Origin of the sequence: Laceyella sacchari (assembly GCF_004343255.1) — a bacterium.
Taxonomy (GTDB): domain Bacteria; phylum Bacillota; class Bacilli; order Thermoactinomycetales; family Thermoactinomycetaceae; genus Laceyella; species Laceyella sacchari.
Map to the genome: position 1 here is coordinate 1,350,984 of NZ_SMDD01000001.1, position 115,343 is coordinate 1,466,326.

102 protein-coding genes and 1 riboswitch (1 of these 103 only partly in view) are annotated in these 115,343 nt (G+C 49.0%); of the genes, 19 read left to right on the forward strand and 83 right to left on the reverse strand.

Annotation, left to right across the window (positions count from 1 at the left end; all coding sequences use genetic code 11):
* Window positions 1-1,330, reverse strand: the 5' portion of a protein-coding gene (locus EDC32_RS06510) for a hypothetical protein (RefSeq protein ID WP_132220646.1). The gene continues 713 nt to the left of window position 1, outside the view; 1,330 of the gene's 2,043 nt are visible here — the first part of the coding sequence; its start codon is at window positions 1,328-1,330; its stop codon lies beyond the left edge, outside the window.
* A 208-nt stretch (window positions 1,331-1,538) separates the two neighbouring features.
* Here EDC32_RS06510 and EDC32_RS06515 point away from each other — a divergent pair, with 208 nt between their 5' ends.
* Window positions 1,539-1,949: a GNAT family N-acetyltransferase gene (locus tag EDC32_RS06515; protein WP_158283256.1), complete on the forward strand. Its 411-nt coding sequence runs from the start codon at window positions 1,539-1,541 to the stop codon at window positions 1,947-1,949.
* A 35-nt stretch (window positions 1,950-1,984) separates the two neighbouring features.
* Here the strand turns inward: EDC32_RS06515 and EDC32_RS06520 are convergent, their stop codons facing one another.
* Window positions 1,985-2,431 carry a hypothetical protein gene (locus EDC32_RS06520; RefSeq protein ID WP_132220650.1) on the reverse strand — a complete coding sequence of 149 codons (447 nt, stop codon included), beginning with the start codon at window positions 2,429-2,431 and terminating at the stop codon, window positions 1,985-1,987.
* A gap of 228 nt (window positions 2,432-2,659) precedes the next feature.
* Between EDC32_RS06520 and EDC32_RS06525 the strand changes: the two genes are divergently transcribed.
* Window positions 2,660-3,265 (forward strand): tetratricopeptide repeat protein, encoded by a 606-nt coding sequence (locus EDC32_RS06525; protein ID WP_054096406.1) that lies wholly within the window; start codon window positions 2,660-2,662, stop codon window positions 3,263-3,265.
* Window positions 3,266-3,354: 89 nt separating this feature from the next.
* On the opposite strand, the gene pdxR is transcribed toward EDC32_RS06525, so the two are convergent.
* A complete protein-coding gene (gene pdxR, locus EDC32_RS06530; RefSeq protein ID WP_132220652.1) occupies window positions 3,355-4,737 on the reverse strand; it encodes a MocR-like pyridoxine biosynthesis transcription factor PdxR in 1,383 nt (460 codons plus the stop codon).
* A 133-nt stretch (window positions 4,738-4,870) separates the two neighbouring features.
* On the opposite strand from pdxR, the gene EDC32_RS06535 reads away from it, so the two are divergent.
* Together EDC32_RS06535 and EDC32_RS06540 are read left to right on the forward strand one after the other, a co-directional pair.
* Window positions 4,871-5,494, forward strand: coding sequence for an FMN-binding negative transcriptional regulator (locus tag EDC32_RS06535; RefSeq protein ID WP_132220654.1), 624 nt, complete (start codon window positions 4,871-4,873; stop codon window positions 5,492-5,494).
* Window positions 5,495-5,579: 85 nt separating this feature from the next.
* The gene (locus EDC32_RS06540; RefSeq protein ID WP_132220656.1) at window positions 5,580-6,209 is read left to right on the forward strand and encodes a LysE family translocator; all 630 of its coding nucleotides are present in this window, start codon (window positions 5,580-5,582) and stop codon (window positions 6,207-6,209) included.
* Window positions 6,210-6,953: 744 nt separating this feature from the next.
* Here the strand turns inward: EDC32_RS06540 and EDC32_RS06545 are convergent.
* Entirely contained in the window at window positions 6,954-8,393 is a 1,440-nt protein-coding gene (locus EDC32_RS06545; RefSeq protein ID WP_132220658.1) for an AAA family ATPase, read from the reverse strand.
* 428 nt (window positions 8,394-8,821) lie between these two features.
* Window positions 8,822-10,576: a cell wall-binding repeat-containing protein gene (locus EDC32_RS06550; RefSeq protein WP_132220660.1), complete on the reverse strand. Its 1,755-nt coding sequence runs from the start codon at window positions 10,574-10,576 to the stop codon at window positions 8,822-8,824.
* A gap of 152 nt (window positions 10,577-10,728) precedes the next feature.
* Between EDC32_RS06550 and dinB the strand changes: the two genes are divergently transcribed.
* Entirely contained in the window at window positions 10,729-11,775 is a 1,047-nt protein-coding gene (dinB, locus tag EDC32_RS06555; RefSeq protein WP_132220662.1) for a DNA polymerase IV, read from the forward strand.
* Window positions 11,776-11,848: 73 nt separating this feature from the next.
* Here dinB and EDC32_RS06560 read toward each other — a convergent pair whose 3' ends face one another.
* Both EDC32_RS06560 and EDC32_RS06565 read right to left on the reverse strand, forming a co-directional pair.
* Window positions 11,849-12,184, reverse strand: coding sequence for a hypothetical protein (locus EDC32_RS06560; protein WP_132220664.1), 336 nt, complete (start codon window positions 12,182-12,184; stop codon window positions 11,849-11,851).
* Between the two features lie 346 nt (window positions 12,185-12,530).
* A complete protein-coding gene (locus tag EDC32_RS06565; protein WP_132220666.1) occupies window positions 12,531-12,980 on the reverse strand; it encodes a hypothetical protein in 450 nt (149 codons plus the stop codon).
* A 126-nt stretch (window positions 12,981-13,106) separates the two neighbouring features.
* Between EDC32_RS06565 and EDC32_RS06570 the strand changes: the two genes are divergently transcribed.
* A complete protein-coding gene (locus EDC32_RS06570) occupies window positions 13,107-13,430 on the forward strand; it encodes a nucleoside triphosphate pyrophosphohydrolase (protein WP_132220668.1) in 324 nt (107 codons plus the stop codon).
* Here the strand turns inward: EDC32_RS06570 and EDC32_RS06575 are convergent.
* Complete coding sequence (locus EDC32_RS06575; RefSeq protein ID WP_132220670.1) at window positions 13,411-14,085, reverse strand: HD domain-containing protein; 675 nt, start codon at window positions 14,083-14,085, stop codon at window positions 13,411-13,413. The two genes, EDC32_RS06570 and EDC32_RS06575, sit on opposite strands and share 20 nt — an antisense overlap.
* Before the next feature lie 131 nt (window positions 14,086-14,216).
* Window positions 14,217-14,519, reverse strand: coding sequence for a hypothetical protein (locus EDC32_RS06580; protein ID WP_132220672.1), 303 nt, complete (start codon window positions 14,517-14,519; stop codon window positions 14,217-14,219).
* A 226-nt stretch (window positions 14,520-14,745) separates the two neighbouring features.
* Here EDC32_RS06580 and EDC32_RS06585 point away from each other — a divergent pair, with 226 nt between their 5' ends.
* The gene (locus tag EDC32_RS06585; protein ID WP_132220674.1) at window positions 14,746-15,333 is read left to right on the forward strand and encodes a TetR/AcrR family transcriptional regulator; all 588 of its coding nucleotides are present in this window, start codon (window positions 14,746-14,748) and stop codon (window positions 15,331-15,333) included.
* A gap of 10 nt (window positions 15,334-15,343) precedes the next feature.
* Window positions 15,344-15,715 carry a DUF5367 family protein gene (locus EDC32_RS06590; protein WP_246026861.1) on the forward strand — a complete coding sequence of 124 codons (372 nt, stop codon included), beginning with the start codon at window positions 15,344-15,346 and terminating at the stop codon, window positions 15,713-15,715.
* Window positions 15,716-15,802: 87 nt separating this feature from the next.
* On the opposite strand, the gene EDC32_RS06595 is transcribed toward EDC32_RS06590, so the two are convergent.
* The 3 genes from EDC32_RS06595 to EDC32_RS06605 form a co-directional block, all read right to left on the reverse strand.
* Window positions 15,803-16,459, reverse strand: a complete 657-nt coding sequence (locus EDC32_RS06595; protein ID WP_132220678.1) for a response regulator — start codon at window positions 16,457-16,459, stop codon at window positions 15,803-15,805.
* A complete protein-coding gene (locus EDC32_RS06600; RefSeq protein ID WP_132220680.1) occupies window positions 16,431-17,522 on the reverse strand; it encodes a PAS domain-containing sensor histidine kinase in 1,092 nt (363 codons plus the stop codon). Before EDC32_RS06600 ends, EDC32_RS06595 begins: the two co-directional genes overlap by 29 nt.
* A gap of 185 nt (window positions 17,523-17,707) precedes the next feature.
* The gene (locus EDC32_RS06605) at window positions 17,708-18,643 is read right to left on the reverse strand and encodes a zinc-binding dehydrogenase (RefSeq protein ID WP_132220682.1); all 936 of its coding nucleotides are present in this window, start codon (window positions 18,641-18,643) and stop codon (window positions 17,708-17,710) included.
* A gap of 410 nt (window positions 18,644-19,053) precedes the next feature.
* On the opposite strand from EDC32_RS06605, the gene EDC32_RS06610 reads away from it, so the two are divergent.
* From EDC32_RS06610 to EDC32_RS06615, 3 genes are all read left to right on the forward strand, one after another.
* Window positions 19,054-19,665 (forward strand): superoxide dismutase, encoded by a 612-nt coding sequence (locus EDC32_RS06610; protein ID WP_132220684.1) that lies wholly within the window; start codon window positions 19,054-19,056, stop codon window positions 19,663-19,665.
* Between the two features lie 409 nt (window positions 19,666-20,074).
* Window positions 20,075-20,203, forward strand: coding sequence for a hypothetical protein (locus EDC32_RS16715; protein ID WP_281275212.1), 129 nt, complete (start codon window positions 20,075-20,077; stop codon window positions 20,201-20,203).
* Between the two features lie 150 nt (window positions 20,204-20,353).
* Window positions 20,354-20,896, forward strand: coding sequence for a GNAT family N-acetyltransferase (locus tag EDC32_RS06615; protein WP_132220686.1), 543 nt, complete (start codon window positions 20,354-20,356; stop codon window positions 20,894-20,896).
* Window positions 20,897-20,968: 72 nt separating this feature from the next.
* On the opposite strand, the gene EDC32_RS06620 is transcribed toward EDC32_RS06615, so the two are convergent.
* Together EDC32_RS06620 and ku are read right to left on the reverse strand one after the other, a co-directional pair.
* Window positions 20,969-21,754: an arylamine N-acetyltransferase family protein gene (locus EDC32_RS06620; protein ID WP_132220688.1), complete on the reverse strand. Its 786-nt coding sequence runs from the start codon at window positions 21,752-21,754 to the stop codon at window positions 20,969-20,971.
* Window positions 21,755-21,986: 232 nt separating this feature from the next.
* A complete protein-coding gene (ku, locus tag EDC32_RS06625) occupies window positions 21,987-22,868 on the reverse strand; it encodes a non-homologous end joining protein Ku (protein ID WP_132220690.1) in 882 nt (293 codons plus the stop codon).
* Window positions 22,869-23,001: 133 nt separating this feature from the next.
* Between ku and EDC32_RS06630 the strand changes: the two genes are divergently transcribed.
* Window positions 23,002-23,559, forward strand: coding sequence for a hypothetical protein (locus tag EDC32_RS06630; RefSeq protein WP_132220692.1), 558 nt, complete (start codon window positions 23,002-23,004; stop codon window positions 23,557-23,559).
* A gap of 63 nt (window positions 23,560-23,622) precedes the next feature.
* Here EDC32_RS06630 and EDC32_RS06635 read toward each other — a convergent pair whose 3' ends face one another.
* The 3 genes from EDC32_RS06635 to asnS form a co-directional block, all read right to left on the reverse strand.
* Window positions 23,623-24,900, reverse strand: coding sequence for an ammonium transporter (locus EDC32_RS06635; RefSeq protein WP_132220694.1), 1,278 nt, complete (start codon window positions 24,898-24,900; stop codon window positions 23,623-23,625).
* 168 nt (window positions 24,901-25,068) lie between these two features.
* Complete coding sequence (locus EDC32_RS06640) at window positions 25,069-25,797, reverse strand: DnaD domain protein (protein WP_158283257.1); 729 nt, start codon at window positions 25,795-25,797, stop codon at window positions 25,069-25,071.
* Between the two features lie 170 nt (window positions 25,798-25,967).
* Complete coding sequence (gene asnS, locus EDC32_RS06645) at window positions 25,968-27,260, reverse strand: asparagine--tRNA ligase (RefSeq protein ID WP_132220698.1); 1,293 nt, start codon at window positions 27,258-27,260, stop codon at window positions 25,968-25,970.
* 211 nt (window positions 27,261-27,471) lie between these two features.
* On the opposite strand from asnS, the gene EDC32_RS06650 reads away from it, so the two are divergent.
* The 3 genes from EDC32_RS06650 to EDC32_RS06660 all read left to right on the forward strand — a co-directional run bounded on the left by EDC32_RS06650 (window position 27,472) and on the right by EDC32_RS06660 (window position 30,365).
* Complete coding sequence (locus EDC32_RS06650; protein ID WP_259435510.1) at window positions 27,472-28,593, forward strand: CapA family protein; 1,122 nt, start codon at window positions 27,472-27,474, stop codon at window positions 28,591-28,593.
* Between the two features lie 266 nt (window positions 28,594-28,859).
* Complete coding sequence (locus tag EDC32_RS06655; protein ID WP_132220702.1) at window positions 28,860-29,486, forward strand: GNAT family N-acetyltransferase; 627 nt, start codon at window positions 28,860-28,862, stop codon at window positions 29,484-29,486.
* A gap of 3 nt (window positions 29,487-29,489) precedes the next feature.
* Window positions 29,490-30,365, forward strand: a complete 876-nt coding sequence (locus EDC32_RS06660; RefSeq protein ID WP_132220704.1) for a carbon-nitrogen hydrolase family protein — start codon at window positions 29,490-29,492, stop codon at window positions 30,363-30,365.
* A 42-nt stretch (window positions 30,366-30,407) separates the two neighbouring features.
* Here the strand turns inward: EDC32_RS06660 and EDC32_RS06665 are convergent, their stop codons facing one another.
* From EDC32_RS06665 to uxuA, 25 genes are all read right to left on the reverse strand, one after another.
* Complete coding sequence (locus EDC32_RS06665; protein ID WP_132220706.1) at window positions 30,408-30,605, reverse strand: uracil phosphoribosyltransferase; 198 nt, start codon at window positions 30,603-30,605, stop codon at window positions 30,408-30,410.
* Between the two features lie 285 nt (window positions 30,606-30,890).
* Entirely contained in the window at window positions 30,891-31,859 is a 969-nt protein-coding gene (locus tag EDC32_RS06670; protein ID WP_132220708.1) for a 1-phosphofructokinase family hexose kinase, read from the reverse strand.
* 90 nt (window positions 31,860-31,949) lie between these two features.
* Complete coding sequence (locus EDC32_RS06675) at window positions 31,950-32,705, reverse strand: sugar isomerase domain-containing protein (RefSeq protein WP_132220710.1); 756 nt, start codon at window positions 32,703-32,705, stop codon at window positions 31,950-31,952.
* Complete coding sequence (locus EDC32_RS06680; RefSeq protein WP_132220712.1) at window positions 32,698-33,891, reverse strand: N-acetylglucosamine-6-phosphate deacetylase; 1,194 nt, start codon at window positions 33,889-33,891, stop codon at window positions 32,698-32,700. The genes EDC32_RS06675 and EDC32_RS06680 overlap by 8 nt, the downstream gene beginning before the upstream one ends.
* Window positions 33,878-34,669: a glucosamine-6-phosphate deaminase gene (locus EDC32_RS06685; RefSeq protein WP_132220714.1), complete on the reverse strand. Its 792-nt coding sequence runs from the start codon at window positions 34,667-34,669 to the stop codon at window positions 33,878-33,880. The genes EDC32_RS06680 and EDC32_RS06685 overlap by 14 nt, the downstream gene beginning before the upstream one ends.
* A gap of 34 nt (window positions 34,670-34,703) precedes the next feature.
* The gene (locus EDC32_RS06690) at window positions 34,704-35,576 is read right to left on the reverse strand and encodes a class II fructose-bisphosphate aldolase (RefSeq protein WP_132220716.1); all 873 of its coding nucleotides are present in this window, start codon (window positions 35,574-35,576) and stop codon (window positions 34,704-34,706) included.
* A 94-nt stretch (window positions 35,577-35,670) separates the two neighbouring features.
* Window positions 35,671-36,720 (reverse strand): SIS domain-containing protein, encoded by a 1,050-nt coding sequence (locus EDC32_RS06695; protein WP_132220718.1) that lies wholly within the window; start codon window positions 36,718-36,720, stop codon window positions 35,671-35,673.
* Between the two features lie 37 nt (window positions 36,721-36,757).
* Entirely contained in the window at window positions 36,758-37,726 is a 969-nt protein-coding gene (locus EDC32_RS06700; protein ID WP_132220720.1) for an ROK family protein, read from the reverse strand.
* Between the two features lie 51 nt (window positions 37,727-37,777).
* Entirely contained in the window at window positions 37,778-39,019 is a 1,242-nt protein-coding gene (locus EDC32_RS06705; protein WP_132220722.1) for a neutral/alkaline non-lysosomal ceramidase N-terminal domain-containing protein, read from the reverse strand.
* Window positions 39,016-40,047 (reverse strand): Gfo/Idh/MocA family protein, encoded by a 1,032-nt coding sequence (locus EDC32_RS06710; RefSeq protein ID WP_132220724.1) that lies wholly within the window; start codon window positions 40,045-40,047, stop codon window positions 39,016-39,018. Before EDC32_RS06710 ends, EDC32_RS06705 begins: the two co-directional genes overlap by 4 nt.
* Window positions 40,044-40,904 (reverse strand): sugar phosphate isomerase/epimerase family protein, encoded by an 861-nt coding sequence (locus tag EDC32_RS06715; protein WP_132220726.1) that lies wholly within the window; start codon window positions 40,902-40,904, stop codon window positions 40,044-40,046. The genes EDC32_RS06710 and EDC32_RS06715 overlap by 4 nt, the downstream gene beginning before the upstream one ends.
* Before the next feature lie 22 nt (window positions 40,905-40,926).
* Complete coding sequence (locus EDC32_RS06720) at window positions 40,927-42,165, reverse strand: DegT/DnrJ/EryC1/StrS family aminotransferase (RefSeq protein WP_132220728.1); 1,239 nt, start codon at window positions 42,163-42,165, stop codon at window positions 40,927-40,929.
* Window positions 42,158-43,915 carry a polysaccharide deacetylase family protein gene (locus tag EDC32_RS06725; protein ID WP_132220730.1) on the reverse strand — a complete coding sequence of 586 codons (1,758 nt, stop codon included), beginning with the start codon at window positions 43,913-43,915 and terminating at the stop codon, window positions 42,158-42,160. The genes EDC32_RS06720 and EDC32_RS06725 overlap by 8 nt, the downstream gene beginning before the upstream one ends.
* A gap of 50 nt (window positions 43,916-43,965) precedes the next feature.
* Window positions 43,966-45,108 (reverse strand): GNAT family N-acetyltransferase, encoded by a 1,143-nt coding sequence (locus EDC32_RS06730; RefSeq protein WP_158283259.1) that lies wholly within the window; start codon window positions 45,106-45,108, stop codon window positions 43,966-43,968.
* Between the two features lie 17 nt (window positions 45,109-45,125).
* A complete protein-coding gene (locus tag EDC32_RS06735; protein ID WP_132220734.1) occupies window positions 45,126-46,841 on the reverse strand; it encodes a DUF4091 domain-containing protein in 1,716 nt (571 codons plus the stop codon).
* Between the two features lie 35 nt (window positions 46,842-46,876).
* Window positions 46,877-47,779, reverse strand: a complete 903-nt coding sequence (locus tag EDC32_RS06740) for a Gfo/Idh/MocA family protein (protein ID WP_246026862.1) — start codon at window positions 47,777-47,779, stop codon at window positions 46,877-46,879.
* 17 nt (window positions 47,780-47,796) lie between these two features.
* Window positions 47,797-48,957, reverse strand: a complete 1,161-nt coding sequence (locus tag EDC32_RS06745; protein ID WP_132220736.1) for a Gfo/Idh/MocA family protein — start codon at window positions 48,955-48,957, stop codon at window positions 47,797-47,799.
* Window positions 48,958-48,969: 12 nt separating this feature from the next.
* Window positions 48,970-49,815: a carbohydrate ABC transporter permease gene (locus EDC32_RS06750; protein ID WP_132220738.1), complete on the reverse strand. Its 846-nt coding sequence runs from the start codon at window positions 49,813-49,815 to the stop codon at window positions 48,970-48,972.
* Window positions 49,812-50,729: a carbohydrate ABC transporter permease gene (locus EDC32_RS06755; RefSeq protein ID WP_158283260.1), complete on the reverse strand. Its 918-nt coding sequence runs from the start codon at window positions 50,727-50,729 to the stop codon at window positions 49,812-49,814. The genes EDC32_RS06750 and EDC32_RS06755 overlap by 4 nt, the downstream gene beginning before the upstream one ends.
* A gap of 71 nt (window positions 50,730-50,800) precedes the next feature.
* Entirely contained in the window at window positions 50,801-52,084 is a 1,284-nt protein-coding gene (locus EDC32_RS06760) for an ABC transporter substrate-binding protein (RefSeq protein ID WP_132220742.1), read from the reverse strand.
* A 22-nt stretch (window positions 52,085-52,106) separates the two neighbouring features.
* Entirely contained in the window at window positions 52,107-53,783 is a 1,677-nt protein-coding gene (locus EDC32_RS06765) for a hypothetical protein (RefSeq protein ID WP_132220744.1), read from the reverse strand.
* Between the two features lie 473 nt (window positions 53,784-54,256).
* Complete coding sequence (locus tag EDC32_RS06770; protein ID WP_132220746.1) at window positions 54,257-54,916, reverse strand: bifunctional 2-keto-4-hydroxyglutarate aldolase/2-keto-3-deoxy-6-phosphogluconate aldolase; 660 nt, start codon at window positions 54,914-54,916, stop codon at window positions 54,257-54,259.
* Window positions 54,917-54,929: 13 nt separating this feature from the next.
* On the reverse strand, window positions 54,930-55,907 hold the full coding sequence (locus EDC32_RS06775; RefSeq protein ID WP_132220748.1) for a sugar kinase: 978 nt from the start codon (window positions 55,905-55,907) through the stop codon (window positions 54,930-54,932).
* 36 nt (window positions 55,908-55,943) lie between these two features.
* Entirely contained in the window at window positions 55,944-56,789 is an 846-nt protein-coding gene (locus tag EDC32_RS06780; protein WP_132220750.1) for an SDR family oxidoreductase, read from the reverse strand.
* Window positions 56,786-57,862 carry a mannonate dehydratase gene (uxuA, locus tag EDC32_RS06785; RefSeq protein ID WP_132220752.1) on the reverse strand — a complete coding sequence of 359 codons (1,077 nt, stop codon included), beginning with the start codon at window positions 57,860-57,862 and terminating at the stop codon, window positions 56,786-56,788. Before uxuA ends, EDC32_RS06780 begins: the two co-directional genes overlap by 4 nt.
* A gap of 595 nt (window positions 57,863-58,457) precedes the next feature.
* Here uxuA and EDC32_RS06790 point away from each other — a divergent pair.
* Together EDC32_RS06790 and EDC32_RS06795 are read left to right on the forward strand one after the other, a co-directional pair.
* Entirely contained in the window at window positions 58,458-59,744 is a 1,287-nt protein-coding gene (locus EDC32_RS06790) for a cation:proton antiporter (protein ID WP_132220754.1), read from the forward strand.
* 143 nt (window positions 59,745-59,887) lie between these two features.
* Window positions 59,888-61,435: an NAD(P)-binding domain-containing protein gene (locus EDC32_RS06795; RefSeq protein WP_132220756.1), complete on the forward strand. Its 1,548-nt coding sequence runs from the start codon at window positions 59,888-59,890 to the stop codon at window positions 61,433-61,435.
* Between the two features lie 149 nt (window positions 61,436-61,584).
* On the opposite strand, the gene EDC32_RS06800 is transcribed toward EDC32_RS06795, so the two are convergent.
* Genes EDC32_RS06800 through EDC32_RS06810 form a run of 3 tightly spaced genes read right to left on the reverse strand, consistent with a single transcriptional unit; the run spans window position 61,585 to window position 71,083 of the window.
* Window positions 61,585-63,024 (reverse strand): pyridoxal phosphate-dependent decarboxylase family protein, encoded by a 1,440-nt coding sequence (locus tag EDC32_RS06800; RefSeq protein WP_132220758.1) that lies wholly within the window; start codon window positions 63,022-63,024, stop codon window positions 61,585-61,587.
* 52 nt (window positions 63,025-63,076) lie between these two features.
* Window positions 63,077-70,075 (reverse strand): non-ribosomal peptide synthetase, encoded by a 6,999-nt coding sequence (locus EDC32_RS06805; protein WP_132220760.1) that lies wholly within the window; start codon window positions 70,073-70,075, stop codon window positions 63,077-63,079.
* A gap of 30 nt (window positions 70,076-70,105) precedes the next feature.
* Window positions 70,106-71,083: a SagB/ThcOx family dehydrogenase gene (locus EDC32_RS06810; protein ID WP_132220762.1), complete on the reverse strand. Its 978-nt coding sequence runs from the start codon at window positions 71,081-71,083 to the stop codon at window positions 70,106-70,108.
* A gap of 1,018 nt (window positions 71,084-72,101) precedes the next feature.
* Between EDC32_RS06810 and EDC32_RS06815 the strand changes: the two genes are divergently transcribed.
* Entirely contained in the window at window positions 72,102-72,467 is a 366-nt protein-coding gene (locus EDC32_RS06815; protein ID WP_132220764.1) for a hypothetical protein, read from the forward strand.
* A gap of 334 nt (window positions 72,468-72,801) precedes the next feature.
* Here the strand turns inward: EDC32_RS06815 and glnA are convergent, their stop codons facing one another.
* From glnA to recA, 29 genes are all read right to left on the reverse strand, one after another.
* Entirely contained in the window at window positions 72,802-74,139 is a 1,338-nt protein-coding gene (gene glnA, locus EDC32_RS06820; protein WP_132220766.1) for a type I glutamate--ammonia ligase, read from the reverse strand.
* Window positions 74,140-74,194: 55 nt separating this feature from the next.
* On the reverse strand, window positions 74,195-74,590 hold the full coding sequence (locus EDC32_RS06825) for a MerR family transcriptional regulator (protein ID WP_029072010.1): 396 nt from the start codon (window positions 74,588-74,590) through the stop codon (window positions 74,195-74,197).
* A gap of 676 nt (window positions 74,591-75,266) precedes the next feature.
* The gene (locus tag EDC32_RS06830; protein WP_022737632.1) at window positions 75,267-75,752 is read right to left on the reverse strand and encodes a DUF456 domain-containing protein; all 486 of its coding nucleotides are present in this window, start codon (window positions 75,750-75,752) and stop codon (window positions 75,267-75,269) included.
* Window positions 75,752-77,035, reverse strand: coding sequence for a methionine gamma-lyase family protein (locus EDC32_RS06835; RefSeq protein WP_132220768.1), 1,284 nt, complete (start codon window positions 77,033-77,035; stop codon window positions 75,752-75,754). The genes EDC32_RS06830 and EDC32_RS06835 overlap by 1 nt, the downstream gene beginning before the upstream one ends.
* Before the next feature lie 28 nt (window positions 77,036-77,063).
* Window positions 77,064-78,326, reverse strand: coding sequence for a GTPase HflX (gene hflX, locus EDC32_RS06840; protein WP_375163199.1), 1,263 nt, complete (start codon window positions 78,324-78,326; stop codon window positions 77,064-77,066).
* A 17-nt stretch (window positions 78,327-78,343) separates the two neighbouring features.
* Window positions 78,344-79,342 (reverse strand): AAA family ATPase, encoded by a 999-nt coding sequence (locus EDC32_RS06845; RefSeq protein ID WP_132220772.1) that lies wholly within the window; start codon window positions 79,340-79,342, stop codon window positions 78,344-78,346.
* Between the two features lie 118 nt (window positions 79,343-79,460).
* The gene (gene hfq, locus EDC32_RS06850; protein ID WP_022737628.1) at window positions 79,461-79,703 is read right to left on the reverse strand and encodes an RNA chaperone Hfq; all 243 of its coding nucleotides are present in this window, start codon (window positions 79,701-79,703) and stop codon (window positions 79,461-79,463) included.
* A gap of 45 nt (window positions 79,704-79,748) precedes the next feature.
* A complete protein-coding gene (gene miaA / locus EDC32_RS06855; protein WP_132220774.1) occupies window positions 79,749-80,678 on the reverse strand; it encodes a tRNA (adenosine(37)-N6)-dimethylallyltransferase MiaA in 930 nt (309 codons plus the stop codon).
* Window positions 80,675-81,457, reverse strand: coding sequence for a class I SAM-dependent methyltransferase (locus EDC32_RS06860; RefSeq protein ID WP_132220776.1), 783 nt, complete (start codon window positions 81,455-81,457; stop codon window positions 80,675-80,677). The genes miaA and EDC32_RS06860 overlap by 4 nt, the downstream gene beginning before the upstream one ends.
* A 4-nt stretch (window positions 81,458-81,461) precedes the next feature.
* Window positions 81,462-83,465 (reverse strand): DNA mismatch repair endonuclease MutL, encoded by a 2,004-nt coding sequence (gene mutL, locus EDC32_RS06865; RefSeq protein WP_132220778.1) that lies wholly within the window; start codon window positions 83,463-83,465, stop codon window positions 81,462-81,464.
* A gap of 28 nt (window positions 83,466-83,493) precedes the next feature.
* On the reverse strand, window positions 83,494-86,163 hold the full coding sequence (gene mutS, locus EDC32_RS06870; RefSeq protein ID WP_132220780.1) for a DNA mismatch repair protein MutS: 2,670 nt from the start codon (window positions 86,161-86,163) through the stop codon (window positions 83,494-83,496).
* Between the two features lie 69 nt (window positions 86,164-86,232).
* Window positions 86,233-87,633, reverse strand: a complete 1,401-nt coding sequence (locus EDC32_RS06875; RefSeq protein ID WP_132220782.1) for a putative amidoligase domain-containing protein — start codon at window positions 87,631-87,633, stop codon at window positions 86,233-86,235.
* A gap of 159 nt (window positions 87,634-87,792) precedes the next feature.
* The gene (cotE, locus tag EDC32_RS06880) at window positions 87,793-88,371 is read right to left on the reverse strand and encodes an outer spore coat protein CotE (RefSeq protein ID WP_132220784.1); all 579 of its coding nucleotides are present in this window, start codon (window positions 88,369-88,371) and stop codon (window positions 87,793-87,795) included.
* 104 nt (window positions 88,372-88,475) lie between these two features.
* Entirely contained in the window at window positions 88,476-88,880 is a 405-nt protein-coding gene (locus EDC32_RS06885; protein ID WP_029072008.1) for a YlbF/YmcA family competence regulator, read from the reverse strand.
* A 1-nt stretch (window position 88,881) separates the two neighbouring features.
* The gene (gene miaB / locus EDC32_RS06890; RefSeq protein ID WP_132220786.1) at window positions 88,882-90,360 is read right to left on the reverse strand and encodes a tRNA (N6-isopentenyl adenosine(37)-C2)-methylthiotransferase MiaB; all 1,479 of its coding nucleotides are present in this window, start codon (window positions 90,358-90,360) and stop codon (window positions 88,882-88,884) included.
* A gap of 773 nt (window positions 90,361-91,133) precedes the next feature.
* Window positions 91,134-91,709 (reverse strand): xanthine phosphoribosyltransferase, encoded by a 576-nt coding sequence (locus tag EDC32_RS06895; protein ID WP_132220788.1) that lies wholly within the window; start codon window positions 91,707-91,709, stop codon window positions 91,134-91,136.
* Between the two features lie 93 nt (window positions 91,710-91,802).
* Window positions 91,803-91,903: riboswitch (purine riboswitch) on the reverse strand.
* A 54-nt stretch (window positions 91,904-91,957) separates the two neighbouring features.
* A complete protein-coding gene (locus tag EDC32_RS06900; protein ID WP_132220790.1) occupies window positions 91,958-92,692 on the reverse strand; it encodes an MBL fold metallo-hydrolase in 735 nt (244 codons plus the stop codon).
* Between the two features lie 66 nt (window positions 92,693-92,758).
* Window positions 92,759-93,625: a 2-oxoacid:ferredoxin oxidoreductase subunit beta gene (locus EDC32_RS06905; protein WP_102992611.1), complete on the reverse strand. Its 867-nt coding sequence runs from the start codon at window positions 93,623-93,625 to the stop codon at window positions 92,759-92,761.
* Window positions 93,612-95,372, reverse strand: a complete 1,761-nt coding sequence (locus EDC32_RS06910) for a 2-oxoacid:acceptor oxidoreductase subunit alpha (protein ID WP_132220792.1) — start codon at window positions 95,370-95,372, stop codon at window positions 93,612-93,614. Before EDC32_RS06910 ends, EDC32_RS06905 begins: the two co-directional genes overlap by 14 nt.
* 245 nt (window positions 95,373-95,617) lie before the next feature.
* Window positions 95,618-96,565: a dipeptidase gene (locus EDC32_RS06915; protein WP_132220794.1), complete on the reverse strand. Its 948-nt coding sequence runs from the start codon at window positions 96,563-96,565 to the stop codon at window positions 95,618-95,620.
* 75 nt (window positions 96,566-96,640) lie between these two features.
* Window positions 96,641-96,901, reverse strand: coding sequence for a stage V sporulation protein S (locus tag EDC32_RS06920; RefSeq protein ID WP_022737614.1), 261 nt, complete (start codon window positions 96,899-96,901; stop codon window positions 96,641-96,643).
* A gap of 121 nt (window positions 96,902-97,022) precedes the next feature.
* Entirely contained in the window at window positions 97,023-97,820 is a 798-nt protein-coding gene (locus EDC32_RS06925) for a TIGR00282 family metallophosphoesterase (protein WP_022737613.1), read from the reverse strand.
* A gap of 55 nt (window positions 97,821-97,875) precedes the next feature.
* Entirely contained in the window at window positions 97,876-99,420 is a 1,545-nt protein-coding gene (gene rny / locus EDC32_RS06930; protein ID WP_022737612.1) for a ribonuclease Y, read from the reverse strand.
* A gap of 212 nt (window positions 99,421-99,632) precedes the next feature.
* Window positions 99,633-100,307: an ATPase gene (locus tag EDC32_RS06935; RefSeq protein ID WP_022737611.1), complete on the reverse strand. Its 675-nt coding sequence runs from the start codon at window positions 100,305-100,307 to the stop codon at window positions 99,633-99,635.
* Window position 100,308: 1 nt separating this feature from the next.
* Window positions 100,309-100,554, reverse strand: a complete 246-nt coding sequence (locus tag EDC32_RS06940) for a hypothetical protein (protein ID WP_022737610.1) — start codon at window positions 100,552-100,554, stop codon at window positions 100,309-100,311.
* Between the two features lie 4 nt (window positions 100,555-100,558).
* Window positions 100,559-102,007 carry an AAA family ATPase gene (locus tag EDC32_RS06945; protein ID WP_132220796.1) on the reverse strand — a complete coding sequence of 483 codons (1,449 nt, stop codon included), beginning with the start codon at window positions 102,005-102,007 and terminating at the stop codon, window positions 100,559-100,561.
* On the reverse strand, window positions 102,004-102,984 hold the full coding sequence (locus tag EDC32_RS06950; RefSeq protein ID WP_132220798.1) for a metallophosphoesterase family protein: 981 nt from the start codon (window positions 102,982-102,984) through the stop codon (window positions 102,004-102,006). Before EDC32_RS06950 ends, EDC32_RS06945 begins: the two co-directional genes overlap by 4 nt.
* A complete protein-coding gene (locus tag EDC32_RS06955; RefSeq protein ID WP_132220800.1) occupies window positions 102,984-103,637 on the reverse strand; it encodes a RecX family transcriptional regulator in 654 nt (217 codons plus the stop codon). The genes EDC32_RS06950 and EDC32_RS06955 overlap by 1 nt, the downstream gene beginning before the upstream one ends.
* Window positions 103,638-103,655: 18 nt before the next feature.
* Entirely contained in the window at window positions 103,656-104,741 is a 1,086-nt protein-coding gene (recA, locus tag EDC32_RS06960) for a recombinase RecA (protein ID WP_132220802.1), read from the reverse strand.
* Window positions 104,742-104,926: 185 nt separating this feature from the next.
* Here recA and EDC32_RS06965 point away from each other — a divergent pair, with 185 nt between their 5' ends.
* Window positions 104,927-105,214: a metal-sulfur cluster assembly factor gene (locus EDC32_RS06965; protein ID WP_375163200.1), complete on the forward strand. Its 288-nt coding sequence runs from the start codon at window positions 104,927-104,929 to the stop codon at window positions 105,212-105,214.
* 43 nt (window positions 105,215-105,257) lie between these two features.
* Here the strand turns inward: EDC32_RS06965 and EDC32_RS06970 are convergent, their stop codons facing one another.
* The 9 genes from EDC32_RS06970 to EDC32_RS07010 form a co-directional block, all read right to left on the reverse strand.
* Complete coding sequence (locus tag EDC32_RS06970) at window positions 105,258-106,841, reverse strand: DEAD/DEAH box helicase (protein WP_132220804.1); 1,584 nt, start codon at window positions 106,839-106,841, stop codon at window positions 105,258-105,260.
* Window positions 106,838-108,091 (reverse strand): competence/damage-inducible protein A, encoded by a 1,254-nt coding sequence (locus EDC32_RS06975; RefSeq protein WP_132220806.1) that lies wholly within the window; start codon window positions 108,089-108,091, stop codon window positions 106,838-106,840. The genes EDC32_RS06970 and EDC32_RS06975 overlap by 4 nt, the downstream gene beginning before the upstream one ends.
* A gap of 44 nt (window positions 108,092-108,135) precedes the next feature.
* Window positions 108,136-108,720 (reverse strand): CDP-diacylglycerol--glycerol-3-phosphate 3-phosphatidyltransferase, encoded by a 585-nt coding sequence (gene pgsA / locus EDC32_RS06980; protein ID WP_022737602.1) that lies wholly within the window; start codon window positions 108,718-108,720, stop codon window positions 108,136-108,138.
* A 243-nt stretch (window positions 108,721-108,963) separates the two neighbouring features.
* Complete coding sequence (locus EDC32_RS06985) at window positions 108,964-109,842, reverse strand: RodZ domain-containing protein (protein WP_132220808.1); 879 nt, start codon at window positions 109,840-109,842, stop codon at window positions 108,964-108,966.
* Between the two features lie 116 nt (window positions 109,843-109,958).
* Window positions 109,959-111,392, reverse strand: coding sequence for a helix-turn-helix domain-containing protein (locus EDC32_RS06990; RefSeq protein WP_158283261.1), 1,434 nt, complete (start codon window positions 111,390-111,392; stop codon window positions 109,959-109,961).
* Window positions 111,393-111,762: 370 nt separating this feature from the next.
* Window positions 111,763-112,857: a helix-turn-helix domain-containing protein gene (locus EDC32_RS06995; RefSeq protein WP_158283262.1), complete on the reverse strand. Its 1,095-nt coding sequence runs from the start codon at window positions 112,855-112,857 to the stop codon at window positions 111,763-111,765.
* A gap of 26 nt (window positions 112,858-112,883) precedes the next feature.
* Window positions 112,884-114,101: a helix-turn-helix domain-containing protein gene (locus EDC32_RS07000; RefSeq protein ID WP_132220814.1), complete on the reverse strand. Its 1,218-nt coding sequence runs from the start codon at window positions 114,099-114,101 to the stop codon at window positions 112,884-112,886.
* A gap of 21 nt (window positions 114,102-114,122) precedes the next feature.
* Window positions 114,123-114,887: a DUF3388 domain-containing protein gene (locus tag EDC32_RS07005; RefSeq protein WP_102992628.1), complete on the reverse strand. Its 765-nt coding sequence runs from the start codon at window positions 114,885-114,887 to the stop codon at window positions 114,123-114,125.
* Window positions 114,888-115,061: 174 nt separating this feature from the next.
* Entirely contained in the window at window positions 115,062-115,313 is a 252-nt protein-coding gene (locus EDC32_RS07010) for a DUF3243 domain-containing protein (RefSeq protein ID WP_022737596.1), read from the reverse strand.
* Window positions 115,314-115,343: the final 30 nt, after the last annotated feature.

Genomic DNA, 115,343 nt, shown 5'->3' on the forward strand with positions numbered 1-115,343 from the left:
ATACGCCGCGCCCCTCCATATCGGTCACCCCTTCCACCACCGCGTCAAATGTACTGTCCAGGTCCACCGCGTGCCTGGTGCGGCAAGCATACCCATTGCGCACCACCACTCCCAGATTGCCACCGAAAAACTGGACGCCATATCCCTGCCCTGAGCCGAGGCGTTGCGGAGGCAGGATCATAAAATTTTCCACAGTTACATCCATGCTGCGCCGCACTTGAATCGCTGATTCTACTCCCTGTTCAGCGTACAAACCATTGACATGAAAGTGACGCACTTGTTGGGCCAATATACCGAAACCTTTGGACGCACCTTGCTGTAAACGATAACGAAAATTGACTACCCGACAATGCATAAGCGGGGTGATCTTCACCACATTAACCCGCGCCACCCGTTTGGGCAGCCTGATAAAATCACACACCGTCAGTTTGGTAAACACTTCTTTAAACGAAATCTTTTCCACCGATAAAGAGCAGGATTGGACAGCTTGCTCCGAGGGCAACCGGAGGAAAATCCGGGCACATGTAGCTCCGCGGGGGGCAACCCAATTGCAACCCTGATGGACATGCCAACCCTTGTATAAAAAAGAGATCACATCTGAGCGGGCAATCATTTCTCCCTGCTTCCCTACCCATTCCACATAACAACTTCCGCTGGCTCCATGATCGGAGAGGTTGTGCTTAGCGGACACTTCTAATCGGTAGCATCGCCCGGCTTCAACCGGGATCGGCTCAGAACAAATCAGCGTGGTACCACGAGGGCCGGAAGGGGATTCCTCCCAGCTCTTCCAGCCCCGTACCCCAGCGCCCTCCACCGTATCACCCAGCAACTCCCGCTCCAGGCACTCAATCTCAGCGACTTCATGCACTTCACAGTTGATCTCTTGTTGTCCATCAGACGGGCGAGCGCTGTCATCGCTCAGCCAAATCACATCCCCCGCCTTTATGTCACGAGCGGCGGACGGCGGAAGATAAAGCGCACAATCCCCCCGTTTCACCTCTCTTAGCAAGGGATAGCCGTCAGCGCTTTTCTCCCCCGCAAACTGAAATAAAAACGCCGTCTCCCGATCACTCGCCTCTACCCAGGCTCCCTCGGCAAACCATAGGGAAATAGACTTGGTCACCGTGATTTCTTTCACCGCGTATCGACCGGCGGGAACAAATAACATCCCGCCTGGGGCCATCGCCCGAATCGCTCGGTTAAACCGACCCGTGTCATCCGTTTCACCGGGAAAAGGTGGAAAATCGCCCAACTGATAAATGACATGACCTTGCATCTGGCGGTTCCGCTCCTCACACTCAATCGTTTTCGCATGATTCCTGCTACGCATGTATGGCACACATACCACATATTATGAGTCTCATCGCTTCAACTATGCTGGGCTCAAATAAGCAACCTTCGTTTGTTCCCTCTCTTTTTATGTTATGATAGTGGCGTTTTCACCCCTATTTCGAAAGGAGATCCGTTCATCTTGCATATCCGTCCAGTTAATCACACTGATGCTGACATGCTGTTTACCTTCTTTGAGTAATTGGACCGTGAAACAAACTTTTTGCTTGAACCGGGTGAACGAATCCTGTCCCGTCAACAGCAAGAAATCCGGCTTCAACAAATATTGGAGGGCGATTCGGAGGGCATGTGAGTGGCAGCGCATTTCAGGTCACTTGGGATTGTGCCGTGGCTACATGCGCCGCAACCGGCATGCTGCCACCATCGCTATAGGCCTCTTGCAATCTTGTTGCGAACAGGGGTGGGGCACAAAATTGCTTAAACTTGGGGAATCATGGGTGCGAGAGCAACAGATCCACCGACTTGGTCTCACCGTGATAACCCACAATGAACGGGCATTGCACCTTTATCAAAAGCAAGGATTTATGATCGAAAGTCTGCAAAATGATTCGTTGCTGGTAAATGGGACGTATGTTGACATGACGTCAAAGAGCCGGTGAACAACCACCCGGCTCTCTCTTCGACAACTTATTCATCATCTTAACACGCCTATTTTGGCCATTTTCTGGCTATATAAGAAAAGAACATACATCATGAGCAGGATGATAATGTCAAACAGTGCTGACCATGGCCCGAACACATGCCAACGATCCCTCAATGCAAACGTCAAAACATCTAAGCAAATTAAAGAAACAAAGCAAATCAGCGCCCCCGGAACCGCCCAACGAGAGCGAACTAAAAGGAGGATGGATGCAATCAGACCACTGCTGATGCTAACGGCCCAAAAAACATTAAACAAAATGGGATAATCAGTAAAATACGCAACAACGGCCTCTCCGTGCTTGTTCATTTGGTAATAAGCCGGATCATGTCCTAGCATCATAAAGTAATCATAAACTCCGCAAGCATTGAGAAAGACAAAGAATACTCCTACGAGCCAAAGATGCCATGGTGTCCCAACCTTGGCTTTTTTCTTCTCCATCTCACACCTCCTTCTTTGAGTAGGGGTTTCATCCAATTTTATTAGAAAGTGCGATAATAACTGATTCATATAGCATCTCCAATGAAATCATCAAATTACTTGATTCCATTCTAATACAATATCGTACCTTTTTTTCAAGTGATCCATTGCCCCTCTTTTAACCCTTCTCGCTACTGGGTAAATAAAAGAAGATTGTACTGATGACATGCCGAATGGGGAGGTTTAGCAATGCATAACGAAGTAAACGCGACAAATCTGACCGACGAAGAAATGGAGCGAGTCGTAGAAGCATATCTACGAAAACACCTGCCAAATCATGTAGAAAAACTGATGTGTGAAATCGGTGTCGCTTTGCTCAACGAAGCGGCGACTGTTGGTAGCCTAAGGATGGATTCACGCACATATTCTCAGGAAGTAGCCGGTGAACGCTGGTTAAGGCAAGCTGCGGAGTCAGGAAATCCACAAGCGATGTATGAATGGGGCTGGCGAATGGTCTGCGGAGAAGCATGTATTGCTCAAGATATAGATACTGGCAAAAAACTCTTGCGGCAAGCGGCAGAAGCTGGAGAAACAAAGGCAATGTGGGAAATGGGTTCCCTCTTGTTAGATGGGGAATACCTCCCACGAGATGAACAAGAAGGTCGCCTTTGGTATGAACGAGCCATTGCACAAGGCGACACAGATGCCCTGTATGACTGGATCATCCGCCTGTTAAATGGGGAAGGAATTGCCCCCGATGTGAAACAAGCCGAGCACCTTCTTCGCCATTTGTCGGCGACCGGTATGCACTCGGCAAAGGATATGTTGAAGAAAATCCTTCCTCCAACTGAATGACCTTTCCCGCTTTTTTGCTGACACATGACTTGCAGATCCCGCAAACAGACCCGGTTGCGGGATCAAAGTTGTGAACAACATGGCTTGATTTACAACCAGGCTCTTTTTAAAAGCTCTATACCATACTGGATTTCATCAAAAGAAAGACTGCTGAAGCCGAGTTTAATCATTGGTTTATCTGGATAGTTGTGAACAACATAGCGTGAGGTGGGATACACTTTCACACCATGGGAGAAAGCACGCTCGATTAACCATTCTTCTGAATGGTTCAAGTGTACTTTGACTAATACGTATAAACCTGACTGCTCGCCAATAATGGACAGATGAGGCCCAAACGCATCTCTTAATGCAGATACTAACAGTTGCATTTTTCGCTTATAAACTAAACGCATGCGCTTCTGATGGCGATGCCATTCCCCATCTTCCATAAATTTAGCCATGGTGAGCTGGCTGAGAAGCGAAGTCGTACTTTCGAAGAGGCCAAATCGTTCTTTATAACGATCTGACAGAGGTTGCGGCAACACCATATAACTTAATCGGATTCCTGGAAGAAATGATTTCGAGAAGTTCCCTAAATAGATAACTCTTGTTGCATCGATGGAGGCAAGCGCAGGAAATGGTTTTTGTGTATAGCGAAATTCACTGTCATAATCATCTTCGATAATATACCCTCGCACCTGATTTGCCCAATGAATCAGCTTGTGTCGTTGCTGAATAGACATGCTTACTCCCAAAGGGCTTTGATGCGAAGGGGTTACATAGATTAATCGTGATTTCATATGTTCCAATTTTGAAAGGTCGGCACCTGTTTCATAAACTGGCAACGTTTCAAAATGGAAACGATGGAATTGAAACGCTTTTCTGGCACCGTCAAAACCAGGGTCTTCAACGATTATCCGTTCGAACTCATCCTTCAATATGTGTCCAAGGTATACAAGCATTTGTTGTGTACTACTGCCGATGATGATGGCATTTGGATCTGCCTTCACTCCCCGTGACTGGAGAATATATGCCGCGATTTGCTTACGCAAGCATAATTCGCCAAAGGGGTCCCCATACCGATAGACGTCCTTTGCTGTTAATACCTGATTAGCGATCCTTCTCCATGCCTTTAAAGGAAAATGCTGTTGATCGATCGCATCTGCGCGAAAATCAATACGAACAGATGGCGCTATCTCTGTTTTCTGGTGAGCATTTAAAGCGTCGGAGACTTCTTCATGCAAAAGAGGTTCCAACGCATTGACAAAATATCCTTTTCGACTCTCTCCACGAATATAACCTTCCGCAATGAGTTGCTCATATGCCATTAATGTTGTATTGCGGCTCACATCTAAGGAATCTGCCAGTTGACGAATAGAAGGCAATTGCTCATTTGCCTTTATGTCACCTTGTTCTATAAGCAATTTAATCTCATCGTAGATTTGTTTGTATTTGGGCAAATGATCTTTGAATGGAAAAATAATATTTCTCATCCTTATCCCTTCTGACATGTATATTTTCCCGTTATTGTACCTTTTGATATGTCAGCTTGTGTAGTAATCTTTTTTTACCAACTCATATTGACCATATGGTTACTATTCATTACTGGGAAAGGGATGATTTCTCTTGTACATTCCTAAGAAATATCGTATCGATCATGATGAGGCAATTCAAATCATGAAGTCTTACCCGTTTGCCATCTTGATTACTGCCGATGGCCATCGTCCCCTAGCTACACATATTCCTGTAGAAATTCGTGAAGTGGAAGAAAAAGTATTTGCGACGGGGCACATTGCATCCGGCAACATGCAGAAAAAAACGTTGGAAAATAATAAGGATGTGTTACTTATTTTCCAAGGGCCTCACGCCTATATTTCTTCAAGTTGGTATGCGTCTGAAGATGTACCTACATGGAACTATGTAACAGTCCATGCTTATGGAACATCGCGGATCATCACGGATAACGAGCTGGCATCGGCTTTGGAACATATGCTCAAACGCTATGAGGCTCATCGAGAAAATGGCCGACTCTGGGATACGTTTGAGCCAGTATTTCTTAAGAGTCAAATGAAAGGGATCGTCGGTTTTGAAATTGAAATCACCTCCATTCAAGGAGCAGCCAAATTGAGCCAGAATCGCAACCACACCGATTATCAAGCGATTGTTGCAGAGCTAGAAAAATCGAATGAACCCGTGGAAAGAGAACTCGCTCAGTGGATGCGCAAACAACGCAGAAACTTGTTTGTTTGAATAATTTGTATATTCGTTCCATTATTCTGATTTGTTTTCAGTGTCCAGGAGGAATCCCGTTAAAAAACAATGAGGAGATGAGTATATGCCATTTTCAACTATATGGTTATTTATCATAGCTACCACGACTTTATTAATCATACCCGGACCAGCAGTGCTTTATATTATGGCCAGAAGTATAGATCAAGGAAAGAAAGCGGACCTGGTATCCGTTCTGGGTGTCTCTCTGGGCGGTGCAGTTCACGTTTTAGCTGGAGCGATTGGCGTTTCCGCGATTCTCATGACTTCCGCAACCGCGTTTAATATCGTGAAATACCTAGGCGCTGCTTATCTTATCTATTTGGGATGCAAAACGTTATTTTCTACAACAGATCTGACGACTTCGGAAAAGCAAAGCGGGACTCGCAAATCAGCTTGCAAGATTTTTTGTGAATCCGCACTTATCGAAATAATGAACCCTAAGACAGCCCTCTTCTTTTTAGCCTTCTTTCCACAATTCATATCGCCTTCTGCCGGATCCGTCACCGTACAATTTGTTCTGTTAGGAACGATCTTTGTTATCCTGGCATTGATCAGTGATGGCCTGTATGCCATTCTTGCCGCTAGTATAATGAAACGAATTCAAGTGAGTTCAAGATTGCAGAATCGGATCACTGGCTATTTATATCTTGCTCTAGGGATATTCTCCTCTTTTGCAAGCCCCAGCAAAACGTAAGCATGTAAATCTAATCAAATGAGAAAAAGCCCGATTTCTCTTTGAAATCGGGCTTTTTTCGTTTATTCATGTTAGACATGGCGGGGTCATGGGTTTTAATACCTATGGTTACAACTAAAACCTTGTTCAAATGAAGTCCTCGAACAGCCAACGGAAGTTTCAATACCACTATGGCTGTAACTAAAACACTGGAGTTCGCGAGAATAGAGAAAACGAAAAACGAGTTTCAATACCACTATGGCTACAACTAAAACTGTTCATTGGTTTTTTGACATGTGGTAAAATGTCAGGTTTCAATACCACTATGGCTACAACTAAAACAAGTGCGCTAAATACAAGGATTTCAACCGTTCATTGTTTCAATACCACTATGGCTACAACTAAAACCCGTATGTGAACTTCAGTCATTTCAAGCATGTTCATTATATCAAAAACCAAAATAATCTGTGAACCGCTCATAATGCAAAAACCCCAGGAGGTTCACAGACTTTTTAGTGCACTAAAGGATATGGTAGACCTCCGATATAGTGTCATCCCTCACTTCTTTTAAGCAAATCAGCGTCATCTCCCAACCTCATCTTGTTTCGTTGATCAATCACCATCTAGATACAGATGAGTCAGAAAACTCCTAATCAAAAGACAGAATTTATATAAAATGACACATGAATAGTTAAAAAAGCAGAGACTTCTAAATAAGAAGTCTCTTCATTATAACGTCATTAAGTTCTTGAAGAGAGCGCAAGTTTATTTACCCAATATTTTCAAACAAGCCTCTAACATGGGCTTGTTTTTATAAACTACTATAGCAATCTCCTGCCTTGCTCTCGTCAGTATTTGGTACAGCATTTTGTCTAACCGATAAGGAGGTGCTCCTGGTTCACTTCTAGCCCAGAGAAATCCCAGATCATCATAATAAAAATGTTGATTAATAACAGCCGCAACTTTATCAAATTCTTGTCCTATAACAAGATGCGCGTTTCGAGTTCCTACTTGATACTGATCGTATGTTAACTTATAAAAGCTGGAAGTAGTATAGTTGATCACTTCCCAACCGTCCTCATTTAACTGTTCGAGATAGTGACGTAAGGAGTTTGAACAATCAAAGTATTGAAGATGGATGTTTTTGTATTCTATATTAGGGTTACTTTTATTCTTGTTAAATAAGTTAGTAATGAAGGATGCAATCTCCTTATTCGTCCTTATCTTCTCAGAAAGTTTATACTTTTTATGAGTTAATTGTTCGATTTTCCCGACAGTATTGCGTTTGGATTCGGAAAAAGAAATTACCTGCTCAGGGTCGTAAGAAAAAATACATTTCATTTTATTATCAGTAACATACTTGATGATTGTTTCTAACTGTTCGGTGTAAATCCTCTGGGTTTCATCAACAATAATCAAATCGTACGTTATTGGTTGTTCTAAAACATGATAAATGTCCTTGATTGGTGAGATGTTCCAAGAATGTTTGTCACGCAAAATCTCGTGCCCTTCAGCAAGATATCCACAGTGAAATAAACAGACGTTCCATCCTAGGTCTATATAATACTTAGCAATATCGTAAGTTAGTAATGTTTTGCCTGTCCCTGGTTTCCCTTCGATTGCAATAAAAGGAACCGAATTTTCGGCAAACATTTTGATAATATCCGTCCTCACCTCTGACTGATTACCATTAAGGAAGTAACTTCCAGCTATGAACTTCTCTGTTGAATTTAAAGGTGAAACTAAGTAAACGCTTGGTTTAAAAAGTGCATTAATGTTATCAATCTTTTTGTGTTGTTGATCGTTGATGGCAGCTACCAGTTCTTCAAGGGTTGTTTTTTTGAGATGTTCATTTTCGTCCAATGTAAATACGTTATGAGTCTGAACGACATAAGCGTAAATAACGACTGGTGTGTCTAATGTTTTTAGATAGTAATTATTCTGTGTCAACTGTTTTGCTATCCGTTCCTCACTACTACTGTGTTTAATCTCTATATTTAAGGTGTAGTTATCACCAAACCGCAACAGATCAAACTCTTTCGATATTTGAGGAATTGAGTAGCTTACAAAGAAATTACTTAACTGGTTAGAAAATACACCCTTGCCTAGCATTTCGTTGACAAACACACAAATATCAGCACTCTCCTGCTTCTTGACTTGGATACCAAAATAATCAAGGTACCTTTTAAATTGTTCTTGATTCAACGTTTTAAAGGCATCTACATAGGAATTTAAATTAATAGACCTCAAACTTAATCAACCCTCACTAATGCTTACATCATATATATCATGCATTCTAAATAACATTATATATAATTATCAATTTTCTATGAACTATCCCTCCGTTAGTATATACAAGGGCGTGTCAGGTAAACCCATTGGCTGTTAGAAGTAACAAATAACCTTTTCCCAATTAGCCAATGTGAAGCAATAAAAATATAATCTACACCTTAAGGCAACTATCAACCTACCTAGCCAAACAGAAAGATAATACTTCTTCCTTTGGCTATGATCTATTTGGGCTAAAGCCTGCTGAAATGTTCAGCAGGCTTTTATTTCAAAGGATGTCTAGTGGCCAGTAGCGGAAAAACCGTTACCCTCGCTTCTATCTGACAATGAAAGTGTCAGACACCTTAAGGCGATAACATCTCTTTGATTTTCTTCTCAATCTCCAATGGTACGGATGCTTGTCCCCCACCCACATAGCCTCTGAGCAAGGAGTAGCGATTTTCGTTTAGGTATTGCTCCACTACTGGCGGCAATGCGGTCGTCGTGGTCAGCAAGATCGGAGAAGCACCGCCGTAGTAGACAAACGCGGCCAGCGGAGTGATAGATAATGCGTCAGAGAAGACATCTCCCCGGGCGACCAGAAAGTGGTGTGGCTCCAATTTGAAGTATTTCGCCACATTGACAGCCACTTCGTAACGATCCTTGCCGCCGATTCGTGTCACTTTTCCGAATGCAGCCAACTGGGAAGCGACGTTATCGGACACAGAGCCGGGGCCCCCAACGATCACGAACTTGGTGTAGTTGGGATGATTCTTTAAAAAAGTGACCACCGAGGCCGGTAAACTCTGTGCTGTGGTCAACAATAAGGGCATGTTATGACGTCCCGACACTGCTGAGACCGACAAAGCATCGGCAAAGTCCTGACCACTGGCAATGAGGGCAGTATCTCCGGAGGAGTTAAATTTGCCGGCGATCTCAGTCGCCACTTCATAGCGGTCCTTGCCGTCAATCCGGCTCACTCCAATGGAGAGATCACGCAATTGTTTTTCAACATTGGTAGATACGGATGAGGTTCCCCCAACAATGACCGCTTGCTTCGGTTGGAGTTGACGAATGCGGTCTATCGTTTGTTGTGTTAATCCGGCAGAGGGGGTCAAAAAGAAGGAATATACTTTATTGGCCGCGTATGCCCCCGCTCCCAGCGCATCAGCAAATTGGGTGCCACTGGAGATAACGATGGTGCGCCCGGTGGGATCAAATCCGTCGTGGACATTTTTTTCTAATGCTTTCACCATGGCTATATTGCTGTTGACAGCCACTTCGTAACGATCTTTGCCGCCGATTCGCTGAAACTCAGGAAACAAGGGATAATAATCGATGCTCAACATATTGCCGTTTGCATTATAGGCATAAAAGTAGACGCCACCATAAGACGCTTCTTCCTTACCAAGCCTGAATGAAAACTTGCCGGAAATGGTTATTTCCCCATCCTCCATATAGTGAACATATGCCTTGGTGGCATTCGTTTCGCCTGTGAAAGTGATGGAAGTGCTGCCGAGAGGTAACCTCTCTCGCTGTTCAGCAGGACTGGTGATGTTCAGCAACGGCAAGGTGGTATCCGGCCGTCCGGCGAATGTCAACCCACTGATGACAAAATGATATGGTTTATTGACATAATCATCACGGGGATCCTGATCATTCAAAAAATCTTCTTTAATAAACAACGCATATTTCCCGGCAGGGAGCGTGTCCCCGTCTTTATAGAAATTTGTTGGGCAATCTTCTTGTCCCTCTTCGCATTCTGACGAAATATAGTAATTCAAGCGCTCGAAACCGGTCTTAATGTCAAGGTTGATTGTTCCTTCGGTGACGGTCTGGAAGCGGTAGATATGAAGGATGCCTTCATTCACTTCTCCCTTGTATTCGACTGGGTCCGTATAAGGTTCAGCGGTAGAAGGATCTGCAAGAGATTCTGCGCGCTGAATCATCATTCGGTCCAAGCTTTGTTTGAATTTTTGTTGTTGCGTCATCTCGGTCTCTGTGCGTGGCAGAGGGTTGGTCTGGGCAAAAGAGGGCGGAACAACCAGCAAACTTCCGACGGTTAAAGCTAAACCGGTGAGAAGGAAGATTTTTTTGGTTTGCCTCTTCATTCTCTCCATGTCATCTCCTTTTAAAAAGTTGATTTCATATAATTAATTCGTGAAATCAAGATATTTTTTGTCATGGTAGAGCTGGTACCAAAGTTGCATTTCTACTTTTGTCTGTACATAATAGGATAAGAATATATGTTTGCATGGAAGGTGATTCACTGGTGAAGAAAATTTTGCACATGGATCTCGATGCGTTTTTCGCCAGTGTAGAACAGCTTGACCGCCCTGAATTGAGAGGAAAGCCAGTGATCGTCGGTGGTCTGGAGAAACGTGGAGTGGTGTCCACTTGCAGTTACGAAGCCCGGGCGTACGGGGTACGCTCGGCCATGCCGATGGCAATGGCCCGTAAGAAATGTCCGCAAGGCATCTTTTTGCCAGTACGGTACGAGCGGTACCGTGAAAAGTCGGCGGAGGTACGCCGAATCTATACCGCATATAGTGACCGCTATGAGACTGTGGGATTGGATGAAGCTTACTTAGATGTCTCCCATTATGACAATGCTGTTCCCATCGCCCGGGAAATCAAGCGGCGGATTCAGGAAGAGACCGGGCTAACCTGTAGTGTGGGTTTATCATATAATAAATCCTTGGCAAAAATCGCCAGTGATTTAAAAAAACCGGATGCGTTTGTAATCATCAGACCGGAACAAGCGTTAGAAATTCTAAAGAATTTGCCAGTCGGTACCCTTCACGGCATCGGCAAAAAATCTCAGGAGCGGCTGGCGAAAAAAGAGATCTTCACCATTTCCGACTTTTGGCAACTCTCCCTGGAGGAAGTGGTTCGGATGTTTGGCAAGTTCGGCCATGCCTTGTATTATCGGGCACGAGGGCAGGATGACCGAGAAATTGTTATGGATCGGGCACCCAAGTCGCACAGTCGTGAAACCACATTGCCTGAGAATTTGTTTGAGCGGGAGGATATCGCGGAAGTAGCCAGAGAGCTGTTAGCGGAAGTGCAACAAGAGATTATTGATGAAAAGGTGACCCCACAGACCTTGACCCTTAAAATCAAATATGCTGATTTCACGTTGCGCTCCAAACAGCGGACAACTGAGCCTGGCACCGATTGGGAGAAAGTATTGGAAGAATTGCTTAACGCCTTTGATTATACAGCGGGTGTTCGGTTGGTTGGGGTGGGTTTTTCCAACTTCTTAGAATCGATGGTTGGAGGCTATGAACAATTGACACTCCCCCTGGAGGAAGAGTAAACGGGTGTATGGCATCGAAAGCCGGCAAAGGCGGCCTTATCTGTAGAAGGCCGCCTTTGCCGGCTTTTTATTGTTACCGGTCGGACACATAAATGCAATAGGTGATCCATTTCCCACCGTCATTCGCTTCAATCACTGCTTCGCCCTCTTTCAATCCAGTAACTCTCAACCGTGGGTAAGAATATTGAAACCAAGTTTCAATCACGCCATCACTTTCACCAAAGTGAACAATAAATTGATCGCCATACAAATAAAGATAGGAGCCAATATCCAAAAACTTCCTTTTATCACAACTTTGAATGACAGCGTCACTCTCTTTCACGGCAGCGTGCGCGACGTTGCCACTGACGAGCAAGGGTGCCGCCAGCAGAGTGAATGCGGTTAACCATGCAACAACAGTCTTTTTCATACGTGTTCCCTCCAGATGTTTAATTTTTTGTTATTGCAGTAATATTATAACATCTAATTATTATAATTTGTTGTATTATAAATTTCCAAAATGAAGCGATGGTTTCAAAGTGGTTGGTACACCGCAAATGAACACGATTGAATAGATGAAAAATGATAATAAAGTAGCAATTAAACGGTGATAAGAGGATGAAATGTACGAGATGTTTAAATAGCTTTGGCCATTTATTGGCTCATGCTGCCAATCTGCCTATATATCCTGTTCTATCCGGCGGTACATACATAGTAGCCGTCTGTAATACATCGACAGACGGCTCTCTTAAGATAATACTTTTTACTTTTGAACATCAATCAACCCTTGGTTCTCCATAAAGCGCCTTTTTTTTCATTAGTGAATCATAGATAAATTCACCAGTATGTCGATCTATACTAGCAATAATCAACGATAATGGAGAGGTATTCGGAATACTTCCTGAAAAGCGGATGATAGGCAGGTAATCAAAGACATACTGAGGATCACCGCGTACGATCTCCCATTTTCCTTGTAGATGTACCCTGAATACTTCTCCAACATAGCGTAACAAAGCATCTAAAATCATTTTTTCCCGATCATCCAGTATGGCATCCATTGACGGATAATGATCCAATATCCAACCCTCTAAGCGTAGTAACGATTCCGGCGAATAATCCAGATCAAGATGGTGGAGTGACTTTTCTATCTTCTCCAACTCATCTGGAAGTAGCATTAGCCATTCTTCAAACCAATCCTCGTTGTAATCATTTATTTTTGCTACCAACCGAACACCTCCATCACATCACTAGCATACAGGGGCATCGCTCTCCAAAAGTCTCTCTTTAACTATTTTCAATACCAATCGTGCTAAACTCTCTAATAAATAAACAAGTTAAAAAGGAGAATGATAATGCCTACATATAACAAATTAGTCCGTGATTTAATCCCACAAGTGAACGAACAAGCAGGGAAAAAGTGCAACACAAGAATCCTGGATAATCAGGAATACATCGTTGAATTACACAAAAAATTGGGTGAAGAGGTAAGCGAATACCTGCATAGTCAATCCAACCAAGAAGCGTTGGAAGAGTTGGCCGACATTTTGGAGTTGATACATGCGTTGACAACATATCATGGTTACACTCTTCACGATTTGGAAAGCCTGCGTCAGAAGAAATTCGAGCAACGTGGCGGATTTAAGGAAAAAATCTTTCTTATCGATGTTGAAGATTAGACTGCTGGTTATTCCATCCAGCAGCTTTATTTTTCACCAGCAATTGCTCCGCCCGCTCGATCGTCTGTCTAAAGCCCTCCAGATTTCCAATCATAAACCGTCTAACCTCATGCTCCGCCCCATATCGCGTGACAATGTCGTCAATCCGCTCTTTCACAGAAATCTTTTTCCCCACTGGCGATGTATGCAAATCACAATAAGTAATCAAGTCGATAAACAACTGATCGGTTTCATCCAACCATTGCGCGTTGTAAGCATAAATCGAAACCAGATCCGGTCTTGTCTTTTTCACGCTTTCATATGCTCCCGAGTGAAATAAGACCGCCGCAATCACTGATTTAGGAAAGCCGCATTGTTGTACAAAAAACGCTCCATCAAGGGGATGATAGTCATATTGATTTAGCTTGTCGCTGTACCCAATATCATGCAAAAAAGCCGTTTGCAAAAGCAGCTCCTTTGTTTCTTCTTCCATCTCTATTTGTGCCAATACTTCCTTCATCCGCTCCACAACACCAAGAATATGCCTATAGCGATGACGATCTGGCGGAATATATTTACTTAACTCCTTCTCATCCATCACAACTCGCCCCACCCCTTGGAATTGCTCCAACAAAAGGACATCTGACAATTGCTGAAGATTGCGATCATTGCGCATGAGATCCCCTCTTCCTTAAAATAATAAGTACCGTGCTTAAGGTGTGTCTGGCAAATCGAGTGGTGGCGAAGAAGCGGCGGCAACCTTTGACACACCCTGACCTCATCCGTATCAACCAGCTACTGTATGGATCATGGCTGATTGATAAAATAACGCTTCCAATCACACCGGAAATCATAAATAAGCAACTTAACAATATACTTTATACCACCTTTTATTTTTTTGGTTATAACATCAATAAAGATTGATGTCATTACTCCAAACCCAAAAATACCAATAAAAGAAACATAACCTGCAATGGTTAGAAAAAACAAAAATTCACCTGTCGTAGATTCAATGATTACATACAAATAGACGAATAAAAGCAAAATCCATGTAAACAAAGCACTTAATAACTTTCGATATATTTTACTGTTGGTTAATGAAAACTGCATTCAAATCCCTTCTTTTCAAAAAAAACAACTATGCGGCTTTTATTTAATTTTTAATAATTAATGCAATTATAACGTATCACAAAAGATGGTTCTGTACTATACCGTCTATCCAGCCAACTTCAATGAACGGGATCGACACCCCACAGCAAATAATCGCACTTGCGCGAAAATAAAATGCATCATATAATTAGTTAGTCAGATAACTAACTAAGGGGGGGACATTCTCGTGGCCAAACCCAATGGCATATCAAAGCAGGAACTCATCTCCTCAGCCATGCGTTGCATTGCCGAAAACGGCATCGGCAAATTGTCGCTCAAGGCAGTAGCCGAAGGCGCCGGCGTTACGCAAGGGACCGTGTATTACCATTTCAAGAGCAAGGAGCAATTGTTGTTTCAAATTGTCAAAGAAATATGTGAATCTTCATGGAACGAGCTCGTCAACACGGAACATTTTGATCTTAAACAAGCAGTAGCACAAGCACTTCATACGGCCCGAAGCAGATGCGATTATGAATCATTCTATCATCAAGTGCTCTTATCGCTCGTCGTCACCAGTTTTCATCACCCAACCATGCGTGAACAACTGGGGGCGTTATTTCAGAAGGAGAACGATTATCTGGCACAATTACTTGAGCGGCTGGGAGCCGAATTTCTCCCCCCAGAGATGTCACCGCAAACCGCAGGTATTTTATTCAATGCGCTGATTGACGGATTGGCTCTGCAAGCGTTGTTAAATCGAAATTTTCCTGCTGATCTTGTTTACAGTGAGTTGGAGTCTTTGTTAACGAAGAGAATCAAAAAGAATGAAAAATGAGGTGAGTTTGATGGTGTATTTTCCATTATTCGGCACTTCGCTATGGCTCATCGCCACGTTGATCTTCCGGGCGTTCGGTACCAATCTGCTTGATGTGGAACATCCGCTTGTCCTTGTCGCTCTGTTCGTTGCCGTGCCCATCATGGCGATTCCGCTCTTGCCGGCGCTCAAGCGCATCCCTGTGAACATGCGGCTGCACAGTACAGTGTTAATCGCTCTTCCCGGGATGTTGCTTGACATTTTCAGCTTAATCTTTCACGAGAGCGTATTTCCCGCGCTTCACCCTCAGCAAGTCACCTTGCTAGCCGCATGGTTACTGTGGGCATATGGAATCATCATCAGTTGTGGTTTCATCAAAAAACAAGTCACCCCAAAAAGTTGACTTAAGCGTTGATAAAATGCCCCTTTAAACCTAATGCAAAGAGCCGGACTGTTGATGTACCGGCTCTTTTCTATCTCCGATGGTCTGTCAAACAAAATCAAGCAACCCTTTTTTCAGAGCATAGCGAACCAATTCTGGCCGCGTTTTCAAATGTAGTTTTTCCATGATGTTAGCTTTGTGCGATTCGATCGTTTTAACAGATAAGACCAGTTTCTCAGCGATTTCTTTGTTCGTGTATCCCTGGGCGATCAAACTCAACACTTCTTGCTCCCTCTGCGTCAAAATATGATAATCATCCAGCTGTTCCCCTATTTGCACACGGTTAAGAAATTCTTGTATCAACATCTTGGTGGCTGAAGGGTATAAGTAGGCCTCCCCTTGGGAAACCGTTTGTATGGCCCGGATCAACTCCATATCTTCGGCATTTTTCAATATGTATCCAGAAGCGCCCGCGTGCAATACCCGAAACAAGTATTCTTCGTCATCGTGCATGGTGAGAATCAGTACATTGATCTCCGGAGCCGCTTCTTTCAGTTTTTTGGTGGCCGTCAATCCGTTCTCTCCGGGAGGCATGCTTAAATCCATCAAAACGATGTCCGGCTGAAGTTCTAAAGACAGATCCACTGCTTCTTTGCCATCGATCGCTGCCCCAACCACTTCCATGTCGGGCTGAGAATTGATAAGCAATGTCAGCCCTGAACGGACAATGGCATGATCATCCGCGATGAGTACCCTCGTCGGCATGAACAGACTCCCCCTCTCTGTCTATTGGTATACGAACATACACCATTGTTCCTTCATTGGGAGCTGATTCGATCCGCAATGCTCCCCCCAACAGCGCGGCCCGCTCTTTCATCCCGTACAAACCTAATCCGGTCCCCTCTCCCTCCACTTGGGACGGATCAAAGCCTTTGCCAAAATCCTCGATAAACAGGCGAACTTCTGCCGCAGTGTCGATGAGACTGAGTTTGATTTTGTCGGTAGCCGCGTATTTGGCTGCATTAATCATCGCCTCTTGCACAATCCGATACAATGCCGTCTCAACGGTAGACGAATAGCGACGTTTGGGACCTTTCACCACAAGTTCCACCTTGATGTCAAAAGTGGCTTCAAATTTTTTGGCGTATGAACGGATCGCTGGCAAAAATCCCAAGTCGTCAAGTGCCGACGGCCGCAAATCAGTAGCCAGGTTTTTCACTTCATCCAACGTCTGCTCAACCATCGCTTGCACATCAAGCAAATGCCTCTTTTTCTCGTCATCAAGTGGGAGATGATTGATCACTTTTAAGCCGATCAAAATGCTGTAAAGCGCTTGTCCGACACCATCATGCAGTTCGCGGGACACTCTTTTACGTTCCTCTTCCTGCGCTTGAATGATTTTATTGGTAACAAGCCGATGATGCCGCTCCCGCTCTGTGCGTTGCAATTGCGACATATCTCTGATGACGATGACCATAGAGCCCAGCGGATCTTCGGGCAAGGTCGCCGCGCTCGCCGTCACCGGATATTGTCTGCCATCCTTGGCCCTGATCTGCATTTCAAAGGAAGACAGCGACTGATGGTTGAAAAAACAGCCTGTACAACTGGCCTCCTCCACACACGTCGCAATCCCTTTGCAAATCGAACAAAAAAGGATGTTGTTCAATTCTGATCGACTATATCCGGTCAATGTCAAAGCGGCCCGATTGGCTTCCCGGATGACACCGCCGGGCTGAACGACAAAGATCGCATCCGCCGCGTGTTGAAAAATGGCCTCATAATAAGAAGGAACATCCAAATCGCTCTCGCCGCTCAAATAAGACATCATGTATCGCCCCCTCCATCAAACAGTTCAAATGGCACCCCTGCCACCCCGGGGTGCTTACCATGATTCATTGAAATCTAACCAACATATTTTCCACTCTTAGTCTACCTTGGAGCAGGCAGACTACGCCATGGGGGAATTCCCTGATGAGTGCTCCACCTGGTGCCCCTTTGTACAAACAACCGAGGCTATCCAATGCTCAACCTTCTCAAGCATGCCTTTACTTTGCCACCAGCCACAAAATCGAGCGCTTCCTTGACATCCTTTCTCGTAGCCACAATCGAGCCTTTGATTCTGATTCCAAACAACACCTTGTCAAATTGCGGTACTTTCAACTCCTCATGGGGACTCCAAACCAGGGCAACGGTTCCGCCCCGCCGGACAGCCAGATAAGATTGCCGAAACGGATTTTTCCTGATATCCAAACAGAGGGACGCATGCACACCTCCGATGTTTCGCATAATCACGGCAACGGGATCCGCCTCTTCAGCATTCAAAATCATGTCGGCTCCCGACTTTTTCGCCAACTCTCTGTTTTCTCGCCGTTCATCCACTGCTACTACCCTCAAGCCCATCGCTTTGGCGTACTGCACGGCAAGATGTCCCTGGCCTGCCATTCCAAACACGGCTACCCATTCACCTTGTTTGACACCGCTTTCTTTTAACGCTTTGTAAATCAAGACGCCCTTGCAAAAAATAGGAGCTGCCTCTTGAAAATGCAGATTTCCAGGAATTTTGACCACATGCGAAGCCGGGAAAACACCATAATCGACACCGTCGCCAAACACTGCCTCACTGTCTTCCAGCTGATGTTCGCACATCTTCTCCTTTCCGGACCGGCAATACCCGCATTCGCCGCAAGCAGAATGAAAGCAGGGAAGGCCAACACGATCACCCACGGCCAGCGATGAAACCCCTTTGCCAATGCCGCATACGATCCCCATGTATTGTGGCGAAGGGCGATTGGAAGACGCTGTGACACAGGCGGTTGAGTGGCATCCTATGTGACAACCCCCGCAGCAATCATGCATTCGTATCAATACCTCACCAGTTCCAATCAAGGGCGCAGACATCTCTTTCAGTTCAAGCTGGTTAAAAAACCGATTCACAACAGCCACTTTCATTTTACTCCTCCTACATCACCGATGTTGGTTAAAATCCCCACCGCAAAGTGATCCGTTGAGTTGGCTTTCTTTATTTATGGGTAATGGTCGATTATGGTCATAACCGAACGGTTGGTTGTGTTAATCTGTATCCGGTATTCAGGCAAAGGACGACCCAATGGGCTCTCCGCATTCCGATCGATTGGCATGCCGCATCTGCCAACTCTTCACGTCTATCTTAAAACATCAGGTCATAATTGTATTTCAGGGAATTCACTGATCCAGCATAAAAATCTACCGGACATTTCGGTAGCAATTCCCGGTCGCTATTTTTATACTTTTTAATTTAATATATTGATTAAATGAGCGAGTTATTGCATAATTAAGTTAGAAAGGAATGAAATCAACCATTTACATAGGAGGGCTCTGATATGGCGAAGTTCGAACTGTCCGCATTGCCTTACACCTTTGATGCTTTGGAGCCGCATATTGACGCGCAAACCATGGAAATCCACCATAACCGCCATCATGCCACATATGTGAACAACTTGAACGCCGCTCTGGAAGGGGTAGAAGTGAACGCTACTTCCGTGGAAGCCTTGATCTCCGACCTGAATGCACTGCCGGAGAACGTGCGCACCGCTGTTCGTAACAATGGTGGTGGCCACGCTAACCACAGCCTGTTCTGGGAAATCTTAAGTCCCAACGGCGGCGGTGAGCCGATTGGTGAAGTGGCCCAAGCAATCGCGGACACCTTTGTCAGCTTCGACAACTTCAAGAAACAATTTACCGATGCAGCGGCCAAACGCTTCGGTAGCGGTTGGGCTTGGTTGGTGGTGAAAGATGGCAAGTTGGCTGTGACCAGCACCCCTAACCAAGACAGCCCGCTGATGGAAGGGGCTGCACCAATCTTGGGCTTGGACGTATGGGAGCACGCTTACTACCTCAAATACCAAAACAAGCGCCCTGCTTACATCGAGGCTTTCTGGAATGTGGTCAACTGGAATGAAGTAAACCGGCGCTATCTTGCCGTGCGCGCGTAACTTTCATCCTATAACGCCAGCGCAGAAATGAACGGCTGAGCCATGTGCGTTCAGTCGTTTATTTCATTTAAAAACATACTGATTAAAAGAGGCAGACTGACGCTCCCGCTTCTGGAAATGGAATAAGCCCTCCTGGTTATGTGAAGGGCCTAATGCTTTATGTGTCATGGCATCCATAGACTGTGTGCGCTTTTCGACATACTCCTTATGTAACCTTAAGCTTGTGGCGGTTCGCCATACAGATGTTTCATCCCGCTTTCACCTCCGTTTTTTATTTTCTATAAATTCATTTATTTAACCTTCTTTGGTTGCTATTTACACCGAATAATATTAAAAATATTAATTATGTTGCTTGCGCAAATAGTAAATGCTACAATACGGATAAACCAGCGAAAGGGAGAGTACCCACATGAAAAAGAAATCACTGGTATTTTTGTCCAAAGATGTTGGGTACTCGACAGCTGTTTTTTACAATCTTTCTAATCACGGGATCAGTCTGTCTAAAAACAAAGCTTACCAACGACTCGTCATCCTTTGATCAGAAAGGTTATAAAATGAAGGATGGATCACACACCACGGGTCGTTAGCCCCGTGGTTTCGTATATCGCAATACCAACGCCACAGGGCCAACCTGTGGCGTTTTTTATCCAGACGAGTATTTGGGGCATGAATGAGGAGGTTATAGTAAATGGAATTAAAAGGGAAAGAAATCTTCATCCGAATGCTAGAAGTTGGTGACGCTCCGGCGTTGGCGCGTCTTGAAACGGAAAACCGCGATTTTTTTCAAGCGTACACCCCCTCGCGTGACGAAGCGTTTTACACGGTTGAAAGGCAACAGGAACTGCTCAAACAAATGGAGAAAAGAAAAGCTGCTGATCAAGAATACTGGTTTGGGATCTTCCTAGCCAAAAACGGGGAATTGATCGGCAAAATCACTCTTTCGGAAGTGATGCGACGCCACTTGCAAAGTTGCTGGATCGGGTATTATCTGGATAAACGTCACAACGGCAAAGGCTATATGACCGAAGCCGTCCGCCTAGTCGTCTCCTATGCCTTCAGCGAACTGAAATTGCATCGGATTGAAGCCGGAGTGATGCCCCATAACCTCGGTTCAATCCAAGTTTTGAAAAAAGCAGGATTCCACACCGAAGGCATCAATAAAAAAAATGTGCGAATCAACGGAAAATGGGAAGATCATGTGCATCTCGCCATCATTAACGAAGAAGATTGAGGAAGAACAACAAAAAATGACTTGAGTCCACATAGCGCCTCAAGTCATTTTCCCTTCCTTCCCACTGGCGACCTAGCTGCTGATACCAAAGTGCCGTTTGGCCAATTCATTGAAGGTTTCTTGGTCAATCTCTTCTTTCGTCGCCTGTCCGTCAACCCACCGCGTGAAAGATCCTTCTGTTAACGTTAACCTTCCCCTTTCCGTCAAACGGGTGATTAACGGCTTTTTGTTAAAGGGAGATTTTTCGTGTTCGGCGATGATGGATTGGATCTCTTCCAATTCTGCTGCCTTTTGTACCGGATGTTTGGAATCAAACGCATATCCGATCCGCCAGTCCTTGTCGGTATGCTTTATTTTTATTTTCAAAACATGATCACCGTATTCGGTATCCATTTGTTCCACTCGAAACTCTCCATTCGGCGATGTGACGGCCTCGCCGCTCATCGGTACAGGGCGCAAGGGCAGATTTCCCCCGAATCCGGTGTCCACTAGATAGGTTTTTCCTTCATGTGTCAACAAAATGACGGCATGTGTTCTCCCCACTTCCTCAAAGTCTTGCATTTCGACGTTGTACACCGCCCCCTTGACCATGATGGCATGAAACCCATGCTCCAACAAGAAATAGTATAAAAGCGTGTTTAATTCATAACACAGGCCGCCTTCATTTCTCACCAATACTTTGTCGATCAAATTCTCCTTGGTGATAGCCTTCCTTTCCTTGCGGATGACACTTAAATTTTCGAACGGGATGGCCGTCGCTGTCTTTTCTAGAATTCGTCCCAAGGCTTCAAATGTGACTTTTTCATCGACGGGAAACCCAATTCGCTTGCAAAACAAGGCATGCATTGTCAACGTCATAAATAACCACTCCTAATATTGCGTATTTTTCTACATTCTATAAATACCCCTACTGCCGCTTTTTCAATCCTTGTAAATTGTGAAATAAAAAGCCAAATTCCAAATCATCAGTCATCATAAACCCTCTTTGCATTATAACAGCTATTCTCCGTACTCATTCGTGCTACCATGTTTTTTCATGCGCGTTAACCCCTTTTCATATAGACCAAAGGGGTTAACGCATCGCTCGTAATTACATCTTCCGTCTCCTGCGCGGTGTCGGGTTAGCCGCCGGACCGGTTTCGGTTCCAGTCGCCCTTCGCGTCTCCGTCCCCATCCCTGTATCTGTCATTGTCGGTGCCACTTTGGACGCATTCAAGCTACGTTGCAACGCTTCCATCAAATCGACCACATTGTCTGTTCGCGGCGCAGCATCTGGCTCTTCAATTTCCTTGTTTTGAATTTTAGCTTGAATCAACTCTTTTAGTGCTTCTTCGTAGTTGCTCTTATAATCGTCACCAAATTGCTTGCTGATTTCCTCTATTAATTTGATTGCCATCTCCAACTCCGCTTCACTCACCTCTGTTGCCGCAATCCCCTCGATGCCGGGCACGCCTTCAACTGCTCTCACTTCAGCCGGATAATGAATGATGTTCAGCAAGAGGCAATCTTTGTGGACCCGAATAACCGCCAGATGTTCGCTGGTGCGAAACGCAACTTTGGCGACTGCCACCTTCCCTGTCCGGTTCATCGCTTCATGCAACAACTTGTACGGCTTTCCTCCATATCCTCCAGGCCCCAGATAGTATGACTTCTCATAGTAAACGGGATCAATGCTATCTTTGTCTGTGAAATGAAGAATCTCAATCGTGCGCAAGGTAGGCAAAGGCAATTCGTTGATGTCGTCATCAGTGATGATGACATAGTTTCCCGGAGCGTATTCATAACCGCGAATCACCTCTTTGGCTCCCACTTCACGGTCACATACCGGGCACCATTTTTTGTATTGAATCGGGTGCTTACACTTTTCATGCAAACTGCGAAAGCTGGTCTTGTGGTCTTCCGTTGCCTTGTACAGGCTGACGGGGATATTGACCAACCCAAAACTGATGCTCCCTTTCCACATGGATCGCATGGACATCCACCCTTTCGCTCTTTTCACTTATGTTCTCCAACCTATTCCTGAATCACTCAGCACCCCGACGCATAAAGGTCTATTTGCCAGGCCACCCTATATCCAAATTGAGATGCGGACGGTGTGGAAGGTGTTGGAAAGATTAGCGGAAATCAAAGCCAAAGCCAAAGGGACGATTTTTGAGGAGTTCGTATCTTCGCAGGTGGAGAATTACAAGCAACAGAAACAAAAAGAACTAAAAAAAGCGAACATCAACAACAAATGGATTGACCACGCCGACGAGCTGTTTAACTTATTCGCCCAAATCAGCGAAGAGGTGAAACCACAAATCGAACCGTTTGTCGCGCATGCCGAGTTTGTGGACAATAGGGAAAGCGACGGCGCCGTCATGCTCACCGCGACCAATTTCCAAAACGAAACATTCTCTTTGCGATGTGCTGACCTGCATACAATGGAAGATTACGCGAAGCTGGAAGACGATGCATTTGTAGAAATATTGGACGAAGCGCAAGAAGAGGGAGGGGTTCAGTTCTTTTTTGACCCGGATGAATTAGTTGAGACGGTTCCACATTCCCGTATTTTCAAGGAGGATGATCCCTTAGCCACCCTCAAGCAGGTCATCCAACCCCATCTGGTGGAACTGCTCAAACGAACATTTGATATCGCCGCTCTCTTGGACAAAGAAAGCTGAAAAAACCCGCTTACCCGCCATTTACATAACCAAACAAAAAAACATGGGGTTTACCCATGTTTATTACATGACGCGTCGAATCTCTTCCTCATGTCTCATGAACATCACATGTTCAGGATAGCTGTAACTGCCATGTTCACTGATATCCAACCCCTTCAATTCATCTTCCTTCGACACGCGGAGCCCCATGGTTTTATCCAATATCCAAAGTGCAATAAAAGTAACCAAGGCAACATACAAAGCCGCCACGACCACACCGACCATTTGCACGCCCAATTGGCTGAATCCACCGCCATAGAACAATCCCGCTTTGCCGATTCCCACTTTCTCCACCAAGCGCGGTGCAGCGAACAATCCCGTGGACAGACTGCCCCAGATTCCGGCAATGCCATGGACAGAGAAAGCAAACACAGGGTCATCAATGCCTTTTTTGTCGAAATAGACAGCAGTGTATGTGGTCAGGGAACCAGCCACCAATCCGATCACCACTGCCGCCCATGCCTCCACGAACGCACACGCCGCAGTAATCGCAACCAAAGCTGCCAGCACTCCGTTTAAGATGGCTGGAATTTCCGCTTTTCCCGTCAACAGGAGCGAGGTACAATAGGCCGCCAAAACCCCTGCTGCCGCCGCCAACACCGTGGTCAGCGCCACATACCCATAAAATCCGTCTTGCGCGCTAAGTGTGCTTCCTGGATTAAAACCGAACCAACCCAACCAAATGATCAGCACGCCCAATATGGAATAAACTTGGTTATGTCCTGGAATCACATTGGATGAACCGTCACGGTTGTATTTGCCTAATCGCGGTTTCAACATCAGCGTAGCGACCAGCGCCGCGACACCTCCTTGCAAATGAACGACCGTTGATCCGGCGAAATCTTGTTTACCCAAGCTGTGCAACCAGCCTTCCGCGCCCCAAATCCAGTGCCCGACCACCGGGTAGATGGCTACGGTATAAATAAAAGCAAAAATCAGATACACACTTAATTTGGCTCGTTCAGCAAAGCCCCCCCAAGCGATGGCCAAGGAAACCGCCACAAAGGAAAGCTGGAACAAAAACGAAAGTTCATTGGGTATGGCGCCTTTCTCCTCCGGCAGATCAAGAAACCACCCTGTTTGGCCAATCCATGACCCCTCACCAAAAGTCAGACCGTAACCCACAGCCCAGAAAGCCAATGCGGCTACTGAAAACCCGAGCAATTGTTTGCCAGCAATGTGACCCGCATTTTTCATCCGGGTGGCCCCGGCTTCCAACAAAACAAACCCCGCTTGCATAAATAAGACGAGAATGGCTGACAACATCACCCAAACACCATCTACTGCCAACATGGCTGACATCTTCGCACGCCCCTTTATGTCACGTTAATTAACATCTTAAGGGCATATTAACATGTAAAGCATCTCCTAACCACAATCATGTTAGATAATATGACATATAAATCGAGCAGAAAATAAAAAACCAGCCTTGCCGATCCTTTTCGGCATGCCGGTCAGTTTCTGCATCATTTATTGTTCTTGGTTCACCCAGTTATAAAATGAAAAGCCATTGGGCCGCGTAGCTCTCTCTTGTACGTTGGTTTGGTACAGCATCCCTTTTTGTCTGAATTTACGGGAATATTCCACAGCATCTTCTGCTGTGCGGACTTGGTTGCGTTGCCACTCAAACAAAATCCGGTCGATATAGCGGAAATTCAATTTGCCGCAAAACACGGCTTCACGCAACGCGGCTTCAATCAGTTCTTCCCGGTGTCCATCTTCACTCAGCCACCGCGCCAACATTTGGCACTCCATGGGAGACAAGGCTCTGCCAAATTCTTGTTCAAACAAACGGAAAATAAATTGATAGGATTCCTCGTTGGTTGAAGTGTCTTCCTCTTCCTTGGCGATATAGGAAGAGACCAGTTGCTGATACAGCGGCGTCAATGAAAACCGCTCGCTGCGCAACCCGTATTCATTTACTTCATCATCAATATGCAAAAAGCCGCCCCGCACTAACTGCTCAATCAAACCGACGATCTGTTCTTTTGTCATGTTCATGCGTTCGGACAATTCGCTTGCCGTCGGAAACGCCTTATGTTCTTTTTGCTGATAGAGCATGATATGGATCATCAGCATCACTTGCGGCTCTGTCAAACCTACCCGTTTATATTCCGTCAACAACAGCACAGGCAGCGAAAGCGAACCTTGTTCAAGGAGATGAACGAGAGCGGTCTGCACTGATCCTTTTCGATCCATGTTCATCCACCTCACTTATCCACTTTACTATATCACGCACGGATAATCAGATATAGACTTGAAAAACAAAAACACGTTGAAAGATTTCCAGCCCGCAATGCGAAAAGCCATTTTTCCCCACAACGAACGGCGGTGAAAAAATGGCTTTCACAAACGATGCGCGTCTCCTATTACGGATACAGTCGGTTCAACATGCGTGGGAATGGAATGGTCTCACGCACATGATCTAAGCCACAGATCCAGGCAACGGTCCGTTCCAAGCCCAATCCGAAGCCAGAGTGCGGTACACTGCCGTATTTGCGTAAATCCAGGTACCATTGGTATGCCTCAAGCGGCAAGTTATGCGCGGCATAACGCTCTTCCATCAAGGCAGGATCGTCAATCCGCTGGCTTCCGCCGATGATTTCTCCATATCCTTCCGGAGCGATCAAATCGGCACACAATACCACTTCCGGACGGTTGGGATCTGGTTTCATGTAGAAAGCTTTGACCTCGGTCGGATAATGCGTGATGAAAACAGGCTTGTCGAAGCTTTCGGCAATTTTCGTTTCATGAGGTGCGCCAAAGTCTTCACCCCACTTGAAATCGGTAAACCCTTCCCGATGCAATAACTCAACCGCTTCATCATAGGTAATCCGCGGGAAAGGTGCCTGCACTTTTTCCAATTTGCTGATATCCCGATCCAGTGTTTTCAATTCACGCTCACAATTTTTCAGCACTTGCTGCACCACATAGCTGAGCATCTGTTCTTGGATTTCCAAGCTTTGCTCATGTTCGACGAAAGCCATTTCCGGTTCGATCATCCAGAACTCAATCAAATGGCGGCGCGTTTTCGACTTTTCGGCACGGAACGTGGGACCGAAAGAATATACATTGCGCAAAGCCATAGCCGCCGCTTCCATGTAGAGCTGGCCGCTTTGCGTGAGAAAAGCGTCTTCATCAAAATATTTGGTGTGGAAAAGGTTGGTCGTTCCTTCGCAAGAAGAAGGCGTCAACACGGGCGGGTCAACCAAGGTAAATCCTTTTTGATCAAGGAATTCTTGAATGGCCCGGATGATTTCCGCGCGGATGGTAAGGATCGCACGTTGGCGCGGTGTACGCAACCACAAGTGGCGATGGTCCATCAAGAAGTCGACACCATGCTCTTTTTTAGTAATCGGATATTCCTCTGCCACTTGAATGATTTCCACATGTTTCACATCAAGCTCAAATCCGCTTGGCGCCCGGTCATCCTGCCGAACGGTCCCGGTCACGTACAGGGAGCTTTCTTGCGTCAATTTGCTCGCGTCTTCCCATACTTCCGGAGCGACTTGGCTCTTCACCAACACGCCCTGAATAAACCCGGTGCCATCACGCAATTGCAGGAATTGGATCTTTCCGCTTGAGCGCTTATTATATAGCCAACCGCCCAATTTGACCTCCTGGCCAACATGCGCGGCTACGTCTTTAATCGTAGTTAGCACGTATGTAAACCCCCATCTCTTAAGTTAAACCGATTCAATTATACAACTCTGCATTTTGAACAGTCAATGAACCGCCATCATCCCACTCATGCATAAACATGCCATAAGTTTATAACATATAAATTAAAGTTAAATAAATTACTAACAACGAAGTAGGTGACTCTCTCTGAAAAAGACAGTAACATTTGCAGCCCTTTTCTTTCTCCTCATTTTGGCCATTCTGTTTTCCTCCTTCTGGATTCCGCGTGCGCACCCCCCTTCCTCAAAGAACCCGCCCAGAGCCAACCCGGTACCCTCTCAACCCAAGGTTGTTACAATAGCGGCATTTGGCGATGTAATGATGCATATGCCGCAAATAAAAGCGGGCAAAACCGCGGCAGGGGGATACGACTTCCGACCCTTTTTCAAGGATATCAAGCCTTACCTCTCCGTCGCCGACCTGACCATCGGCAATCTGGAAATGACTTTGGCCGGCAAACGATTGCCTTTCAGCGGCTTCCCCCGATTCAACGCGCCTGATGAAATCTTGACAGCCCTCACTGACGCCGGCGTAGACCTTTTGAGTACAACCAACAATCATGCGATGGACACCGGCGAAAAAGGGGTGATACGAACTTACCAACAAGTGCGGAAGGCAGGCATGCAGCCGATCGGCACAGCCCCGTCGGCAAAGGACAGAAAGCCGGTGTTGGTGCGCAAAAACGGCTTAACCCTGGCTTTTCTCGCTTACACCGAATCGACCAATGGCCTGCCCGTCCCCAAAGAAAAACCTTATCTGGTCAACCGGCTAAACCTTACGCAGGTTGCCAAAGATATTACTGACGCGAAAAAGCAGGGGGCACACACGGTCATCGTGTCTCTTCACTTCGGGGTGGAATACCAACGCCAACCAAACCCCAAGCAGATCAGTATCGCCCGACAGATCTTGAACAGCGGGGCGGACGTAATATTGGGCAACCATCCCCATGTGGTGCAACATGCCGAAAAAGTAAACATCAATGGCCAGGACAAGCTGATCATTTATTCGATGGGTAACTTCATCTCCAACCAGCAAAAACGGTACACTGACGAGGGGATCATTTGGTATTTTGATGTGGTGCAACACCCGGACACCAAGCAGATCACATTGGACAACATCGCGTATTTGCCGACTTTGACCCACCGCTATATTGGTCAAAAAGGCTTACAATATACTGTGCTTCCACTCACGGAACGATTGCCGGAGCGACTGCCGCCATATCCTGGCATCACCAAAGCGAAATGGCAAAGCGTATGGCAACACACCACTTCCTTAATCAACGCGAAAGGAACCTTTCCCGTATATTGCCCATGACCCCCATTATATGGGCAAAGCCCTAACGCGCTTCACTTCATTCGCGTTCCCAGTCGTTTTTAAATTAATCTAACAGCTTAAGCACTTTCTTCATATGAAAGTGCTTTTTTTCATCCCGCCATCCCTGTGCTTCCGGCATTTGTAGTTCATACACCACATTAGCCAGGCAACCTTTTCCAAACGTTCGGTTTTATTGTCGCCCAGTTCACAAAAAAATTAAGATATAATAAATTGATGTATCCAATCTAAAAGAAAGGTGGCTCCCCATGAACATCCAGGTCCGTCCTTACACGCTCGCCGATTTTCCGCAACTGCTGGAGATCCAAAAAGAGTCCTTCCCGCCTCCATTCCCTGAGGATCTCCTGTGGAACCGCGATCAGATCTCGGCCCATGTCCACACATTTCCCGAAGGGGCCCTTCTGGCTGAAGTGGATGGGGTAGCGGCCGGTTCGGCGACCGCTTTGATTGTCCACTACACAGGCAAGCCCCACACGTGGGCAGAGGTATCTGACAACGGGTATATCAAAGGAACCCATGTCCAAGACGGGGACAGTCTATACGGCATCGATGTTTGCGTGCGGCCACAATTCCGCGGTCAAGGCATAGCGCAAGCACTATATCAAGCGCGCAAAGAGCTGGTGGTGCGCTTAGGCTTGACGCGGCTGATCGCCGGATGCCGAATCCCAGGCTATCACCGCTATCAGCAGGCGCTGTCGGTTGATGCATACGTGAGGAAAGTGAAACAAAACGAAATAAGAGATAGCGTACTTAGCTTTATGCTCAGTCAGGGACTTGAACCTTTGCAAATTTTGGAACATTACCTGGATGATGAGGAGTCTTGCCATTTTGCCGTCTTGGTGGAATGGAAAAATCCATACAAAAAAGAGGGATGAACAATGAAACCACTGCGCATCGGCATTGTGCAATACGAGCTGGCACCCTTAAAGTCGGAAGTGGACTTTTGGAATGGCATCCGGCGCGATGCGAACCAAGCGAAAGCTGACGGGGTACAATTGCTGATTTATCCAGAATACTTAACCGCCCACCTCTTGGCCTTGAGCGAGCCGCTCGCCCACGATGAAGCGGCTCCTTACCTTGATCAGTTCACCGATCAATACATCCACTTTTTCAGCGATTTAAGTCACGACACTGGCATTATCATCCTGGCGGGGACGCACATCCACCGCGTTGGCAACGGCTATGTAAATGAAGCCTATCTCTTTTTCCCGGACGGTAGAATCGAGACCCAGCAGAAGCTCCATTTGACACCTGAGGAACGCAATTGCTGGCATCTGACCCCAGGCAACCGCCTTAATATCATTGAGACAGCTTTCGGACGAGTGGCTATTCTCGTCTGTTATGACATCGAATTCCCGGAACTTTCCCGCATCGTGGCTGAACAGGAAGTGGCGCTCATCCTCAATCCCATTTATACCGATCAAGCATCCGGTTACTATCGCGTCCGCCACTGCGCCCAAGCGCGGGCGATCGAGAACCAACGCTTTGTCGCCTTGAGCGGAATGGTTGGAAGCTTGCCGTACATTCCGCAGATCGATGCAGGTTACGCCAAAAGCGGCTGTTTCTCACCTTGCGACTTTCCATTCCCGGCTAATGGCGTACTGTGTATCACAGATCGCATGCAAAAAGATCTGGTCATTGTCGATCTCGATCTTACCCAACTGAAGCGCAACTGGGAAGAAGGGCAAGTCTCTCCTTATCGGGATCGGAAGCCTGAGTTATACCAACAGTTGGCCGGCCAACTATCTCAATAAACATAATCAACGAAAGGCACGATCATTATCAGGGATCGTGCCTTATGCTATATGCAAATAAAAAGCCTCCCCCAGATTATTGGAGAAGTGCTTTTTCTCACGCTTTCTTATTCTCTCCTCCTTTGTTGGCGTTTTTCTAGCTACGGGATTGATCGCCCACATCTCACGGCTTAAGGCAGGATCAAGTTTGCCTTCCCTAATTTGTTTTAGTCGGTGTTTTTTCGCTTTGCTTCTGGCCATCGTTCGTTTCTCTCCCTTTTTGTTTCCTATGGTGTATCAACTGGTGATCCCATTCCAATAGCCATGTTATAACTGTTTTGGAACCGGGTTAATCATGCATTCGCCCCACTCAGGTGACTGATCACAAAAACATCATCAAGGCAAGCCCAACAAAAGCCATCGAGATCGTCAGCGAGCAACCCTAAGCCCTCTTCTGAAATTTAGCGCCTCCAAAACCATTTTCTCATTCGTTTCACGCTTCCCCAACTTTATGATCTCGATAAATGAACAAGTCAAATCACCCTATCATTCTCCTTCTTCTTCGATCTCATCCAAGACACGATCAGCCAGTGTGGTGACAACATTTCTATCAACCATGCCGGCCACCGGGTGCGCCGCGTTCGCCGCTCCAGCCGCCACCGCTGTGGCCAGCGCACGTTTTGCAATAGAACCGTTGGCCAGACTCCACACAAGTCCCCCCAAAAATGCATCGCCTGAGCCGACGGGATTCACCACATCGACTCGCGGTGCAGGCACATGGTAATAGATCGATCGGTGATAAGCGACAGCCCCCTGGTCACCCAGCGTAATAATGGGAAAGTCGATTCCTTTTAAGACTAAGTCAGCCAATGGTTTGCGCCAGTGTTGGAGGATTGGCGCCGTCGGTTGCTCCCCGGCATCCGCTTTCGTCAAAGCCGCGAACTCATACTGGTTCGGTGTTATGATGCTGGGCTGACAAGCGATGGCGTCCGCCAAGGCCGTACCACTGGTATCAACAACCACACGCGCGCCCCGCTGACGGACAAAGCGAAGCAAGCTACGCCATTCCTCCATCGTAAGACCTGGCGGCAAGCTCCCGGAAAACACGACGATCATACCTGGAGTGATCAGAGATTGGAGACGCCTTTTTAACCGCTCCATTAGGCCAGCTGTCACATGTAAGCCCGGCTCCAAAATCTCTGTCGCCTTCAGGTAGCTTTCATCAATGATGGATAAGCAGATGCGCGACTCTCCCTCCGGGACTTCGCAAAATACAGCGTCTATTCCCTCTCCCCGCAATTTTCTGATGATGGTTTGCCCATTGTCCCCGCCCACAAACCCGGTCGCCGTCACTGTCCCTCCCAAACGGTGAATGGTCCGGGCTACATTAATGCCTTTTCCTCCCGCCTGGGTATACTTTTGCCGCACTCGGTGTACTTCCCCAGCTTGAAAATTATCCACTACATACGTGATGTCCAAAGCGGCATTTAATGTCACTGTCAAAATCCGGCTCATATCCCCCTCCTCATCTGCCTTACAAATCGAGCGCGAGGCATTGACGGAAAAATATGACAACCAATTCAGAGATAGCACCCATTTATATCGTCACAACTTTTTAATGCGCCCCTTGAACCGTTCGATAAACCGCGCATTGGCCTCATCTCCGCCTGGTGCATTGCCGCTCATCCAAATCGGTGGTGTGATCCCTTTTTGCACCATCTGTCGTACCGCCTCCGCCATCACACAATTTAATAAGTAAGCGTTAGCAAAGGTAGACATGGCGGCGACCGGTTGATCCAGATTTGGAATGTTGATGACCGCATCTCCCACTTCTACCTTGCAGTCTAAAACCACATCAACCAATTCAAACAGATTTTTTTTGCTCGGATGGCGTGCTGGATGGTTCTCCGGTGTGGCAGTGGCATGTTTCACAGAGGTGACGCCGATGGTGGTCACTCCCCGCCGTTTCGCTTCCAGCGCCGCGTCGATCGTCGCCGCGTTGATTCCATACGCGTTGACGATGATAAGTAAATCACCCGCTTGCAGATTGTAATCGTCGATGACAATCGTCCCGTATCCCGGAGTGCGTTCGATGGCCATCGAGCGCAAGGCGCCTCCGCTCAAAAGGGTTCCTTCATCAAGGATGGCACTAACATGCATCAGCCCCCCGGCCCGGAAAAAGACTTCCTGCGCCCCCAGATTGGAATGACCCCCTGGGCCATACACATAAACGATCTTATCTTGGCTGACATGGTCGGCAATCAGGCGCGCCGCTCGATTGACCGCGTCCGCTTCCTCACGCAGTGATTCCAAGTGAGCGACGATCTTCCGCAAATACTGTTCCATGATGGTCTCAGCCATCGGCACCGCCCCCTTGCATATGGGTGTCTGCTTCATACAGAATCGCCCCTTGTTTGATCGTGCGGAGTATCCGCACCTCCTCATCCTCCGGTTCAAACACGACCAAATCAGCCGGCGCACCGACAGCCAATCCCCGCCGCGCCGACAATCCCAAGTAAGCGGCAGGTCTTATCGATGCCATGTCCCATGCATCTTGCAATCCGCACAGTTGTTTCTTAAATAAGTTCCATACGCCCTGCCGCAAGGTCTGGACAGAACCGGCCAACAGCTGCGGCCTACCTTTCAGATGGAGTTTGCCCTGCGGTGTCAACACCACACGGCCGCCGATATGTGTCTCATACTCCCCCGGCTCACGCCCGCCCAGCTGCACCACATCACTGACCAGCATGGCTTTGTCCCGCTTCACGCGCATAATCACTTTGATGACCGAATCAGGCAAGTGAAACCCGTCACCAATCATACACGCCCACAAGTCCGGCTCGGCTAGCTGATCCCAAATGTAATTGGGATGCCTGGGGAGCATCGGATGTGCACCGTTGCCGAGATGAGTAGACAGGGTTGCTCCAGCCCGCACCGCTAATGCAAGTTGCTCAGTATTGGCCGCAGTGTGACCGATGGCCACTTTCACCCCGTGTCGGACACAGGTTTCTATAAATTCGTGTGCGCCTGGCCACTCCGGCGATAAGGTCACTAAGCGGATTCGTCCGTCCGCCGCCTTTTGCCATCGCTCAAACAGTTCCCAATTCGGAGCTTTAACAAAGGCGGGATCATGAGCTCCTCGCGGGCCGTCCTGCGGTGAGATAAACGGGCCTTCCAAATGGATTCCCGGTATCACACGGTCAAGTGCAGGAGACTGCCGGATCGCTTCAGCAACGGCCCGTACCGCTTCTTCAATTCCTTCGTCATGGTTGGTGATAACGGTTGGCAAATAAGCAGTCACCCCTTCCCGCCACAACATGTGAGTCAGGGCGATGACCAAATCGGGGGAAAAAGGCGGTGTATTCAAGTCCTTCCCACCGAATCCGTTCACCTGCAAGTCCACCAGTCCGGGAGCTAGCCACGGCAAACCCGATCGATTCTGAATACGGCGGATATGGCTGATAATTCCCCTCTCGATTTCCACCGCAATCGAACATCCCGTCCGATAATCCACTCCCTCGATGTGTCGGATCTCAGTCCTCTGCATATTCGCTCACCCCGTATGCAACCGTGTCCAGAAACAATACCCCATCTTGGTGCCTGCGCAGGATCGACGCAGGGCAGTCCTCAGACACGGGACCTGTAAGAGCTCTGCGCACCGCCTCGCGCTTTGTCGGACCTGGTACGACGCCAATCAGGTGATCAGCGGACATCAGTGCTGGCACAGTCAGAGTCAGCGCAGTCTTGGGAACGGATGCAAGATCAGGGAAACACCCGTCGTTTACCTGTTGTTGCCTGCATTTTTCGTCCAAGCAAACTGCTTTGATAACAGCGGGGTCATTAAAATCAGCCACGCCAGGATCATTAAATGCGATATGTCCATTCTCGCCAATCCCCAGGCACACAATGTCGATCGGCGCTTCGCTCAACAACTGGGCGTACCTGGTACACTCCCGCTCTGGATCACCGTCTGGCCGGATCAGTTGCACTTGCCCCGGGTGGACGTGGCGAAACAAATGTTCTTGCAGATAATAGGAAAATCGCTGAGGTGAGTCCTCTGGTAACCCGATATATTCATCCATATGAAACGCCTCAACACATGACCAATCCACTCCTTCTGCGTGACAAAGATGCATGAGTAGTTCATTTTGCGACGGTGCAGCCGCAAACACCATACGAACCTTTCCCTTACGTGCTTGCACTTCCTTCATCTTGTTCACAACCTCGGCCGCGGCCGCCGCACCCATGGCATCTCGGCTCTTATAGACGCGAATCCGCAAATGGTCCACAGTGGTTTGCACGACCGGTTGCCATCTGGCATCCATGCCCCTCCCCCTTTCCCGCAATTGGACGCGGTGCTTACGTCGACGAATCGCTGGCTTCCCCTTTGCTTTGTTGCGCCAGCAGGATTTTTCTCTTGGCCGCTTGTTTGACCGCTTCCCGCGCTGTAAGGAAATAGCGGCGGGGGTCGGCCTCATTCGGATGTGCAAGCAAGTAGTCTCGCAATGCTTCGGCAAACGGCAATTTCAGCTCAGTAGAAATATTCACCTTGCTGACACCACATTGCACCGACCGCCGCACCCCATCATCCGGCACACCTGACGCTCCATGCATGACCAGCGGGATGGCGACGCGCCGAGAGATCGCTTGCAACCTGGCGAAATCCAGTTGAGGCTCGCCTTTGTAAACGCCATGCGCCGTGCCGAACGCCGGAGCCAAAAAATCAATTCCGGTTCGGGCAACAAACTCTTCCGCCAAAGCGGGGTCCGTATAAGTGGCTTCCGCTTCACCGACAGAACCTACCTCCTCGGCTCCGCCAATGGTACCCAACTCCGCTTCCACGGGCACGCCAACGGCATGGGCGATCTCCACAACCCGTTTGACCAGCGCCACATTCTCTTGAAATGGAAGATGAGAGCCATCAATCATCAATGACGTATATCCAGCACGCAAGCATCGGACTACCGTCTCCACGCTGTCTCCGTGATCCAAGTGCAACGCAATCGGTACCTTGGCAGACTGTGCGGCCACCTTTGCCATCGACACCATATAATCCAGCCCAACATAGTGAATCGTCCGTGGGGTTGTCTGGAAAATGACAGGGGCCTCCAGTTCTTCCGCCGCTTCGGTCACAGCCTTCATAACCTCCAAATTATGGATGGCAAATCCCACAACAGCGTAATGATGGCGATATGCATCTTCCAGCATGGCTTTTGAAGTTACCAATGGCATGGCGACATCCCCTCCTCATCCATTCCGCCCATTGCCTCAACTGACTGGAAAAGCAGTTGTCTTGCACCCCTGCCAAGCGAATAGATAACAAGACCTACTCATCCAGCACAACCACTTGCTCCAGATTACGCGGTGAGTCGGGATTTAAGCCCATCTTCAACGTACGGTAATAAGCAAACAGTTGCAAAAATGGCAAATACAACAGACTCCGGCTGAGATCGCCCAAACCGCTGTCCAATGCAATTTTCACGTTGCAATGGAAATCATCCAATCCATCGCCCAACACCACCGCGTCAGCTCCAAACTTCCGCATATCATCCACCAACGCTCGCTCATATGAGCGAATCGCCCCATTACTCAACAGAAGAACCCGACATTGCCCGTCCAGTACCGAAATCGGGCCGTGGCGAAATTCAAGCGGGTTAAACGCTTCAGCGTACAGTTGCGTCATCTCCTTTAACTTCAACATCCCTTCATAGGCCAAACCCAGATATGCACCAAGACCCAGATAAATAAAATGACCATACGCTTCATCCGCCGCCACTGATTCTGCGGTTGGTTCGACACGGGCGATAACCGACGCACCGATGTCGGGCAAGCATGACAATTCCGTCAAAAAACCTTCGTCCGCAGACAGGATACCCGCAAGCAACTGTGAAACAAGCAACAGATTTGTAAATGAGCCAGTCATGACCACACTTTTCTCCTGGGAGTGAGGCAAGCTGATCACTTCATCTGCTATGCGGGCTAACTCACTATCTGGTCGGGTGGTAATCCCGAGGCAATGTGCCAGTTTGTTTTGCTGGGCAAAGGCAACTGCTCGAACAACCTCCGTGGTGTTTCCCGAACGGGAGGAACCAATCAACACCGTCCGTTTGTTCTTACTAAAAACGGCACCGGGATTGAGGAAAACTTCCGAAGCAGGTACCGCCTTAGCGGAAATTCCCGTTTTTTCCTGAAATGTCGATGCCGCGGTCATCGCAATGTAATAAGACGTTCCGCATCCAGTGAACAATACTTCATCCGGATGGAGGTTGTTAAAGAGTTGTTTCAACTCCGCCGCTTTGGAAAGCACTAATTTGATCGTCTCCCGCCAAGTCTCTGGCTGTTGTTTGATTTCCCGGTAGGTGTGTGTTTGCACCATCCGTCTCCTCCTCTTTTCTCAATTAAGTGATGAGCCGTCACGCCTCCTCCACTTTTTGCTTGGCGTAAAGCGCGCTGCCGATCACCCCCGCATCATCCGGCCAATAGGCCGTGCGTATCGCAAGGCGCGACCAATATCCTTGATAAACGGATCGTTGCAATTCTTCCCGCATCGGCGCAAGCAACCGCTCTCCCGCTTCGGCCACTCCCCCGCCGATCACGACTACGTCCGGACTGAACAGTGTCACGGCGTATGCTAAAGCCCGGCCCAACACCCTGCCGGTGTGATCCAGCACTTCCTGCGCCACCCGGTCACCGGCGTCATACGCTTTGGAGACGTCGGCCGCCGTTAATCCCGACAGATTGGCAGTGGGAAACCAAGTACCTAAAACACTCTGTTCCCCCTGGGCAACAGCTCCGCGCACCTGCCTGACAATGCCCGTGGCCGAAGCGACCGTCTCCAAACACCCCTGCATGCCACAAGCACAAGCAGCCTGTTCCCCCTCCATCCTCATGTGTCCGAGCTCGCCAGCCATAAAACCGCCGCCATAATAGACTTGACCCCGGACGATCACTGCCGCACCTACCCCCGTGCCAAGCGTGATTCCCAGCACATGGTCATATCCCTTGCCGGCACCCGTGATCGCTTCGCCAAACACATACATCCGCACATCATTGTCAGCAAAAACCGGAAGATTCAGTTTTTCGCTCAACTGTTTTGCCACTTCCACACGGTGCCAACCGAGGTTTCCAGCAAATAGGGTAATCCCCTGTTCCGGATCAACGAGTCCGGGACTCCCCACTCCCACGGCCAACACTTGACTGGTATCCGTATTTCGAGATGAAATCAGTGTCCTCACCGTCTGGGCGATCACCTCCAGCACATGATCACTGCCAAGATGGGCTTCGGTTGGCCGCTTGATTTTTTCAAGCAGACGACCTTCACCATCCAACAGCCCACATACGATGTTGGTGCCACCCACATCAATTCCCACCAGATATTTCATGATGATTCGCCCCCGTTTCACGACAATCGCCGCACCATCTGCAAGAAGTGATCACTGCTCGATCAGCCGGTTGATCGCTTCATGGATGGCCGTTTCGATGGTGGCTTTGAACGGAGCAGGCAGACAGAAATAAACGATCGACTCCCGCGCCTCATAACCGCCTTCGACCACCTGGCGTTGCGTGGGCACATATCCGATCATGCCGTTGCTATAAGGCACGGGCAACACAGCCCCCGCAAATCGTTGTTTGATGAACAATCCATATTCGACCACCATCTCCGCATTCATCATCAGCAACGACAGCCCCTCGCACAGCTTCAACCAAGCCATCTCCAACGGGATGGGAGGCAAATGATGCCAAGGTTCATCCCTCGCTAACTCATTCCGGACCAGCAATGATTGGAAAGGCAACGGGACATGCGTCATTCTCCCGATCAAACGACATGGAGCCAATGTTTCCATTGGTTGGTTTAAGACCCGGGTCACTTCCTCCGCGAGCAACTTGCCCAGCTGGTAAACATCCCGCTCACCGCCTCTATAAAACCGCCCCTCTTTGACCAATGCAGGCCGAACATCACCACAACATCCCTGTAAAAATGCGGCCACTGCCCCCGAATCCAAACGGCTTTCAAGCAGTGCCATAGCCGCGCCGGGATACTCGGACGAAACGAGCGGCTCATCCGTGGTCGTGGGGTGGCAAGTATAATGGACGAGCAACGCTTTGGTTTGGTTCGCTTTCGTGCGGAAACGCACCACATGCACTTCCGGATCGACGGGTCCGTCGGGATGGGGCGCCATCTCAATCTTTCCGGCAACCCATTTGCGACGGTGGATACTGAAGCGGCAGGCGCCCTTTCCCCGCTCCACTACCACCGGCTCCACATTGGCAGTAGCCAATGCAATCCCCTGAAGCAGTCTCTCTTCCAACCATGTTAGATACCCTGGATCGGCTTCTCCCAATGCGGGAGAAAAACGGTGGGTTGTCTGTGGTCCCGAATGGGTGTGTGTCGCATGCAGGATGAAAAACGGCGCCTCGATCCCCCATCTCTTCGCCAAGCGGCGGCGCAAACTCTCAACCAATTCTGGCCCCCACCAGATCAGATCAGCCGACACAAGCAACGCCGACTGTGTTTGCCCGACGTCGTTCCGCTGTTCAAAAAACAACATTCGGGCGTGCAATGGCAAAGATACACCACGACATTTCCCTACCCGCCCTTCAAATCCCGCCAATGGCACCGGCCAAGTCGGGGTGATGTCAACCTTGGCCGTTCCCAATGCCAATGCCGGTGTCATGTGTCATCCCCCAAGTGTATTTCCTTACCCGATGCATTGGACTGGTAAATTGCCTCAATCAACCGTACAGCATCTCTTCCTTCACGGGCAGCAACAGCAGGGGACCTTCCTTCAGCCAATGCGTTCACAAAGTCGGTTAGTTGCAATTGATGATATTCAGATGGGATGGCACGTGGATCAGTGACACCCGCTCCGTCGCCACGTCCCCCGTCAAGTTGCGGCCGTGGCATGTCGGGAACGCTCCAATGTGTGATCGCCATCCCTTCCAATTTGATGGTGCCGCTTTCCCCATAAAAAGAGAGAGTGGGTGCAAAGCCCGGCCGAATACTGGTGGAAGAGAGAAGTGTGCCAAATGCTCCATTGGCAAACGTGAGTACAGCCAAGCCCATATCCTCTGCCTCCATACGGTGCGTCTGGGTGGCTGTTTTGCCGAAAACCGACCGAACCGGGCCAGCCAACCATAACATCAAATCGATGGAATGAATGCCCTGGTTCATCAGCGCCCCGCCGTCTTCGGCCAACGTCCCCCGCCACTTTGCACTGTCATAATACGCTTGTGGGCGATAAAATGGACAGGCCACTTCCACCATCAGCAATTTACCGATCCCCCCGCTGTCCAAGACGCGTTTGACCAATTGGTGTTGCGGTTCAAAGCGACGTTGTGACACCACCGTCAAATAAAGACCGTTTGCTTCTGCCGCTTGGATCAGGCGATCCGCCTCCACCGCGCTCATCGCAAGCGGTTTTTCTACCACCACATGTTTTCCCGCCTGTAGCGCCTCCAAGCCGATGGCGCCGTGGCTACCACTGCTGGTCGTCACGCAAACGATGTCCACTTCCTTATTGCGCAACAATGTACGGTAATCCGTTGTCCATTTGCATCCTTCACGCTCACCGACAGCACGTGCTTTCCGCTCATCCCGGCTGGCGACTGCTACCAGCCGGGTCCCTTTTATCTTGCGGATCGCTTGCAGGTGGAACTCGGCGATCGCCCCGCAACCAATCAAGGCAAACCCCCAGGTTTTCACAACCACTCCGCCTCCTTCAGGAGCTTTTGCAACCCTCTTAACGACTGTTGCGTGCCATCTTTTGCGGTTCCGCCCGGCGGAATGTAGTGCGTCTCAATGGTGTAGTATCCTTTGTACCCATCGGCTTCTAGCGCTTGCAACTGTTCTAGCATGCGCACTCGGCCAAGGCCAATCGGCACACATTGCGGTTTACCGTGGTCGTCGACCAACGCGTCTTTCAAATGCACATGGCCAAGCCAATCCTTCACCCATCTGTACCCTTCCGGAAAAGCAGGGCGACCCCCGTACTCTTCATTGCCGGGATCCCACAGCACCCGGAGGGCAGGAGAATCGACTTCTTCTACAAGACTGGCTACTTCTTCGGCATATCCACCATTGCAAGACGGTTCATTTTCCAGCAAAAGCAACATCCGTTCTTGTTCCGCTATTGCGGCTGCCTGTCGCAAATGACCGACAATCTCCGCTTGATACCGCCGTGGTTCCCGTTCCCGCCAGAACGAAAACAGGCGGATATTTCTCGTTTGCAACATGTTGGCTATCTGGATCGTGCGGTGCAACATAGCGAAGTGTGTAGCTATATCCTCTTCAGGTTGGCCGAACCTGTCCCCAGAAGCCACCGGGCGTGACGGATCAAGGGCGCATTTGAACAACGGGGAAGCGATTGTCGACACAAACAAGCCACGCTTCACCACCGCTTCGTACACCCACGCGATCTCGTGATCGGTCAAATGTACAACATTTTTTCCGTTCACCATACGGATTTCCACATGCGACAACCCCTGGTCTGCGGCCCAATCCAACGCTTCAGTCAAGTCACTCGACACTTCGTCGGTCACCACACCCAACCGTTTGAGCATGCACGCCACCCCCTTTCTCTCATCATGTTTTTTGGAAATGCGCAGTCACTTTGCGGATACCTTGGATAATGTCCTCAATATCCTGCTCATTGAAAAACTCGCTCACCCCAATGCGCACCGCTGTCTGCAAGATTTGTTCCGCTGTCGGACACAAGCCTCGCGGATAAGTAACATCCGACAAGTCAAATGGGAAATGGCTGTTCAAATACGCTTGCCGCTTTTGAAAGAGCGGTTGCAAATATACGACTTCCGGAATATATCCCGGTTGGTTGGGAATGCCCTCAGCCGCCAGCGCTTCGGAAAATTCCGCACGACTGCATGTGAGCGCATCCAAATCAAGGCGAAACATGTAAAACCAATAAGAGCATGTTCCTCCTTCATACACCTGATGCGGCTGAATACCTGGGAGTCCGCTGATGCCTTCCGTGATGCGATCCCCGTAACGTCTCCTTGTTTCACAAATCTGCCGCAGTTTTTTCAATTGGGCTACGCCGACCGCACCTTGTAGTTCGGTCATCCGATAGTTGGGAGCCAAATAAGAAAGTTCCCGTCGCACTTGCCCCTGCAACCGCTGATAATTCTTATCGGCAAAAGCATGAACCAGGCGATACTCCTCTTCGTCCCCCGAATTGACTGTTACGATTCCGCCATCCCCGGTGGAGATGTGCTTAAAGTCATTGGTACTGAAACAACCATAGTCGCCAATCGTACCGACCAATCGACCTTTGTATCGGCACAGGTAGCCTTGGGCACAATCTTCAATCACCTTCAGATCATGCCTGCGGGCGATGGACATGATCGCATCCATGTCGCAGGGATTCCCCGCCAGATGCACGACCAGGATAGCCTTGGTTCGCGGGGTGATGCGGGACTCGACCGACGCAGGATCCATGTTGTAAGTATGGGGATGCAAGTCGGCAAAAACGGGAATTGCATTTTGATAAAGGATGCCGATCAAGGTGCCTTGGTCGGTGATCGGGCTGGTGATCACTTCATCACCCACCGTCACCCCGGCCGCCCCCAAAGCGACATGAATGGCGGCCGTGCCGGAAGAAACGGCTACACTGTAATCCACACCATATAGATCATTGAAATCCCGCAAAAATTGTTTCACTTTTTTTCCATGATGGTAAAAAAGCGTATTTTGCTCCAGCGCTTCCAACAATTCTCTTGCCTCTTCCTCGCCAAAGCGTTTCCCCGTGCCAAACGGCGTCGTTTTCACTTTCGGTCCACCATGAATCGCCAACCGACGTTCATCCATGCCGCATCCCTCCCGCCCATTTTCCTTGCTTACCCCCGCGATCCTCCTCGGCTTTGTTCACTGACACTACCTTTTTGATACAGGAAACCCCAAACGGACGTGCCATCGTTTCTGCTGACAGGTGGCGCTGGCCCCGTGGAATCGGCACCCACACGACCAAATCAGCCACGTCTTTGCCACTGGTCAGCTGTACCGTTCCATCCTCGTTCATTCCTACGACGCGCACAGTGCGACGAGTCCGCTCCCATTCACTGATCTGTTTGCCGGTCCAGAAGACGAATCCCCGACGTTTGGCTTCATGCACGACATTTCGCAACGCCTTACGCACCGAGGGTTGATTGTGGATGTGAACCTGGTGAAACAGAAAATGGGCCACCCCTCGCACCTGGCGAACCCGTTCAAGAAACGGGACAGTCACACTCATGTCAGCTAACCGGGGATGATTCAAGTCCTGAGTCAAAAAACCGACTTCCAACACATCATATAGACGGTTTTTCTCATCCGCCCATGAGATCGGAAAGTAAGGGTGGCATGTGCCAAACAAAAAGCCGACATTTCCTTTTTTGCTCGGCCCCCTCGTTTGGTCTGACGCTATGCCGTGGGTTTCACACCACCGAAACAATTCGCCCCAGCCTTCAAATCGAGTATAGTGATTTTTGTTGGAATGGATTTCTGTCAAGCCAGTTGCCTTTTTTAGCCACTGCAATTGGCGCTGGAATTCCGCTTCCCCCCACTTTCCCCGGTCATGCTCCACTGCATTGTAATGGAAAGCCAACTCATGTCCCTCGGCCAATACCCGTGGATAAATGTGAGAGTCATATCCCGGTTCCATCATGCACCAAGTAGCTTTGACACCGTGTTCCCGCAACACCGCCAGCGTCGTTTCGGCCGATTCATTCACATTCAAATCGCTGTCGAGAGAAATCATAGCCACTTGCTCTATGCCTGCGGGCCAATAGCCAACAAAAGGCAACGTCAATCCCCTGTCGACCACCCTGTTTAGCAGATGGCCAATCAACACTTCTCGCCACCAATCAGCATAAGGATGTGCAAAATAGGGGGTAGCGGTCTCCGTTGTCAAGCGATCCAATTCCCAATCCATCGCCATGCCATCGTCTGCTTTCAATATGCCATCATCAATGGAACCAGTGCCATCCAGCGCCGGAATCCCATCTTCTATCACCGGCTCGGCACCTTGCTGCAAACCGACGACGGTTTCCGCTATATCAACCGCCCAGCGATCAATGATCCCTTTTCCCACATCGAATTGAAGCAAAGCAGAACCAAGGCTGGCTCCCTGCGGATGCTCCGAGTGAATCTGGCCAATCGCGCTATAAGGAGGCCCGTCTTCCGACATCGCGATCCAGGGAGTAGCCCGCAAGTACCTGAGCGGATGCGATACGCCAACGTGCATAGGCAACCACGCATACCCTTTGCCAACGGAGCCCCTGTCGGCAAATCCGAGCCGACCCGCCAAAGAGGACAGCCCCCCATAGGCAATCACGATCCCCCCTTGCTCCGCAAAGCGCCAAATCGGCGTTACCGCCTTCTCCTCTTTTCGGTCTAACGCCACCAACAACACATCAAATGCCCGCTCTGTCAACTGCTCGACATCATCAATCCATTCAAACGGAATGCCGGCATGGGACAATATTTCGCCAAGATAGACTTGAAACACATTTAATCCATTGTCCCATCTTCTAAGAGCTGCTTTCCGATCCAACAACACACCCACTCGGGCCATCTTCATCGCCAAATCCACCTTCTCATTCCATTTGGAAAAGTCGCTCAAATCCGCCATCAGACATAATTTAATCCACCGGCATAGGGAAACGGAATCGGAAACAATTCTTTCAAAACAGAGAACGAACCCTGAAGGTGATTCGTGTGAGGGGCCGGATCAAACAGCAACGACACAAACGCCTGTGCATCCAAGATGACCATCTCCCCATCAAGACGCAGTTCCGCGCGGCCATTTGGCAAAGCCCGCACTTCCAAACCGGTGCCCAGGCGCTGGTGTTTCTCCTGCAGATATGGGCGCAGTTGCTGCATCAGCCTTTCCGGATGGACGATGCGCACGGTTCCCAGATTTTGCTCAGCACATTGTTCCGCAGGCGCCAAGGCTTGTGCCAACTCCGTCTCATGCCATAAAACCGGAGCGTCCAAGCGCTCAAGCCGATAACGCTTAACAGCATGCGCCAACGCAAGCGCGACCAAGTGCGGTTCCCCTGCCCATTCGATGGCCAGGGCAGGCGTTGCCGCTCCCTCGTCCGCAGGCACAGCCACTACCGCAAAGGCTTTAACCTGCCCTTCGACTTCAGCAATCAACACGCGGTGACGCAAGTTCATGCAACTGGCATTCGCTTCTGCCTGCATCAGGGCGGCTATATCCCAAACACTCTGTTCAAATCTGACTTCTCTCTTCCGCGCCAATTCCGTCACCTTAAACCAATCCGTCGGCTCTAACTCCCTCAGATGCACCTCCGCATCCGCCGAGACGTTCCGGCCAATCTCCGATGCTGAATCCGATCCGATCATGAAACGGGTAGCCGTGCCAAATCGGAAACAATCTATCCGCTCATACAACGGCCCATAGCCGGACACCAGCAATAAAGAAGCTTCCGCTTCGTCGATATGAGCCAAGATGCGCCGCAGAATCATTCCGGCAATCCCTTTTCCGCGATAGTCAGGATGAGTGCAAACCGAACCGACCGAAAACACATTCAACCGGGCGCTACCGATGCGCACAATGCTCGGCACCAAGCCTACAAATGAAACAAGCCCGCCATCCGCGAACGCGCCGTATGACTGGCCCAGACTAGATGAAAATACATGGGGAAAAGCCTGCGCCATTGAAGGCTGGCTAGACGTGCGAAACGTTTCGTCAGAAAGCCGAACAGCTGTCTTTAATTCATCAGCATGCAACAAACGGACATCGACCATGGGCATGCTCCCCTTTCTCACAATTCGAGAATCAATCGATCATAGTCAGCTGGATTTAAACTGTATAGTTCGGCGCGCCTCTTTTTCGCTTCGGGACAGAACTCGCTTGCATCCTGAAACAGAAACACCCTGTTCAATGCTCGCTCCACCTGATCCGACTGCCCCGACTCCTTTAACAGCTGCATCAATTCATAATCCCGGATTCCCCGTTGCAACCATTTGTATCGAAGCGACAACAACGGTTTTCCGGTAGCCCCCGGATAAACAAAATTCATGTCTCCCGCTTTCCAAACCGGCGCCCGATATGACAACTTTTCCAAGGGGCGCTCCGGCCAAACCGTGTAATTCCAACGCAAAAAGCCGTCCAACTTCCACTTTTCTGCTAGCCATGGAATCAGTCGGCACTCCACCGGCGGCGACCCGATGAACGTGTTGGGAAAGTCGGGGTGACAACAAACATAATACAACAACTTTCCGGGGATTTGCGGTTTTCGTTCCAGCAGCTGCTCATACTCGGCGGCCACACATTGCAAGATGGGAACATAATCATGGATTTCGGAAAGATTGTGGTGGAGAAATGCCGTTTGAGCGATGGCAATCTTATAACGAAAACAGGGAGCGACTTGCCGCAAAGCAGACACTCTCTCTTTAAACACGGCAAACTCTTTTGGCTCATCAGCAAGAACGCGGACGCGGTCAATCCAACCTTTTTCGATGAAATGCGCTTGCAACGCCCGCACGTAGGCGTCGAAATCCTCTCTCCGGCGCATAAAGCGAAATGTACCCGACCCGCTGTCATAATAGCGAATGCGGACACCATCGGGATGATCCGCGATGACAGACCCATAACCCGCCTCGGGGTCCTGCCAGATGTTCAACAATCCGAATAATTCGATCTCCTCTGCAATCCCATATCGTTCCGCCAGAGCTACATAGCGGTCCATGGCAGAAAAATCATATACAAACTGGCCGTTCCCGCGCCGAGTGACCCGAACCATGCTGTATTCGAACAAATCGGCAGGTTCCGGATCACGATGACTGTGTTGTCCCGACCACGGAATTTCCGACACCACCACGGACACCGCTTTTTGCCCCAATTGCGCCAAACTGTGCAGATAACGGTCAAGAATTGCAAAATGTTCGTCAGACCACAGACGGACGTCGTACTTTCTGGCGATGTTGGAGTTGTGCTGCCACAAATCGAGATAAAACCGGTATTGCGATGGTTCCGGCAACAAGTAATCTTTGATGGTAAGGGAAAACGGGCACTCACCCAACAGCCGCTCATCTTCAAACAACGTGCGAGCATATATTCGCACCATGCCGCTATACACACCTGGCTGGCTGGCATCGGTCGTTTCGCACTCCACCCACACTTGTTGCAAATGCCGACGTTCTACAAACACCGTACTTTGCTCCAGCAACACGTCCGATTTCAAACACCCATCATCATCCTCAATCAATCCGATCAAACGGACTTCCGTCCGCACCGGCGCATCCGTGTCAATTTCCAACCGCACAATGGTGAGCGGACCGCCTTTCCAAAACAGGGGATCGGTGCTTGTAGTGAGCAGAAATGCTTCATCTGCGGCAATGAGCACTTGGAAAGCAGCGCTATCTCTCCGACAACAGGCGAGATCCAGACGTTTAGTGGCCGTCACCTGCCGCACTTCCTCCCAAGTGAGTGATCCCTTTACATATTTGTGAAACATCGTGGCCAAACCGAAATGCAACGCGATCCCTCCAGACTGCAAGCGCTAAGATGGGGTTATAACGCAACGGTTTCTCCGGTCAGGCGGCTTTCATTCACCGCCTCGATGAAGCGGATGATTTGCCGTGTTTCCCGGAAATCAACAGGTGGTTTCCCTGTGGTGAACATCTCCATGATATGCGTGAGCAGACTGGCATAGTACGGTTTGGCGCTGGCGTTCACATCCACGGCGCGCGTGCCTCCACATCGATGGATTAAAGCGCCGAACCCATTGTTTCCCTTGCGGTTGCCGCGAACAACGCCGATACGTCCATCTTCCCATATCCCTACCGCCACATCCTGTTCATCGTTGCCTGCCGCAGTGACGCGGACACATCCTTTGCCCAGGATGGCAAACAGCATTTCCACGGTGTGAATCCCATACCAGAACCAGCCGGGTTGCGTCGGTTCAAGCGGCATGGGGCCGTAACAATCCACTCCGTAAACATCACCTGGTTCCGTTTCAGCTAGCGCCGTTGTCAGCGCTTCCGCGTATCGGAGCGCGGAGCAACTCAATACCGGCACCTGATATCGGTCGGCGAGAGCAAAGATTTTATCCGCATCGGTACTGGTGAGCGCCAATGGTTTATCGATGAACACCGGTTTGCCGTAGGGAGCAATTTTTTTAAATTGTTCCAAATGCACCCTCCCATCAACCGATTCCAACAAGATGGCATCGACTTGTTCGGCGACGGTTTCAGGCGTGCTGACAATGGCAACTCCATATTGATCGGCCAGCTGACGCGTATATTCTTCCACACGTGTTCGACTCAGATCAAAGTCAGGGGACCCACCAGGATATGCCGCAACGACCCGCCCACCAGGCACATGATGTGGCTCTTTTGGATCATGCAACAATTTCGTAAACGCCGTCACATGCGACGTATCCAAACCGATGATGCCCAATCTCAATGTACTCAAGGTTTTCACCTCTTCCGTCACGAATTGCTCCCTTCTTGATCCTCCGGCCAGCCAATAGGCAAAAAAGCGTTGGTCAGCGCCGACTCTCTCGCCCTCAAGCACATCAACGCACTTAGCAATCCGGCTTCCATCGGCGCAATCGACTTCGCCTCCCCTTTCATCACCGCGATGAAATTGCGGGCGAGCACTGCGTCTCCACCGAAGTGGCCCGCCTCTTCAGTCATTTCGTATGTCTCAACCACAGGTGAATGATGCATGTAAACTTTGACTGTATTTGTGTAGAAGTCGAACTCCAACGTTCCTTTGTAGCCCAGTAAGCGGGCTCCCCGGCTTCCAGCCTTCCCTCTGGCGAAGAAATTTTGTGAATAAGAGACGTGCATCCCGGTCTCATACCGGATCAACGCGCTTCCTGCATCTTCATTCCCCGTATCCACCGCAAAGCAACAGTATTCACCGGCTGGTGTTTCATGGGGCAATCTGCGAATATTTACTGTGCTATCAGGACATGCATGCCGCTCATCACAATCAACGCATTTGAGCCCGGCCGGCTTATTCCCTTTGAACACCTGCTTGGACGTCATCGCGCAAATCAGCGTCGGCTGCATCCCCAACAGATAATTGATGTAATCAAAATCGTGCGTCGCTTTTTGCAAAAACAATCCGCCCGTTTCCTTTTCATCGCGGTACCAGTGATGATAATACACGCCGCCGTAGGGCACATTGTTAACAGCTTGCACATGCTCCACCGTACCGATCTTTCCCGAATCGATAATCTCTTTGACCAATGTCACCAATGGCGCCGCCCGAAGTGGGAAGGATACCACCACTTCGGTTCCGGTCGCCTCATATTTCTGTTTGAGTCGAAGCAATGCGTGCTCATCTGTAGCCACCGGCTTCTCCAAAAACAGGGGAATCCCCCTCGGCAAGACTTTGATGGCCATGTCCGCATGTAGTGAACATCGGGTGCCGATCAATATGCCATGCAATTCGGCCCCCTGCACCATTGCTTCCGGACTGTCATAAAAAACGATCTCTGTCGCTTCCTCTCCCAACTCCTGCTTAATAACATTGTTTTGCAAATCATTGATGGCCACCACCCGACAATCCGGATCGATTCGGCGCATTTCCGCCACCATGTGCCGAATCCGCCGTCCATACCCGATAACACCCAACCGCACCGCAGTTCCCCCCTATCCTTTAATGGCCCCTTGCATGCCGGAAACGAAATAACGTTGCATCATCAGATAGAAAACGATGATCGGCAACAGGGAGACCACCGTGCCAGCAGCCATGACTCGCACATCATCGCCAAAGGTGCCCGACAAATACGCAAGCCCCAGCGCCAAGGGATACAAGTCATCATTCTTTAACACGATTAACGGCCAGATGAAGGAATTCCACACGGATATGAACGAAAATACGCTTAACGCCGCCAGTGTCGGTTTCGTCAATGGCAACATGATGCTCCACCACATCCTAAACGGGCCACATCCGTCCAAAATGGCCGCTTCCTCCAGCTCTTTCGGAATGCTGAGATACGCTTGCCGCATCAAAAAGATGGAAAATCCGCCCACCAATCCGGGAATGATCAATCCCCACCACGAATCGATGAGCCCCAGTTTTTGCGTAATGATAAATAACGGCACCAGTTTGCCTTCTTCCGGAAAAAACATGGTACCGATAATTGCATAAAAAATCAGATCTCGGCCCGGAAATGTCATCCTCGCCAACGGATACGCGGTCAATGAGGTTAAAAACAGGTGGGCAGGCACCATCACCACGATCAGGATGAAAGAATTCAACAAATATTTCGGGAATGGGATTACCGTCAGAGCCTCCACAAACTGATCCCATACCGGCGGTTTCGGGATCAAGTCAGGCGGAAATGTGAATACATCCTGTGCATTCGATTTGAACGCTGTCGACAGCAGCCACAAAAAGGGACCGACAAACAAGAGTGCGATCAAAAGAAGCAACAGATACATCAACGCTTTGCGCGCGATGGCAATCCCCATGCGCTTGCGCTCCGCATTCATCCTACCCGCCCCCCGTTGGACAACTTGAAATTAATGATCGTCAAGACCATCAAAATGAGCCAGAGCACCATCCCCATCGCCGTCGCATACCCCATATCCAGCTCCACAAATGCTTTTTGATAAATGTACAGCGGCAATGTCAACGTGCTGTCAAATGGTCCGCCACCCGTCATGATATAAATGCTGGTAAACATCTGTACGCTAGCCAACGTGGATAAGACAAGGATCACGGCAATGGTCGGTCGTAGTTGCGGCAAATAGACATGCCACAATACCCTTACTCTGCCGGCACCATCCATCTTGGCGGCCTCCACCAACTCCTGTGAAATCGTCTGCAATCCGGCGAGATAGATCACCATGTAAAAACCAAGCGATTTCCAAACTTCCAACACAGCGACGGCAGGGAGGGCAGTGTCGGGGTTTAGAAGCCAGTTGACGGCCTCTTTTTGGAGGCCGATTCCCTGCAAAACAGCGTTAAGCAAGCCGGCGGGATGGTATAAATATTTCCATACGATGGCCACCGCCACCATCGAGGTGACCACAGGCAAATAATAGACCACTCGAAACAATTGGATGCCTCGCAGTTTCTGATTGACCAATATCGCGAGGAATAAAGGCACCGTTAACAGTAAAGGAACGATGATAAGGAAATATGTCAACGAATTGCTGACCGCGATCCAAAACTTCGTATCTTGCATCAATGCCCGATAATTCTCCCATCCCACCCATTCGGCGGGAGACAGGATGTGGTACTCAGTGAATGAATAATAAAACGCACTGAAAATAGGTAAATAGTCAAAGGTGAAGAACAATAGCAACGCCGGAAGTAAAAACAGATAAGGGAGTAAGGGAATGTTCCGCCTCTTTTTTTTAGATGCGCGATATTCGGCGGTTGGTACGGTTTCATTGCCCAAATCGCATCTCTCCCCATTGAAGAAAATCGGGCGGCGAAAAAATGCTTCGCCGCCTGTGCCCATGTGGGCGGCTATGACTTGGCAAGGGCTTCATTCCAATGCTTGACTGCTGTATCAAGTGCATCTTTCACTGTTTTTTTCCCAAGCATGGCCGCCCGGATCTGTTCCAAGTAAAACTCACGCAGTTCTTTTTGCTTGGGGTGGCCCATGTAAGTCAAGGTGAGGTGGGGAGCGTAGGTAACCATCATTTTGCGCGCGTGGTCTTGAATCGTTTTCACCTCAAAATTAGTGAAAAAGGGGTCTTTCAACGTATCTTCCGTCGAAGGGAAGATCGGGACCAATTTACAAAATTCCAACTGTTTTTGCGGGCTGGTCAAAAATAGGGCAAAGTCGGCCGCCTCTTTGGGATGTTTTGCTTTCTTTGGTATCACAAACAGCTGGATATCCTTGACCGCCACTTTTCCCGTGGTGGTAACTGGCGGAACCACTTTCAGTTTTGACAGGACATTGGGCGCGTTTTTCTCAATGTTGTTCAACTGAAACGAGCTGGCCAAACCGACGTGCGCCGTCAATCCGTTGTCAAGGGTTTGCTGCAATTGCCGATCATCTTTTACCAGCGCTCCCGGAGCAATCGCCCCGTCCTTGTACGCTTGGATGAATTTTTCCACAAAGGCGATGTGTTGAGGAGAATTGAATACAGCCTTCTTCCCATCGGCGCTTAATATCGGCAATCCTTCGGTGGCGAACGTTTCCAACCCAGGCAAGTCATTGGAGCCATAGACATGGGGCAATCGTTGATGAATTTGTTTGCCATATGCAAACAGTTCATCCCACGTTTGCGCCGGCTTGTCGGACGAAAGTCCCGCTTTTTGATACAGCTCGGTGTTAATCAAGCCGATTGGCGGCCCCGCATGGTACCAAGGAATGGCCATCACTTCGCCATCACGGTTGGTCACACTTTTAACCAGCCCGTCAATATAAGGGGCCATTTTCTCTTTGGCGACCACTTCTGAAATCGGTCTTAATGCATGATAGCCTTGCAAAACGGATAACCCTTCACTCGTCTCATTGACCAAATCGGGAGCGCTGCCACTTGACAAAGCAGTGAACAACTTTCCGGTCATGTCCGCCCCGGGAACATCCACCCAATGGATATCCACGTTGGGGTGGTTTCTCTCATACTCCTGAATGGCACCCTCGATGTAGCCCGAGAAATTTTTCTTCAGGTTGATCGTCCAAAATTCCAGCTTAATCCGTTCGGAATTGTCAGCCGCCGGGTCGGAGCCAGTGCAACCTGTCATCCCCACAACCAACAAGAAGGACAAGATCCAAGCCGCCGCACGACTGATTTTCATCCTTGTTTCCCCCTTGGCCCTCTTATTCCAATTTCATGCGATAAAGTTGAACCAATCGTTCGATCTTGCCATTCCACAATGCCGCTGTTTCTTTTGGAATATGGATGCCCGTCAATGCACGGATCTCAAGCGATAAGATACTGAGTGACTGAATAGCACTACGATTCCGTTCCGAAAAATGGGCGTCGATGGCCCGGTTCATCTTGTTCAACAGGCTGCGCTTAATCCCATGACGAAGATCAGCGTTGGCGATCTCATCCTGCAACTTATAGGAAACGTAAGCAGCTTCGACCGCTCGGAATGCCTTTTCGCGGCGATTGGGGTCGTAAATGATATTCTCGCCGATCATCCCGGCGTAACTGCTGGAAATGTTCCAGCCGCTTTTTTTCTCAAAGCCGCTGTTCTTCATCGTAAAACCGCGTGCGTTGAAGTCATCAAATCCGACATTATCCCAGTAATTTCCAACCCCGTTTTTTTCATACAACCGGATGGTCAATGTCGCCGATTTTTTCCCAGTGAGGTAAGGGGTTAAGTCCAGATTCACCTCTTCCCACTGGCCGCTCACGGTGTTATGGGCTACATCCTGCTCCCACACCACCTGCTCATCAATCAACAGTTGCTTAACGTGATAGCCCTCCAATTTGGGACCTTCGGCCATCGTTCGGAAAGAAAGCGCATAGTTGCCCGATCCATCCGGATGGATAACCTGGCTGGCGGAAACGTTATCACCCGGCTTGGTCGAAACCCCCGACGGCACAAAGAAGCTCATATAACCGTTGCCAGTAGCCGCCTTCTTGTCAGGCTCTGCAATAAACTCTTTCTCCAATTCATACGTGATAATGCCTGCCAATTTACCTTTCCGCAGATTGTCCACTGCAGTCTGGACTGTTTCGCGAACATACTCCACCGATGGGTTGCCAGGCGTGTTGGTCAAGTACGAAGTGTAAACCATCCACACGAGAGGCAAATTGTATTTTTTTAACAACTGGTAAGCTTCGTCAATCTGTTGTTGCTCAGTGGACCAGACCGAGGTGTTACGGTAAGGATCATCGCGATAAGCTACAATCACACCATCGATATAGTCTCCTCTGGTTCTTAGAAATTCTTCTGTTAAAGCAGGGAAATACATGAGGGGCATAAACGAAGGCAAAAACTTCAGATTGGGGTTAATCACTGTGGAGGCTTCTCTCATCTTCGCCATATATTCTGGCGTGAAGAAATCAAGATTATGGTTGAAGTCATCAATCGCCCAACCGATGAGATTGTCATATTGTACAGAAAGCTCAGCAATCGCTTTCCCCCACGCCACATAATCTGTTGTGTATGGGTAAGATTTGCGGCTACCTGTCGATTCCGACGGGGGAACCAAATACAAAACAACATTGATGCCGGCTTTCTTGGCAGCAGGCAAAAACTCGTCTTTGAAGTCATCCCAATCAGTCGGTTGGTACCAATTCAAATAGTAATACGTATTGACGTTTAATTCTTTCAGTTTTTTGATCATAGCCGGAGTGTCCACATGCCGGACACCGTCGGCCCGTGGTGTGGCTTCCCGCTCAAATCCCGCATAATCGGACAGTTTGGCGTCTATGTGACTGCGGCTGGACACAGGTTCCGCTTTCACAACCGGGGGTGGGCCGATGTTCAACGCCCCCCACAGGATGACAATCAGGGCCAACCAGTACATCCCTTTTTTCATTCTGCTCTCCCCTGTAAATGGATTTAAACCGTACAAGCGCAGCAACCACTGAGAAACCCAAACAAACCACCCGATTCTCCGTTCCCCTCGGGATTTGACGAAGCTGGCTGTATATTGGGCACCGATGTCAGCCCGAACATAAAACTGCACGGAAAAATGCCTTTAGCCTGATAACTAGGAACAGCAACAACTCCAACATCATTCTATTCGACGATGGGTTGGATCATGCGTTTGTCGGAACAAATCTCATGTGTCTGGCTTCGATGGAACATCACACCAGGAAACCAAAAATCGGGGGCAGGGTGGCAAACCCGGGACAACGATTGACAGCCAGTCCGCCTGCGCCGCACAAAGGGCATATGTCCGCATGAAAAAACAACAGGGTTAACAGGGAAAACTTGTATGTTAATTTCAACCATATATATTTCAAAATATCATGAATTTTCCAAGCAGTCAAGGCCACCGCCTTTACTCTACTGGTTGGCCGCGTTCTGTTTCGCCTCCCTATACGCACGCATAAACAAGCTGGCTCTTTTGGCGATCACGGCATCATCCCCACCGGGCGCCACCCCTTTGGTCAGTTCCGAACCAACTCCCACCGCCGTCGCCCCAGCTGCGATCCACTCTCCCACTCTCTCAGGGGTGATCCCGCCCGTCGGCATCAGATTGGCTTGAGGCAATGGACCCTTCACCGCGCGGAGCAGGCTGGGGGAAAACTGATTTGCAGGAAACAACTTTATTATGTCCGCACCCATCTCCAGCGCTTTTTGCATTTCCCGCAATGTGACCGCTCCAGGAATCACAGGCACACGATAGCGATTGCACAAGATGACAGTGTTTTCATATAAGCCGGGAGACACGATGAATTCGGCCCCGCAGAGGATGGCCGCTCGCGCCGTCTCCGGATCAAGCACCGATCCTGCACCGATCACGACACCCTCACTGGCACACTCTGCTGTCAATGAGTCAATCGCATTTAAGGCGTTCGGGACAGTCATAGCGATTTCGACCGCTCTGATTCCCCCGTTGATCGCATGCCGCGAGATGTTGATTGCTTCTTCCGCCGAACGTCCGCGCACGACGGCCACCACTCCTGCCTCCATCAATAACTGCAATGTTTTCAACTTCTTCACTCCCCGCCACCTCTCACCTTTCAATATGGTTGCGCGTACCAAGTACTTGCTCCACTTCTTCCCATGTAGGCAATGCCTCCCAATCACCCGGCGAACCAACGGCAATGGCTCCAACCACATTGCCCAAATGCGCCGATTCCGCTAGGCTTTTGTTTTTCAGAAGTCCGACGATGAATCCAGCGCAAAAGCCATCACCCGCCCCCACCGTATCTGTCGGTCGCTCAACTCTGACATGGGGGACAACCGTAATTTTTCCGCGCTCGTGCACGTAAGTTTCATTGGCCCCACCTTTGATGATCGTAGCACCCGGCAACGCTTGCACATGTTCCAAAATCTCCGCAAAATCGTCCGTTTGATAAAGCAACCGCAATTCCGGCAACCCGGGGAGAAAATAATCGGCCATTTTCGCAAGCTCCAATAAAATCGGCCGCGCTTGGTCCACAGACCAAAGTTTGAGGCGTACATTAGGGTCGAAGCAAACTTTGACCTGTTGAGATTTGGCCACCTCAACTGCGCGAAGCACCGTTTGGTGACAAGAATCGCTCAACGCGGGCGTGATTCCCGTGATATGCAAAATTTTGGCGTTGGTGATATATGCTTCGTTCAAATCAGCTGGCGACATCAAACTGGCGGCAGAATGTTTGCGGTAATAATAAACAGCAGACCGCTCAGATATCGTTTCCCTGAGCATAAGGCCGGTGTTTGCATCCGTTAAAAAACGGGCTTGTGATACATCAACCCCCTCACCCCGCAATACCTTGCCAATGTGGCGCCCGATCGGATCGTCCCCTAACAAGCCGCACCAGCCCGCTGCATATCCCAAGCGCGCGATGCCGATGGCCACATTGCTTTCCGCACCGCCGAAGGATTTTTCAAATAGCGTGGAATGGGCAATACCTTTGCCACCCATCGGCGTAAATAAACCCATTGTTTCACCAAACGTCACCACATCAACGTGCGGAAAAGATGGATGCCGATCAGCCAAGCTCATCACATCTCCCTTCAAACGCCTCGTTCCCTTGCAACATCAAACCCCGGAATAAGCGGCAAAACCGCCGTCAACCGGAATCGTGACACCCGTGACGAAGCCGGACATGTTTTCATCGGCTAACCAGATTAACGTACCAAGCAAATCTCGTGGGACACCAAACCTACTCATCGGCGTGTGGGACAAAATTTTTTGGGATCGTTCGGACAACGACCCATCTTCCTTCAATAATAATGCCCGGTTTTGTGATGTCAGGAAAAAGCCCGGTGCAATCGCATTCACGCGAATCCCCGCTTCGGCCATATGCACGGCGAGCCATTTGGTAAAGTTCTCCACCGCTGCTTTGGCTGCGCTATAAGCGGGCACTTTGGTCAACGGGCAAGAAGCACTCATCGAAGATATATTAATCACCACCGCCCCTTTCCGGTTGACCATTTTCCTTGTGAAAACCTGTGTCGGAATAAGCGTACCCTGCATGTTGAGATCAAACACTGCTTGAAATCCTTCACTCGTCAAATTAAAAAAGGTGGTGATCCCCTCCTTGTTGTCATCTTCCGCTTTCCATGTTTCATGGGTCGTGGTTGCTTGCGGATGATTTCCGCCCGCGCCGTTGATCAATATATCGCATGCGCCCCAACGCCTGGATACGACCTCTTCCGCCTTTTTCACACTGTCTGGGTTCAGTACATCACAAGCGATGGCAATCGCTTCACCTCCGGATTGCACGATTTCATGCGCCACTTGTTCACCGCGTTCCACTCTTCGGTTCAGAATGGCCACCTTTACCCCCTGCTGACCGAGCTCCCGCGCCATTTCACCGCACAAAACCCCGCTTCCGCCCGTTATCACCGCCACTTTTCCTTGTAAGTTCTCGTTCCTTATCATGCACGTCTCTCCTGCCTCGCTTGTTCCAGCGCATCCCAAATCCCCCATAAATACATGATCCCGAGAGCCCGATCATACAGACCGTAGCCCGGCCGGCACTTCTCTCCCCATATGTGCCTGCCGTGATCCGGCCGTGCGTAACCCTTAAATCCGCTCTCATGATACGCCTTCACAATATCACATATATCGAGCGAGCCGTCGCAAGATCGATGCGATGTCTCAATAAAATCGCCGTTTTCATAAACTTTCACATTGCGAATGTGGGCAAATGGGATGCGATCGGCAAATTCCCTAACCATGGCAGCAACATCGTTGGCTGGGTTGGCTCCTAAAGAGCCGCTGCAAAGAGTTACTCCATTGGAAGGGCTGTCTACGAGACTTAGCACCCTTTTGATGCTTTCCCTGCTCGTGATAATCCTGGGCAATCCAAACACCGGCCATGGCGGATCATCAGGGTGAATCGCCAGTTTGATGTCATGCGCCTCTGCGACGGGAACCACTTGTTCCAAGAAATACTTCAAGTTGTTCCATAAGTCTTCTTCAGTCACATGCCGATACGCCGCAAACAGCTTCTCCAGATCCTTCAATCTCTCTGGCTCCCAACCGGGCATGGTCAAATCGCGTTGGTCCGCCATCCGCTTGACCAACTCGTCAGGGTCCATCTGATCCACTTTTGCTTTTTCATAAAAAAGCGCCGTTGACCCGTCTTCCATCTCTTTATACAAGTCCGTCCGGGTCCAATCAAACACAGGCATGAAATTATAACAAATCACCTTCACCCCGACTTGTGCCAGTTTTTCGATTGTTTTTTTGTAATTTTCAATATATTTTTCACAAGAAGGGTATCCCAATTTAATATCTTCATGCACATTCACACTCTCGACAACCTCAATGTGCAACCCATGCTCCTCAGCGACCTGTTTGACTCTCAATATCTCCTCGAGCGGCCATTCTTCACCTGCCGGCACATCATGCAGAGCCCACACAATCCCTTCCACACCGGGAATTTGTTTGATTTGAGCCAAACTGACCGTATCATTGCCCTCACCATACCAGCGAAACACCATTCTCACTGTTGATCCCTCCATTCAGGCATGAAACCGCCAGGACGCCAAATACTCTGTTTAATAAACATAAAACCTTTCTACAACCCCTCCTTACCTCATCATATTCAAGTTGAATTATTCAATAACTTCTCGATTAATGGGAAATTTCCTCTTTCATCCATCAAATCAGCAGACGAAACAGCCGGCAACAGATTCTTTTGGTCTATCAGCCATTCAAATCCAAAACAGACCACTTTGATTCCCGAATATAACAACCATCCATCCATTTTCAGGAAAGGAGAGGTACGGCACCAAGCATCACATCCAGACTTTTTTTCACCGTTATCAATGACGTAGCGAGCTAAAGTGATACCAACAAAAACGCCATGGATGTATTTAAAAAAAACTTTTTAAAATAGTAAATTAGTAAGAGGATATTTTAGAATCTTATATAATATTATATAATGCAGAATATAAACCATTTTCCGAACTAATATGGAGGTGATAAAGAAAATAAGCTTTTTTCTTGGGATTCAGACGCCCATATCCACCCTCTCGCCACTGGCAATCATATGAAATCAAGTGCGAAAAAATTAATTTATCGAAAGGGGCAAATAAAATCTTGGGCAACAATATGCATTTGTTTTTAGATTTTATCCCGGCATTGATTTTGGTATTGGTCGCTTCATATATATGCGGCAATTTAGCCCGATATATTGGACAACCCAAAGTTGTCGGTGAAATGATTGCAGGAATACTGATCGGCCCTTCGTTTTTAGGAATTTTCGCACCACAAACCATGTCTACTCTTTTCACTGCCGATGTTAAAAGCATTTTGTACATCCTCAGCAATTTGGGGTTGGGCATGTACATGTTTTTGGTTGGGGCGGAGGTGGATGAAAATAAGCTGACTAAGAGCCTCATTCGCAAATGCACCATTCTCTCTACATCCGGGATCTTGGTTCCACTTTTGTTAGGAGTGGCTATCGGTTTTTTCTATTATTCTGAACTATCCCTTCCAAACGTTCATCCATTCTTGTTCGCCTTATTCATCGGGTCTGCGCTGTCACTGACGGCCTTCCCCATGCTAGCACGGATTATCCAAGAGCGGAATCTAACGACCACACACTTTGGCACATTGGCTTTGCTAGCCGCTTCCATCGATGACGCCCTGGCGTGGTGTTTGGTAGCATTAATCACTGCGTTGGCTCAAGCCCAAGGGGTTTTTGCCGGTGTATCTGCCATTGTGTTTGGCGCTATATTTGCGTGTTTTATGTTATTGCTTGTAAAAAAATGGATGGCGCGTTTGGGAGACAAAGTCGAAAAAGCAGGTTCCCTTTCGATCAATCACTTTTCTCTCATTCTTTTGCTCCTCCTCCTCGCCATTTGGTTCACTGACTATATTGGCATCTATTCCGTATTCGGCGGATTTATCGTCGGTCTTGCAATGCCGAGACATAAAGTGTTTGCTCGCGAATTGCAATCCAAATTCCAGCCGGTCGTCATTTCACTGTTGTTGCCCATTTTCTTTGCCTATTCTGGGTTAAACACCGATTTAACCACCATTTTCAGCAACATGTCCCTGCTGATCCCTGCTATAGTCGTGCTGATCGCATCGATCGCCGGTAAATACGGCGGATGCGCGCTGGCTATGAAAAGCATCGGATACTCTTGGCGGGAAGCTTCCGCCATCGGGATGTTGATGAACGCCAGAGGGTTGATGGTACTGATCTTGGTCAACATCGGAATTTCCTATCATATCATCACCACCGAGTTGTTCGCCATTTTGGTGTTAATGACCCTGGTGACAACCATTGGGGCAACGCCGGTTTTCAACCTGCTTTATCCCACACATCCGAAGGAGAAACGAGGAGTTATTGACTTGAAACCTTTGCCCAAACAATCTTAATGGCGCTCAATCCCCTACGGAAATAACAATTACCTATTCGCATACATACGCCCGTTTCCAAACAGGCGCAGCCCAAAGCGGCTTCACTGGCCAGCATTGCTGCAACTCAATGTATGCATCAATCAAACACTGGAGGGATTCATATGGACAAATTGTATGATGTGATTATTGTTGGCGCGGGTCCGGGAGGACTTCAAACAGCACTGACTTTGAAAGAGTTGGCTGACGAGTCCAACCAGAAGCTGAACCTGTTGATCATCGAATCCGGGAAACAGGCAGGAACCTTCTTCACAAAATATCCTGTTCATGGGCAATTGATCAGCAACAACAAATTGTATACCGGTAAGCCGCCTAAGAGCCGATACGCAGAACGGTTTGACTGGAACAGCTTGGTAACCAAAGAGAAGAAAATCCTAATGAGAAATTACAGCCGCGACTTCTTTCCCCGCCGAGAGGCATTAGTGGAGATGTTAAACGATCTGGTGGCGGAATATGAATTGCCTGTCATGTATAACACGACTTGGCAAGGAACCCGCCAAACCGAGCAAGGGCATTTTGAAGTGGTGACAGACAAAGGAACCTTGCATTGCAAATATCTCGTGGTTGCGACAGGGATGACACCCAATTATCCGCCAATCCCCGGATTGGAACACACCACGCCATATTCTGAAATGAAAAAGAAAGATCATTACCGTGACAAACGGGTGCTGATCATTGGCAAAGGGAACAGCGGCATGGAATGCGCACAAGAAATATTGAATGAGGCGAACCTGATCATGATCGCAAGCCGCCATTCCACCCGCTTGGCCTACAAAACCCATTATGTGGGCGACGTCAGGGCGGTCAACGCCTTGCTAGTGGACAACTACCAATTGAAGCATCAGGCCGCGTTGTTGGATTGTGAGATCACCAACATCGAAAAAGTGAAAGACGGTTTCAACGTAACTGTCCACTATATGCACGCGGAAGATGAAAAAGAAACGCTGTTCTTTAATGAAATCATCGCCGCCACCGGTTTCCGCGCCAACATCGACCATCTGGTAAAAGATCTCAATCTGCAGATAGTTAACAATAAATACCCTTCCATCTCCGGCGTGTTTGAATCGACGGAAGTGCCCAATCTGTTCTTCGCGGGTACACAAACCCATGGCCTGGATTACAGAAAAACATTTAGCGGATTTATTCACGGCTTCCGATACAACAGCAAAGTACTGGCTCACAAACTAGCGGAGCGCTTGGGATATCCTACCAACCACCCCACCATCCCCAACGAAGAGATTGTAAGCCATATTTTGGAGGAATTGACAGAGGCTGCCGACCCTTATTTGCAACCGGGCTTTATCGTCTATGTGTTGCGTCATGAAGGGGGCGTGTGGAAACAGATTGGTTACCAAACGATTCACGAGTATGAAAGCACTCCGTTGCAAGAAGGGCAATGTTTGCTAGCCGCTTCGTTGGAATATGGAGACATCCATCGATTCACCGACCCTTTGAGCATTCCCCGCGTGCCGGGAGAACCGAAAGAAAGCGTTCACATTCATCCAGTCATCCGGGTTCGCAACGGGCAAAACGTCATCGAAAAATTGGATTTAGAAGAACACTTGGAAAATCAATTCATGAATTTGCCGACGCATCATCAACAGCTGCAGGATTTTCTCAACACCCAGCTGGGCAAGAAAGTAAATGTTTAAACGATCCCTGGCACGCAGTATGCACGCTTCCCTCGCTGTTCGACAAGCAAAGAACCGACGCTGACAGGCGTCGGTTTTTTTGCCATTCGTGCTAAAGGTGACGCAATGGCGTCTGATCCGCATAGCTTTCCAATGCTACTGCCGGTGCCTCAGATAGGATGTTTGCATGAAGCACTTAATTCTGCGGCCAATTCGACGATTCTCACCAAAATCTGGTGCATCTCTTCCAGAGTCGTCTCTGGGTGGATGGGACAAAGACGTATGACCACTTTCCCTTTCAAGGTGGTGGTGCTCACCATCGCAAATCCCCTGTGAACGACTTCTTCCGCCAGCTGCTTGTTAATTTCATTGATGGTGTCTAGTGTCGCTGATTCCTTGGGCAGGTAGCGGAATGTGACCACACCCAACTGCGCAGGCGTCACCACCTCCCAATCCTCCGCTTGACGCACGAATGCCTCCGCCTGTTCAGCCAGCATGATCCCATGGTCAATCGCTTGGCGAAATGATTCAGCGCCAAACGCTTTGAGCGACAACCACACTTTGAGCGCCCGAAATCTGCGCGAAAGCTCAATGCCGCATTCCCCGAAATTAATCTGTTGATCATTGCCGAGGTCGATGTCTTGCAGATACTCCGGCGCCATGCTAAATGTTTCCCGCAAATGTCGTCGATTCCGAACCAACACGCAGCCGGCATCATACGGCTGAAACAACCATTTGTGCGGGTCCATGGTTAGTGAATCGACGCGCTCCATCCCACGCAACAGCTCTCTTCCTTTATCCGTGAGGGCTGCCGGTGCCCCATAAGCTCCATCGGCATGCAACCAAGCATCCACTTCGCGACAAACATCCGCCAATTCATTGAGCGGATCAACTGCTCCAGTATTGGTCGTTCCAACATTGGCGATCACACAGAAAGGTTTTCTCCCGGCCATGCGGTCTTCTTCTATTTGTCGTTTCAAATCACTGACAGAAATCCGGAGGCGATCATCCGTTTCAATCCACCGCAGTTGATGTGGTTGGAACCCCAACACTTTCAATGCACGCTCCACGGAAAAATGGGTTTGGTCGGAAAAGTAAACCACGGCTTGGTCAATGTCATTATCCAGTTTGACCTGCCTAGCCACGGCAAGCGCAGTCAAGTTAGCCATCGAACCTCCGCTCACAAACAACCCTCCCGCGGAATCAGGAAAACCTACCATCGTTTTAAACCAGTCAATGGTAATCAGCTCGACCTGCTCCGCACCCGCCGCCGCAATCCATGCTGTTGGAAAAATATTAAACCCGCTGGCCAAAAAATCGGCCACCACGCCAACATAGTTGTTGGGGCCTGGCACATATGCAAAAAAATGTGGATGATCCACATGTGTAATGTGATTGAAGACATGGTCATGCAAATAGGCAAGTAGTTGCTCCGGGTCAGAACCGGACTCCGGGAGCGGTTCCGTCAGCTTGTGCCTGAGGAACTCACCGTCAATAACCCTTGAAACCGGTTTGTTCTTAATGCCGCTGATATGGTCAACGATCATGTCAACTGCTTGGTATCCCAATCGACGCATCTGTTCTGCTGACAACTGCAAATTTTTGGACATCCGCTTCTCTCCCACTCAATCAGAATGAGGCGAGTGTCACACTCGCCCTTGTTTATATCTGAAAATCACCGATCGTTTGCGTCGGATTACTCACCACCGCTTTGATCAATCGATGGAGGCGGTTTAATGTCTCCCGCACTTGCTCCGTATCAAAGACATGTTGGTCATGCCCGAATTTCAGCGTGATTCGTTCTTCAGGGAAACAGATGATCCCGTATTTCGTATGCGGTTCATCCACCACATCGTAATTTTTGACGACGAAGCCCCTATTCTTATTTGGTGCGAATACAGCCGGATCGGTGGGATAGTTTTCAAACACCCACAGATGGTCAGTAAGCTGATCTTGCAACGCGCTTTCTTTTTGAATATCAATCAAAGAGCAATAAGCATATTCATTGCACTTCAATGTATCCTGTTGCACAACTTGCAGAAGATCGGCAAACGTTGACGATTCCGTCCACGAGACTCTGATGGGCAACACATTTGTGAACAGACCGAACATCTGCTCAATCCCCTCTACTTCCGCAGGTCTTACTGACACCAGATTGGGCACAACCACTTCTTGTACATGGTTGATTTTGCCCAGCAACACACTCCACGCAACCATCAATGCCGAATTTAGCGTGACGCGGTTGTCTGTCACAAACTTCCGTAATTGGCTGCTCAGTTGCTCGTCCAATGTCAAATCCATAAATGTAAAGTCAGATCTCTTCTTGTGTGCGGTCTCCTTCTGGAAGGGAAGGCCGACCGGCCGATTGTAACCTGCCAGATAATCACGCCAAAAACGGCGTGCTTTTTCATGGTCTTGTGCGGCGATCCAATCCACAAACGATTGAAATGGTTGCACCGGAGTTAATTGTGCAGTGATTCCCGCTTGTCCAGCTTCGTAGAGTTGAACCAATTCTGTCAGCAAAATGCTGACGCTCCACCCATCACATAACAGATGTTGGGCGCTCCAGATCACCTTGTGCTCTTTCGGCCCCAATTGAAACACACAGAGGCGAGTCATGAGTTCGTCAAACGCAAATCCCCGGGCCAGATTTTGACTCATCCACCGTTGCAAGCATGCTTCTTGCTCCTGGTCGGTCATTCCCTGTAAGCTACGTACTTCCGCCTCCATTTGGGCTTCACGCAACACCGCTTGCCACGGTCTTCCTTGATCATCTTGCACGATGATCGTCCGCAGGGCGTCGTATCGGTCAACCAGTTGTTGAAAACACTGGATAAACAGATCGATGTCCAATTCCCCTTCAAGTGTCCAGATTGTTTGCTCAAAGTATGCATCGGTGTCCGGTACTTTGGCCGCATGTTCATAAATCACTTGTTGAAAGGGGGCCAACGGATAAATTCGTTCGATCGTTGCATGCGGCATCTTCTCTTGCATTTTTTTGCGAATCTGAAGCTCTGCTTGCGCCTTGAGTTCTGACTCGACCGCAACCCCCGCGTCGTCGCTGGAGTCGCTTGTCCCTTCCGGATGGGTCAGCATGGAACGATCCAACTTCTTAATCGTCCGCGCAACATCTCTTAACACTGGGAATTCAAACAAACTTTTGGTATCCAGATGATAACCCTGTACAAAAAGACGTGCAGACACCTGAATCGCCTTGATGGAATCTCCACCCAAAGCGAAGAAATGGTCGTTTGCTCCGATCTGCTCCACATTTAACACTTCTTGCCATACACTGGCCAGTATCTTTTCGAGTCCCGCTTGGGGAGCGACAAACTTCTCTGCATTCCTTTGCTTTTTGGGGACTGGGAGCGCTTTGCGATCCAATTTCCCATTGGGCGTTAACGGCAATTGCTCCAAATGGACGAGATGGGCGGGAATCATATACTCTGGCAAGTGTTCCATCAAATGCTTCCGCAACGCTTTCTCATCAATCTCTTGTTGAGCCACCACATACCCCACCAAAAACTTCATGCCGCGCTCATCCGTCTGATCAATCACCACGGCTTGATCTACATCGGGATAGGTAAGCAAACAATGAGAAATCTCTTCCAATTCCACTCGATAGCCTTGAATTTTCACCTGATAATCCTGACGACCTAAAAATTCAATATAGCCCTCCGGGCGCATTCTGCCACAATCCCCCGTTTTGTAAATCGGGCCGAATTCCGGATGCATAATAAACGCATCCTTTGTCTTCTGATCGTCATTTAAGTAGCCTTGGGCCAGGCCGGCACCCCCGATGTACAAGTCACCGATCACGCCGACTGGACACATCTTCTGATCGTAATTAAGCACATAATACGTTTGGTTCGCCAGCGGTTTGCCATATGGGATGCTTTTCCAGTTCGCTTCCACCTGTTCGATCGGCCAATAGATAGACCAAATCGACGCTTCGGTCGCTCCTCCGAGGGAAATGACATCCGCAACCGGGAAATGCCGGTTGATTTTTGCCGGCAAAGGCAACGGAATCCAGTCTCCACTCAGCAAAACCAACCTCAACGATGTATTCTCAAAATGAGAACCCACATGATCTAGCGCCAAATCCATAATCGCTGGTACAGTATTCCAGATCGTGATCCCCCGACGCTCGACGGTGCGCACCAATTCGCGCATGTCTCTTGGATCGCGAATCATCACTAAGGTCGCGCCCGCACTCAAGGTCCCAAAAATGTCGTACACGGACAAGTCAAAACACATGGAGGAAATGCCGATAATACGATCCTCTTCATTTACTTCAAACTTCCGGTTAATATCTTGAATGGTGTTGGAAGCCGCTTGGTGGGTGATAATCACGCCTTTGGGTCTGCCGGTGCTTCCCGAAGTGTAAATGACATAAGCTGTATCTTCGGGTTCGGCCACGGGCGTCAGATCTCCGTCCGCATACGATGAGATCTCCATCGTTTCGTACAGGTCGGAATCAAGCAAGATCTTGCACGAACTGTTTTCCAAAATATAGGTTTGCCGCTCATACGGATGATCTGGATCAATGGGCACATAAGCTGCTCCCGCTTTCAGCACCGCCAGTAGGTTGATGATCGTCTCCACCTGTCGCTTCGCCAAAACGCCCACCCGGTCGCCCCGTCCAATGCCTCGGCTTTGCAGAAAACGGGCCACTTGGTTTGAACGTTGATCAAGCTCCGAATAAGTTAACCACTCCTGTTCAAAAACCACCGCCACTTGATCCGGCGTACGTTGCGCTTGATCGATGAACAATTGATGCAATGTAGCGGCAGGGATGGGTTCAGCCGTTGCGTTGTATTGGTCGATCAAAGCATAATCCTTTTGGCTGATACGTAGAGGGTTGATGTCCCCCTGCTCAACCAATTGATCCAGCAACTCCACAAATTGCGTGAACATGCTCTCCATCACTTCGGCATCAAACAACTCTTCGACGTAGTTCCAACTGACCAACAGCTCGCCGTTTTTTTCAATCACTACATTATCCAAATACACTTGCGGCGTCCGAGCGTGTATGTGGCGGAGAGAACCGATTTCTTCCCAAGCGAACGCGCCAGCACCAGCCAGCATGGAAGTGAACACAATCGGCATGACCGCTTTCGGCCTCATCTGGTGGTACCGTGTATAATCACGGATAAACTCCACACCGTCATAGTGTCGATGCTCCAACCCGTCCAGCAATGTGGATTGCGTCTGCTCCACCTTGGTGAAGAACGGTTGTTTTTGATCCATGTCCATATCCAAGAGGATGAGCGAAGTGAAATCCCCCACGATCTGCTCCACTTCATCATGTACCGGATAACGGTTAAAAACAGTCAAATTGATCGCCAACCGACGCTGATTGCTCCAAAACGCCAACACTTCCCCATAAACTGTACACAGCAAGGCCGATGGCGTCACTTGTTTGTCTTGCGCCAACCTTCGCAATTTTAACCATTTATCTTTGGTAATGATCGTCGTCAGCGATTGGAAGTTGGGAGTGCCGATTTCTGCCGGATCTTTAGCCAACAACAGCGAAGGAGCTGGCGGAAAATCAGGTAGCTTGTTGGTCCAATATGCTTTCGCCGTTTCATATTCCGTGCCTCGTTTCATGTCATCATAGATGTGCATATAATCCTGAAAGGTGAACGAGAGGGGAGGCAACTGAGCATCAGGCTGGTGGTAATAATGCATCAAGTCCTGCCCGACTAGATTCATGCTCGCTCCATCCATCAACAGCGCGTCATATCGGAAACACAATAAATAAGTGTGTTCTTGCAACTGGAATGCTTTTAATTCAAACAACGGCCATTGGCCCAATGGAAAGACATGGTCGATCATGCGCGAACGTTCTTCACGCAAACGTGCCGCTTGTTTTTCCGGAGGCATGGAAACCAAGCTCTCTACCTCAATCTCATATTCCGGGACGTCTCGCAAAATTTGCTGCTTCCCCTCCGGCAAGATCACTGCCCGCAACATAGGATGACGCTGAATAACCTTTTGGAAGCTCCGTGACAACCGCGCAATATCCAATTCTGTTTCATATTCGAAATACGTTTGCGGAGAAATCCCACTCAATTCAAATTGCGGATTGCGCCCCAACATGTAAGCGGTCTGCACTTCTGTCAAAGAAAACGGTTCCGAAAGATCTGCACGGCGAACCAGCACCCGGCCGTCGCTTTCTTGTTTTTGTGCTATCACCACCCGCTCGCTCAGCTCGGCGATGGTCGGATAGTTAAAGACATCTCTTGTACCCACTTTAAGCTGTTCTTTTCGCAATGCGTTGATAATCTGCAAGGCTTTAATCGATTCTCCACCCAAAGCAAAAAAATTATCATGGATACCCACCCGGTCGATTCCCATCACCTTTTCCCATGTTTGCGCCAACTTCTGTTCTACCGGATTACGCGGAGCAACATAAGGAGCGGACATTTGGTCGGCTTGACCAAACTCTGACAGCCGCTTGCGATCTACTTTGCCGTTGGGGTTTAGCGGAATGGCTTCAACCCGAATCAGGTTTTCGGGTATCATGAAATCCGGCAACACTTTGCCTAGATATGCCCTGAGCTCTGCAAAGGGAATGGTTTCCTCAGACGCATAGTAGGCAGCGAGCCACTTTCTGTTTCCATCGGTACGGTCGATCACGACGGCCTGGCTAATCTGCGGATGTTTTCTTAGTTGAGCCTCAATTTCCCCCAATTCGATTCGGTATCCCCGTATTTTCACCTGTTGATCCATGCGTCCTAAATATTCCAGCTCCCCATTGGGTAACCAGCGGACAAGATCGCCAGTGCGATACATGGTTTCATCAGGATTAAACGGATTGGGGACGAATTTCTCTGTGGTCAATTCAGGTTTGCCGAGATACCCCCGCGCCACCGCCACACCAGAAATACATAGCTCTCCGGGCATGCCAAGTGGTTTTAGTTGACCATATTTATTCATCACATATGAGCGATAATTGGGGTTAGGTTTCCCGATCGTCACCGTGCTAGCATCGCTTAAATCCTTAACAGCCGCGCAAATCGTCGTTTCAGTTGGCCCATAGATGTTCAATATCCGCGCGTCGCTGATGCTCCGAATGCGCTCAACCAAATCGATGGAAAAAGGTTCCCCGGCCAACAAAATCGTCTTCAACTCTTTTAGGAACATCGCTTCTTCCGGATCACTTAAAACCAGTTCCATCCGCGACGGAGTTGACTCCCATAACTCCACTCCATGACGTTTAACCAACTCACCCAATTCACTCGTAGCCGATTGGCCATCGGTGGCAATCACCACCGTGGAGCCATGCGTCAGAGGTATGCCAAATTCCAACAAAGAGATATCAAAGGAGACACTGGCGAGAAAAAGGAAAGATTGATTGTCTTTCAAATGTTCCCCCATCACATGCATGAAATGGACCAGGGAGCGTTGCTCGATCATAACCCCTTTGGGATTCCCCGTCGAACCCGAGGTATAAATGACATAAGCCAAATCATCGGGTGTGCTGTCCCGGCACAAATCGCTCCCTTCCCCCTGAAACCATCGCCCATCTTCCAAATGCACCACTTCACCCGCAAACCTTGGCAACGCTTTCACAGATCGCTTGCTCAGCAACCACTTGGCTCCACTGTCATGAAGCATGTATTCAATCCGTTCCACGGGATAGTGGGGATCGATGGGGAGATAGACTCCTCCAGCCTTCAAAATCGCCAACATGCCAACAAGCATTTCCACAGAGCGATCCACCATAACCCCAACGATACTATTTCTGGTTACGCCCCGATCTTTAAGGGTCAAGGCCAATTGATTTGCCTTTTTGTTCAATTCGCCATACGTGAGGGATTGATCCCCACACACAACAGCCAACCGCTCCGGGGCCTTGCGCGCTTGCGCCTCAAACAAATCCTGAAAAGTCTTCGTTAAGTCCACATCCGTCCGGACTTCGTTCATTTCCTCTTGCAACGTTTTCTCTTCTTCAGTTAAGATGCTGATCTCGTTCACAGCCATATCCGGGTTTCTCAGCACTTGCCGCAACACGTGAAGGTAAGAATCGGCAAACTGGTGCACAGGGATAGGCGGATGAGAACCACGGACATATTGGATAACGACTTCATCCTGCTCTTTCTCAGCATCCCTTTGCAACCAAATGACCAATTTTCGCTCGGAATCCTGTCCGAGCGACGGTTTGCTGTGCAACCTTTCCCATCCCAGAATCACTTCCGGGGAGAATGCGCTCATTTGTTCCGACAAAGCAGCCAAGGGATAACGCTGGTATTCATAAGCAAGCGAGAGGGTTTGTTCGACTTCTTCCACCACTTGCACAAAAGGCTGGCTGGCACAAATGTCGACGCGGATGGGCAACAATTCATTGGGTGCCGCATCCCCTTCCAAGCCACACGCGGTTACCGGAACGCCGACCGTGATTCGCTCTTGTTCTGTATAATGAACCAGGCAGGCGCATAAAGCTGCCTGCATCCAAGCAAGCAAGCTCAAATCACTTGACTTGTCCACTAATTCATCATCCAGCGGCACTTGCACCCTATCACACGAATCGGCTTTATTTGGACCACATTCCATATCAGACAATGAAAAGGAGGGCGCATCGGTAGATAATTGCTTTTTCCAAAACGATGCCGCCGCTTCATGCTCATGATTCAAATCCAAATCTCTTATTCGCATTCGTTTGCCCAACCCCCTCAAAATTCCTGATTACCCATCAATCTTCAAACCGCCCTCAATCGCATGAAGAATGACTTGGTGATCTTCCAGTTTCAAAAATGTTTGAATCTCTTCGAAATTCATGTGCCCAATCGAACACAACCCCACATTCAAATCCTCTGCCACCATATTTAAAGTCGCTGTAATGATGCCAGCCTCGATACAAGCGTAAAAATAGCCATCTGCCCCGTATTTGGGCATGGAGGCGCGAGCGTTATACACCAGATAGACGGAGAAAGCGGACTGGGCGAAAATATCTTGATTGATCAGCTCATGATCATCCTTGATTACTTGATCAATATTGTTGACTAACACCAAGCTGTGATCGGCCGGGTTGAAATAATAAAAGCCGGCTTTAACCCCTTCTACGCGTCTCGGCTTGACATAGACAAAGACATCAATTGGATAAAGCCCCCCTGCACTCGCGTAATTGTAAAGAATTTTGTCCTCTTTTCGTTGCTTTAAAGAAGACAACAGGTTGGAGAATGTGGCAAAAGAAACGGGTGTTTTCATGTCAAACCGTCGGCAAGATCTGCGTTTTTGAATAATGTCCGGCAATGCGCCACTTGTCTCCAGCTGAATCTTGGTCGACCGGCAAGCGGCATGTGTCCGGTTTAATTGCTCACTGACATAGTAATCCAATGCTTCTTTGGAATAACGAATCTGCTCACTGTATGGGTTGACGAACAGGCCTTCTTGCGGCGAAAACACTTCCCTTGGCGGCAATATGCCCTCAACCAACACTCGATCTTGGATCAGAAGCTCCAGTATTTCATTCGCCTCTTTTTCACTTCCAGAGGAAAACCGCTCCAAGAGGCAGTTGATCGTCACGCCTGTTTGGGCAAAAAAATAAAATTCGGGAAACCACTCCAATATCATCCCTGTATAGGTCGACTCTCCAATCACCACACCCTCGTCCGACATTCGCCAATGTTTGGCGGGAGACCAGTAAAAGATTTGCTCGCCCATGTTCTCCTCCCTCAAATGTAGATTGTTATGTTAAAAATACAGTCCCCAACGCAGAAAAAGGCACCGAGACATCACAGTGGACACACTCCCCCGATGGGTTAGACTGCATTTTTAATCACCTAATGGTTGGTAAAGACAACTTCACACATAGGATTACTAATATTAATAAAAAAGTAATGATATGGAATTATAAGACATTCAAAAAGACGTCACCCAAAAGCAATTAGGGCGAGATAAAGAAAAATATAAATATTAAATGAATCATATATTAAATATTTATTACATACTTTCATTTTTATCTAAAATATATGATAAACTATGCAGAATAAAAATACAACCTCAAATAAACTTATATAATCAACGATATTATTTAAGTTTTTTTAATGTTTTTACCTAAAATTATTAACGCTTCTCTTCAAAAAACTTGAACTGCCATCAAATCCCCATTTTTTTATCTAAGACTATTTAACCCTTTTAATAAATTAGCAAAACCAACCAATTATATAAGATTACACGGTTAATCCCCAGGCAACGAATAAAATACACTCTCTTAAAAAACCCAGCTCCTGAGCGAACAGCTTTTGCCGTCATGCAAGTGTTCCTTGCCATCAATGGCTATCGGCTGCAAATAAGTTCCAAAGAAGCGGAAAACATGATGGTCTCTTTTGAGGGAAATAATGGTGCAATTAAAATAGGGAAGGTACTGGAAGAAAAAGTGAAAATATTTTACTAGCCCCCCTCTTGCTTTATATAACAGGTGTTTTCTTTTTTTGGTGCGTTACCAATAAGGTCACTGTTGCAGTGATCGGAGCAAGTAAAACAACCACGGAAAAACGGTCTAATATACTTCTTTTTGATCCAATTCATGAACAAAAATTAATTTTGAATTTTTTGACTTTACCTATTGATTAACAACCGTTCATCATTTATAATGACTTACATACCAACCATTTGGAATTTAATGTATCTTGTTACATTAAATTCCAAATGGTTGGTGAATTGAAGGAGGTTGATTCATTTGAAGAAAAAAATGTTTTCACTCCTGGCATTAGCTGCTACTTTTGTAATGCTTGGCTCCTTCGTCGCGTATGCAGCATCTGCATCAGTGTATTTACCCACCAACGTGAAATCCCGCCAGTCTGCTCTCATCTCAGTAAGAGAGGGGAATCTCCATCTCGAAGTAACTTCACTCAATCGAAGAAATGTTGGCTTCGCCGTTTATCGTTATGTTTCACGGGGCCCAGATCAATTTATTACAGGTGGGCAGACTACAAGCAGATCTGCCTATGCAAGAGCTGTCTCAAGCGGTCGCTACTACATCGTATTAACTTGTAAAGATGGCAATGGTTATGGTTGCAACGCCAGAGGTAGCATCAATCAGTAAAAACAACCTGAATGTGGACATGAACGATCGTTCACATCTATGTGTAATATAAACATGAAAATAAAAACGAGAGCTAAACGCTCTCGTTTTTATTTTCATTCGGTTAACACTTTTTATCCTGAAGGGTCCCTCTATTGTCCTCTTCAACTTTTTAGTGAATACACCCAGTCCTTTTCAATTAAATTTCATAAGTAGCTCCCTTCATATCTGAAACTCTCTATTATCAACCTAATATTATTAATAAAAAATAAAAACCAATAGGTATCATATGTATCTTTTTATAGAAAGAAATAAAAGCAAAAAAAGAGGCTCGTTTGAGCCTCTTTTTTCCAAATTAGTACAGAGACATATATTGTTCGCGCTCCCATGGATGCACGGCGGTACGGAACATATCCCACTCGATTTCTTTTGCTTCCGCAAAGTGTGCCAATGCGTGTTCACCCAAAGCCTCAACCATGACCGGATCGCTTTGCAACTCGATCAGCGCCTCATGCAGGTTGCTTGGCAAGTTCTCGATTCCCGCATCGCGACGCTCTTGCTCTTCCATGATGTAGATGTTGCGGTCGGTTTGTTTCGGCAACGCCAGCTTGTTTTTCACACCATCCAAACCGGCTTTGAGCATCACTGCCAAGGCCAGGTAAGGGTTGGCGGCTGGGTCTGGAGAACGAACTTCGATCCGGGTGCCGAGGCCACGGGATGCTGGTACGCGCACCAACGGACTGCGGTTTTTGGGAGACCATGCAACATAACATGGAGCTTCATACCCCGGAACCAAACGCTTATAAGAGTTGACCAATGGATTGGTCACCGCGGTAAACGCACGAGCATGTTTCAAAACGCCAGCCAAGAAATAACGGGCAGTGGCAGACAGGCCCAACTCATCGCTTTCATCATAAAACACGTTCACATCGCCTTTGAACAGAGACATATGACAATGCATACCCGAACCGTTCACCCCGAACAGCGGCTTCGGCATGAAGGTAGCGTGCAGCCCGTAGCGGCGGGCAATGTTTTTTACAACCAGCTTAAAGATTTGGATGTTATCAGCCGTGGTTACCGCGTTGGCGTATTTGAAATCAATTTCATGCTGACCCGGGGCCACTTCGTGGTGAGAAGCTTCCACTTCAAAGCCCATTTTGTCCAAGGTCAGAACGATATCGCGACGGCAGTTTTCACCAAGATCCAGTGGAGCGAGGTCAAAGTATCCGCCTTTGTCGTTCAGATCCAGTGTTGGTTCCCCTTTTTCATTTGTCTTGAAGAGGAAAAACTCCGGTTCTGTCCCCACGTTGAACGAAGTGAAGCCCAATTCTTCAGCTTCTTTCAACACTTTTTTCAGGATACCGCGCGGGTCGCCCGCAAACGGCGTACCATCAGGCAGATAGATGTCGCAAATGAGACCAGCTACTTTGCCTCCTGCGTCCGCACCCCAAGGGTAAATGACCCAGGTATCCAAATCCGGATACAGATACATGTCGGACTCTTCAATCCGTACAAACCCTTCAATCGACGAACCATCAAACATCATTTTGTTATCCAGCGCTTTTGGCAATTGGCTGGTTGGGATTTCCACGTTTTTGATGGTTCCCAAAAGATCGGTGAAAGTCAGGCGGATATAAGCTACATCTTCTTCTTGCACAATGCGCAAAATATCTTCTTTGGTGTACTTAGCCATCGCAGTCGTTCTCCTTTCATTTAAGCAAGATGTCTATCTTGACCGAAAGCAACAATCAGTGGCGGAAAAACCGAGATAATTCACCATGATTCAACGGAATCTGCCCCCGTCTCGGGTGAATGATCTGTTGTTTCAGCATGCGGCGCAATTCGCGCTCGCTCAGCTCCTTCTTGGCGGTTTCCGCTTCCCGTTTTGCTTCCAGGACTTGCTGTTGCTGTTTGAGCATTTCACGGATTCCCGCGATATTGATGCCTTTCTCCAAATAAGATTTGATCTGGAGCAAGCGATCAACATCATTGAAAGAGAATAACCGTTGGTTTCCCTTGGTCCTTTCTGGGCTGATCAGGCCTTGTTGCTCATAATACCGAATTTGACGCGGGGTCAGTTCGGTCAGCTTGGTCACAATCCCTATTGGAAATAAAGGCATATTCCGTCGAAGCTCATCTTTCACGTTCATTGAGGGCGCCCCCTTTCAGCTATTCGGGAATGCCTTACAACTCCATTATATTTATGTAAGGTTTGTTAGTCAATGCATGTAAGGAAAAATGACATTACTATTTTTTGGCTTGGGCTGGGGGTGAAATCGGGCATTCTCCACCCTTAGCCACCGATTGCACATGTTCTTTGTTTCCGCTCGCTTCCATATTATTGCAGTGATTGACTTCACATATTCCGCCAGTCCAGGTTTTTTCGTTGATCAAACCATGAATGGTTGCACCAATCAAGCACCCGATCAGCAGCCTACGCAGACAATCTGAACCATAGCCCGCGTGCGGGAATGCGAATAAGGCGTCCAAGGAATGCTGGCACACCTCTTGCGACACTAACCGATGGAAACCGATCCCCCTCCCGCAGGCACTCCGCAACATGATATCCGTTTTCAAACCGATTCACGTGATTGGGATTATTCTGAATCCAAGGGTGGCAATGATTTCTTAATGCAATTCCTCTCAAAATCGTTTAAAATATGAAAAGGCTTACATCCACTGCATGGTGCGCCTTTTGTTTTTACCTACACAACTCTTTCATTCACATGGGACGCTTCCGCAAGCGTCCTCTTTTTTGTTGCCTAAGCCTCTGGTAACAACAACAAAGCCGTTTCCCCCAAATGGAAACGGCTTTGTTCTTTAAAAAATCACTAAGAAGCTGAACCAAATCACCAAACCCAACATCACTATGAATTTGACGAAAATCCCGCCTAAAAATCCAACCAATGTGCCATATGCCACTTTGAAAGCTTCGGTGACATTTCTCTTGATTACCAGCTCCATCAAGAAAACCAAGACAAAGGGTCCCACGATAATGCCGATTGGGCCGATGATAAACGGAAACGTCAGCACCCCCAAAACAGCGGCAACGACCGCCAGCGTGGACCCTCCGTATTTTTTTACAGCCACACTGCTTGAAATGTAGTCCACCAACATCAACAAAACAGCTATCAGCAACGTGGTGATCCAAAACCCGGTACCCAACTGCTCCCCACGATCAATCAGGAAATGATACACGGCAAAGCCGGCCACCATCAGCGGTACATCCGGCAACACTGGCACGATTAGCCCAACGAATCCTAGTATGATTAAGAAAAAGACTAGTACCCACAACAGCCATTCCACTACTCGTTTCCCCTTTCAAACGCGATGTGGCCCGTTTCTGCCATGTGATCCAGCGCTTGCACAATGCCGATCTTCACATGGGAATACGTCAATCCCCCCTGCATATAAGCGATATATGGCGGTCTGAGCGGCCCGTCCGCCGAAAGCTCAATGCTAGCGCCTTGCACAAACGTTCCAGCCGCCATGATCACTTCATCACGGTATCCTGGCATAGCAGACGGAACGGGAAGAATGTGCGCGTCAATGGGGGAAGCCGATTGAATTCCTTGACAGAAGGCCACCAACAACTCTGCGCTTCCCAAATGGATTTGTTGTATGATATCCGTTCTTGTTTCTTCCCAAGATGGGGAGGTTTTGAAACCCAATTCTTCCAAAAAAGCTGCCGCGAACACCGCACCTTTAAGGGCTTCACCCACCACATGCGGTGCCAAAAACAACCCTTGATAATAATCGCGCATATACCCGTGCGTCGCCCCGCCTTCAACGCCAATCCCTGGCGCAACCAAACGAGAAGCTGCCCGCTCCACCCATTTGGCTTTACCGGCGATATATCCACCTGATTTGGCCAAACCGCCGCCGGGGTTTTTGATCAACGAGCCGGCAACCAAATCGGCGCCCACCTGAGTCGGTTCGACCTCCTCTACAAATTCGCCGTAACAATTGTCGACGAAAATAACCGCTTCAGGACAAATCTCACGCACCCGCTCAACCATGTCCCGGATGTCCGCGATGGTAAAGGAAGGGCGGTCCGCATATCCTCGTGACCGCTGAATACCGATCATACGAGTGCGCGCGCTTACCGCTTCCCGAAAAGCAACCCAATCGATTCGACCCGCAGAGGTCAACGGGATCTCCCGATAGGAGATGCCTAAATCCGCCAGTGATCCCGATCCATCGCATTCTTTTCCAATTACTTGGTGCAATGTGTCATAAGGGCGGCCCGTCAAATAGATCAACTCATCTCCTGGGCGCAACACTCCGTATAAACAAGCGGCTATTGCATGCGTACCCGAAATGATGTTGGGTCGCACTAACGCTTGCTCCGCACCAAACAGGGAGGCGAACACTTTTTCAAATGTCTCTCGCCCCAAATCGTCATACCCGTATCCTGTTGAAGCCTGAAGATGAATTTCGCTCACCCCATGCTCACGGTATGCGGCCAGCGTTTTCCACTGCTGCCGATCGACGTTTCGTTCGATCCGTTTGAGCACAGGAGCGATTTTCTCCTCGACGGCAGCTACTTTCTTTTCGATCCATTGTCCATGTCGCAACTGGTTATACACTGATTCATCATTCCTATTGATTAAATTTCTAAGTAACTTGCTGTTTCAATTCTGACGGCAATTTCTCCAACTGTTTGTCCGTCAAGCGGCACTCTATCTCCATGAATGCGTCATTTGCCTTGGCAGAAACAACTTCTGCCATCCGATGCAAAGCAGAAAGAAGATCTCCCCGCTCAATCGGGATTTTCAGATGGACAGTCATGGGCTTGGAATGGAGCAAGTTTTCGATTTTCCTCTTCAATTTGTCCAAATCTTCCTCCCGCAACGCGGAAATGCGAACGATCTCCCGCCCATCGGGTTCGATACCTTGCCCATCCAACAAATCCGCTTTGTTGAGCACCATCAAGGTGGGAATGTCCGTCGCCTGCAACTCTTCCAACACCTTCTCCACCGCCGCAATCTGTTCGGCCGCTTCAGGGTGCGCCGCGTCAACCACATGCAACAAGAGATCCGCTTCCCGCACTTGTTCCAGCGTAGAGCGGAAAGCGGCCACGAGATGATGAGGCAAATTGCGGATAAAACCGACCGTGTCCGTCAAGATCACTTGTTGGCCTGAAGGCAACTCAAGCATGCGCGAAGTGGGATCCAGTGTGGCAAATAATTTGTTTTCAGCCAACACCTCTGCTCCTGTCAACCGATTGAGCAAAGTGGATTTGCCCGCGTTGGTGTAGCCAACCAAGGCGACTTGAACCACTTCGTTTTTTTTGCGCCGCTCCGAATGCAAACGGCGATGTTTTTTCACTTCTTCCAATTGTTTCTTCAAGTCGCGGATTTGTCGGTGGATGTGCCGACGATCTGTTTCCAATTTCTTCTCACCCGGTCCGCGAGTACCAATGCCCCCACCAAGGCGCGACAACTCTTTCCCACGGCCCGCCAAGCGGGGCAACATGTATTCCAACTGCGCCAGCTCCACTTGAATCCGTCCTTCTTTGGTCTGGGCGCGTTGTGCGAAAATGTCGAGAATCAACTGTGTGCGGTCAATCACTTTGCAGGGTAACAGCCGCTCCAGATTGCGGATCTGCGCCGGACTCAGCTCGTGATCAAAAATCACCAGATCCGCTTCCCGCTCTTCCGCCATTTTCGCCACTTCTTCCGCTTTTCCTTTGCCGATCAACCAAGCCGGGTCAAGGCGGTCGCGAAATTGCACCGCTTGACCAATCACTTCGGCTGCAGATGTTTCCGCCAAGCGTCCCAGCTCTTCCAACGTGGATAACAGTTCCCATTCATTTCGTTTGGGACCGCATCCAACAAGAATTGCCTTTTCTTTTTCGCTGTTTTGCACCGTTTCTATCCTACTTCATCCCTTTCTCAGACAGTGAGTGAATCATGGATTTTCTCATTATACCACGAAGCCTTGAACCCATTCTGCGAACCGGACTCTATTTGCAGGTCTTCGCTTCTGAGCGTCATCAGATCATCGCGGCTCGCGTGCTTGGCACGCAACAGACGAACAGCCTGATGGCGGGCCGCCTGTTCGATCAAATTACGGACATGGCGAGCATTGCCAAAATGGTTCCGATTTCTCAGCCGCTCCTCCTGCAAGTGTTTTTTCAGCTTCTCTTTGAATGCGAAGGATAACCGGTATTCCCGCTCACGCACCATATTGTCCGCGATTTCCATCAACTCAGCCAACGTGAACGGCGGAAAAGTGAGTTGGATGGGAAACCGAGACGGCAATCCTGGGTTAAGCCGCAAAAATTGTCCCATCTCATGAGAATAACCCGCCAAAATGAGAATGAAATCATTTTTATGATCTTCCATTGATTTTACCAGGGTGTCGATCGCTTCCTTGCCAAAATCCTTGTCCCCGCCGCGCGCCAAGGAATAAGCCTCATCGATAAACAAAATGCCGCCCAAGGCCCGGCGCACGTGTTCACGCGTTTTTTGCGCCGTGTGACCGATATATTCGCCAACCAAATCTGCCCGCTCCACTTCAATCAAATGCCCTTTGGACAAAACGCCCATCTCTTTGAACAACTTGCCGATGATGCGGGCCACAGTCGTTTTCCCCGTACCTGGTTCACCGGCAAAAATCATGTGCAACACTTGCTGGTCTGTTGCCAAACCGGCCGCTTGGCGACGTTTGCTCACTTCCAGCCAAGCGTATATCTCCGTCACAAACTCTTTTACCTTAGTCAGTCCGACCAATTCGTTCAATTGATCCAAGCACGCTTTTAGTGGCCCCTCCGTTTCACGGGCTGATTCCACGACAGAAGCCGGGGCTGCAGTTTGGCGGCATTGTTGGCGATGATCAAACACAACATGTATCTGATGTTTTGCGGTTCCGGTGTAAACCCTTCTCCCCATCCGGTTCACCTCTCTGTGGTCTGATGCTTTTTTATGTATACGCACCCGCCCAGAAATGGGTGAATCCCGTCAGAGGACTGAAAAAAGCTGCTGAAAGATTCAGCAGCTTAAAAGGGGCTCAGCCTTCTTTGCTTTCATCAGACGGCATCAGAGATACCGGACGAGCGGGAGTAAACGTGGAGATTGCATGCTTGTAAACCATTTGTTGTTTACCTTCGCTGTCAATCACTATGGTAAAATTATCAAAGCCGCGAATCACCCCGCGAAGCTGAAATCCGTTTACCAAATAGATGGTGACGGGAACCGATTCTTTGCGAATTTGGTTGAGAAATGTATCTTGAATGTTGATGGATTGTTTCAAAATCCGTACCTCCTATGTAATTTTAACATTTTACATTATTGTACTCTATTCTCTAGCCAAATGGCACTTTCCTGCAACCAAGCTCTGAATTTCTGCAAAACATTCCCTATTCGTCACATCGAACCAGTGCATCTCCCCATAACGGCGAAACCAAGATAACTGGCGTTTGGCGTACTTGCGCGAACCTTGCTTAATCAGATGCACCGCTTCCTCCAACGTTAATTGCCCTGACAGATAAGCCATGATTTCCTTATACCCAATGGCTTGCATTGAAGTCAAACCGAGGCCGTACCCTTTCTCCTTTAACCTCTTGACTTCTTCGACCAGTCCTTGTTCCAGCATCAGATCGACGCGCTTATTGATCCGTTCATATAAAAGCTCACGCGGCATCGTCAAACCAATCCAGCACGCATCATATGGAGAGGTGCCTCTTCCCTTCAACTGGGAAAAAGGAATACCAGTAACATCATAGACCTCTAACGCGCGAATCATACGTCGAATGTCATTGGGATGCAATTTTTTGGCCGTCTCGGGATCGATCTCTTGCAAGCGAGCATGCAACACTTCGCCACCCTGCTCAGCGGCGAGTCTGCCCAATTCTTGGCGCAAGGCCTGATTCTCAGGGACCTTTGGCATGTCATAATCATACATCACCGCTTCGATATATAATCCTGTTCCCCCCACTAGCATGGGAAGGCGACCCCGCTCATGAACCTCGTCGATTTTCTGCCGCGCCAACTTCTGATATTCCTGAACGGAAAAAGAGGTATCTGGATCGATGATGTCAATGAGATGGTGCGGGATACCTTCTTGCTCTTCAGGTGTGACTTTGGCTGTCCCTATATCCATACCCCGATATACCTGCATTGAATCCCCTGAGATGATTTCACCATTAAATTGTTTGGCCAGCTTGATGCTGAGCGCCGTTTTTCCGACAGCGGTGGGTCCAGCGATCACCAACACCTGTGGCTTCATTGGACTCCCCCCTTTCGAATCACACCCCAAGCAAAGCTAGAAGAGGACTTGACAATCTCAAACCCGAGCCGGGCGAATTCTCCTCCCTTGGGCCGTTCCTTCAGCAATACGGCACGCTTCGCCACTCGGATCGCTTCCCGGACAGAGCGCTCATCCAACGGTTCTGGATTGGCCAACGGTTTCAACTGTTGGATGGCATTTGAAGCCTGTACCGTCTCCCGGAACATCGGATCGAACATCACCACATCAAACGAATTATCTTGGCATAATGGCAGATAGGTTCGATAATCCGCCTGAACCACTTCGACCCGCCGCAATGCACGGTGCAAGGCTTTGCGATCGGTCTCATACGTTTTTAGGCCATGTTTTACGATAGCAGCAATCACCGGCTGGCTTTCAAGAGCCACCACTTGTCCCTCATCTCCCACGACATGAGCCGCTACAACGGCGTCCGCGCCCATGCCCAAGGTGCAATCAAGTACGCGGTCTCCCGGCTTAAGCCCCGCACATTCCACCATCGCATCGGAATCTCCATTCAACAACTGCTTGATCCTGAGCGCGGACATACTGGGATGAAAGAAAAAAGGCTGACCTTGTTCCTCCTCCACCCGCCATCCCTGTTTCGTCACAATGACCGCCCGAGATTCACCCGTTTGTGCAAACAAATCAGGCAGCGAATGACGTTCCCGCATCACATAGGGAATTCCCAACAATGCAGACAGATACCGGGCTTCTTGGATTTCTTTCGTTCCTGGATGAAAAGACGTTGTCACAAACACGGTTCTACATCACTCGCTTAAACATTTTTTCTAACTCATAGCTGGAGAAATGAACAAAAATGGGACGGCCATGCGGGCAAGTGAACGGATTTTCGCATTGGTTCAACTGCACCAACAAGGTTTCCATCTCATCACGGCGCAAATGCCGATTCGCTTTGATCGCCGCTTTGCAGGACATCATCTTGGCCGTCGCATCACGCAGCGCACCCGTATCCACTTTGCCATGCTCCTTCAGCCACTCAATGATTTCGTGAACCAGGCTCTCCGCGTCTTCTCGTGGAAACCAAGTGGGATAGGCTCGGACAACAAACGTCGTTCCCCCAAAAGGCTCCATTTCCAACCCCCACTGCCGCAAATACGCCAATTTGGCTTCCAACAGCTCAGCTTCCGCGGGCGAACACTCAATCGTCAACGGGATGAGCAAGGGGTATTGCTTGGTATTTTCTTCGCCCAATTTGCGTGAATAAATCTCATAATAGATGCGCTCATGCGCCGCATGTTGGTCAATCAGATAAAAGCCATCTTTGGATTGGGCCACTATATAAGTGCCGTGCACCTGCGCCAACGGCTCCATTTCCGGCAAACGCGGGGATGTGGAATCAGTCTCCGCCGATTCCGTCCATTCCGTTTCTTCCACCTGCGCAACCGAAGGAGCGGGCGCAGCTTCTTCACGTTTGGCAAACGAGGTCAAAGCTGACTGGTAAGCGGGTTGTGACGGAGCGCTAGGCGGTCGCGGCGGTGTGAATGTGAGCGGCTTTGGCTCCTCTGCTACCAACTTTTCCTGTCTGAAAGATTCCTGCCCGCGCGTCTGGAGCGGTTGTGGCACCTTTTCCAAGTCACCAGCATCGCTCGTACTGGCCTCCATCACCCGATCCCCGCTCGGTTGTAGGGGCGGATAAATAGGCTTGTTTATTGATTTGGACGGCGGTGCCTCCATCTTCTCCCACGAGAGCTCGTCCTGGACAACCGTCGTTTTGATCCGAGCTTGCCCTACACTCCCCATCGCGCCCGGCACAAACCGCTCCGCTTTGAACGCCTGCGTGATCGCTTCCTCTACCAACCGGCAACACTCTTTTTCCTTACTTAACCGCACTTCCAATTTAGCGGGATGCACATTTACATCAACCAATTTGGGGTCCATCTGCACCGTCAGCACACCGATGGGATAACGTCCATTCGGCAACAATGTGCCATAGGCGCGCAAAATGGCTTGTGTAATCGGTATGGAACGAACAAACCGGCCATTTAACACGGTGGATAGATAGGAACGAGTGGAACGAGTGATTTCCGGTTTGGTCACATAACCCGCGATGGCAAAGTCCGCGTCTTCCCCCGCAAACGCCACCATCCGGCTCGCCACCTGCTTGCCGTACAGGGCGTGCAGCACATGCAGCAACTTGCCGTCACCACTCGTGCGAAACAGCTCCCGTTGATTATGGCTAAGTGCAAAAGAGATATGTGGATGGGCCAAGGCCAGCCGTCCGACAACATCCGCCACATGGCTAACCTCAGTGTTGACCGTTTTCAGGTACTTCAAACGAGCCGGTGTATTGTAAAAAAGCTCTTTTACCACCACATCTGTCCCTTGGGAGCGGGAGGCATCCTCAACTGAGAGGAGTTCGCCTCCTTCGATCCGCACCACTGTCGCCAGTTGCGAAGGATCATGGGCCGTGGTCAGAGTCACCCGCGCAACCGAGGCGATGCTGGGCATGGCTTCACCGCGAAAGCCCAGGGTTTTGATCGAAAACAGGTCCCGTTCGCGCTTGATTTTGCTTGTCGCATGCCGGGAGAAGGCCAAGATCGCATCTTCTCGATCCATCCCGATTCCGTTGTCAGAGACACGGATTAAGGAAATGCCGCCTTCTTCGATGTGAATCTGGATACGGGTCGCCTCCGCATCAATTGCGTTTTCCACCAACTCTTTCACAATTGAAGCCGGCCGTTCAACCACTTCTCCCGCAGCTATCTGGTTGGCCAAATGATCGTCCAACACTTGGATTCTGCCCACGCTTTCGCCCTCCTTCCTCACTGATCAGTTACAATTTCTGTTTCAATTCATATAAAAATTGCATGCACTCAAATGGGTTCTTCATCATCAAGTCCCATTGCCGCAATGCTTCAATGATTTCTTGCTCCTTAGCCGACAAAAGCGCCGTGGTCGTGCCGTTCCCTTGCTCTGACTCAGCCACATGGTTAGCCGTTTCATTTTTCGCAGGCGAAGTAGTTTTGGCCGCGTAGTCAAACAATGACAGCTGGGCGGAATCATCCGGTTTGGGGTCGGCAGGTTCCGGCGAAGCGTGAAAGCGCCCTTCCAATTCCCCTAATATCTCTTTGGCACGATGGATCACCGGCTGCGGCAAACCTGCCAATTCAGCAACATGAATACCGTAACTTTTGTCCGCCCCGCCGGGGACGATCCGGTGCAGAAAGACTACTTTGCCGTCCTTCTCAATGCATTGGGCATGTACATTGACCAATCGGGCTAGTTGCCGCTCCAGTTCCGTCAACTCATGGTAATGTGTGGAGAACAATGTCTTCGCCCCGATATGGTCGTGGATGTATTCCACAATGGCGTGCGCCAAAGCCATCCCATCATAAGTGGACGTACCCCGCCCCACTTCATCGAGCAAAATCAGGCTACGGGAGGTCGCTTCCCGCAAGGCATGGCACGTTTCAGCCATCTCCACCATAAAGGTACTGCGCCCGCCAATCAGGTCATCCGCCGCACCGATGCGGGTGAAAATGCGATCTACAATGGAAACTTCAGCGTATTCCGCCGGCACATAACTTCCGATCTGGCTCATCAGCGTGATCAAAGCCACTTGGCGCATATAGGTGCTTTTACCAGCCATGTTTGGTCCGGTAATCAGCAAGATTTGCCGTTTATCTCCATCCAGAGTCACATCGTTGGCCACAAAGTCATCCACATTTGTGGCCGCCTCCACCACTGGATGACGTCCCTGTTTGATATGCAGGCGATCCGCTTGATGAACTTCCGGTCTCACGTACCGATATTTTTGGGCGATGATGGCAAAAGCTTGTAGCACATCGATTTCAGCCACCTTCTCCGCCAAATGTTGCAAACGGGTCACCTCTTGCGCCACTTGGTTGCGCACTTCTGTGAACAGCTCATATTCCATTTCCACCGATTTTTCGGCGGCGTTCAAAATCAATTGCTCCCGTTCCTTCAACTCGGGGGTCACAAACCGTTCCGCATTGGCCAGGGTCTGCTTCCGTTGATACCGCTCTGGTACATGCTGCAAATTGGATTTTGTCACTTCGATATAGTAACCGAATACCCGGTTATACCCGATTTTCAACGACTTGATGCCCGTCGCTTCCCGTTCTTGCTGTTCCAACTGCGCAATCCAACTTTTGCCGTCTTTTTGGATGGCGCGCAATTGATCCAGTTCAGCATGGTATCCTTCCCGCATGATGCCGCCTTCTTTGACGGAAACAGGGGGTTCATCCACAATTGCGCGGTCAATCAACTCCCGGAGTGCCTGGCACTCATCCATCTGCTCACCCAACGCGGCCAATTCATCATGATCCGACCGCATCAATCGCTCGCGCAAGTGAGGGATGACACTTAATGAACGCTTCACATTGGTCAGGTCCCTCGCATTGGCTGAGCCAAACGAAATCCGTGCTGCGAGGCGCTCCAAATCATACACTTGCTTTAACATCTCGCGCGCTTCATCCAGCAGGATGAAATCTGACAAAAACGCTGCTACTGTGTCTTGGCGCCGCTTGATGTCCGATACGTTCAACAGGGGCTTGTCCAACCACTTACGAAGCAGACGGCTCCCCATGGCCGTTGCTGTTTGGTCAAGCAACCACAGCAGGGAACCCCGTTTTTTGCCTTCACCCAGTGTCCGCGTTAATTCGAGATTGCGCCGTGCCGCTTCATCCAGCATCATGAATTGTTTGGCATCATACCGGCGCAAACGACGCAAGTGCCCCAGGGTACGCTTTTGGGTCTGCTTCAGATAGGCAAACAACATGCTGAGTACGCGCCGCAAGGGCTTGGACGTGCAAACCTCATGGAAATTGGCAAATTGCTCCGGCAGCTCTTCCGCCAATTCTTGTTCAACCAGCTTTTCCAGGGTGAGCGGATTCACCAAACATTTGCATCTGCCCGACAGCGCTTCACGGAAGGCATCATTCCCATGCAATCCCTCATCGAGCAAAACTTCTTTGGGCTCATAGCTGGCCGCTTCATCAATAATCCAATCCAATGAACCTGACAATTCGGTGACATGGCATTCCCCCGTGGACAGATCCGCCGCAGCGAGCGCCATCGTTCCACCGAAACCGGCAAGTGCGAGCAAGAAATTGTTTTCTTGCTCAACCAGCATGTTCTCTTCAATGATGGTGCCGGGAGTGATAACTCGAACCACTTCCCGTTTCACCACCCCTTTGGCCGCCGCCGGATTTTCCACTTGTTCACATATCGCCACTTTATACCCTTTTTCGATCAACTTTTCCACATACGTATGCGCCGAATGATAGGGAACCCCACACATGGGAATCCGCTCTTTTCCCCCATCTCGGCTGGTTAACGTAATCTCCAGCTCTTCCGCTGCCTTTTCAGCATCAGAAAAAAACATTTCATAAAAATCGCCGAGGCGAAAAAATAAAAAGGCATCAGGATATTGTGCCTTTATCGATAAATACTGTTGCATCATCGGAGTATATTGCGACATGGTCTCTTCCTCCGCATATATTTTTCATTCACCTATTTTAACATGAAAATCTGGAGTCATCCCATTTGTTCACAAAGTTTTTTTCCTGACAAGCGCCTGCTGATATGGAGGCAGGTACCAAACTTTGCGGAAATCTTGTGTCTCATCCCATGTTTCACCGGAGAGGAGATAATGGAACAAGTCATCCAACGGCTTTTTGTATAACTCATAATCAGCGCATTTCTTCAGCTTTTCCCATAAGTTGGGCAACCAGCGGTAGATCAACGCTTTGCGGCCCATATAATAAGCGCGCTGGATTTCTGGGTCTTGCAACGGGAAATAAGGAAGGGTGCGGTAATTGCAAGCGATCAATTTGGCCAGGGCGAACACCCCTTTGGTCAATGTAGGGGAGACCAACCAGCTCGGCGGCGTACGATATTCGAATCCCCCATGCGGCTGAAACCGATAATCTCCCAAATAGCCGTATTTCGGCCTGCGGTCGATTCCTTTCACATCTTCGGCAATCACAAACAAAAGAGCCATATAGTTATCCAATGCCCGGAACAGTTTAAAGTTTGGCTTGATGCCGCTGTAATGAATATGCCCCCCTAAAGGAAAACCGCTCCAAGGCATTCCCCCAGCTAGCCATTTTCCCTGGATATGCCTCGTCTTCCTGGCCAGTTTGGTCAGCAGGCGATAAATGCTCATCACCATGGTTTTCGGGTCGGAGGTAGGTGTAGGCCTCAATTCAAACAACGGCTTCTTGCCACGGTCTTCCCCCAACCAAATCGCATCGCAGCCGATCTCCCCCCGCACCGGTATCAGTTCGGAGGCGATGACCAATTTTCCGTCGGGTCCAACCATTACAAATTCCGGATCGGCCCCCAACACGATTTGCTCCGGTTCCGGTTTCGGCTCGACACACTGAGCAACATAACCTTTCAATGCGTTGAGGAAGCTTTTGATTCCATCCTCACCCAACGAAGGCGTCACTGTGAGGCCTGCAACGACAAGTTTGCCACCGCTGACCGCACCGACTTTGACCATGCCGTAATCCAGTCCCAATGCATAAATCGTGCGGGTAGCCAACAGTTTAGCCCGACGGTACTCACGCGGCCGATCCTGTTCTTTTACCCGCCGATACCGTGTTCGCTTTTGTTGGTGATTGGCCAACCACACGGTTTGTTCCGTGGAACAATATGCAGTCAACACTTCGGTCTGAAATATGAAAAAAAGATACTCCCTCACAAATTTGAACTTATCATTTACCGCGATACCATGCAATTGAAGCTGCTCTCTTCGCACACGCGGCTGAATTGCCCGTTCCACCTGTTGCTCCTCATTCAAAGTCAGCATCGCTTTGGATAACTGCGGCGCTTGCGGCAGTTGCAAAGCAATCGAAGGAACGAGCGTTCGATCCCCGTCCAAAACCAGCTTTCTCAATTCTTCATCATTTTTTATCGATTCGTAAGGAAGGGTGGCGGCTACCATGAAGCTTTCCCCTTTCTCTATCCCGCGCCGTCGCTGTTCGAGGAAATTTTATGCTGTTATCATATGTCACCTGCATTAAATTGGTTAGTCTTTTTTCCACTGTCTTGTCTGGGCAAATAAAAAAGCTCCTGGCAAAATCGCCAGCAGCCGCAAGACAGATTAATCTTCCAGTTCATCAATAACCAGATTGGGATCAAGATCATGAAAATCGTCTTCTGCGTCTCCACTGATTCCTTCGTACACGTCTTTTTCATCGCCTTCGGCGTACTCGAGCGGATACACCGGAACGCACACTTTGGTTTCACCTGTCAATTCAACCAAAAACTCCTTTTCGATCCGAACCGTCACTCCGTCTTTGTGGGAGGCAATGGACGCTTCAATACAATTGGGTGCTTGCGTCACCGCCGCAGACACGGAAACAGATGCCTCGCGGGTGTTGCGATCATAAAATGTGAGGGGTACCTGTTCCGTATAATAGACGGTTTCTTGCATAACATCTGTTTTGGTATTCCCTTTGGTCGAATACCAAATATTGATGTCGTAACTGCCTCGTACTTCGACGGCCTCTCCCACTTTGTGGCAATCATAGTTGTGATTGATAACCCAAGCACCAAGAATGGTGTCAATATTGTCTGGCGGCTGAATAGAATGCGACATCTGAGAAAATTTCCGACCTTTTCCGCATACCGCTTTGGTCAAAATCTGGCGGTATTCAACTGGTCTATCTGTATTAGACAATCTCCTTCCCTCCTCCAATCATCGTTCAATAACAAGTGTATGCAGGGCAAGTGTCTAGAGTGCAAAAAAAACCCTGTGGAAATTCTCCACAGGGTTGTCTTTTTTTAGCGGCAACTGCAAGCTCCTCCGCCGCAACCGCTAGCTGTCTCCCCACCCGTCTCCACGTCGATTTTTTGGGAGACAGTGTCGGCGATCACTTGCTGGATCGTCTGCAACAAGCCGTTAACCTCTACTTGCGCCTGTTGGTATTCGCGCACGATAGGCAAATGATTCAAATGTCCATTCAATTTTTCCAGCTCTTGCTCAAGCAAACGGCTGTACTCCGGCTTCTGATAATGCTTCGCATGAACCAGCTCTTTTTGCTTGCGCTTAATGGATGCGATCGTCTGTTGCACTGCATCGCTTTGGTTCACTTGCCTCTCCGCATCCCGAAAGCGTTTCACTTCTGCACTGCGCTCCAACAAGGCAGCGAAGTTGCGTGCTTCGGACAAGATCGCGTGTCTTGACATCTCAACCACCCACCACACGGGACTCCTGATCAACCCAAACGCCTTTTAGCGTCCAAGTTTGCGGTTCATCGATCCGTACGTGTACCATCTTCCCAATGAGGTGCTTCGGACCGATGAAGTTTACCAACTTATTGGTGCGAGTGCGTCCAGAGAGCACATCCGGATTCTTTTTGCTTTCCCCTTCAACCAACACTTCTACGATTTTGCCGCGCAACGCTTCGTTCTTGCGGCGGCTAATTTCATTTTGCACTTCATTCAGGCGTTGTAGGCGTGCTTTCTTCACTTCCATCGGCACATCGTCTTTCATCTTGGCCGCCGGTGTGCCTTCTCGTGGAGAGTAGATGAAGGTGAAGGCCGAATCGTATTCCACTTCTTTCACCAAGGACAAGGTTTCTTCAAATTGTTCATCCGTTTCACCTGGGAATCCCACGATGATGTCCGTCGTCAGCACCACATCTGGGATCGCTTCCTTGATTTTGCGGACAAGTTCCAGATATTGCTCGCGTGTGTATTTACGGGCCATCAGCTTCAAGACCTCGGAGCTTCCCGATTGCACTGGCAAGTGGATGTGCTCCACCAAATTCCCCCGTTTTGCCAGCACTTCAACGAGATGATCGTCGAAATCGCGCGGGTGGCTTGTGGTGAAGCGCACGCGCGGAATACCGATCTTACGAACATCATCCATGAGATGGGCAAAGGTGTAATCGATATCTTCAAAGTCCTTACCGTATGCGTTGACGTTTTGCCCCAGCAACGTCACTTCTTGGTAACCTTTGCGCGCCAATTCGCGGATTTCGTTTAACACATCCTCTGGACGGCGGCTTCTCTCTTTCCCCCGCGTATATGGAACAATACAGTACGTGCAGAACTTGTCACAACCGTACATGATGTTCACCCAAGCGCGCAAACCATCTTCACGTACTTTTGGCATGTTTTCAACGACGTCGCCCTCTTTAGACCAAACTTCGATCACCATTTCCTTGGAGAAAAGCGCATTTTGAAGCAAAACAGGCAAGCGGTGGATGTTATGCGTACCAAAAACCAAGTCAACATGTTGGTAACTCTGTAGGATACGGTTTACAACCACCTCTTCTTGAGACATGCAACCGCAAACACCCAAAATCAGATCCGGGTTTTCCAGCTTGAGTTGCTTTAAACGGCCCAATTCTCCAAACACTTTGTCCTCCGCGTTTTCACGGATCGCGCAAGTGTTGAGGAGAATGATGTCTGCTTCCTCTTCACGATTGGTGCGGGTATAACTCATTTCTTCCAAAATCCCGGCAATTGTCTCGCTATCATGGACATTCATCTGGCATCCGTACGTCTCAATCATGTATTTTTTGCCTTTTCCCACAGAGCGCATGTTTTCCGGGATTTGCTCAAACTGGAGTACCTGCACATCCTCTTTGCCCCGTTTTTTGGCCTGTTTCAAATCTGGCGCGACAAAATATTGGCTGTAATCTTTCACTTGTTTGCCCATGTCGTGTCCATCCTTTCTGAACAAACTTGAGATCCTGTGTTCTATGCCAAGAGCCATCACGGCTCAAAATGATCATAAAGTGCTCATTTAACTAAGTTATTATACCTGATCTGTGCAACTAGATCAATGAATTCTCCTATATTCGCCATTTTCGGCAAGTCATACAACTTGCCAATTTCAAGGTTCCCGCTGCGAATCACCTCTTACTGCTGTACTTGACCTAATTCAAAGAGTCTGCAAAACAAACTTATTTATGTCGATAGTTAAAAGCCGTACACTGCCCCTGATTCATGCAAAATAACCTTGTATCTATTCACACATATTTGAACCGGAAGGTGATACGATGCAATTAATCGGCTGGCGCTATGCACTCCACCTATTGCAACCAACACACGCAGAACTTCTGTACAGCAATCGTCAATCTTTGGGATTACATGATCACCCCCATGGCTTCATTGGAGGACATGAAGCGCAATGTGAACCATGCTTCCATTTGTCGTGATTGACTCCTTAACCAACTCAATCATGGGTGCCACCTGTCTGTATGATCTGTGCACTGACCGATTGACGACGGAGATCGGCCACACCTATTACGCCCCTTGCGCGCAGGGGACGGGAATCAACACTGAATGCAAATACCTCTTGTTTCAATGCCTTTGAAAAACCGGGGTTTGTTTTAAACAGATGAGCGAAACCTTCTCTCCCAACGGGCCATTGACCTGCCACATAAGCAAGCCCAGCTTCTGCATGACACAGAAACTGGGCTTGTTCGCTCACTCCCCGGCAAACGTCACTTTTCCCTCCGCCAACGCCGCAACGGAAGCCAATGATTCTACTCGTATCCCCTTTCTTCTCAACCGGTCGCCGCCTTCTTGGAACGATTTTTCTATCACAATCCCAACTCCGGCGAGCGTCGCTCCGGCTTGTTGGACAATATCAATCATTCCTTCCGCCGCTTGTCCATTGGCCAAGAAATCATCAATCACCAACACCATGTCCGTTGCAACCAAATGCGCTTTGGAGACTACGATGGTGTTAGTTTGTTGTTTGGTGAACGAATGCACCTTGGCTTCATAAAAATCCTCTTGCAATGTCAAGGATTTGCGCTTGCGGGCGAAGACAACCGGAACACCTAATGCCAATCCGGCCATGACCGACGGGGCAATCCCCGACGATTCGATCGTCAATATCCGCGTGATGCCATCATTGGCGAATCGGCGTGCAAATTCTTGGCCGATCGCTTGCATCAACTCCGGATCAATTTGATGATTTAAAAATGAGTCCACCTTTAAAATTTCGGATGATAACGCCTTTCCTTCTTGGCGTATCTTCTCTTTCAACAATTGCATAACAGCTTCTCCTCCCACAGCAAAAGCCCCTTCGGTGAGTGAGCCAACGACCTAGGCTTTCTCTCCATGGAAAAAGACAAAGACGCACCCGTCTTTGCCTTTTTGCCCACTCGTAGTCGGATGATTTACGGTCATCCGGTAGAAACTCGCAAGCCAATTCTTGCGATTATATGAGGGACATCTTCATTTTAACAAATTATATATGACCCTGTCCGTTCTAGCTATCAAAAAATTATCGAAGGCATGATTCAAACATCTATTTGCATGCCGATCCGGCTTACCTGGCAGGGACCAGGAAACACGGCTTGTGCTTCCTCTCCGAGCGGCGTGGGATCTCGTTCCGGATACAAATGAGTCAACAGTAGTCGCTTGGCTTGAAGCGCCACACCGACTTCCGCAGCTTGTTTGGCGGACAAATGCCCTATGGGATGCGCCGGTAGCTCCTGATGTAGATACGTCGCCTCACACACAAACAAATCCGGTTTTTTCCCCATCACCGACCAATCCGTTTTTGGCCCAGCATCAGCGCCATACAAAATCGTTTTTTCCCCGTCGGAAATGCGAATGGCATAACACGGAATGGCGTGATCGGTGCGATGAAAGCTAAATGTGAGCTTGCCTATGCTGACCGGCTCTGTTCCTATCGGCCGTTTGTCGATCAAGTTTTGATAACTCAGCTTTGCGTACCAATGGGCGGGTTCCGCCGGCGCCCATACAGGCAGGGGGCGCTTTCGTTTTTGCTGGTTGTTAGCAACCAACAACGCGTATTGCAAAACAAAGAAATCGGAGATATGGTCATGATGCAAATGGGATAAAAACACAGCATCCAGTTCATAAATCGGCATCATTTTGGCCAGTTGTGCCAACACGCCACTACCACAATCGATTAGGATGCGCTTTTGATCCGCCTCCAACAAATACCCCAACGTCGCCCCACCCGGCGCCGGATAAGGGGAATAACATCCCAGCACAGTCCACCGCATGGTCGAAAGCCGCCTCCTTTGTATGAAGAAACCACTCCCTGGGCAAGGAAGTGGTTTTTCTACTTATTATGCAAACTCAGCCACTAATTTATCAAAGTGCTCACGATCAAGCATCAAATCCTGCTTAGCCAGCGGCTCTTCTTTGAACCCTTTGATCATCTCTTCGTAGGATTTGCGCTCTTTGTTTTGATAGATAATACCTGTTACCAGGCCATGATGTTCCATCAACTTCTGCATAGCCATGGAACGGTTGGAGGCGTCGTAATTCTCGTCGTTGTCCAGGTTTACGAGATTCTCCTTGAACCAGTCATACGTGTTGACTTTGTTATAGGTAACACATGGGCTGTAAACGTTGATCAAAGAGAACCCTTTGTGTTTGATACCTTCTTCAATGACGTGGGTCAATTGCTTCAAATCGCTGGAAACCGATTGTGCCACGAATCCCGCTCCTACCGTCAACGCCATTTCCATCGGATGGATGGCCGATTCGATCGAACCACTTGGCGTACTCTTGGTTTTGAAACCCATCTCACTGCGGGGCGAAGTTTGTCCTTTGGTCAATCCGTACACTTGGTTATCCATCACGATGTAGGTGATGTCCACATTCCGGCGGATCGAGTGAACAGTATGTCCCATCCCGATCGCAAAACCGTCTCCGTCACCACCAGCGGCAACCACCGTCAAATCGCGGTTAGCGAGCTTCAAGCCTTGGGCGATTGGCAAGGCACGACCATGTACACCATGCAAACCATATGCATTCACATAACCTGAGATGCGTCCTGAACAACCAATTCCCGATACGACTGCAACATCATGCGGTTCCAACCCAAGATTGGCGAAAGCACGCTGCATGGCGGCCAACACAGAGAAATCACCACAACCTGGGCACCAGTTGGGCTTTACTTTGTTGCGAAAATCTTTAAATGTGGCCATGAACCAACAGCTCCTTACATTGTTTGTAAATTTCAGATGGCAAGAATGGATTTCCATCGTATTTGCCATAGTGAACTAATTTCTCGGCGAATCCTACATGCATTTTGATCAGATTGGTCAATTGTCCTGTCGCGTTATTTTCTACAACCAACACTTTTTTCGCCTTTTGGATTTGCTGTTGCATGATCTCCGTCGGGAAAGGCAAAATTTGGCGGATGTGGGCATGATTCACTTTCAATCCTTCTTCTTCCAACCGCTCTTTTGCTTCCGTGATCGTGCCGCGGGTGGAATTGAAGCCCACGATCAGAAGATCTGCCTCGTCATGTTGCGCATCCAGGAATACAGGGGTGTCGAAGTCGATGCCATTGCTCAACTTGGACAAGCGTTTATCCATCATCCGTTTACGATTGAGCGGATTTTCCGATGGACGCCCCGTTTCATCGTGTTCTACCCCGGTCACATGATGCAAGCCGTCTTTTTTCCCTGGCAGAACGCGGCGAGAAATGCCGTCTTCCGTGAATTCGTAACGCGGGAACAGCTGTGAATTTTCAAGTGGCGGCAACTCTTCGTTCCAGTCAACCAATTTTCCGCGCTTGATTTCGATCCGATCATAGTCAAGCGGATTGACGGTTTGCTTACCGAGGGAAAGCGCCAAGTCCGACAAGATAATAACCGGACATTGATATTGCTCCGCCAAGTTGAAGGCTTGAATCGTGTCATAGAAGCACTCTTCCACCGTGCTCGGAGCCAACACGATTTTCGGAATTTCCCCGTGAGTGCTGTAAAGCATGGCCAATACGTCACTTTGCTCCTGCTTGGTCGGCAACCCGGTGCTTGGACCCCCGCGCTGGGTATTGACGATGACAGCTGGCGTTTCAGTCATTCCGGCGAGGCCGATCGCTTCAGTCATCAAGGAGAGCCCCGGTCCGGCAGACGCCGTCAACGCACGCACACCACCATAGTTGGCGCCGATCACCATCGTCATCGCAGCGATCTCGTCCTCGGTTTGCACTACTGTACCACCGAGCTCAGGCAACTTTTTGATGAGGTATTCCATGATTTCAGAAGACGGCGTAATTGGATATGCCGCCATCAAACGCGCACCTGCAGCGACCGCTCCCAACGCAATGGCATCATTTCCGATCATATATAAGCGCTTTTTGCCATCAGATGGATCTAAGCGGAACTTTGTAATGGTGTTGCCGATCTGCTCTTGCACATACTCATGGCCTTTTGTGATCGCTTCCATATTTTTGTCTACTACTTTTTGCCCTTTTCTGGCGAATCTTTCTTCGATCACATCTTTAAAGGCGTCAACCGACAGTCCCAGCAATGCGATGGAAGCACCCACGGCCACCATGTTTTTCATTTGGGCCATGCCAACTTCTTCCGCAATTTTGGTGAATGGAACTGCGAGAAGGTGTGCAGTGACTCCCTCCGGAACGGTTGGATTAAATTTGGCATCAGCCAAGATCACACCATCTGCAATCAACTCATGCGCATTTAAGTCAATTGTTTCTTGGTCAAATGCAACAAGAATATCCAGCTCGTCGGAAATGGAGCGAACCGGGCTTGTGCTGATGCGAATCTTGGTATTGGAATGCCCGCCTTTGATGCGTGAGGAGAAGTGCCTGTAACCGTATAGATAATAGCCCTTGCGATTTAGTGCGGTCGACAAGGTTTCCCCCGCACTGTCGATACCTTCCCCCTGCTGTCCGCCCACTTTCCACGAAAGCTGCTTAACCATGAACTCATCTCCTTTAATCCTGCCACACACTACACAATAATAAGAAATTTGCAACCCTCTTCACAAAGAAGAAGACGGAATAACGCTTCCTTGTGAGTGATAGCATTTTCATGTATTAATTCTAGTCCTCTACCCATTAAAAAGCAACCGGGTAAAGCCCGCTTACAACCCAATTTCTCTTTTTTTTAATCATCTGGTGCTTTTTGCGAAAAGGAGATCCACCTCACGTCTTTTTTTACGCTTTTTTATGGGGACAAATGTCTCTGGTAAAACTGTTTGCCATTCTCCCAGCCCCACTTGCGGACGAGATCGTCTCCATACCTTTTTGACAAGGCTTCCACCAATTGCGGAAGGCGGTTGTAGCTCTCCAATCCGGGCAACTTGTTGGCAAACCCGTCAAAGTCTGAGCCAAAAAACAGATGATCCGCTCCCCCAAGGGTGCAAATATGCTCAACATGACGGAGCACTTGGTCGATCGTAGCCTCAGCCGCGCAATCGTGTACAAACTCCGGCACAAACGTGACCCCGATCAATCCTTGGCGTTGGATGAGCGCTTCGATCTGCTCATCTCCTAAGTTGCGTTTATGTGCGCACACCGTTCGGCAATTGGAATGTGAAGCGAGAATGGGCAAGCCTGTTTCCTCAATCACTTCCCAAAACCCTCTGTCAGATAGATGGGAAACATCCAAGATCATCCCCAGCCGCTTCATCTCTATAATCACTTGACGCCCAAACCGCGTCAATCCCCCACCGCGCTCTTCATAGATGCCGTCAGCTACCTCATTGGCAAAATTCCAGGTCAACCCCATTTGCCGCACGCCGAGCCGGTGAAACAAGCGTAGATTGGCCAAGTCCCCGTGCAAGGCGTCTGCTCCCTCCAACAGTAACAGCGCCCCGATGCGCCCATGTCCGCATTCATCCATTTGGCCTCCGTCGGTCACCAAGAAAACCCGCGATCCATCCTGAACCACTTCCTCATAAAAAAAATCGATCTCTTTGAGCGCCACAGCCAAGCGTTGTTGCCGCGGCACCGACTCCGGCGTCCACACGGCAAACACTTGCATGGCCACACCCGCCTCCCGCAAACAATGATAAGAACTGTCCAACGGAGACCCTTGATCGTAAAAAGTACGGTACTGGGGATCGCGCCACATTTTACTCAACACGTCGCAATGACCATCTATCCATCTCATCCCATTTCCCTCCACTTAAAAAAAAACCTGTCTATATAAATAAACAGGTTTTTTTGAATATATTGTTTCCATAAATTATCGAGGTTCCACGATTAATTTAATCGCGGTACGCTCTTCACCATCGATCACAATATCCGTAAAGGCTGGAATGCAGATAAGATCAATTCCACTCGGCGCGACAAACCCTCGTGCAATCGCAACTGCTTTGACAGCTTGATTTAGCGCCCCTGCGCCAATTGCTTGCATCTCTGCTTGACCACGTTCACGCAAGACCCCGGCGAGTGCACCAGCAACAGAATTCGGATTGGATTTTGCTGAAACTTTTAATACTTCCATGAAGGTACCTCCTCGATGGTTGAAGTGAGTCCACTACTTCTATCCTATTCGACCCACACATAAAAATTCCTTCTAATTTACATAGATACCGGTAAAAAATCATAAATAAATTTATTTATAATCAACCGATAAGAGGCATATCATCATCTATCCGAATCCGTTTAATTTTTTTCGCTTTCTTTGTTTCTTTATCAAAGTCAAATAATACGGCATTAAATTGCGTTCTGCCCTTCGCCACTTCAAAGCGCACAGGTAGTTGCGTGACAAATCGTTTGATTACCGCTGTTCTTTCCATCCCGATCACGCTGTCGTATGGGCCCACCATGCCCACATCTGTCAAATATCCCGTCCCTTTGGGCAGAATCTTTTCATCCGCTGTCTGTACATGGGTGTGCGTGCCAACCACCGCTGACACTCTGCCATCGACATACCAGGCAAATGCCTGTTTTTCAGACGTTGTCTCCGCGTGAAAATCGATCAGGATATAAGTATTGTGAGAAAGTTGTTGCAACAGGCGGTCGGCGGTGCGGAACGGGCAATCAAGCGCCGATTCCATATACGCTCTTCCCATCAAGTTGATCACCGCCAGCTTCCCCCCTTTTGTAGACAAGACAGTCATGCCTTTTCCAGGGGTGCCTTTCGGAAAGTTCGCTGGTCGGATCAAATGGGCTTCCTCATCGATAAAGTCAAAGACTTCCCCTTGCCCCCAAGCATGGTTTCCCAGTGTGACACAGTCGATCCCGGCATCGAGCCATTCGCGCACAATCGCGCGTTGAATGCCACGTCCGTTGGCGGCCGCGTTTTCACCGTTAACCACAATCGCATCAGGTGAGTACATTTGCTTCAGTTTTGGTAAATATGTCTTTAGTGTTTGGCGACCAATGTTGCCCACTACATCGCCGATCATTAATACTCTCATATATGGTTTGAGCCTCCAAACTCTTTGTAAAAAATAAAGCGGCCCAAAGGCCACTTTATTTCGCGTACTCAACCGATCTTGTTTCCCGGATGACCGTTACTTTGATATGGCCGGGATAGTCCAGTTGGTTTTCGATTTGCTTCGTGATTTCACGGGCCAACCGCGTCGCTTCTGCGTCATCCACTTCGTCCGGCTTCACTATGATCCGCACTTCCCGTCCAGCTTGAATGGCATATGATTTCTCCACACCATCAAAAGACTCGCAGATTTCCTCCAGCTTTTCCAAACGTTTGATGTACGCTTCCAGCGTTTCTCTCCGCGCCCCCGGTCTGGCTGCGGACAACGCATCTGCCGCCCTAACCAGAACCGCAATCACGCTGGTCGCTTCACAGTCCCCGTGGTGGGAAGCGATGCTGTTGATAACAATGGGATGCTCATTGTATTTCTTAGCCAATTCTACACCGATATCCACGTGCGACCCTTCGATTTCATGGTCGATCGCTTTACCAATATCATGCAACAGCCCTGCTCGTTTAGCCAAGTGAATATCTTCACCCAGCTCAGCCGCCAACAATCCCGCCAGATGGGCTACCTCCATCGAATGCTTCAGCACATTCTGTCCGTAACTTGTTCGGAATTTCAATCGGCCGATAATCTTAATCAAATCTGGATGCAAACCGTGCACACCCGTTTCAAATGTGGCTTGCTCCCCGTATTCGCGGATGCGCTCGTCCACATCACGGCGTGACTTTTCCACCATCTCTTCGATTCGCGCCGGATGAATGCGTCCGTCGGCAACCAATTTTTCCAGTGCCACGCGGGCCACTTCACGGCGAATCGGGTCAAACCCTGACAAGATGACGGCTTCCGGCGTATCATCAATGATGAGATCGATCCCGGTCAAAGTTTCCAACGTGCGGATATTGCGCCCTTCCCGACCGATGATTCGTCCTTTCATTTCATCATTTGGCAAGGACACGACGGAGACGGTCGTTTCCGCCACATGATCCGCCGCGCACCGTTGGATCGCCAACGACAAGATCCGGCGAGCCCGTCGATCTCCTTCTTCGATCGCTTGCTGTTCCATCTCTTTGATGATTTGCGCGGTTTCATGACGCATCTCATTCTCTACTTTCGCCAGAATGAGCTGTCTCGCTTCTTCGGTGGTTAATCCAGATATCCGTTCCATTTCTTTTCTCTGTTCCTGGTATAGCTCATCAATCTCTTGTTGGCGTAATCCTATTTCCTTTTCTTTTCCGTTCAGTTCATCTTCACGCTGTTCAATTGCATGTTGCTTGCGTTCTAGCGTCTCTTCTTTTTGATTTAACCGGCGTTCGATTCGTTGCAATTCGTTGCGCTGCTCACGAATCTCTTTTTCCGCTTCACTCCGCAGGCGATGCGCTTCATCCCGCGCTTCAAAAATCTTCTCTTTTTTGAGCGCTTCTGCTTCTTTGTCAGCTTTCTCTATAATCTCGGCAGCTTCCTTCTCGGCGCTTCCGATTCTTGCTTCTGCTGCCGTTTTCCTCATCCAGTATCCCGCACCGAGTCCGACTCCGAGAGAGGCAAACAGCAGAATGATGTCAATCGGTTCAAACACCATCGATCCTTCGCTCACCTCCTCTTTTTCTATTTAGAAAAACAAGACCGATGAACTCGGTCTTCGCTTGTAGTCCGTCGTCATGTCTTGCTATACCAGGTGAAGGCTGGAAAAAACCAGCTAGAACCATTTTCCACTTTACTAACAAACGTTTTCAGTTGGAATCAGGGTGTCTTCGCCCCAAGAGAGGCAAAGACACAAGTCAATTGTATTATTTATGCAATCCCATTGTCAAGGCGACCACTTTGTTCAACAACTGATTTTCCGCCTTGTAAGCGCACAAAATAAGCCGCATCGGCCGATTCCGTCAAATGGATGTTGTGCGTCACCATAATCACTTGCCGTCCAAAGGTCTCCCCGACTGACTTTAGAAACTCAATCATCGGGACGATATAATCTTCACTCACATGCTTACCCGGCTCATCAAGAATAATCGGTCCGCTCAAACGCGGTTTCACTGTTTCGATCAGCGCGATGCGCAAAGCGAGCGAGACGATGTCCACAATGCCCCCACCCCGGGCTTCTTGCGGCCTGTTTTTAATTTCTTGACCATCCCAAGTCGAGACGACATAAAATTCAGCCGTCGGCGTCCCGCCATGGTCCTTCAGTTCAATCTCAAATCGAAACGCCGACCCAAAGACATATTTCAACGCATTGGTAACCAGTGTCTCCAATTGTTGTTTTGCCTGCTCACGGGCGTGTTCCGCCGACAATTGGAACAGCACTCGCACTTTTTCCAGCAAATCGCGCTCATTGAGGCACATTTGCCACCGCTCTTCCGTTTGTTTTAATTGCCCCAAATATAAGTCACGTTCTGACTTGCGCACAATCAACTCGTTTCTCGCACGAGACAACGCTTCTTTCAATTGGGTAAACGAAGACTCGGTCATATCACTTTCTCAGCTCCTGCGGTAAATAGCCCCACGCCTTTTGCAGCTCTTCATTGATCTCTTTTTCCAAGCGCCGGATTTCTTCCTCCAATTGCTCCGGCTCCACTCCCAGTTCACGTACTTCTTTGATGATCTCCTCTTCGTTGCGCATCAGGTTCTCCAGCTTTCCCTCCGCTTTCAAAAGCTCATTTTTCGCTTTTTCTGTTTGCGCCCGCAACAACTCGATGCTTTTTTCAATATCATTCATGGGTCTACCCTCCCAAATATTCGTTAATCAAGTGTTCCATATCATGTTCTTCAATCGGCCGTTTGCACATCGGACAATTGCCCAACCGCTTCATATAGGCAGCCAGCTCCTCGGTCAACCGCTTGATCTCTTCTTTTTTGTCGCGGCAAAACGCCTTGCCGATCTGCACTCGCCTCGACACATCCGACCATTGCTTATACAATTCGACCAAGCGGTTTAACCGCTCCTTCTTCATGGACAAAGCGGGGAGCATCTCTTGCCACACTGCCGGAACCCGCTCGTTGCGTTCAATGATGCGTTTCCATTGATCGCTCTCTTGCTGGATAAGCTTCCATCTCCGTTGCAATTGCACCAGTCTAGCCAAGCGCTCTGCCTGTTTTTGAAGATGTCCGACCGCCTGGTCCGCATCACGGACATGCACCATTGCTTGCAAGCGCTTCTCCAAACGCAGGCGTTCAGCATGATGCTCGTCCCATTTGCGTTTGCTTTCGACATAACGAACCAGACGATCATGACGCAGTTTTAACGAATCCAGCTCCTTTTCCAATCTCGGCAAGGAAGCAGCGGCCTCGATGATGCGGCTCACTTTCTCCTTTTCCAGTCGCAAACGCCCCCATTGCTCATAGGCTCTTGTCAACAAGCGGTATCGAAATTTCTGCGTCTCCAGTTGTTGGACGATTCTCTCCGCTTCGGGCAACTGGCGCAAGCTGGCGATAAATTGCTCCGTTCCCGCTTTGGCCATGCCAAGGAGACCTAACTGCTCTTGAGCCTTGCGCAACCGTTCGCACAGCGCTTTCCGTTCCGTCGCCTTGCTGAAAGCCTCTTCGGCAAGCGACACTTGTTCTTCCAGCTCCGCAATGTTTTCATACGGTTGCAGTTTTTCTTTGATCTCGTCCCGGGATTGCTCGAGCTGTTTGATCTGGGCATTGATCTGCTGACGGTCTGCGCTCGCTTTTTTCAAAGCATAATCGATCAGATGTGCCCCACTGATCCGCCCGATCGTCTTGGCTTTATTCTGATTGGATTCAAACAAAAGAAACGGGCTCTCCAATTGGGTGCCAAAGTGGACATACAATTCTTTTTGATCCAGCTTGATCGGCTCAATGCCATGAGCGTCGACGATTTCTTGAGGTACCATATTGCCGAATCCCTCAAATACCTGTTCTTCTTCGCCTGGCTTTCGCAACAGATAACGATTGACAGAAGTACTGCGCACCCGCACCACTTCCGTTCCGTCAGCAAAGGTTAAGCTGACCCGGCATTCTTTGGCACCGCTCCGGATGTAATCTGAGCCGCGCGGCACATTGAACAGCACCCAACGGATGGCCCGCAAAATGGCGCTTTTCCCACTGTCTGACGCGCCCACAAACACGTTTAACCCATCCGAAAAATCTATCGTCGTATGCTGATGCGACTGGAAGTTCTCGATCACCAACTTCTTAAAGGTGCTCAATGCCCGGCCTCTCCTTTCTCTTGTTCAATGGCGATCCGCCGTTGGGCTTCAAATTTGACTTCTTCGTCAATCCCGTTGAGGCGGGAGATTTCGTCGATGATATCCATTACGTCCACCGCTTGAAAGTCCGTTGCAGAACGGATCTGTTGGACGAAAGAAGCCAGTTGCTCCTGCCGGTACATGTTCTTCTCAATATAGGAACGATCCAGCACCTCTTCTCCGCTTGTGGCCGAACGAAGGGGAATCAGGCTGATTTGAATTGACTCGCCCAGTTCGATCAAGGCGACTTGGGGCATCCGTTTGATTTCCGACGGGTGGTTGTTGATGCGGGCCAGCGCGCCCGGATTGACAATATATTTGCCGGCGCGGTGTTGCAACGGAAATCCTGCATGGTAATGGCCGGTCAATAAAATGTCCACTGCGTCACACCAGACATCTCCCACCATGGTATGCGGTACCCCTTCCGGCAACGCGCGATCCACCAGCATGCCATGCACCATATGAATGCAGTAGGCTGCTTCGCATTCGTTTTCCACATGGTAATCCAAATGAACTTCCCGCTTATCCAAATCATAATGAAAAGGTTGTCCGCTGAGTTGGACGACCAAACCATCTTTCTCCAGCTTGACCTTCTGTCCGTCGCTAATCAGCCGAACCGTGCCAAATGCATCCAGCAATCCCAACATGGTGCGTTCAATCGTGCTTGGATTGTGACCGTAGATATCATGGTTGCCAGCAATGGCATAAATCGGTGCGCGAAACCGACGAAACACTTGGGCAAACTCGCGCACAACGGCCGGAGACAGGTTGGGGCGGTCAAACACATCGCCCCCATGTAACACGAAATCAACCTGTTCCCGTTCAGCGATTTCAATCACTTCCTCAATCTTGCGCCGGATGGTGAGTTGAAAGTCATCCGTTCGGCTGCGCGGAGAGGTTCCCCGGATATGCGTGTCAGTAAAATATAAAATCCGCATCAACCATTCCCCTTTTCAGCTTCATCACGATCGCGAAATTCCCGTAAAATCTCGTACACTAACGATACAGGATAACCTTGCCGTAACAAATACTGCCCCAATCTGCGCTCAATCGTCGGCCAAGGTTCTCCGCATATACGAAGATAGCGCCGTTCGGCAATCTTCATTGCCAGCTGGCGCTGTTCTTCTTCGTCCATCTCTGCAAGCGCCTCATCAATATGAGATGAAGCCACTCCTTTTTTGGTCAATTCCTGACGCAAACGAAGCGTACCGTATCCTTTGTGCCGATGCCGTTCAGCTACCCAGCTCTTGGCGTACTGGCGATCATCCAGGAAGCCCTGCGCTTCCATCTCCTTGATCGCCTGTTCACCCAAAGCCGCCTCATACCCCTTCTCTTTGAGATGTTGCTTCACTTCGTATACCGTGCGCGGTTTGTAAGAGAGATACCGCATCACGGCCTGCTTCACCTTGTTGTACTCTTCCGCTTGCAACAACTCTTCCAATTGGGACGGCTCCATTTCCATCCCTTTGTACAGATGAAATTTGACCAACACATCTTCGTGGACAAAACATACTTCCGTCCCATCCACGAAGATACGGTAACGCTTCGCCTGCTTGGAACACTTCTCAATTCGGGTGATGTAATTGGTCACTTGTGGTCACCCTTCAGCTCACGCCTCAAGAGAAGGAGCGGTCTCCTCTTTTTCTTTCGACTTGCGGCCGCGCTTCTCTTCCTTGGCCGGCTCTGCCGGTTTCTCTTCAACTCGTGTCAGGGGCAGATCGTAGTGCGCACGAATCCGATTTTCAATCTTCACTGAGATTTCTGGGTGATCCTTGAGGAACTGCTTGGCGTTTTCACGGCCCTGTCCGAGGCGATCCCCCTCGAAGGAATACCATGCTCCGCTCTTATTGACAATGTCCAGTTCAGCCGCGATATCAAGGACGCTTCCCTCTTTGGAAATCCCCTCGCCGAACATGATGTCTACTTCCGCTTGCTTAAACGGAGGTGCGACCTTGTTTTTAACTACTTTGATTTTGGTTCGGTTACCGACCATGTCCGCTCCTTGTTTGATCGTCTCTTGGCGGCGCACTTCCAAGCGAACGCTGGAATAGAATTTCAGAGCCCGTCCACCCGGAGTCGTCTCTGGATTGCCGAACATGATACCCACTTTTTCACGAATTTGGTTGATGAAGATGGCGATGGTTTTGGACTTGTTGATCGCTCCCGAAAGCTTGCGCAACGCTTGGGACATCAAACGGGCTTGCAAACCGACATGAGAGTCACCCATCTCCCCTTCGATTTCCGCTTTCGGCACCAATGCCGCTACAGAGTCGATAATGATAATGTCCACGGCTCCACTACGCACCAACGCTTCGGCGATCTCCAACGCTTGTTCCCCCGTGTCTGGTTGGGACAACAACAATTCGTTGATGTTAACACCCAATTTTTGCGCATATACAGGGTCCAACGCGTGTTCCGCATCAATGAAAGCCGCAGTCCCTCCTGCGCGTTGCACTTCCGCAATCGCATGCAAAGCGACAGTGGTCTTACCGGAAGACTCAGGTCCATACACTTCGATAATCCGACCCCGTGGATATCCGCCGACACCCAGAGCAATATCCAGAGCCAGCGCCCCACTGGAAATCGTCTCCACTTGCGGGGTGGTTTCTTCCCCCATCCGCATGATTGAGCCTTTGCCAAATTGCTTTTCTATTTGTCTAAGTGCCATTTCTAACGCCTGACGACGATCTGACATGCACAGTTCCTCCTCTTTCCGCTTAATCACATATACCCATCATAACCTGTTTTAATCCATCTGCCAAGATCATTAGCGAACATTTATTCGTTTTTTTTGCAGGTGTCGGCAACAGCAAAATGTGGTACATTACAAACAGAAAGGGGGATATTCGATTGGATAAAGAGAAATGCAGAGAGCGCATCATGGAGCAATTGGAAGAAGTAAACGACCCCGAGCTGAACATCGATATCGTCAACCTCGGCCTCGTCTATGGAGTGGATATCGACGATGATGGACGCGTTCAAGTGACAATGACCTTGACAGCCATGGGATGCCCGCTCGCCGGCACGATTGAGCAACAAGTGCGCGACGCCGTTCAAAAGGTGGATGGGGTGACAGATGTGCAAGTGGATATCGTCTGGAACCCGCCATGGGACAAAAGTCGCATGTCCCGCTTGGCCAAAATCGCGCTCGGCATTCATGATGGTTGAAATAAAAAAGACCGCCCACACATTGCGTCGGGCGGTCTTTACTTTATCCTTTATTGCGCGGTCTTGCCGGTTCCATGTTAACACGGGCCCCGTTGATTTTGGATTGGCGCAACGCTTCATAAACGAATGGCGCCACATCCTCCGGCACTTCTACAAAAGAGAAGCGGTCATAAATGTTGATCTTACCTACTTGCCGCAAGCCAATCCCTGCATGTTCAGCGATCGCTTTGGCCAACTCTTGCGGATTCAGGCTGGCATTGCGTCCAACATTGATGAAGAAACGCACCATCCCGGGCGAAGCACCCGTTTCCCCAAAGTGATAGGTTGCATCGATATTCTTGACGAACCGCTCCGAGAAAGCCAGGTACATGGCCGCAGCAGCCACTTTCTCCGCAGAAAGCTTCTCATTCATCTGTTCGATCATTTCTTCAAACAACGAGAGATCCGCATCTGATTTCACAATCTCTTCGATTTGGCCCATCCAGCTTTGTTGTTGCTTTGCGGCCACTTCTTCCAAGCTGGGCAACTCCCGCGCCCGCAGTTTAACGCCTGTCTCCTGTTCAATGGTGCGCAATTGTTTCATTTCACGCGGTGTGACAAGCGTCAGAGCAAACCCTTTGCGACCCGCACGCCCCGTCCGTCCGATGCGGTGCACATAGCTCTCCACATCTTGCGGGATGTCGAAATTGATCACATGGGAAACGCTGCCCACATCGATGCCGCGAGCGGCTACGTCGGTCGCAACCAACAATTCAACTTCTCCCTGGCGGAACGCATTCATCACACGGTCACGCTGTTGCTGTGCCAAATCCCCATGCAATCCCCCTGCGAGGTACCCTCTAGCCTGGAGCGCATCAGTCAGTTCATCGACTCCTTTTTTGGTACGGCAGAACACAATGGACAAATCGACTTCCTCACTGTCCAAAATCCGGCACAACGCATCGATCTTATGGTTTTCCAACACGCGATAGTATACTTGCTTGATGACCGGAACCGTCACTTCTCCGCGATTCACGGTGATATACTTAGGTTTGCGCATATATTTTTGTGCCAATTGCCGGATGGTTGTCGGCATCGTCGCCGAGAAGAGCAACAATTGCCGTTGCTTGGGCAGGTATTGGAACACCGCTTCGATGTCGTCGATGAAGCCCATGTCCAACATTTCATCGGCTTCATCCAACACCATGATCTCTACACTGGAAGTGTCAATCGTTCCGCGACGCAGATGGTCGAGCAAACGGCCGGGGGTGCCGATAACCACATGAACCCCTTGCTGCAACGCTTTAATCTGTCTGCCAATCGCTTGGCCACCGTAAATCGGCAACGTCTTCACCCGCTTGGGCCGGCCGATCCGGCGCATTTCTTCAGAGACTTGGATCGCCAATTCGCGGGTCGGTGCCAATATCATCGCTTGCACCGCTTGATGGCTGGTGTCAATCCGTTCCAACACCGGAATCCCGAATGCCGCAGTCTTTCCGGTACCGGTTTGGGCTTGCCCGATCACATCTTCCCCGCGCAACACCGCAGGAATGCACTCCGCTTGGATCGGGGAGGCTTCCTCAAAGCCAATATCTTGAATGCCTTTTAAAATTTCTTTGCTTAACGCAAATTGGTCAAAACGACTCATCGTGTTGTTTCACCTTTCTTTAAGCATTGCTGAAGAATGAAGCAAGCTTGTTTGGCTGCTTGCAATTGAATTCGCCTGCGTGAGCCCCTGAGTTGCAACCGATAGACGCGAACCGGTTTGGACGCTTCCTTTAACCCGATGAAAACGAGCCCCACCGGCTTCCCTTCAACCTCATCGGGTCCGGCGACACCTGTCACACTGAGCGCAAAATCGGTAGCAAACTGCTCCCGCACCCGCTCAGCCAAGGCCTCTGCCGTGTGGGAACTGACCGTTCCATGCCGCTCCAAGATCTCTTCAGGCACGCCGACCACTTGTTCCTTGCTAAACGCGGAATAAGAAACAATGCCCCCCATAAACGCCTGACTGCTCCCCTTCATGGATGTAAGCAGTTGGGACAACATCCCTCCCGTGCAACTCTCGGCGACCGCCACGGTTTTCCCTTGTTGAATCAAAGAGCGCATGACCACTTCTTCCAGCGGTTCCTCACGCTCACTGTAGCAGTAATCTCCTGTTCTCTTCAGCACTTCTGTTTTTATTGGCGCGATCAACTCCCGCGCTGCCGGCTCGGTAGCTGCCCGGGCAGTTAACCGCAAAGTCACGCCTGCTTCTTTCGCATATGTAGCGATGATGGGATTGTCATTAGCTTCAATCAAGTCTTTGCAAGTCTCCTCAAGGAGCGACTCGCCAATCCCAAAAAAGGACAATGCCTCGGACACCAACGCTTGCCCACTGGCAAAGGTGTCCAAGATATACGGACGAACTTGTTGCTCAAACATGGGGATCAATTCACGCGGTGGACCCGGCAGAAGCACATAAGTCACGCCGTCTTTGGAAACAGCCAATCCAGGCGCTGTCCCATGCGCATTGTGAAACACAACGCCATCTTCAAAAACATGGGCCTGCTTGTAATTATTGGATGGAATGCTTCGCGAACGCCCTTGAAACCACTCTTCCAACGCAGCCACTACAGCAGGGTCCCGCACCAATGGAATCCCCAAAAAAACCGAAAGCGTTTCCTTTGTCAAATCATCAAGCGTGGGGCCGAGTCCGCCACACAGGAAAACCAATTGAGAGCGCTTATGCGCCTGCTCAATAACTTCCATCAACCGCGCTTGATCATCACCAACAGAAGTGTGAAAAACCACTTCCACTCCAAGGGAAAAACACTCGCGCGAGAGATAGGCGGAATGTGTGTCCACCGTTTCACCCAACAACAGCTCCGAACCGACCGTAATCACTTCCGCGCGCATGCCATCGTTCCTCTCTAACGTAACTTCCTTCCAATGCATTTGGGTTACTGCAAATGGGTCATCGAGACGATCTTTCTGTTTTTGTAGAAATAATCAAGTCCGGAAATCACCGTCACGATCACCGCAAGCCATGTAACAATTTCTGAGAATGGAAAAGCGATCGAAGAAAACGGAACATTGTTCAGCATCAACGCCACAATGGCGACGATCTGAGTGATCGTTTTCAGCTTCCCCAACGGACTAGCCGCGATGACCACCCCTTCAGCCACCGCAATCATCCTCAGACCTGTGATGGCAAATTCGCGACTGATGATAACAATCGCAATCCACGCTTCCAGGCGTTGCATTTCGACAAGTGAAATCAATGCCGCCGTAATCAATAACTTATCGGCCAAAGGGTCCAAAAATTTACCCAATGTGGTCACCATTTTGTTTTTGCGGGCCAGATACCCATCCAGCCCGTCGGTGACGGCAGCCAAAATGAAAATGAAGGTGGCAATAATCTCACTCACGGTTAGGGTAACGCTTCCTACCTGGACGTAGCCCATATTAAAGCGAACCAACAAAAAAAGCATCACGACTGGTACTAAGAAGATACGGGCCAGCGTAATCTTGTTGGCTAGGTTCACCTTAACCAACCTCCCTGGCTATGACAGATTCACTCAGATAGTAATGTAATTTATAGCACCATCTTAAACCAAGAACCATCTTTTTGGTCAGATGGGAAATAACTGAATAAGCGGGCCCGTCAGCACCCTGGTCAGCACACACTCTCAAGCCAAAGCTTTCCTAGTGTAATTCTTTCGTAAGTATAAACCAACCGGCTGGGCGGTGTCAAAAAAGAGCAGGGATTCCCCTGCCCTATTCCATGCTTATTCTTGTGCGGCCGAGTCTTCCCCGGTTGCGTTGGCCATACGCACTTGGTAAAGTGACACTTCTTTTTGCGTTGAGGTGTCGATCAACACTCCGTTGGCAAACAACGCCACTTGATTGGGGTTATCTAAGCGCACGGACAACCACTTGTCGTCGTTGAACGTCATCGTCTGGTTTGCCTCCAGCCGCTTGTCGAACAGTTCTTTTCCTTTCGGGCCGCCAGCGCGTACACGGATATCCGTCGGTTTTTTGGCCGTGATTTTGACCACCACCTGATCCGCGTTTTCAACTTGATAAACATCGCCAAACTCATAACTGTCCGAGGTTTGGACCAGCATCACACGGGGGCGCTCCTTATTTATCACGGACTCATCGCCAGGCTTCGCCTCTGAGTCAGCGGATACAACTTTCACTTCTTGGCCTCCGCTGACCACTGTCCAAGTAACCACCGCCCCGATGGCGAGCACGGCGATCACCGCAGCCGTCACCCAGACGACTTTATTTTGAGACAGACGGTTCCACCACTCATTGATTAAAGCCGCTCGGCCGGCATCATCCTTTGCCCGTTTGGATCGCTCTTTTCTACTTAACGAGGCAGCGGGAACGGCACTGCCAACAGTGGCCACTGTCTCCATGGAGGATTGTTGTTCCTCCCATTTTTTGTAGTGGCTCAATAAAGGATTAGGGGCCACATTTAAAACACGGGCGTACGTACGGATATATCCTCTTACATAAACCGGATCCGGCAACTTCGAAAATTCGGCGCTTTCAAGCGCTTCTATATAGTGCGGCTCAATTTGGGTTAACTCCGCCACATCCGACACGCTTAGTTGTTGGTTTTCCCTAGTTGTTCTCAATTGTGTAAAAGGGTTAGGCATTTCACCTATGTACCTCCTATAGGGATGATTGAACAGAATTAACTCCTACAGTATAGCTCACAGGGGAAAGATTCGTCAAAAAAGCAAGCCTGTGAGTGGTTAGGCTTGCTTTTTCACTATTGGTTATTATCTTGTTTGAGATGAATGAACGTCGCCGATTTCTGCACTGATTCTCCATTGACTGTCACTTTGGCATTGTCCGGTTTGTTGAGATAGATGTAGATGTCAGGACTCTGTGAAAAGTCATGCTTGTAAGTGAACGTATTGCCCGCACTCACTCTTACATCTTTAAACGGACTCCCATCGGCTCGGTGACGAAGATCAAGTCCCAACTCTCCCAAAGCCTCCACCTTGATCTCCGCCCCCGCTCCACTCACCCGGTAATGGTCGGTTGTCTTTCCGCTGCTGATAAACTTAAGCGTAGTTGTAGGCGAGGGTGTTGGCGTCGGCTCCTGATTTGGCGCCGGCTGTTGGGATTTGGTCTCGCCTGTCGTAATTTGCTCCTTGCTCTTGCTATCTTCATCATCCCCAACAAAGGATGCAACGCCCCAAGCAATTGGAATACACAAAGCCAAACTGGCCGCCGCGATGATCACAGAACGCTTAGGAGCCTTGAATTTCGGCATGGAGACCTTTTTCGGCTTCTTGTTTTTGACGGCGCTTCTGGACAGCGATGGCATTTGTACAGCCTGCTGATCCGTTGGATCGTGTTGCTCCTGCTCTTGGGAAAACGGTTCACGCACCGACGGCAATGGATTGGTGGAGCTTGTATCCACCTTTTTCATTTGGGCGGTGCGCGATAAAATGCTTTTTGGCCCGGTGCTGGTCGGGTTTAATTTTTGGTTGTCCCGCGTCCGCCTTGAAGTCAACGTGTGCGCAAGTGTCGACTCCTGGCTGAGTGGAGTCTCCTCCGGCAGTTGCGGTGCTGTGACTTTAGGCTGATTAAATGTCGTTTGAACATTCCCCGGAATAGTCTGCTCCAACTCTTGTTTTGGGGAAATTGCCTTCATCATACTTGTCGTCCGTTGGTAACCCACATCCCGACGTGCCAGCTCTTTGTCCCTGCGCAACTTGTCGCTTTCCGTGCGCTTCGCGGTCAATGCCGTTTGAGTGTTGATGCGGGATTGAGCAGGTTTTTGGTTGGCTGTTGGCAAACGGAATGCACTCGTCTGTTGTCCAACCGGCTTGTGAACGCCCGTCGCTTGATTGATGGTGGGCAGTTTGCCCGTCAACTGTCCGTTAAACGAGTGCGCTTGGGTCTGCGCTAAATCATTTTCGGTAATGGCTTTGAGAACAGTTGTATTAAAACGTTCCGCCTGTTCCATTTTGCGATATTGTCTCAAAATATGATGAGGTTCAATTTTTACACAATTGGCATATGAGCGAAGGTATGTCCGTACATAGAATGGACTAGGCAATTTATCAAACTCGCCATTTTCGATTGCAATCAAAAAAGATTTTTGAATTTTCGTCTTTTCCTGTAATTGATCGAGGGATAGACCAATCGCTTCGCGGGCTTGTCGAAGATATGAGCCGATTTCGACAGACACCCCAGCCACCTCCTGAAAGGCTGTCAATAAACATGTTCCAACCTTCAATTTGTTTTCACTTAAAATGGTAGATATACTCCCAATGTATCTGCCGATTAGCTAAGACTAAAAGTGAATATATTACTTTTCAGGCACCAGAACATCCATCTCTCGGTTCATGCAGATACGTTTTTACATATGGCTGATTGTATAAAAGCAACTCAATCACTAACCCATACTTTTCAGATTAACAGAAGTTGTTTATCAAAATCAATAACCATTCTTAGTAGATTTATATAACAAAAACACCTAAGAAGGTTGTTTAGAATTTGACTCAAGCATACCACGACCTTTTTCATGTGTCAAAAAAGCTCTCTTATCACAGAGAGCTTCACTTCACAACGGAGATATAAATATCTTTTTCGCTGGAATATTTATTGACGCCAACAGGAAATCCGTTAATATTTACAGAAACGTTTTTAGGTTCTAACAATTTGAGCCAGACCCCAGTCGTAAATGACTGGGTGAATACTTTTTTATCCTCGGTAACCTCACCTTGGACAAACGGCTTGTCTATCTCTTGTTTCCGCACTTCAAATGCGCTACCCGACTCTCTCAACCAACTGATTTTCAACTCCAACTCATGCGCGTTGATCAGTTCATATCGGTCCGGACCCTCAGGCGAGGTGGAGAGAACGGACAAACGCGGTTTGCCCAACGGCTTGTCCGCTTCTTTCACCTGATTTTGCTTCACTGTAAGAGGGGCTTCCTTCGATTTTAATTGTGCTGCGTTTTCTGCCCGGTACCACATAAATGCGATGGTAGCGAGAACCAGCAAAACCGCGCCCACGATCAACATGATTGTATATACCTTACCGAATACGGAGCCTTGCTTCTTTTTTTCCCGCCTCGTATCTCTTCTACGCGGTTGTAGGGGCGGGCTTGCTTGCCTGCGCGGCCCTGCTACCGGCTCAGGCTGAGAAGAAGTGATCCCCAGTTCCTCCGGATCCGGCACATCCGCCGGCATCTGAGGACGCCGCGGCTTGCCCTTGGCCGTGCGCACCAGCGCTGGTTGTTCTACGAGTTCCGCAGATTCTTCTGTCATTTGGCGCAAGTACTTCTCTTGCTCCATGCGGTTCGGGTGGGCAGATGGTGTTGGAGTCATCCGGGTGTTGCCTTGTCTCAGCTGTTGCCTTCCCGCCACTGGTTGTTGTGGCGATCGCCGGTTCATCGACCTCGCACCGGTCGGTGGTTGGGGCCCTGGCTGGTAAAGTTGCAACAATTGTTGTGGATTTTCGCCTACGGCCAAAGCATAAGCACGCACATACGCACGCACATACGCCGGACTGGGAAATTGACTGAAATCCCCCTGCTCCAAAGCAATCAAATATTTTTTCTGAATTCGTGTGGTCGCTTCTACATCTTCAAGCGAAAGCCTCAATAATTCACGCGCTTGTCGTAATCGGTAACCTATTTCATTAGACAAGCTGATCCCTCCCGCCAACTACTTCATCATTTCTTCAATTGCACCCGGTAACTTTTCTCCGTATCTTGAGCTGAGGTGTTGATCGTCTGCCCATTCGCTGTCACTTCCACATTGGATGGGGTGCCCAAGCGGAACCATACCTGATTTTGGTTACCGATCTCCAAAGATTTCTCTTCGCCGACTTTCAAGGTAAATTCTTTCGGGGTGTCTTTGGCCGTTGGGGCAAAGCTGACGGTCGATTCGCCGTCCCTGCCTTTCAATTTCACTTCCAGCTTATTAGCGTTTCGCACATAATACAATTGCCCTTCCAATGGATTGTCGGATGTCCCACCCTCTTCCAGGTAGACCGTGTTCTGCCCATCTGCACGCACGCTATGGTCAACGGAATCGGCCACATTCTTGTCCACATTTCCGCCGGCTGTATTGCTTTCCGGCTGAAACACGGTGAAATACAACGTTCCGCCCACCAGTAACAGCGCTCCAATGGCAGCGGGCAAAACCCATGTGAGGGGCTTTTTATCTTTCCGGCCTTCACTCTTGCTCTCCAAAGCGATCCGGCGCGGTGCCAGCGGTTGGTGTTGCAAGGTTTGCTGCAAGTTCGGCAAATTCGAACGCAGAGTTTGTGTCATTTCAAGCGATGGTGTTGGTTGTTGTGGCTGTGATGGTGGCAATGGTGTGGGCGGCTGTGCCTGAGGCGTCATAGATTGTAGTTGCGGTGGTGTCATCGCCCTCGGTGGCATGGACTGTGCGGCCCTTGGTTGCAAAGGAGTCTGTTGAACATGCCCTCCTTGTTGCATGGAAACCGGCATCACAGAGCGAGTCGTTTGTTGATCTTGTGGTTTTGTCTTTTTGTTTATCGATGATTGCGGCTGTGTTTGGCGCATTGGTTGGCCTTGTGGCAAAGCAAACGAATCTTGCTTTGCTTCACCTGGTTTGATATTGTTTGATCCGAACGTAGCACGCGGTTGTGGAGCCGGTTGCACCGTCGGTTGTGCAGGTTCTTCCGTTTTCCCCAGCACCGTTTTCTCAAAGTAATCCAATAAAGGCCGCGCGTCTAAGCCCAAGCATTTCGCATATGTACGCAAAAATGCTTTGGCATAAAACGGACTTGGCAATTGATCGAAGCGATCATTTTCCAACGCATTCAAATATTCTGTATGAATGTTCGTAGAACTGTTCATTTGCTCGAGCGTGTATCCCTGCCGCTCTCGCGCCTGACGCAAATAAGCTCCAATCCCGGCCATGTTTCCCCCTCCAAACGTTTGTTAAAATCCATCAAATTCTGGTTCCACCACTTCGTACGTAATCTGTTCATCAGGATGATTTCTCAATTCAATAATTGTGTCAAAGTCATCGAGCGTGTATTCCGTCTCTTTGACAAAAATATCTGGATGCTCAATCACTTTGGTTGCTTGCATCCGCAAAATGTCCCTGACCAATTGGTCATGCCGTTCGGTGGCTCTGCGCGTAGACACAATGCCATCGATGATGTACACATGGTTCTCAGACAATTCATCGTGAGCCAACTGACTCCGAACCGTCTGCTTCAGCAAGGTGGATGAAACAAATGTCCACCGTTTATTTGCGCAGACACTGGAAGCCACGATTGACTCTGTTTTCCCCACGCGTGGCATACCCCGCACCCCGACCAGCTGGTGCCCTTCTTTTTTGAACAGCTCTGCCATAAAATCAACAAGCAAGCCTAATTCGTCCCTGGTAAAACGGTAGGTTCGCTTGTCTTCAATGCACCGATCCAAATACCGCCCATGCCGTATGGCCATTCTATCCACCAATTTCGGCGGGCGCAATGCGGTGATCGTGATATTGTCAACACCGAGGAGGATCTGTTTCAATGCTTCAATTTTTTGTTGTTCCTCTGTTCGCAAAAGCATTCCTCGGCGTCTGTTTTCCACACCGTTAATTGTCACAATGTTTATGGAAAGCATACCCAGCAAAGAGGCGAGATCCCCTAGTAGCCCCGGTCGGTTTTTATGAATTTGATATTCCAAATACCATTCCTGAGAACTCATTCCAAAACACCCCTCCACTCCTTCACCGCTTGTCTTTAGAAGGGATTCATATGACTTTTAGTATAGCATAATCCAAATTGAAGGAGGTAGTTTTAAAAATAAACAAATTATGTAGTTATAAAAATAAAACACCTGATATCTACAGGTGTTTTATTTTTATATACGATGCAATAATCACTTATTTGAATCAACTAATTTTACCATTAAATTCGCCATGGTACGTTGCTCATCTTCACTAGCCACACTCCACAAATCGGCTAACAGCCGCTCTTGCTCGTTTTGCGGGTCAACGTCTTTTGCCAAATAGTCACCAATTTGGTAGGCCAATTCGGAAATCGTTTCGCGATCCATGCCCAGCTTCTCCGCTTGATGCACACGATTTGACAAAAACTCTTTCCACTGATCAAAATTTTCCAAGATGGTCATACTTTTCCCTCCTATACCACTCAGCGATTT

Bases quoted from the DNA above. Each gene is read 5' to 3' on its own strand.
- EDC32_RS06520 (WP_132220650.1), bottom strand. From the start codon at position 2,431: ATGGAGAAGAAAAAAGCCAAGGTTGGGACACCATGGCATCTTTGGCTC.
- EDC32_RS06525 (WP_054096406.1), top strand. From the start codon at position 2,660: ATGCATAACGAAGTAAACGCGACAAATCTGACCGACGAAGAAATGGAG.
- pdxR (WP_132220652.1), bottom strand. From the start codon at position 4,737: ATGAGAAATATTATTTTTCCATTCAAAGATCATTTGCCCAAATACAAA.
- EDC32_RS06540 (WP_132220656.1), top strand. From the start codon at position 5,580: ATGCCATTTTCAACTATATGGTTATTTATCATAGCTACCACGACTTTA.
- EDC32_RS06550 (WP_132220660.1), bottom strand. From the start codon at position 10,576: ATGGAGAGAATGAAGAGGCAAACCAAAAAAATCTTCCTTCTCACCGGT.
- EDC32_RS06560 (WP_132220664.1), bottom strand. From the start codon at position 12,184: ATGAAAAAGACTGTTGTTGCATGGTTAACCGCATTCACTCTGCTGGCG.
- EDC32_RS06570 (WP_132220668.1), top strand. From the start codon at position 13,107: ATGCCTACATATAACAAATTAGTCCGTGATTTAATCCCACAAGTGAAC.
- EDC32_RS06575 (WP_132220670.1), bottom strand. From the start codon at position 14,085: ATGCGCAATGATCGCAATCTTCAGCAATTGTCAGATGTCCTTTTGTTG.
- EDC32_RS06580 (WP_132220672.1), bottom strand. From the start codon at position 14,519: ATGCAGTTTTCATTAACCAACAGTAAAATATATCGAAAGTTATTAAGT.
- EDC32_RS06590 (WP_246026861.1), top strand. From the start codon at position 15,344: ATGGTGTATTTTCCATTATTCGGCACTTCGCTATGGCTCATCGCCACG.
- EDC32_RS06595 (WP_132220678.1), bottom strand. From the start codon at position 16,459: ATGCCGACGAGGGTACTCATCGCGGATGATCATGCCATTGTCCGTTCA.
- EDC32_RS06600 (WP_132220680.1), bottom strand. From the start codon at position 17,522: ATGATGTCTTATTTGAGCGGCGAGAGCGATTTGGATGTTCCTTCTTAT.
- EDC32_RS06605 (WP_132220682.1), bottom strand. From the start codon at position 18,643: ATGAAAGTGGCTGTTGTGAATCGGTTTTTTAACCAGCTTGAACTGAAA.
- EDC32_RS06610 (WP_132220684.1), top strand. From the start codon at position 19,054: ATGGCGAAGTTCGAACTGTCCGCATTGCCTTACACCTTTGATGCTTTG.
- EDC32_RS16715 (WP_281275212.1), top strand. From the start codon at position 20,075: ATGAAAAAGAAATCACTGGTATTTTTGTCCAAAGATGTTGGGTACTCG.
- EDC32_RS06615 (WP_132220686.1), top strand. From the start codon at position 20,354: ATGGAATTAAAAGGGAAAGAAATCTTCATCCGAATGCTAGAAGTTGGT.
- EDC32_RS06620 (WP_132220688.1), bottom strand. From the start codon at position 21,754: ATGACGTTGACAATGCATGCCTTGTTTTGCAAGCGAATTGGGTTTCCC.
- ku (WP_132220690.1), bottom strand. From the start codon at position 22,868: ATGCGATCCATGTGGAAAGGGAGCATCAGTTTTGGGTTGGTCAATATC.
- EDC32_RS06635 (WP_132220694.1), bottom strand. From the start codon at position 24,900: ATGTCAGCCATGTTGGCAGTAGATGGTGTTTGGGTGATGTTGTCAGCC.
- EDC32_RS06640 (WP_158283257.1), bottom strand. From the start codon at position 25,797: ATGGATCGAAAAGGATCAGTGCAGACCGCTCTCGTTCATCTCCTTGAA.
- EDC32_RS06655 (WP_132220702.1), top strand. From the start codon at position 28,860: ATGAACATCCAGGTCCGTCCTTACACGCTCGCCGATTTTCCGCAACTG.
- EDC32_RS06660 (WP_132220704.1), top strand. From the start codon at position 29,490: ATGAAACCACTGCGCATCGGCATTGTGCAATACGAGCTGGCACCCTTA.
- EDC32_RS06665 (WP_132220706.1), bottom strand. From the start codon at position 30,605: ATGGCCAGAAGCAAAGCGAAAAAACACCGACTAAAACAAATTAGGGAA.
- EDC32_RS06670 (WP_132220708.1), bottom strand. From the start codon at position 31,859: ATGAGCCGGATTTTGACAGTGACATTAAATGCCGCTTTGGACATCACG.
- EDC32_RS06675 (WP_132220710.1), bottom strand. From the start codon at position 32,705: ATGGCTGAGACCATCATGGAACAGTATTTGCGGAAGATCGTCGCTCAC.
- EDC32_RS06680 (WP_132220712.1), bottom strand. From the start codon at position 33,891: ATGCAGAGGACTGAGATCCGACACATCGAGGGAGTGGATTATCGGACG.
- EDC32_RS06685 (WP_132220714.1), bottom strand. From the start codon at position 34,669: ATGGATGCCAGATGGCAACCGGTCGTGCAAACCACTGTGGACCATTTG.
- EDC32_RS06690 (WP_132220716.1), bottom strand. From the start codon at position 35,576: ATGCCATTGGTAACTTCAAAAGCCATGCTGGAAGATGCATATCGCCAT.
- EDC32_RS06695 (WP_132220718.1), bottom strand. From the start codon at position 36,720: ATGGTGCAAACACACACCTACCGGGAAATCAAACAACAGCCAGAGACT.
- EDC32_RS06700 (WP_132220720.1), bottom strand. From the start codon at position 37,726: ATGAAATATCTGGTGGGAATTGATGTGGGTGGCACCAACATCGTATGT.
- EDC32_RS06705 (WP_132220722.1), bottom strand. From the start codon at position 39,019: ATGACACCGGCATTGGCATTGGGAACGGCCAAGGTTGACATCACCCCG.
- EDC32_RS06715 (WP_132220726.1), bottom strand. From the start codon at position 40,904: ATGCTCAAACGGTTGGGTGTGGTGACCGACGAAGTGTCGAGTGACTTG.
- EDC32_RS06720 (WP_132220728.1), bottom strand. From the start codon at position 42,165: ATGGATGAACGTCGGTTGGCGATTCATGGTGGACCGAAAGTGAAAACG.
- EDC32_RS06725 (WP_132220730.1), bottom strand. From the start codon at position 43,915: ATGAAGATGGCCCGAGTGGGTGTGTTGTTGGATCGGAAAGCAGCTCTT.
- EDC32_RS06730 (WP_158283259.1), bottom strand. From the start codon at position 45,108: ATGGTCGATGTCCGTTTGTTGCATGCTGATGAATTAAAGACAGCTGTT.
- EDC32_RS06750 (WP_132220738.1), bottom strand. From the start codon at position 49,815: ATGAATGCGGAGCGCAAGCGCATGGGGATTGCCATCGCGCGCAAAGCG.
- EDC32_RS06760 (WP_132220742.1), bottom strand. From the start codon at position 52,084: ATGAAAATCAGTCGTGCGGCGGCTTGGATCTTGTCCTTCTTGTTGGTT.
- EDC32_RS06765 (WP_132220744.1), bottom strand. From the start codon at position 53,783: ATGAAAAAAGGGATGTACTGGTTGGCCCTGATTGTCATCCTGTGGGGG.
- EDC32_RS06775 (WP_132220748.1), bottom strand. From the start codon at position 55,907: ATGAGCTTGGCTGATCGGCATCCATCTTTTCCGCACGTTGATGTGGTG.
- EDC32_RS06780 (WP_132220750.1), bottom strand. From the start codon at position 56,789: ATGATAAGGAACGAGAACTTACAAGGAAAAGTGGCGGTGATAACGGGC.
- EDC32_RS06795 (WP_132220756.1), top strand. From the start codon at position 59,888: ATGGACAAATTGTATGATGTGATTATTGTTGGCGCGGGTCCGGGAGGA.
- EDC32_RS06800 (WP_132220758.1), bottom strand. From the start codon at position 63,024: ATGTCCAAAAATTTGCAGTTGTCAGCAGAACAGATGCGTCGATTGGGA.
- EDC32_RS06805 (WP_132220760.1), bottom strand. From the start codon at position 70,075: ATGCGAATAAGAGATTTGGATTTGAATCATGAGCATGAAGCGGCGGCA.
- EDC32_RS06810 (WP_132220762.1), bottom strand. From the start codon at position 71,083: ATGGGCGAGCAAATCTTTTACTGGTCTCCCGCCAAACATTGGCGAATG.
- glnA (WP_132220766.1), bottom strand. From the start codon at position 74,139: ATGGCTAAGTACACCAAAGAAGATATTTTGCGCATTGTGCAAGAAGAA.
- EDC32_RS06845 (WP_132220772.1), bottom strand. From the start codon at position 79,342: ATGGGGAGAAGGGTTTACACCGGAACCGCAAAACATCAGATACATGTT.
- miaA (WP_132220774.1), bottom strand. From the start codon at position 80,678: ATGAAGCCACAGGTGTTGGTGATCGCTGGACCCACCGCTGTCGGAAAA.
- mutS (WP_132220780.1), bottom strand. From the start codon at position 86,163: ATGTCGCAATATACTCCGATGATGCAACAGTATTTATCGATAAAGGCA.
- EDC32_RS06875 (WP_132220782.1), bottom strand. From the start codon at position 87,633: ATGGTAGCCGCCACCCTTCCTTACGAATCGATAAAAAATGATGAAGAA.
- EDC32_RS06885 (WP_029072008.1), bottom strand. From the start codon at position 88,880: ATGTCAAGACACGCGATCTTGTCCGAAGCACGCAACTTCGCTGCCTTG.
- miaB (WP_132220786.1), bottom strand. From the start codon at position 90,360: ATGGGCAAACAAGTGAAAGATTACAGCCAATATTTTGTCGCGCCAGAT.
- EDC32_RS06895 (WP_132220788.1), bottom strand. From the start codon at position 91,709: ATGCAATTGTTGAAAGAGAAGATACGCCAAGAAGGAAAGGCGTTATCA.
- EDC32_RS06900 (WP_132220790.1), bottom strand. From the start codon at position 92,692: ATGCGGTGGACTGTGCTGGGATGTTATTCCCCTTATCCGGCGCCGGGT.
- EDC32_RS06905 (WP_102992611.1), bottom strand. From the start codon at position 93,625: ATGGCCACATTTAAAGATTTTCGCAACAAAGTAAAGCCCAACTGGTGC.
- EDC32_RS06910 (WP_132220792.1), bottom strand. From the start codon at position 95,372: ATGGTTAAGCAGCTTTCGTGGAAAGTGGGCGGACAGCAGGGGGAAGGT.
- EDC32_RS06915 (WP_132220794.1), bottom strand. From the start codon at position 96,565: ATGAGATGGATAGATGGTCATTGCGACGTGTTGAGTAAAATGTGGCGC.
- EDC32_RS06920 (WP_022737614.1), bottom strand. From the start codon at position 96,901: ATGGAAGTATTAAAAGTTTCAGCAAAATCCAATCCGAATTCTGTTGCT.
- EDC32_RS06925 (WP_022737613.1), bottom strand. From the start codon at position 97,820: ATGAGAGTATTAATGATCGGCGATGTAGTGGGCAACATTGGTCGCCAA.
- rny (WP_022737612.1), bottom strand. From the start codon at position 99,420: ATGGTGTTTGAACCGATTGACATCATTCTGCTGTTTGCCTCTCTCGGA.
- EDC32_RS06935 (WP_022737611.1), bottom strand. From the start codon at position 100,307: ATGACCGAGTCTTCGTTTACCCAATTGAAAGAAGCGTTGTCTCGTGCG.
- EDC32_RS06940 (WP_022737610.1), bottom strand. From the start codon at position 100,554: ATGAATGATATTGAAAAAAGCATCGAGTTGTTGCGGGCGCAAACAGAA.
- EDC32_RS06950 (WP_132220798.1), bottom strand. From the start codon at position 102,984: ATGCGGATTTTATATTTTACTGACACGCATATCCGGGGAACCTCTCCG.
- recA (WP_132220802.1), bottom strand. From the start codon at position 104,741: ATGTCAGATCGTCGTCAGGCGTTAGAAATGGCACTTAGACAAATAGAA.
- EDC32_RS06965 (WP_375163200.1), top strand. From the start codon at position 104,927: ATGGAGCAATTGGAAGAAGTAAACGACCCCGAGCTGAACATCGATATC.
- EDC32_RS06970 (WP_132220804.1), bottom strand. From the start codon at position 106,841: ATGAGTCGTTTTGACCAATTTGCGTTAAGCAAAGAAATTTTAAAAGGC.
- EDC32_RS06975 (WP_132220806.1), bottom strand. From the start codon at position 108,091: ATGCGCGCGGAAGTGATTACGGTCGGTTCGGAGCTGTTGTTGGGTGAA.
- EDC32_RS06985 (WP_132220808.1), bottom strand. From the start codon at position 109,842: ATGCCTAACCCTTTTACACAATTGAGAACAACTAGGGAAAACCAACAA.
- EDC32_RS07000 (WP_132220814.1), bottom strand. From the start codon at position 114,101: ATGGCCGGGATTGGAGCTTATTTGCGTCAGGCGCGAGAGCGGCAGGGA.
- EDC32_RS07005 (WP_102992628.1), bottom strand. From the start codon at position 114,887: ATGAGTTCTCAGGAATGGTATTTGGAATATCAAATTCATAAAAACCGA.
- EDC32_RS07010 (WP_022737596.1), bottom strand. From the start codon at position 115,313: ATGACCATCTTGGAAAATTTTGATCAGTGGAAAGAGTTTTTGTCAAAT.